This window comes from uncultured Bacteroides sp., from assembly GCF_905207245.1.
Classification (GTDB): domain Bacteria; phylum Bacteroidota; class Bacteroidia; order Bacteroidales; family Bacteroidaceae; genus Bacteroides.
This window is the reverse complement of sequence record NZ_CAJLKP010000006.1, coordinates 1-115,343: the sequence shown is the minus strand read 5'-3', so window position 1 is coordinate 115,343 and position 115,343 is coordinate 1. Positions and strand designations below refer to the sequence as shown.

General features: G+C 44.4%; 78 protein-coding genes. 67 read left to right on the top strand and 11 right to left on the bottom strand.

Annotation, left to right across the window (positions count from 1 at the left end):
* Nucleotides 1-83 precede the first annotated feature (83 nt).
* Genes QZ135_RS03590 through QZ135_RS03580 form a run of 3 tightly spaced genes read left to right on the top strand, consistent with a single transcriptional unit; the run spans nucleotide 84 to nucleotide 5,810 of the window.
* Nucleotides 84-2,462: a glycoside hydrolase family 95 protein gene (locus QZ135_RS03590; RefSeq protein ID WP_294606005.1), complete on the top strand. Its 2,379-nt coding sequence runs from the start codon at nucleotides 84-86 to the stop codon at nucleotides 2,460-2,462.
* 41 nt (nucleotides 2,463-2,503) lie between these two features.
* A complete protein-coding gene (locus QZ135_RS03585; RefSeq protein ID WP_294606003.1) occupies nucleotides 2,504-3,613 on the top strand; it encodes a glycoside hydrolase family 88 protein in 1,110 nt (369 codons plus the stop codon).
* Between the two features lie 46 nt (nucleotides 3,614-3,659).
* Nucleotides 3,660-5,810 (top strand): polysaccharide lyase 8 family protein, encoded by a 2,151-nt coding sequence (locus QZ135_RS03580; protein ID WP_294606001.1) that lies wholly within the window; start codon nucleotides 3,660-3,662, stop codon nucleotides 5,808-5,810.
* Nucleotides 5,811-5,998: 188 nt separating this feature from the next.
* Here the strand turns inward: QZ135_RS03580 and QZ135_RS03575 are convergent, their stop codons facing one another.
* Nucleotides 5,999-6,505 (bottom strand): SPOR domain-containing protein, encoded by a 507-nt coding sequence (locus tag QZ135_RS03575; protein ID WP_294605999.1) that lies wholly within the window; start codon nucleotides 6,503-6,505, stop codon nucleotides 5,999-6,001.
* A gap of 50 nt (nucleotides 6,506-6,555) precedes the next feature.
* A complete protein-coding gene (locus QZ135_RS03570) occupies nucleotides 6,556-6,966 on the bottom strand; it encodes a lipocalin-like domain-containing protein (protein WP_294605997.1) in 411 nt (136 codons plus the stop codon).
* Between the two features lie 618 nt (nucleotides 6,967-7,584).
* Between QZ135_RS03570 and QZ135_RS03565 the strand changes: the two genes are divergently transcribed.
* The 3 genes from QZ135_RS03565 to QZ135_RS03555 are packed head-to-tail and all read left to right on the top strand — an operon-like array spanning nucleotide 7,585 to nucleotide 8,450.
* A complete protein-coding gene (locus QZ135_RS03565) occupies nucleotides 7,585-7,791 on the top strand; it encodes a YtxH domain-containing protein (RefSeq protein WP_294605995.1) in 207 nt (68 codons plus the stop codon).
* Nucleotides 7,792-7,822: 31 nt separating this feature from the next.
* Entirely contained in the window at nucleotides 7,823-8,182 is a 360-nt protein-coding gene (locus tag QZ135_RS03560) for a phage holin family protein (RefSeq protein ID WP_025831700.1), read from the top strand.
* A gap of 7 nt (nucleotides 8,183-8,189) precedes the next feature.
* The gene (locus QZ135_RS03555; RefSeq protein ID WP_294605993.1) at nucleotides 8,190-8,450 is read left to right on the top strand and encodes a hypothetical protein; all 261 of its coding nucleotides are present in this window, start codon (nucleotides 8,190-8,192) and stop codon (nucleotides 8,448-8,450) included.
* Between the two features lie 63 nt (nucleotides 8,451-8,513).
* On the opposite strand, the gene QZ135_RS03550 is transcribed toward QZ135_RS03555, so the two are convergent.
* The gene (locus QZ135_RS03550; RefSeq protein ID WP_294605991.1) at nucleotides 8,514-9,491 is read right to left on the bottom strand and encodes a type I phosphomannose isomerase catalytic subunit; all 978 of its coding nucleotides are present in this window, start codon (nucleotides 9,489-9,491) and stop codon (nucleotides 8,514-8,516) included.
* A 199-nt stretch (nucleotides 9,492-9,690) separates the two neighbouring features.
* Here QZ135_RS03550 and QZ135_RS03545 point away from each other — a divergent pair, with 199 nt between their 5' ends.
* From QZ135_RS03545 to galK, 3 genes are read left to right on the top strand one after another with little or no spacing between them, the layout of a single operon-like run.
* On the top strand, nucleotides 9,691-10,788 hold the full coding sequence (locus QZ135_RS03545; protein WP_294605989.1) for an aldose epimerase family protein: 1,098 nt from the start codon (nucleotides 9,691-9,693) through the stop codon (nucleotides 10,786-10,788).
* Nucleotides 10,789-10,832: 44 nt separating this feature from the next.
* Nucleotides 10,833-12,176, top strand: a complete 1,344-nt coding sequence (locus QZ135_RS03540; protein ID WP_291548961.1) for an MFS transporter — start codon at nucleotides 10,833-10,835, stop codon at nucleotides 12,174-12,176.
* Nucleotides 12,177-12,231: 55 nt separating this feature from the next.
* Entirely contained in the window at nucleotides 12,232-13,386 is a 1,155-nt protein-coding gene (galK, locus tag QZ135_RS03535; protein WP_294605987.1) for a galactokinase, read from the top strand.
* Nucleotides 13,387-13,502: 116 nt separating this feature from the next.
* Here the strand turns inward: galK and QZ135_RS03530 are convergent, their stop codons facing one another.
* From QZ135_RS03530 to QZ135_RS03520, 3 genes are read right to left on the bottom strand one after another with little or no spacing between them, the layout of a single operon-like run.
* Entirely contained in the window at nucleotides 13,503-14,483 is a 981-nt protein-coding gene (locus QZ135_RS03530; RefSeq protein ID WP_294605985.1) for a glycoside hydrolase family 43 protein, read from the bottom strand.
* 5 nt (nucleotides 14,484-14,488) lie between these two features.
* Nucleotides 14,489-16,471, bottom strand: a complete 1,983-nt coding sequence (locus tag QZ135_RS03525; protein WP_294605983.1) for an alpha-L-arabinofuranosidase C-terminal domain-containing protein — start codon at nucleotides 16,469-16,471, stop codon at nucleotides 14,489-14,491.
* 26 nt (nucleotides 16,472-16,497) lie between these two features.
* Complete coding sequence (locus QZ135_RS03520; RefSeq protein ID WP_294605981.1) at nucleotides 16,498-17,985, bottom strand: arabinan endo-1,5-alpha-L-arabinosidase; 1,488 nt, start codon at nucleotides 17,983-17,985, stop codon at nucleotides 16,498-16,500.
* Between the two features lie 170 nt (nucleotides 17,986-18,155).
* Between QZ135_RS03520 and QZ135_RS03515 the strand changes: the two genes are divergently transcribed.
* The 31 genes from QZ135_RS03515 to QZ135_RS03365 all read left to right on the top strand — a co-directional run bounded on the left by QZ135_RS03515 (nucleotide 18,156) and on the right by QZ135_RS03365 (nucleotide 65,303).
* Nucleotides 18,156-22,418 carry a hybrid sensor histidine kinase/response regulator transcription factor gene (locus tag QZ135_RS03515; RefSeq protein ID WP_294605979.1) on the top strand — a complete coding sequence of 1,421 codons (4,263 nt, stop codon included), beginning with the start codon at nucleotides 18,156-18,158 and terminating at the stop codon, nucleotides 22,416-22,418.
* 366 nt (nucleotides 22,419-22,784) lie between these two features.
* Nucleotides 22,785-24,629 carry a LamG-like jellyroll fold domain-containing protein gene (locus QZ135_RS03510; RefSeq protein ID WP_294605977.1) on the top strand — a complete coding sequence of 615 codons (1,845 nt, stop codon included), beginning with the start codon at nucleotides 22,785-22,787 and terminating at the stop codon, nucleotides 24,627-24,629.
* A gap of 74 nt (nucleotides 24,630-24,703) precedes the next feature.
* Entirely contained in the window at nucleotides 24,704-27,769 is a 3,066-nt protein-coding gene (locus QZ135_RS03505; protein ID WP_308757941.1) for a TonB-dependent receptor, read from the top strand.
* Nucleotides 27,770-27,773: 4 nt separating this feature from the next.
* Entirely contained in the window at nucleotides 27,774-29,528 is a 1,755-nt protein-coding gene (locus QZ135_RS03500) for a RagB/SusD family nutrient uptake outer membrane protein (RefSeq protein WP_294605973.1), read from the top strand.
* A gap of 21 nt (nucleotides 29,529-29,549) precedes the next feature.
* Nucleotides 29,550-32,759 (top strand): TonB-dependent receptor, encoded by a 3,210-nt coding sequence (locus QZ135_RS03495; RefSeq protein ID WP_294605971.1) that lies wholly within the window; start codon nucleotides 29,550-29,552, stop codon nucleotides 32,757-32,759.
* Between the two features lie 18 nt (nucleotides 32,760-32,777).
* Entirely contained in the window at nucleotides 32,778-34,559 is a 1,782-nt protein-coding gene (locus QZ135_RS03490) for a RagB/SusD family nutrient uptake outer membrane protein (protein WP_294605969.1), read from the top strand.
* A 29-nt stretch (nucleotides 34,560-34,588) separates the two neighbouring features.
* Nucleotides 34,589-35,035, top strand: coding sequence for a hypothetical protein (locus QZ135_RS03485; RefSeq protein ID WP_294605967.1), 447 nt, complete (start codon nucleotides 34,589-34,591; stop codon nucleotides 35,033-35,035).
* 101 nt (nucleotides 35,036-35,136) lie between these two features.
* Nucleotides 35,137-37,050, top strand: a complete 1,914-nt coding sequence (locus QZ135_RS03480; RefSeq protein WP_294605965.1) for an arabinan endo-1,5-alpha-L-arabinosidase — start codon at nucleotides 35,137-35,139, stop codon at nucleotides 37,048-37,050.
* Between the two features lie 276 nt (nucleotides 37,051-37,326).
* Nucleotides 37,327-38,466, top strand: coding sequence for an aldose epimerase family protein (locus QZ135_RS03475; protein WP_294605963.1), 1,140 nt, complete (start codon nucleotides 37,327-37,329; stop codon nucleotides 38,464-38,466).
* 25 nt (nucleotides 38,467-38,491) lie between these two features.
* The gene (locus QZ135_RS03470; RefSeq protein ID WP_294605961.1) at nucleotides 38,492-40,186 is read left to right on the top strand and encodes a sodium:solute symporter; all 1,695 of its coding nucleotides are present in this window, start codon (nucleotides 38,492-38,494) and stop codon (nucleotides 40,184-40,186) included.
* Between the two features lie 102 nt (nucleotides 40,187-40,288).
* On the top strand, nucleotides 40,289-40,966 hold the full coding sequence (locus tag QZ135_RS03465; protein ID WP_294606024.1) for an NUDIX domain-containing protein: 678 nt from the start codon (nucleotides 40,289-40,291) through the stop codon (nucleotides 40,964-40,966).
* A gap of 115 nt (nucleotides 40,967-41,081) precedes the next feature.
* Complete coding sequence (locus QZ135_RS03460) at nucleotides 41,082-41,765, top strand: L-ribulose-5-phosphate 4-epimerase (RefSeq protein ID WP_007663863.1); 684 nt, start codon at nucleotides 41,082-41,084, stop codon at nucleotides 41,763-41,765.
* A 42-nt stretch (nucleotides 41,766-41,807) separates the two neighbouring features.
* Nucleotides 41,808-43,316 (top strand): L-arabinose isomerase, encoded by a 1,509-nt coding sequence (gene araA / locus QZ135_RS03455; RefSeq protein ID WP_294605959.1) that lies wholly within the window; start codon nucleotides 41,808-41,810, stop codon nucleotides 43,314-43,316.
* Between the two features lie 2 nt (nucleotides 43,317-43,318).
* Nucleotides 43,319-44,917 (top strand): FGGY-family carbohydrate kinase, encoded by a 1,599-nt coding sequence (locus QZ135_RS03450; protein WP_294605957.1) that lies wholly within the window; start codon nucleotides 43,319-43,321, stop codon nucleotides 44,915-44,917.
* A gap of 281 nt (nucleotides 44,918-45,198) precedes the next feature.
* On the top strand, nucleotides 45,199-47,568 hold the full coding sequence (locus tag QZ135_RS03445; RefSeq protein ID WP_294605955.1) for a glycoside hydrolase family 127 protein: 2,370 nt from the start codon (nucleotides 45,199-45,201) through the stop codon (nucleotides 47,566-47,568).
* A gap of 34 nt (nucleotides 47,569-47,602) precedes the next feature.
* Nucleotides 47,603-49,147, top strand: a complete 1,545-nt coding sequence (locus QZ135_RS03440) for an alpha-L-arabinofuranosidase C-terminal domain-containing protein (RefSeq protein WP_294605954.1) — start codon at nucleotides 47,603-47,605, stop codon at nucleotides 49,145-49,147.
* A 175-nt stretch (nucleotides 49,148-49,322) separates the two neighbouring features.
* Nucleotides 49,323-51,332 (top strand): transketolase, encoded by a 2,010-nt coding sequence (locus QZ135_RS03435; RefSeq protein ID WP_294605953.1) that lies wholly within the window; start codon nucleotides 49,323-49,325, stop codon nucleotides 51,330-51,332.
* A gap of 104 nt (nucleotides 51,333-51,436) precedes the next feature.
* On the top strand, nucleotides 51,437-51,871 hold the full coding sequence (rpiB, locus tag QZ135_RS03430) for a ribose 5-phosphate isomerase B (RefSeq protein WP_294605952.1): 435 nt from the start codon (nucleotides 51,437-51,439) through the stop codon (nucleotides 51,869-51,871).
* Nucleotides 51,872-52,013: 142 nt separating this feature from the next.
* Nucleotides 52,014-52,595, top strand: coding sequence for a zeta toxin family protein (locus tag QZ135_RS03425; protein WP_294605951.1), 582 nt, complete (start codon nucleotides 52,014-52,016; stop codon nucleotides 52,593-52,595).
* Nucleotides 52,585-52,782: a hypothetical protein gene (locus QZ135_RS03420; protein WP_294605950.1), complete on the top strand. Its 198-nt coding sequence runs from the start codon at nucleotides 52,585-52,587 to the stop codon at nucleotides 52,780-52,782. The genes QZ135_RS03425 and QZ135_RS03420 overlap by 11 nt, the downstream gene beginning before the upstream one ends.
* Nucleotides 52,783-53,149: 367 nt before the next feature.
* Nucleotides 53,150-54,553: a glycoside hydrolase family 28 protein gene (locus QZ135_RS03415; RefSeq protein ID WP_294605948.1), complete on the top strand. Its 1,404-nt coding sequence runs from the start codon at nucleotides 53,150-53,152 to the stop codon at nucleotides 54,551-54,553.
* Nucleotides 54,554-54,723: 170 nt separating this feature from the next.
* The gene (locus tag QZ135_RS03410) at nucleotides 54,724-54,999 is read left to right on the top strand and encodes a tetratricopeptide repeat protein (RefSeq protein ID WP_294605947.1); all 276 of its coding nucleotides are present in this window, start codon (nucleotides 54,724-54,726) and stop codon (nucleotides 54,997-54,999) included.
* 21 nt (nucleotides 55,000-55,020) lie between these two features.
* Nucleotides 55,021-55,248 (top strand): ferredoxin family protein, encoded by a 228-nt coding sequence (locus tag QZ135_RS03405; protein ID WP_007663880.1) that lies wholly within the window; start codon nucleotides 55,021-55,023, stop codon nucleotides 55,246-55,248.
* Nucleotides 55,249-55,267: 19 nt separating this feature from the next.
* Nucleotides 55,268-56,353, top strand: a complete 1,086-nt coding sequence (locus QZ135_RS03400) for a 3-methyl-2-oxobutanoate dehydrogenase subunit VorB (RefSeq protein ID WP_294605944.1) — start codon at nucleotides 55,268-55,270, stop codon at nucleotides 56,351-56,353.
* Nucleotides 56,350-56,523 carry a hypothetical protein gene (locus QZ135_RS03395; RefSeq protein ID WP_007215001.1) on the top strand — a complete coding sequence of 58 codons (174 nt, stop codon included), beginning with the start codon at nucleotides 56,350-56,352 and terminating at the stop codon, nucleotides 56,521-56,523. Before QZ135_RS03400 ends, QZ135_RS03395 begins: the two co-directional genes overlap by 4 nt.
* A 70-nt stretch (nucleotides 56,524-56,593) precedes the next feature.
* The gene (locus QZ135_RS03390) at nucleotides 56,594-57,355 is read left to right on the top strand and encodes a thiamine pyrophosphate-dependent enzyme (RefSeq protein WP_294605941.1); all 762 of its coding nucleotides are present in this window, start codon (nucleotides 56,594-56,596) and stop codon (nucleotides 57,353-57,355) included.
* Nucleotides 57,356-57,453: 98 nt separating this feature from the next.
* Complete coding sequence (locus QZ135_RS03385) at nucleotides 57,454-57,996, top strand: 2-oxoacid:acceptor oxidoreductase family protein (RefSeq protein WP_294605939.1); 543 nt, start codon at nucleotides 57,454-57,456, stop codon at nucleotides 57,994-57,996.
* A gap of 195 nt (nucleotides 57,997-58,191) precedes the next feature.
* Complete coding sequence (locus QZ135_RS03380) at nucleotides 58,192-60,390, top strand: putative porin (protein WP_294605938.1); 2,199 nt, start codon at nucleotides 58,192-58,194, stop codon at nucleotides 60,388-60,390.
* 18 nt (nucleotides 60,391-60,408) lie between these two features.
* Nucleotides 60,409-61,239: a transporter substrate-binding domain-containing protein gene (locus QZ135_RS03375; RefSeq protein WP_294606022.1), complete on the top strand. Its 831-nt coding sequence runs from the start codon at nucleotides 60,409-60,411 to the stop codon at nucleotides 61,237-61,239.
* Nucleotides 61,240-61,400: 161 nt separating this feature from the next.
* Entirely contained in the window at nucleotides 61,401-62,435 is a 1,035-nt protein-coding gene (locus tag QZ135_RS03370) for a DUF4925 domain-containing protein (RefSeq protein WP_294605937.1), read from the top strand.
* Between the two features lie 27 nt (nucleotides 62,436-62,462).
* Complete coding sequence (locus QZ135_RS03365; RefSeq protein ID WP_294605935.1) at nucleotides 62,463-65,303, top strand: TonB-dependent receptor; 2,841 nt, start codon at nucleotides 62,463-62,465, stop codon at nucleotides 65,301-65,303.
* Nucleotides 65,304-65,598: 295 nt separating this feature from the next.
* Here the strand turns inward: QZ135_RS03365 and QZ135_RS03360 are convergent, their stop codons facing one another.
* Nucleotides 65,599-67,524 (bottom strand): NAD(+) synthase, encoded by a 1,926-nt coding sequence (locus QZ135_RS03360; protein ID WP_294605933.1) that lies wholly within the window; start codon nucleotides 67,522-67,524, stop codon nucleotides 65,599-65,601.
* A 138-nt stretch (nucleotides 67,525-67,662) separates the two neighbouring features.
* On the opposite strand from QZ135_RS03360, the gene QZ135_RS03355 reads away from it, so the two are divergent.
* The 17 genes from QZ135_RS03355 (at nucleotide 67,663) to QZ135_RS03275 (ending at nucleotide 95,748) form a co-directional block, all read left to right on the top strand.
* Entirely contained in the window at nucleotides 67,663-69,552 is a 1,890-nt protein-coding gene (locus QZ135_RS03355; protein WP_294605931.1) for an ATP-binding protein, read from the top strand.
* Nucleotides 69,553-69,684: 132 nt separating this feature from the next.
* Nucleotides 69,685-70,095: a transcriptional repressor gene (locus tag QZ135_RS03350; protein ID WP_294605929.1), complete on the top strand. Its 411-nt coding sequence runs from the start codon at nucleotides 69,685-69,687 to the stop codon at nucleotides 70,093-70,095.
* Between the two features lie 50 nt (nucleotides 70,096-70,145).
* Nucleotides 70,146-70,703, top strand: a complete 558-nt coding sequence (locus tag QZ135_RS03345) for an NADH peroxidase (RefSeq protein WP_294605927.1) — start codon at nucleotides 70,146-70,148, stop codon at nucleotides 70,701-70,703.
* 221 nt (nucleotides 70,704-70,924) lie between these two features.
* Nucleotides 70,925-75,037: a two-component regulator propeller domain-containing protein gene (locus tag QZ135_RS03340; protein WP_294605925.1), complete on the top strand. Its 4,113-nt coding sequence runs from the start codon at nucleotides 70,925-70,927 to the stop codon at nucleotides 75,035-75,037.
* A gap of 397 nt (nucleotides 75,038-75,434) precedes the next feature.
* A complete protein-coding gene (locus QZ135_RS03335; RefSeq protein WP_294605923.1) occupies nucleotides 75,435-78,578 on the top strand; it encodes a TonB-dependent receptor in 3,144 nt (1,047 codons plus the stop codon).
* 16 nt (nucleotides 78,579-78,594) lie between these two features.
* A complete protein-coding gene (locus QZ135_RS03330; protein ID WP_294605922.1) occupies nucleotides 78,595-80,472 on the top strand; it encodes a RagB/SusD family nutrient uptake outer membrane protein in 1,878 nt (625 codons plus the stop codon).
* 32 nt (nucleotides 80,473-80,504) lie between these two features.
* Nucleotides 80,505-83,330, top strand: coding sequence for a SusC/RagA family TonB-linked outer membrane protein (locus tag QZ135_RS03325; RefSeq protein ID WP_294605921.1), 2,826 nt, complete (start codon nucleotides 80,505-80,507; stop codon nucleotides 83,328-83,330).
* Nucleotides 83,331-83,357: 27 nt separating this feature from the next.
* Nucleotides 83,358-85,118, top strand: coding sequence for a RagB/SusD family nutrient uptake outer membrane protein (locus tag QZ135_RS03320; RefSeq protein ID WP_294605920.1), 1,761 nt, complete (start codon nucleotides 83,358-83,360; stop codon nucleotides 85,116-85,118).
* Between the two features lie 32 nt (nucleotides 85,119-85,150).
* Nucleotides 85,151-86,185, top strand: a complete 1,035-nt coding sequence (locus QZ135_RS03315) for a DUF5627 domain-containing protein (RefSeq protein ID WP_294605919.1) — start codon at nucleotides 85,151-85,153, stop codon at nucleotides 86,183-86,185.
* A gap of 34 nt (nucleotides 86,186-86,219) precedes the next feature.
* On the top strand, nucleotides 86,220-88,433 hold the full coding sequence (locus tag QZ135_RS03310; protein ID WP_294605918.1) for an endo-1,4-beta-xylanase: 2,214 nt from the start codon (nucleotides 86,220-86,222) through the stop codon (nucleotides 88,431-88,433).
* A gap of 16 nt (nucleotides 88,434-88,449) precedes the next feature.
* The gene (locus QZ135_RS03305) at nucleotides 88,450-90,093 is read left to right on the top strand and encodes a glycosyl hydrolase (RefSeq protein WP_294605917.1); all 1,644 of its coding nucleotides are present in this window, start codon (nucleotides 88,450-88,452) and stop codon (nucleotides 90,091-90,093) included.
* Nucleotides 90,094-90,120: 27 nt separating this feature from the next.
* Nucleotides 90,121-92,655 carry a glycosyl hydrolase 115 family protein gene (locus QZ135_RS03300; protein ID WP_294605916.1) on the top strand — a complete coding sequence of 845 codons (2,535 nt, stop codon included), beginning with the start codon at nucleotides 90,121-90,123 and terminating at the stop codon, nucleotides 92,653-92,655.
* A gap of 212 nt (nucleotides 92,656-92,867) precedes the next feature.
* Nucleotides 92,868-93,389: an RNA polymerase sigma factor gene (locus tag QZ135_RS03295; protein ID WP_294605915.1), complete on the top strand. Its 522-nt coding sequence runs from the start codon at nucleotides 92,868-92,870 to the stop codon at nucleotides 93,387-93,389.
* On the top strand, nucleotides 93,386-93,805 hold the full coding sequence (locus QZ135_RS03290; protein WP_294605914.1) for a hypothetical protein: 420 nt from the start codon (nucleotides 93,386-93,388) through the stop codon (nucleotides 93,803-93,805). Before QZ135_RS03295 ends, QZ135_RS03290 begins: the two co-directional genes overlap by 4 nt.
* 24 nt (nucleotides 93,806-93,829) lie before the next feature.
* Nucleotides 93,830-94,273 carry a DUF6108 family protein gene (locus tag QZ135_RS03285; RefSeq protein ID WP_294605913.1) on the top strand — a complete coding sequence of 148 codons (444 nt, stop codon included), beginning with the start codon at nucleotides 93,830-93,832 and terminating at the stop codon, nucleotides 94,271-94,273.
* Between the two features lie 34 nt (nucleotides 94,274-94,307).
* On the top strand, nucleotides 94,308-95,186 hold the full coding sequence (locus tag QZ135_RS03280) for a hypothetical protein (protein ID WP_294605912.1): 879 nt from the start codon (nucleotides 94,308-94,310) through the stop codon (nucleotides 95,184-95,186).
* Nucleotides 95,187-95,280: 94 nt separating this feature from the next.
* The gene (locus tag QZ135_RS03275; RefSeq protein ID WP_294605911.1) at nucleotides 95,281-95,748 is read left to right on the top strand and encodes a nucleoside deaminase; all 468 of its coding nucleotides are present in this window, start codon (nucleotides 95,281-95,283) and stop codon (nucleotides 95,746-95,748) included.
* Between the two features lie 203 nt (nucleotides 95,749-95,951).
* Here the strand turns inward: QZ135_RS03275 and QZ135_RS03270 are convergent, their stop codons facing one another.
* Entirely contained in the window at nucleotides 95,952-97,541 is a 1,590-nt protein-coding gene (locus QZ135_RS03270) for a TonB-dependent receptor (protein WP_294605910.1), read from the bottom strand.
* Nucleotides 97,542-97,575: 34 nt separating this feature from the next.
* Complete coding sequence (locus tag QZ135_RS03265; protein ID WP_294605909.1) at nucleotides 97,576-98,976, bottom strand: hypothetical protein; 1,401 nt, start codon at nucleotides 98,974-98,976, stop codon at nucleotides 97,576-97,578.
* A gap of 284 nt (nucleotides 98,977-99,260) precedes the next feature.
* Between QZ135_RS03265 and prmA the strand changes: the two genes are divergently transcribed.
* From prmA to QZ135_RS03240, 5 genes are all read left to right on the top strand, one after another.
* Complete coding sequence (gene prmA / locus QZ135_RS03260; protein WP_294605908.1) at nucleotides 99,261-100,103, top strand: 50S ribosomal protein L11 methyltransferase; 843 nt, start codon at nucleotides 99,261-99,263, stop codon at nucleotides 100,101-100,103.
* Nucleotides 100,104-100,301: 198 nt separating this feature from the next.
* Nucleotides 100,302-101,792 carry an amino acid adenylation domain-containing protein gene (locus tag QZ135_RS03255; RefSeq protein WP_294605907.1) on the top strand — a complete coding sequence of 497 codons (1,491 nt, stop codon included), beginning with the start codon at nucleotides 100,302-100,304 and terminating at the stop codon, nucleotides 101,790-101,792.
* Nucleotides 101,793-101,803: 11 nt separating this feature from the next.
* Nucleotides 101,804-102,046 carry an acyl carrier protein gene (locus QZ135_RS03250; RefSeq protein WP_294605906.1) on the top strand — a complete coding sequence of 81 codons (243 nt, stop codon included), beginning with the start codon at nucleotides 101,804-101,806 and terminating at the stop codon, nucleotides 102,044-102,046.
* Between the two features lie 3 nt (nucleotides 102,047-102,049).
* Nucleotides 102,050-103,438: an MBOAT family O-acyltransferase gene (locus QZ135_RS03245; protein ID WP_294605905.1), complete on the top strand. Its 1,389-nt coding sequence runs from the start codon at nucleotides 102,050-102,052 to the stop codon at nucleotides 103,436-103,438.
* Between the two features lie 21 nt (nucleotides 103,439-103,459).
* Nucleotides 103,460-104,494, top strand: a complete 1,035-nt coding sequence (locus tag QZ135_RS03240; RefSeq protein ID WP_294605904.1) for a histidine kinase — start codon at nucleotides 103,460-103,462, stop codon at nucleotides 104,492-104,494.
* A 9-nt stretch (nucleotides 104,495-104,503) separates the two neighbouring features.
* Here the strand turns inward: QZ135_RS03240 and QZ135_RS03235 are convergent, their stop codons facing one another.
* On the bottom strand, nucleotides 104,504-105,265 hold the full coding sequence (locus tag QZ135_RS03235; protein ID WP_294606021.1) for a glycoside hydrolase family 25 protein: 762 nt from the start codon (nucleotides 105,263-105,265) through the stop codon (nucleotides 104,504-104,506).
* A gap of 170 nt (nucleotides 105,266-105,435) precedes the next feature.
* On the bottom strand, nucleotides 105,436-107,082 hold the full coding sequence (locus tag QZ135_RS03230; RefSeq protein ID WP_294605903.1) for a diphosphate--fructose-6-phosphate 1-phosphotransferase: 1,647 nt from the start codon (nucleotides 107,080-107,082) through the stop codon (nucleotides 105,436-105,438).
* 182 nt (nucleotides 107,083-107,264) lie between these two features.
* Between QZ135_RS03230 and QZ135_RS03225 the strand changes: the two genes are divergently transcribed.
* The 5 genes from QZ135_RS03225 to QZ135_RS03205 form a co-directional block, all read left to right on the top strand.
* The gene (locus QZ135_RS03225) at nucleotides 107,265-107,534 is read left to right on the top strand and encodes a hypothetical protein (protein WP_009131196.1); all 270 of its coding nucleotides are present in this window, start codon (nucleotides 107,265-107,267) and stop codon (nucleotides 107,532-107,534) included.
* 9 nt (nucleotides 107,535-107,543) lie between these two features.
* Nucleotides 107,544-108,098 carry a 1-acyl-sn-glycerol-3-phosphate acyltransferase gene (locus tag QZ135_RS03220; protein WP_294605900.1) on the top strand — a complete coding sequence of 185 codons (555 nt, stop codon included), beginning with the start codon at nucleotides 107,544-107,546 and terminating at the stop codon, nucleotides 108,096-108,098.
* Nucleotides 108,099-108,307: 209 nt separating this feature from the next.
* Nucleotides 108,308-109,102, top strand: coding sequence for an amidohydrolase (locus QZ135_RS03215; protein ID WP_294605898.1), 795 nt, complete (start codon nucleotides 108,308-108,310; stop codon nucleotides 109,100-109,102).
* 12 nt (nucleotides 109,103-109,114) lie between these two features.
* Nucleotides 109,115-114,733 (top strand): MG2 domain-containing protein, encoded by a 5,619-nt coding sequence (locus QZ135_RS03210; protein ID WP_294605896.1) that lies wholly within the window; start codon nucleotides 109,115-109,117, stop codon nucleotides 114,731-114,733.
* A gap of 9 nt (nucleotides 114,734-114,742) precedes the next feature.
* The coding region (locus tag QZ135_RS03205; protein WP_294605894.1) for a transglycosylase domain-containing protein at nucleotides 114,743-115,343 on the top strand (601 nt) is incomplete at its 3' end.

Genomic DNA, 115,343 nt, shown 5'->3' with positions numbered 1-115,343 from the left:
GCTTAAAAATGGAAGATACTAAGAAGACTATTTTTAAATGTTTCTATACCTTTGCACTATTCCTAAAATCAAAATACAAAAACATGAAAAGTCTTTTTTTATCAATACTATTACTCTTGTCGACTTTCAGCATACAAAGTACAGAGCTTAACAAAGAATATACTTTATGGTATAATCGTCCGGCATACAACCGTGGAGGAGATTTCAGCCGGATAGTCTCAAGAGGCTTCCCTTATGATGAGGATTGGGAAAAATGGTCACTTCCCATTGGGAATGGAGCTATGGGAGCTTGCATTTTCGGAAGAACCGATGTAGAGCGTATCCAATTAGCAGAGAAAACAATGGGAAATAAAGGAGCTTATGGTATGGGAGGTTTTACCAATTTCGCAGAAATATATCTGGATATTCATCACAACTATGCCCAGAATTACAAGCGCACACTGCGTTTGAATGATGCGATTTCTACGGTGAGCTATATACATGAAGGAACTGAATATAGCAGAGAATACTTTGCCAGTAATCCTGCTAATGTAATCGCAGTAAAACTGAAAGCCAGCCAACCCGGTATGATATCGTTCACAGTTCGTCCTGTTTTGCCCTATCTCCATTCTTTCAATAATGAACAAATCGGACGCAGTGGGCACGTACAAGCAGAAAAAGACCTTATTACACTGGAAGGAGAAATACAATATTTCCATTTACCTTATGAAGGACAGATAAAGATAATAAATTACGGAGGAGCACTTTATTCTGTAAATAAGGGTGATAATAACAGTTTTATAAACGTAAGCAAAGCTGACAGTGTAATATTATACATCACAGCCGCCACTTCATACGAATTAAAAGACAGTGTCTTCCTTTTACCGAATGCAGAAAAATTCAAAGGTAATGCACACCCACACGACCAAGTTAGCAAACGTATCAGGGAAGCAATAGAAAAAGGATACGAATATCTTCGTAATGAACATATTGCCGACTATCAGCATTTTTTCAACAGAGTTGATCTCCAACTGACAGAACATACTCCCTCTATCCCCACTGACAAATTACTGAATCAGTATCGCAACGGAAAGCACGATGTATATCTGGAAGAATTATTTTTCCAATACGGACGCTATTTACTGATATCTTCTTCACGCCAGGGTTCCCTGCCTGCCAATTTACAAGGAGTCTGGAATCAATATGAATTTGCTCCCTGGTCCGGAGGATATTGGCACAATGTAAATGTACAAATGAACTATTGGCCGGCATTCAACACCAACCTGGCCGAACTTTTTATCCCATATATGGATTATAATGAAGCTTTCCGCAAAGCTGCAACTGGAAAAGCTGTCGATTATATCACACAGAACAACCCGGAGGCACTTGATCCTACAGCCGAAGAAAATGGCTGGACAATCGGCACCGGAGCCACAGCTTTCGGCATATCAGGTCCCGGAGGTCATTCCGGTCCGGGAACAGGAGGTTTCACAACCAAACTATTCTGGGATTACTATGACTTCACGCGTGACAAACAACTACTGAAAGACCATGTTTATCCCGCCCTTATGGGCATGGCTAAATTTCTGTCCAAAACCTTGAAACCTCAGCCGGACGGTACGTTATTGGTAGATCCTTCTTTCTCACCGGAACAGATTCATCAACAGGGATATTATCGTTCCAAAGGATGTATATTCGATCAAAGCATGATCCTGGAAACCTATCGTGACTTACTGATTGCAGCTACGATTCTGAATGATAAAAATCCGTTCCTGAAAACAGTAAAAGAGCAAATAGGGAAATTAGATGCTATACAAATCGGTGAGTCCGGACAAATAAAAGAATTCCGTGAAGAAAAGAAATATGGAGAGATAGGACAATATCAGCACCGGCATATATCCCAGCTATGTGCTATGTATCCGGGGACAATCATCAATGCAAGCACTCCGGAATGGTTGGAAGCCGCAAAAGTAACTCTGAAAGAACGGGGTGACAAGTCAACAGGATGGGCTATGGCACACAGATTAAACCTATGGGCACGAGCCAAAAACGGTAATCGAGCATATAAATTATACCAAGACATACTGACCTACGGGACATTAGAAAACTTATGGGGTTCACACCCACCTTTTCAAATAGATGCCAATTTCGGAGCAACTGCCGGAATGGCGGAAATGCTTTTGCAAAGCCACGAGGGATATATCGAACCGTTACCAGCCATCCCAGACAATTGGAGCAAAGGAACTTTCAACGGATTAATGGCACGCGGTAACTTCAAAGTCTCTGTCACATGGGAGAACGGCACAATCCAAAGTATCCAAATTTTATCAAAAAAAGGAGAACCTTGCCGAATCAAATGCAAAGAAGCAGCCATTGCCCAAGTAACCGATGAGCGTAATAAACTTGTAAAATTTAAGCGTTCCGGTAATGATATTCTCGAATTCAAAACCCGAAAAGGGGAGAACTATAAAATCATTTTCTAATACTTCAACCATTTATCATCAACAGCATTATGAAAAAAGAAATGAAGCGTTTAATCATTTATTCCATTTTATCCATCGCTGCCATATATGCATATGGGCAGAACAATTTCAGCAAAACAGATATAAAATCTATTATGAAACGTGTTGCCGACTGGCAGATAGCCAATCCGGCAAAAGGACATGAACATGATGACCTCAACTGGACACATGCCGCACTCTATATGGGAATGATAGATTGGGCCGAATTAACGGAGAAAGAAGACGGGGACAGTTCCTACTATGAATGGCTGATGAAAATAGGTCGCCGCAATGCCTGGCAAGTAGGGAAATACATGTATCATGCAGATCATATAGCTGTGGGGCAGGTATTCTTAGATATGTACCAGAAGTATCACGACCGCAACATGCTGCTTCCCACTCTGGCACGTACGGAATTTGTCATCAATCACCCATCAGCCAGTACTCTGGAACTGGACTACAGGAACATGAGCAGTTTAGAACGCTGGTCATGGTGCGATGCCTTATTTATGGCTCCCCCTGTTTATGCCAAAATGTATATGCTGACAAACGAGTGGAAATACATCGAATTCATGAACCGGGAATATAAGGCAACTTACGACTATTTGTTTGATAAAGAAGAAAAACTGTTCTATAGAGATCACCGCTATTTCAAGCAAAAAGAAGCCAACGGCACAAAGGTATTCTGGGGACGTGGAAACGGTTGGGTATTAGGAGGTCTTTGCGAAATTCTGCAAACCCTGCCACGCAACAACATGCACCGCCAGTTCTATCAGGATTTATTCATCACCCTATCCGAGCGTATAATCCAGCTGCAAGGCAAAGACGGATATTGGCATGCAAGCCTTCTGGACCCGGATTCCTACCCTTCTCCCGAAACGAGTGCCACAGGATTCATCGTATACGCATTAGCCTATGGTGTAAATGAAGGGCTATTGGATAAAACAACTTTTATGCCCGCCATCGAAAAAGGATGGAAAGCACTGGTAAAAGCCGTGGAAAAAGATGGAAAACTGGGCTATGTACAACCCATCGGTGCCGATCCGAAGAAGGTAACCCGCGAAATGACGGAGGTATATGGTGTAGGAGCATTCTTATTGGCCGGAAATCAGATATATAAAATGGCTGAGTAGAAAAAAGATAATTATCCTAGTATAAAATAATAACGTTGAAAATAATATGAGAATCACAGTTCATCTTATTATATTGTTCATCATGAGCAGTATGATATCGACAAAGGCAAATGCAGTAACAAACCCCAATTCTTCGGGCAACAATGACGACTTTGAAGTATTGATGCAAAAAATCAGGATTGACTTTGCTCAAAACCCTTCTATTGACGAAGCTTTGAAGAAATACAATGAGGCTGACGGTTCATTTACAGATGTAGACTACGGTAGTATACAACGAACTAATTGGCCTCCTCTGGAACACATCGACCGTCTGTATAATTTCGTATTCGCATATACCAATCCGAGTAATAAATATTATAAGGATGAGAATCTCTTTGCAAAAATACAGCAAGGGCTGGAATACTGGCATGAGCGCAATCCCTGGTGTCACAACTGGTGGTATAATCAAATTGCCGAGCCCCAACGTCTGGGGATATTATTGATACAAATGCGGACAGGAGAAAAACAGTTGAACAAAGAATTAGAAAATAAAATACTGGAAAGAATGAAAACAGATGGTGGAAATCCCGCCAAATGGACAGGAGCCAACCGCACGGACATTGCCTTGCACTGGATATATCGTGCATGTCTTTCCGAAAATGAAGCAGACTTGAAATTTGCACTCGAAAATGTTTATAATCCAATTGTATATACTACCAAAGAAGGGTTTCAGCATGACAACAGTTACTTCCAGCATGGACAACAACTCTATATCGGTGGATACGGAGATGAAATACTGAAAGGGGTAACTCAAATAGCCATGTACACCAAAGGTACACAATATGCAATACCACAAGACAAGTTAGCCCTACTAAGTAAATTTATGCGTGAAACCTATTATTCTACCATACGCGGTCAATACATGTTGTTTGACGTGCTGGGAAGAGGCGTAAGCCGCCCCGGAGTCACCCAAAAGATACATACAATGCTATTTGCCAAACGTATGGTCGAACTGGACCCGGAGCATGCCAATGAATTCAAAGAAATCATAGCCCGCCTGGATGGTAAACAGCCTGCCAATTATGCATTGACAGCAAAGCATACTCACTATTTCCGGGGAGATTATACTTTGCACGTGCGGCCCACTTATACTTTTGACGTACGCATGGTATCTAACCGCACGGCACGTTGTGAATACGGAAATGGAGAAAACCTAAAGACCTACTTCATGTCTGACGGATGTACCAACATAGCTGTCGATGGAAACGAATATGATGAAATCTTTCCCGTCTGGAACTGGACACGTATTCCCGGAACAACGGCTCCGCAAGTGGACGAAATTCCTATGGCAGCCAGTGATTGGCAAACTCCCGGAACTTCAACCTTCGCCGGCGGCGTATCCGACAGTCTATACGGAGCATCAGTCTATTCGTACACAGACTCGTATGCCGGAATCAACACCGGTGCACACAAAGCATGGTTCTTTTTCGACGATGAGGTAGTATGTCTTGGAGCAGGCATACACTCCACATCATCGTACCCCATATTCACGACTATCAATCAATGCCTGTCATCTACCGAAAATGCCATAGTCTGCCAGAAAGGAAAAATATCTGAGATTAATGACGGAACTTTCAATTACAATTCTCCTGAGTGGATTCTACACAACAAAGTAGGATATTTACTGCCTGACGGACAACAAGTGGTTGCAACCAATCAAGTACAAACTGGAAGTTGGTACGATATCAATCATTCCACTTCCAAAGGTAGCATACAGAAAAAAGTATTCACCCTGGGGCTAAATCATGGCATTACACCGGAACTGGCAACTTATGCTTACATTGTCGTTCCCGGCATTCAATCCGCTGAGGAGATGAAGAATTACCGGCGAAAAAATAATATTGAGATTTTAGCCAATACAGAAAATGTACAAGTAGTAAGAAATAAAAAGGCCGGCATTTGGCAAATGGTATTTCATAATGCAGGAGAATTCACCAGCAAAGATATGACGGTAAAAGTAGATAAAGGTTGCGCTTTGATAATCAAGAACATTGATAAAGATAAAGTAGAAGTTCATATAGCCGACCCTGCACAGTCCCAGTCCGGCATAACCGTGAATATTTATACCAGGAAACGTTCAGGAACCGTAAATTGCGACTTCAGTAATAGCGATGTCTATGCCGGACGTACCCAGGCATTTGAAGTTCAACTTAAATAAATAAGACCTCAAAAAAAATCAACTTACACAATCCCCCAAGAAGAAGCTTCAATCGGTTGAGATGTTCAACTTTGATTGAGGCTTCTCTCTTCTTGCCTCATAAACAGAAAAAAGGCAGTAACTTCCCAGCTACTGCCTTATTTTGAAAGAGAAAATTCTCTTTCTATAATTACCAAAAAGAATTTAAATTATTTGAGGCGATATAATAACCAAGCACCCTGGAAATCCTTACGGTTAGAGTACTTAGACTTGAAAGCGTCGCGTGCATCAGCCGCAGAAGCTCTGTCGGCAAATGTGCTCACAATCACACGATACATAGCAGCATCCGGATTAAAAGCAATAAAAGCATTGTAACCTTCCTTATCCAGGAAATCCTTCAAGCTTTCAGCATTAGCTTTCACACTGAAACTACCGCAAACCACGCTGTAGTCTTTCAAACCACCAACACCCGATACTACTTCAACTTTTTCCTGACGTACACCGGCAGTTGCAACAGGCACACTTTCCACTACTTTTGCTTCAACCGGAGCACTAACTACCGGAGCTACTTCCACCGGTTCGGCAGTCTGAGGCTCAGCCAATTCTTGTTGCTTTGCCTTTTCATATGCTTTTTTATAAGCGCTTTCACTCGATTTGCAAGAAGAGAATGCCAAAACAACACACAGTCCCATTCCTAAAATTGCTAATTTTTTCATAATCATATTGTTTTTATTAATAATTTCTATCTCAATATTTCAAACTATATTCAATATTTACGGAACAAATAACGAGTACCCTCATATTCTAAACGCAGAGATGAAGATGTCAGTTCTTCCATTGTAAACGTCCGTTCTCCATTTTCCCACCCTATATAGAACGCATAGTTTTCGTCTTCCATACTTTCAGGCAGCAAAATAATAGAAATTTTATCTCCTTTCAAAGAATAATTCCCAAAAAACGTTTGATAAGCACCATTTTTCAACAAACAGATGGCAGAAAAGCTGCCTTTCTGAAAATTATAGAAGATACTATCTTGCCGTTCCACAGAACCATCAGCATATTGATATTGCCTCAACTGCCACTTATTATCCAAATCTCCATTCGTATTGCTACAAGCAACCAGCACAAGTGCTATCCACCCGATGATCAAAAATATATTTCTTTTTCGCATCTCCATGTAGCTCATATTCCGAATAATAGGACAAATGTACACGGAACAATCAATCTGAACGCTACTCTTGTAGTTAAATTTAATTAAACGAAGGAAATGATAAATCTGGTTTTGGTCAGAAACTCTTCCGATTCATATCTGCTCCGCGTCTTGTTCGCTTCTATACGGAGAAGGACAGAGCAAAGGAGGTACGAACCGGATACGAAGCAGATACAGACCAAGTACGATGAGAGTGGTTTTGGTCTGTTTATCGGTTATAAAATCAAAATGAGTCGAGCAGACTTATTACTTAGTATTTTTATCGGTTTTACGCTGTTTAATACGATTATACAACTTAACAATGAACAAAACAAAGTAATTAAGCTCATAAAGAGGAGACATGTAATAATAATCAAATTTAGTCTTCATAGTGCAACATTTTATGAGGTTTTCTCAAATATAGCTTATTTTCCAGAGAAAAACAAATAAAATTAAATGAAAGTGGTAGAGAAAGACATCATTTCCCCCATACAATCAGGTAAAAAAATAAATATATCAAAAAAAAAGAAGTTAAGCGAACAACTATTCAAAGAAAAATGTTAGTTTTGTAGTATTAACCTCTTTAAAAATAGAAAGGAGAACATTATGAAAGGATTAAATGTACTTGCAGCTTTTCTGGGCGGTGCAGCAGTAGGCGCAGCCGTCGGTATTTTATTTGCTCCCGAAAAAGGAGAAGACACTCGTCACAAAATCGCAGAAATCCTCCGTAAAAAAGGTATTCGCTTGAACCGTACCGAAATGGAGAACCTGGTAGACGAGATTGCAGCTGAAATTAAAGGCGAAGCCGAATAAATCAATTCTACAAAAAAACAGAGCCACTATGATGTTTGCAGACGATAAAAGCATTGACACTCTCCAACAATTATTCTTTGAAGTCAAGAAGTATCTGAAACTACAGAAAGAATACACCCAACTGGAGATAACCGAAAAATTATCAATCCTGCTTTCCGCCCTGATTTTACTCTTGGTGGTAATTACACTTGGCATGGTGGCACTGTTTTATTTGTCGTTTGCTTTGGCTTACATTTTAGATCCGCTCGTGGGCGGACTGACGGTAAGTTTCAGTATCATAGCCTGCTTCCACATTCTGCTGATTTTATTAACAATTATTTTCCGCAAGCAGCTCATCATTAATCCAATGGTAAGTTTCATTGCGGGACTATTCTTTGATAATAATAAATGATTTCATCATGAATAATACGCCGGATACAACCTACATCACTCTTGAAAGCATTGCGCAACGAAAAGAAGAAGTACGTAAGAAATTACATCTGCAGAAACAGATAATGACGGATACGGCTAGAGACCTTTTTGCCCCGCTTGCTCCTGCAGCCGACAAAGGTAATGCCATCATGCGCGCTTTCAATACAGGTATGGCCGTCTTTGACGGAGTAATGCTGGGATTGAAAATGATGAAAAGATTCAGGAGAATGTTTAGCTCCAAGAAATAACAGAATCAAAAATGGCTGCGCTTCAAATGAAACGCAGCCATTTTTGTATCAAATCGTAGCATTTTACACATACGTTTCGAGTAGTTTCACGCTACTGCCTTCTTCGGGTACAATCGTAACTTCCTGCGTGGATGCAGGCAGCAACACTGTCTCTCCGGCACGGAGCGTGATTTCATTCTGGCTGTCATCCGTAAGGCGGCATGCACCTTCCACACAAATGAAAATAACAAATGAGTCCAGTTCAGAATAGTCACATGTGATTTCTTCCGTCATGTCATAAAGAGAAGTCGTGAAGTAAGGGCTGGCAAGCAGTTCCACCGGTTCATTCTCCAGATGCTCGTATTCAGTACGGAAATCATCCTGCACATCGGCAAAGTTAATGGCTTCAGTAGCCTGAGTAGTGTGCAATTCGCGGGATTTGCCCTGTTCATCTTTCCGGTTGTAGTCGAAAATACGATAAGTAATATCCGAAGTCTGCTGAATTTCGGCAACAAAAGCACCGGCACCGATACCATGTACACGACCTGCAGGAACATAGAATACATCCCCCGGCTTTACATCACACGTTTGCAGCACTTCGGCAAATGTCCCGTTATAAACCCTTTCCTTATATTCCTTCGGAGTAATTTGCTCGGCAAAGCCGGAAATCAGCTTTGCTCCCTTATCCGCAGAAACCACATACCACATTTCATTCTTACCGAAAGAGTTGTGGCGTTTTCTCGCCAGTTCGTCTCCCGGATGCACCTGGATGGAAAGATCCAGCTTGGCATCAATGAACTTTATTAACAAGGGAAATTTAGTGCCGAAACGAGAATAGTTCACTTCACCGACCAGTTCCTGACGGTATTTTCCCACCATCTCCGGGAGTGTAAGCCCTTTGTCAGGACCATTGGCAACAACAGACTCGTTGTTTTCTACAGCCGAGATTTCCCAGCTTTCGCCTACTCCGGATAGCGTTTCATTCAATTGCTTAAAAGCAATAATTTTGTCGCCTCCCCAAAGCGTTTGCTTCAGAATAGGCTCGAATTTCAAAGGATACATTCGTAGTTTTTGTTAGAGCTTTAAATAAAAATGTTACATTTTTCTAGATTAACGCGACAAACTTACAAAAAATATCAATTCGCCTCGTAAATGTTAAACGCTAAACTTTCCTAAAATGTTCTTCACATTTCAAGATAAACACTTGGGAGTACGGAAGAATTTCTTTTTATTTGCAAGAAATTTAATTAATACCATGGTTATGATAAACACCGCTTCAACAGAAAGTAATTTGTCCGGCTTGGACAAGCAAGACTTTCAAAAAGATATTGATAACAAGAAAACAGATTTGTTCATTCTGAAAAACGCTCAGGGAATGGAGGTTGCAGTTACTAACTACGGATGCGCCATCCTTTCCATTATGATCCCCGACAAGAACGGGAAATATGCTAACGTGATTCTGGGTCACGACAGTATAGACCATGTAATCAATAGCCCCGAGCCTTTCCTCAACACTACCATCGGACGCTACGGCAACCGCATCGCAAAAGGAAAATTTACTCTTTACGGTGAAGAACACAATCTGACAATCAACAATGGCCCTAATTCTCTGCATGGTGGACCCACAGGTTTCCACGCCAGAGTATGGGATGCTGTTCAACCGGACCCGACAACCGTTGTTTTCAACTATACGTCTGCCGATGGCGAAGAGGGCTTCCCCGGAAATCTGGAAGTAGAAATGACCTATCGTTTGGAAGATGAAACCAATGCACTGGTTATCGAATACCGGGCAACCACCGACAAAGCAACTGTCGTAAACCTCACTAACCACGGCTTCTTCAATCTGGCAGGCATTGCCAATCCCACCCCAACGGTTCTGAACCACTCCATCACCATCAACGCCGACCATTATACTCCTATTGACGAAGTGTCTATCCCTACAGGAGAAGTCCTGAAAGTAGAAGGTACTCCTATGGATTTCCGCACACCGCACACAATAGGTGAGCGTATTGATGACAAATTCGAGCAATTGGTGAATGGTGCAGGTTATGACCATTGCTATGTATTGAATAAGACTGAGAGTGGTGAATTGAGTCTTGCCGCTACTTATACAGAGCCGGAAAGCGGACGTACCATGGAAGTATATACCACAGAGAACGGTGTGCAACTCTACACAGGAAACTGGTTGGGCGGCTTTGCCGGTGCACATGGAGCTACTTTCCCTGCACGAAGTGCCGTTTGCTTTGAAGCACAATGTTTCCCCGATACTCCTAACAAACCACATTTCCCGTCGGCAGTATTGCTTCCGGGCGACGAATACCAACAAGTAACTATTTACAAGTTCGGTGTACAAGAATGAATATAACTAACCTAATTTTATAAACTAATAATTTATTAAAAACCATGACACAACAAAAACAGAACGGTAATCTTGTCGCTATTATTACCATGTTCTTTATTTTTGCGATGATTTCTTTTGTTACGAACCTTGCTGCGCCATTCGGTACAATATGGAGAAATGAGTATGCAGGTTCTAACACTTTAGGTATGATGGGAAACATGATGAACTTCCTGGCATATCTGTTTATGGGAATTCCTGCCGGTAACATGCTCGTTAAGATCGGTTACAAAAAGACTGCATTGATTGCAATGGCAGTAGGTTTCCTCGGTTTATTCACACAATACCTATCCAGCTTATTCGGAGCAAATGCCGAAGTATTCGCCTTCGGTGAATATGTTATCAAGTTAAACTTCGTCATCTATCTGCTGGGTGCATTCATCTGCGGTTTCTGCGTTTGTATGCTTAACACAGTGGTGAACCCGATGCTGAACCTCCTTGGTGGTGGCGGTAACAAAGGTAACCAGTTGATTCAAACAGGTGGAGCCCTTAACTCTTTGTCCGGTACATTGACTCCGCTTTTTGTAGGTGCCCTGATCGGTACAGTAACTGTCAAGACAGCTATGTCGGATGTGGCTCCTCTTCTTTTTGTTGCTATGGGTGTTTTCGTAGCCGCATTTATCATTATCTCTTTTGTCGCTATCCCCGAACCGCACCTTCAAAAAGGTGGAGTGAAAAAAGAAAAATTCTCTCACAGCCCGTGGAGCTTCCGTCACACTGTATTGGGTGTAGTGGGTATCTTTATCTACGTAGGTATCGAAATCGGCATACCGGGTACTTTGAACTTCTATCTTGCCGACCCGGGTGATAAAGGTGCCGGAATTCTGACGAACGGTGCTGCTATCGGTGGTGCCATTGCTGCCATCTACTGGCTGTTGATGCTTGTGGGACGTACTGCAAGTAGTGCCATCAGTGGTAAGGTTTCCAGCCGCACACAGTTGATCGTTGTATCTGCCACTGCTATCGTTTTTGTATTGCTTGCTATCTTCACTCCGAAAACTGTAACGGTTTCAATGCCCGGTTACACTGTAGGTGAAGGATTCATGATGGCACAAGTACCCATCAGCGCGTTGTTCCTGGTGCTTTGCGGTCTTTGTACTTCTGTAATGTGGGGTGGCATCTTCAACCTGGCAGTAGAAGGATTAGGAAAATATACAGCACAAGCATCCGGCATCTTTATGATGATGGTTGTGGGTGGTGGTGTACTGCCACTGATTCAACAAAGCATCTCTGACTCTGTAGGCTATATGGCCAGCTACTGGCTGATTATCGTAGCCCTTGCATATCTGCTGTTCTATGGCTTAGTAGGTTGCAAGAACGTAAATAAAGATATTCCTGTAGAAGATTAATAAAACTAAAAGAGTATAGGTAATTAATTTATTCACTTATAAATTTGAAAATATCATGGATATAGAACACGTAAGAAGCCGTTTCATCAAGCATTTTGACGGAACAACAGGAGCAGTTTACGCTTCTCCGGGACGCATCAACCTCATTGGTGAGCATACAGACTATAACGGTGGTTTTGTATTCCCCGGAGCAATCGACAAAGGCATGATTGCTGAAATTAAACCGAATGGCACTGATATAGTGAAGGCTTATTCCATTGATCTGAAAGATTATGTGGAGTTCGGTTTAAAGGAAGAAGACGCTCCCCGTGCAAGCTGGGCAAGATATATCTTCGGTGTATGCCGTGAGATGATTAAGCGTGGCGTTGATGTAAAGGGCTTCAATACAGCTTTTTCCGGTGATGTGCCTTTGGGTGCGGGTATGTCTTCATCCGCCGCTTTGGAGAGCACATATGCGTATGCGTTGAATGACTTGTTCGGTGACAACAAAATAGACAAGTTTGAACTGGCTAAAGTGGGACAAGCTACTGAACATAACTATTGTGGTGTGAATTGCGGTATTATGGACCAGTTTGCTTCCGTATTCGGCAAGCAGGGCAGTCTCATCCGTCTGGACTGCCGTTCATTAGAATATCAGTATTTCCCATTCGATCCGCAAGGCTATCGTCTGGTATTGGTAGACTCCGTAGTTAAACATGAATTGGCTTCTTCTGCATACAATAAGCGTCGTCAAAGTTGCGAAGCTGCTGTTGCCGCTATCCAGAAAAAACATCCGCACGTAGAATTCCTGCGCGACTGTACAATGGAGATGTTGCAAGAGTCAAAAGCTGAAATCAGCGAAGAAGACTTCATGCGTGCAGAGTATGTAATCGAAGAAATCCAACGCGTGCTCGATGTTTGCGATGCTTTGGAAAAAAGTGATTACGAAACTGTAGGCCAGAAAATGTACGAAACACATCATGGTATGAGCAAACTTTACGAAGTAAGCTGCGAAGAACTCGACTTCCTGAACGATCTTGCATTTGACTGCGGCGTAACAGGTTCTCGCGTAATGGGCGGTGGCTTCGGCGGTTGCACAATCAACTTGGTAAGAGATGAATTGTATGATACATTCATCCAGAATGCTAAAGATAAATTCAAAGAAAAGTTCGGCAGAAGCCCGAAAGTTTACGATGTGGTTATCAGCGACGGTGCACGCAGATTAGTTTAAAAACAATCCAACTCAATTTAAAAGGGCGTCTTCCCATCACGGGGAGACGCCCTTCTCTTTTTGCCTTTTTCAATAAACTAATTAACTAACCTAATCTCTAATTCTAATCTCTGATCCTATTGTATTCCTTCTGTTGTCATCTGAATGCGCTTCATGGTTCCATCTTCATTATAATACAGGCGATCAATGCATACAGAACGCCTATAACTTCCTCCTGCGGGATTAATTCCGCCATTGTGATAGATGAAGTACCAGTCGCCTTTAAACTTGATGATGGCCTGATGATTGGTATTTGAATTACCGGCTATTTCATTCAGTATTCCTTTATATTCCCAAGGCCCGGTAATACTACGGCTCATTGCATAACAAATCTTCTCGGGAAACTCAGATGCGTAAGAAAGGTAATACCAGTCGCCGCGCTTATGTATCCAAGGAGCTTCCGTAAAACGAGGCAGATCTACATAAACAATCGGACCATCCAGTTCAATCATATTCTTTTTCAATTTAGCATAATAGCACTGGGTATTGCCCCAATACAGATAAGCTTGTCCGTCATCGTCTATAAAGACTGTCGGGTCTATATCATCCCAAAAGATTTTGGTTCGCTCTGTGGTCATATCATTGGTAATTAAAGCAGAGCCACGGGCATCGACAAAAGGCCCGAGTGGTGAATCGGCAACAGCCACACCGATAGACTTTCCGGGAACATCCTTATGCTCCACAGTGACATACCAATAGAACTTACCATCGCGCTCAATAACCTGACTTGCCCATGCTTCCCCCTTCGCCCAGGAGAAATCTTTTGCTTTCAAGGGCACAGGATGCTCTGTCCATGTCTTCATGTCAGATGAAGAAAAGACACACCAGTCATTCAAAAGATAATGCTCAGCCGGTGGCGGGCACTCATCATGTCCGGCATAGATGTACACCTTACCATCATGCACCATCGCACCGGGATCAGCCGTATATTTATATTTAATGATCGGATTACCGTCGGCTACAAAAGTGGTATCTTTTTGTGCTGATAGCCCTTGCGAGGCTACCAGTACAAAAGAAATCAACCAAAATCTAACCTTATTAACTCTAAATCTATCCATTAGTTTTATCCTTTTTTGAAAATATAAACAGCAAATGTCTTCGGTTCCAACTCTACACTCAACACTTGACCATCAATGGATACCGAAGTTTCCTGAGGCTGAATAGCAGACGGCTGCTCAATCGTATTGTCTTTGTCAGGATCAGCCGAACGAAGCTTGATGCAACGTCCACCGGACAGTACATCCTGTTTCTTCAATCCTTCAAACTTCAATGACAGAGGTTGGGATTTATCAGAAGTATTGGCAACCTTTACTATAATTTCATTCTTATCCTTATCATAGACCGCACTTGCAAACAGTCCGTTCTGGCCTTCGGCACCTGTTACAGGCTTCTTGTTCATCGTTAAAGAAAGCACATTAGTGCCCTTGTGATGCCCGTAGAGTTGCTGTACATAGTAACTTACAGTACGAACAGAGTTGAGATTATCAAACCAGATCATATCCGGACGCCATTGCCAGCCTTCCACATGAGCAAACAAAGGAGCATAAGTGGCCATGTGTACAATATCCGCATTGCGCTCCAATCCGGTCATAAATGCGGCTTCAAGCAGAGCGGCATTGAAATGGTTCCATTTCTTACCCTTACCATGGCAAGCATATTCTCCTGCAAACACTTTCGGACCTTTACGATCATAGTTATCATAACGTGCCCCCTCATTCAGGAACCAGTTTTCGGGACGATAGAAATGTTCATCCACCAAGTCAACTTTCAGGCGTTTCATTTCCGGCCATAGATATTCGAATTGTTTTCCTTCAGAATCCGGACCGGAGCTTCCAATAATCTTGATATCCGGATAGGCTTTACGAATAGCCTTGATAAACGGTTCGAGGTGCTCCGGATATTCCGGTCCCCACTGCTCATTGCCTATACCAATGAATTTCAGGTTGAACGATGCAGGATGTCCCATATCGGCACGCAGTTTTCCCCATTTCGTGGTCACATCCCCATTGGCAAATTCTATCAGATCAAGAGCATCCTGCACATAGCTATCCAAATCGCAAACAGCCACGTGTGCCTCTGCATTAGAGTTCTGGAACTGGCAAGACAGACCACAACTCAACACAGGAAGCGGCTCTGCTCCTATTTCCTCCGAAAGTTGGAAGAATTCAAAGAATCCCAATCCATAGCTTTGGAAATAATCGGGATAAAAACGATGCGGGAAAGTATATTCCCAACGGTTCTCATTCAACGGGCGGTTCTCTACCGGACCTACAGACTTCTTCCAGTCATAGCGTGTAGCTAAATCTGTTCCTTCTACAATACATCCGCCGGGAAAACGGAACACACCCGGCTTGATATCAGCCAAAGCTTGCGCAAGGTCTTTACGCAAACCATTCTCATGTCCTTTCCACGTATTGACCGGGAAGAGAGATACATGTTCCAGATCAACCGTCCCCTTTGATGCCAGGAAAATGCGAAGAGTCGCTTTCGGATCAGTTACACCTGGTTTTAGGATAACCTGATACTTTTTCCATTCTTTTGAATCAATCACCAACGTCTCAGTGGCAAAAGCATGGTGCTCACCCATAGATTTGGTATCTACAAGCTCGATACGGATTTTTTCGGATGTTCCGCCTTGAGGTAAACGTGCCCATACAGAGAAACGATACTCCTCTCCTGCTTTTACACCGATACCGAAGAAACCTTCATTATCCAGTCCCGTATGCTTATGCGGATGCCCCGGGTCAGCCAGACGAACATAGTGCGGATTCCTTTCAAAAGGACCGTCATCTTGAAGCGTTACATTACCAAAGGTTTTCCATCCCATCAGATGTTGCGGGAATTCAAACGAACGATTCTTCACTAACTCGGCATAAAGTCCGCCGTCAGCGGCATAATTGATATCCTCAAAGAACAACCCATACATAGTAGGCTGAATCTCTGCGCCTAATTTCTTGGTTTGTATCACAAACTCATTGGTTTGTGCCTGAAGCGCCATACCTGCAGTAAGGGTTAGCGCTGCCAATAATCCAGTGTATCTTTTCATGGTTTCAAAATAAAAATTATAATTGGTTATTTAGTTCTTTTTCCCCATACGGAACGCCCACGACTATCCAAGCCTGTAAAGAGAACCGTTTCTGTTTCATTCTCCCAGTCGTGCCCTGCAAACACAATCAGGTTCTTCACCACTTCTCCGTCCAGTGTCAATTGTAAGGATTGGTCTTCTTTGGCAAAATCCCAGGTTCCTTTATCCTCTCCTAAGTTTCCATCTTTTTCCAGATATAAGAAGTGGGACATATTCCATTCTTCATCTTGCAGTTCGCCTTCGCCCCACAATATCTGTCCGGCTTCCAGTTGGCGCTCATACAGGGGTTCCTGTACGCGGATAATTTCCCACTCGCCCGCTAAATCCTCCGCAGAGAACTCTCGAGGATTAGTACCTGCGTAGCGTTCAGGCGATACGACAGGCCATCCATCTTTAGTAAAAAAGACTTGTCGCACATGGAGATCCATCATCTGGTTTTGTGGTGACAAACGTCCCTGATGAGCCATGAAATATTGTCCGTCATCTGAAGTGAATACTGCACAATGCGCTGTACCGGCCCAACCCGGATGGTTCTTGAAACGATAAGGAGCTGTCAAGATAGGAAAGTTATTCGTCGTATCTTTCAACTCTTTGCCGAAGTAATCAATGAACGGACCTTCCGCTTTGTCTGAACGCCCCACACGTACATTGTAGGTTGTCATCAACGGATCATAGGATACAAACAGATAGTATTCTTTCAAATCTGGATTATAGATAATTTCCGGAGCTTCCAGATTATCCTTTTTATAATTGGCGCGACGGGCTACCAGATGTCCCCTGTCACCATCCAGCATAGGAAGACCGGTTTCCGGATTCAGTTCCACACAATACAGGCCACCGAAGAATGAACCGTAATGCATCCACCATTTACCGGTTGAAGGGTCTACAGTAATACTGGGATCAATAGCATTCATGGCTGTCGTATCATCTGTCTTAACAGCACACCCAGCCAACGTCCAAGGACCTTCAGGAGACTCCGACTCAGCCAGTCCGATATAGGATGTTTTACGTCCGAAAGCCGACACACAATAGTATAGCCTATACTTATTATTATAGGGAATGATATAAGGTGCCCAGATATTTGTCGCCCCATGCCCTCCTGCATGAGAGCGCACCCACTCCACCGCCTCCTGCGGAATCTCGGGCAATGCCCAGCCCAGAAATTCCCAATGCACCAGGTCTTTGGAACGGCGCATCTGAATAAAGCCCAAAGGCACACCCTTTTCTTTTGCCTCTTTACGATTTTCCCGGAAGATGGCATCCGTGGAATACATATAATAATAGTCGCCTATCTTACGGCAAGATGGGTCATGTACGTTGTAGGTTCCCCATGATTGATAATTCTCCATGGGAGATAGTGAAGAGTAATCATCTGCCCACGGATTAGGTGAAGCAGTAGGGGTAAAAACAGAAGAAGTGCAGCCGGCAAACAGGCTGCTCATCAGCAGTACAGCTACGTGTAGTAAGTTTCTCATAATATCAGCAAATAATAAATTCTGTTGCAAAAATACGCCCCGTCGGATGTCAGAAGGTGGACAAATGGACATTTAAGGTGGACAATCAAACAATTCCGGTAAAAAAGCGCATTATGTATTTTAGAAATAACGGATATTCTTCTAACTTTGCTATAGTAATACGAAACAATATGAAAAGTCACTCCTTTATATACCTTATTATATATAGCTGTTTTATAATGTCGATGTCGTTACAGGCTCAAGAACATTTTGCAGACCGATACAATGTTTCTTACATCACTATGGACGATGGGTTACCTCATAATTCCATTGACGACATTTATAAAGACACCTATGGTTTCCTATGGATATCCACTGCCGGAGGCGGACTGTCACGCTATGATGGCTATGAATTTATTCATTTCAACCCCAATACTCCTCACTGCAAACTCAAGAGTAACTTTATCCACAATGTATATGAAGACAGATTCCACCGTCTTTGGATTGTATCCGAAGGAGGCACAGATATTATCGACTTATCTACTCTACAATCTGTAGTGCCCAATGATCCTAAAGGACTTTTGCCCCGCTTTATAAATCAACCCACCTATATCGTCATTCTCGATTCGCAAGGTTGCATCTGGCTGCAATGCGACAATGCACTTCACCGGATATCCTTCAATGCCGAAGGTGACATCGATACATTATCCACATTAGATTTACCCGAACTATCTGAACCTGACCTTATATTAAAAGATATCGACGAAGATGGTAAGATATGGACCGGCATTAATGGCACTATCTATAAAATCTCCCCGACACCACAAGGGCAGTTAGAAAAAAGTTCCATATCAGAGCAACTAACTTTTTGGCCTGGCATATATTTTAAGGACATGATAGCCAAAGAAAATGAAGTCTGGATAGCTACACACATAGGACTGTTTCGCTATAACAAAAACAACAATACAAGAAAACTCTACGAAAATATCCAAAGTGACCCTCATTCTTTATCGCAAAATTATCTGACCAATCTTGCCATTACTGATAATAAACAGTTGATTGCAGGAACTTTGCGCGGAGCTAACATCTACAATCCTATTACCGATAACTTCGAACGCTTTACTCATAGTTCAACCGGTAACAGCCTGTTGAACAGTAACTTTATTAATTGTATAAGAGTAGACGGGCAGCACATTTGGTTCGGTACTGAAAGTGGTGGAATTAATAAACTGACTCCGAAGCGCTTGGTAATACACAATTACCAACATGATAAAGAAAATCCCGCAAGCCTGTCCGACAATCCGGTAAATGTCATTTATGAAGATAAGGAGGGCAGTTTGTGGGTAGGCACAGTAGAGGGAGGACTGAATCTGAAAAGACAAGGAAGTGAACAGTTTATTCATTACAGATGGGAACGTGGTGAGATAAGTCATAACTCAGTAAGCAGTCTTGTCAATGACAATCAGGGCCGATTATGGGTAGGCACCTGGGGCGGTGGAATCAACATAGTGAACCCTAAAGCACCGAATCGCCCCCTTCAAGTAATATACACACATCCTGAAACCGGATTTCCATTATTCTTCATAGCAGTACTCGTTTATGATCCTACCAATAATGGGATGTGGGTAGGCGCCAATCGAGGTCTCTTTTTTTATGATATGGCAACTCAAAAGTTCATTTCCCCTTTTGCTAACCGTATGGCAGAAAACGTTCGTGGTTGCCTCGGCGCCATTATCGACAAAGAAAATAAGCTGTGGGTAGGTTCTACGGAAGGGGTCTACATCATAGATCTTAATTCCCGGTCTCCCCAGTCAAAGGAAGGAGAATTCCAGTATCGTCACTTAAACTATAAGCTCGATAATCCCCAATCGGGACTGATAGAGAAAATCAGTTGCTTTTGCGAAGCTAAAGATGGTACATTATGGTTGGGCAGTAATGGATATGGCATATATAAACGGATAATTGATAAGCAAGACAAAGAAAAATTCATATCTTATAATACAGGTCAAGGCTTAATCAACAACAATGTACGAAGTCTGGAAGAAGATGTCAATGGAAGTATCTGGATAGGAACTAATAACGGACTTTCCTGCTTCCACCCAAACGAGAACCGCTTCACCAATTACACCAAACAAGATGGTTTTCCGGATGCACAATTCTATTGGAATGCCTCATACCGTTCTTCCGATGGTACACTCTATTTCGGCAGCGTAGCAGGACTGACAGCCATCGATAGCAATCTGCCTGTTGTTACTGTTCAACCTGCCAACATACGCTTCACGCGGTTGAGAATCGGAAATGAGAACATCTTGCCCGGCAATAAATATCTGCCCAAAGACATTGCCGTAACTCAGGAAATAAAACTCCATGAAAAAGAGAAGTCCTTCTCGTTGGAATTCTCCGCCTTGAATTTTGAACCGGATAATACAGCCACTTATAGCTACCGCCTACTTGGTTTTGAAGACAAATGGGTACAAGCCCCCGGAAACAGACGGTTTGCAAGTTATACCAACCTGCGTCCGGGTAACTATACCCTGCAAGTGAAATATACACCTGATGGAGGAGACGGGACAGAGAACATGGCAGAGCTAAAGGTCACCATCCTACCCTATTTTTATAAAACAACTTGGTTCATATTGCTTCTTGTGGTTTTGGCACTACTTGCCACTTGGCAAACTTACCAATGGCGCATACGAAACTTCAAACGCCAGCGGGAATTCTTACACCGCACCGTGGAAGAACGCACCTACCAACTGGAACAGCAAAAACTATTATTAGAAAACCAGACCGAAGAACTCTCCCGACAGAACAGGATGCTGACACTGCAAAATGAGAAAATCACCCGGCAAAAAGCACAATTGAGCCGTATGGCACGCAAAGTACAAGAACTGACATTAGACAAGATAGCTTTCTTCACTAACATAACGCATGAATTCCGGACACCGATAACTTTAATTATCGGTCCTATCGAGCGTGCACTAAAACTAAGTTATAACCCGCAGGTAATAGAACAGTTAAACTTCGTGGAACGTAACTCCAAATATCTGCTATCTCTTGTCAACCAACTGATGGATTTCCGGAAAGTAGAATCCGGTAAGCTTAATATCGTTACGACAAAAGGTGACTTTGTGAGTTTTATACATTCATTGCTTACTCCTTTTGAAGTATTTGCCGGAGAACGGAATATTTCAATAAAACACTATTTCCACATGAAAAGTTCCGAAATCTTCTTTGATGAAGAAGCAATGCACAAGGTTATTACCAATCTGCTAAGCAACGCCATCAAATTCACACCGGATGGCGGAAGCATATCCATATATATAGCCACTCTTCCAGCCAAAGACGATAAAGAAGAAACACTTTATCTCTGCGTCAGTGACACGGGAACAGGTATTCAGGAGCAAGACACCGCACAAATATTCAACCGTTTCTATCAATCCAAGAAGCAAGCGAAATATCCTGTATACGGTCAAACGGGTACAGGAATCGGGTTATATCTTTGCAAACGCATCGTGAAGATGCACGATGGAGAAATCTGCGTTCGTAATAACCATACTATCGGCTGCTCCTTCCGCATCCTACTCCCACTTCCAAAAGAAGAAAACATAAGCGACCAACTTATCGTTGAGAACAATATACCACCGGCAGCAACAACGGAAAAGAAAGAATTACCCAAAGAACGGCTGACCCTGACCATTCTTGTAGTGGAAGATAATGCAGACATGAGAGGATACATTCGTTCCATTCTCCGTGATTATTATAATGTGCTCGAGGCTACCAATGGTGCAGAAGCCCTTGATGTATTAAACAATCAGTCTGTAGATTTTATCATCAGCGACCTGATGATGCCCGTAATGGATGGTATAGAACTATCACGCCGGGTCAAAGAGACATTTAGTATTTCACATATTCCTTTCCTGATGCTGACTGCTAAAACATCGCCGGAAACCCGGCTGAAAAGTTACCGCACGGGCGTAGACGAATATCTGCTAAAACCTTTCGATGAAGCTCTGTTACTGACCCGTATCGAAAACATCCTGGATAATCGCAGACGCTACCAACGAAAGTTCAAGACGGACATGGACGTGGAAGCACTGAATATAGAGGAGGAATCCGGTGACAAGAAATTCATCAACCAAGTGATGGAAGCTATAAAAGAACACTATAAAAACCCTTACTTTGAAGTGAGTGATTTCAGTGAGGCCGTCGGAGTCAGCAAAAGCCTGCTGAATAAAAAGCTTCAAAGCCTCATCGGGCAATCAGCGGGACAATTCATACGTAACTACAGATTAAACACTGCCCGGGAACTACTCCTCAAAAACCGGGAAACCAAACAGATGAATATTGCTGAAATAGCATATGAAGTAGGCTTTAATGATCCCAAATACTTTGCCCGTTGTTTCAGCAAGCAATTCAATATGACACCCAGTGAACTGATGAATAACGAGGAATAGGGACTGCGTTACTGTAACCTTACTACTCTTCTTTTTTTAGGTCCTCACCAAGATTGTACGAGTTGTACAACTGGCGCAGCCTGAGTTGTACGACTGGAGCTGCACGAGTTGTACAACTCGTACAATCTTGGTAGGCATCATAAAAAACAAAGGTAGTAAGCTGACGAAGCTGTACAAGCATCTTAAAAGAACTCATATAAGTCAATCACTATAATAATTGTAATTTCTACACTTATATACTCATTTGTCCACCTCTAATATTCGTTTGTCCACCTCTAAAAGCATGTATGAGTGTACTTTTGCATCACTACTCTACATCACAAGTAAAGTAGAATAACTAATTGTTAAACCAATAATATCTGTATTATGAAGACAAGAAAGTGGCCGACACTCATGCTGACGGCATTTACAGTCCTTTCATTTTGGGCCTGCGAGGATTGGGGGCAAATGGATCCTCCGGCAGGAAATCAGAAAACTCCCAAATTAGAGCAAGTCGCGAAGATTACTTTTGAGGATAAAGATTTTGATCCTCAAAGTCTCAACTATTATGCCTACGAAGGCGGAGACATAGCTGAGATTGAAGCCGACGATGTACATGGCAAAGTACTTCACCTACCTAATGGTTATGCCCGCATGTTCAATCCGCTGAATAAAGTGGAAGTACAGAATGGCGTGTCACTGACATTCTGGGTGAAGCAGGAACTCCGCATCGATGAAGAAACGAAGGAAGAATTGGAACCGGACTTGGTTGGTGCCCTCTTTTCTTTCCAAAACAGCAACGGCACACAGCGCATGTTTCTCACCTCCAACGGCTGGCTGAAGTATGAAGGTGTGGATGGTGAATACGAGGTCAACAACCCCGAAACGAACAAAGTATCCAAAAATCCATTGCTGCTACCTGCCGGAGAATGGCACTACATGGCCATTACTATCCGCAATGACGGTTATAGCATCTATGTGGATGGCAAACAACGTATCGATAAAACTGTAGAGAAATCAAACTTTGACTTCGGAAAGATTGTACAGTTCATGGCCAGTACACCTTATATATATATAGGTTATGGTTCAGATACTCCCACTCAAGAAATGTGGATAGATGATATCGCAATTTACCGCAATCAAATTACCGACAGCCAATGCCAAATGCCGAACATAGGAGAGGGAGCATTCGAATATCTTGTGGGCGACCCCATCATCACTGTAGGTGCAGAAGATAATTCAGCAGCTTGGTGGACAGTATTCTCCAATTATTTCAGGATGCCCGCCGACGGCAACATGAAATTCAAATTCACCAACTACACCAGCGGTGCTGGCAACTGGAACAACTGGTGCTTCTGTCTCTGTACCGATGCCGAGCGGGATGGCAATGGTTATGCCGAATACTTTGTTATCCGCTCCGACCTTTACGGATGGGGTGACAGTTATGCCTCAGGTACATGGACTAATGAGGGCTACGGTGACTGGGATGCATTCCGTGCTGACATGCAAGGTGCAGAAGTGACTGTAACTGTCCAACGCAACGGAGCAACGGCAACTGTAGAGGCAGTAGCCAAAGCCATCAACGGCAACGTATACAAAGAAACTTTCACCACCACTTGCGGTGACGGTACACAAGTAGTCCGCGGCTTCTTTATAATGGACGGCTCACACATAGTATTCGACACTGAAGAAACCGCAGCGTTGACCACAGTGCCACTGACAAAGACTACTATTGGTGCCGAAGACTGTTCGTCTGCCTGGTGGACGGAATTCTCAGACTATTTCCAGATCCCCGTCGGACAGAATCTGCATCTCGAATTCGAGAACCATACCAATGGTACCGGCAACTGGAACAACTGGAATCTCTGCCTCTGTACCGATGCCGAGCGGAATGGCAATGGTTATGCCGAATCGAGGATGCGGTTCTCCGATCTTTACGGATGGGGTGACAGTTATGCCTCGGGTACATGGACCAGCGAGGGTTACGGTGACTGGGATGCTTTCCGTACGGACATGGAAGGAGCCACAGTAGCCATCGACATCCAGCGTAACGGTGCTACGGTAACCACCACTGCGGTAGCTACCAGCAAAAATGGCAATATATATAAAGAAGCTTTTGTGACAGACTGCGGTGATGGAAACCAGACAGTACGGGCATTCCTTATCGTGGATGGAGCTCATCTCAAGATGGATAATTCAAATTGCTATCTGTACACTCCGTTATTCAAGTAATAACCTCATATAAACAAGAATATATTATGGACAATAAAACAATCACAATATCAACAGCCCCACGCTTGGCGAGTATGCTGCTGGCATTCGTCTTCCTACTGGCAGGACAAATGCTGTTCGCCCAGTCAAAGCAAGTTACAGGTGTCATAAAAGACGTCACCGGAGAAACTGTCATAGGTGCCAGCGTAGTTGAAAAAGGTACTACCAATGGTACTATAACAGATTTTGACGGAAACTTCAAATTAACAGTAGGCGACAAAGCCGTATTGCAAATCTCTTTCGTCGGTTATCAGACGCAAGAAATCAACACGGCAGGCAAGACTTCTTTTGTCGTGACATTGAAAGAAGACTCAGAGATGCTGGAAGAAGTTGTGGTAGTAGGATATGGCGCACAGAAAAAGGAAAGTGTTGTGGGAGCTATCTCGCAAGTATCTTCCAAGGAGTTGCTCCAATCTCCTGCCGCCAACGTATCCCAAGCCATTGCCGGTAAAATATCAGGTGTCATCACATCACAGACTTCCGGCGCTCCCGGTTCGGATGATACACAAATCTATATCCGTGGTCGTGCTACATTTGCCGGTGATGCCCAACCGCTTGTATTGGTAGATGGCGTGGAACGTGAATTCTCACAGATAGCCCCGGACGATATTGAAACTATTTCAGTATTGAAAGATGCTTCGGCAACAGCCGTTTATGGTGTACGTGGCGCAAACGGCGTTATGTTGATTACGACCAAACGTGGTAGAGAACAGAAACCTGAAGTAAGCCTGACCGCCAACTGGCAGATACAAAGCCCAACGCGTACGGATACTTACCTGAACTCTTACCAGTCTGTCAGCCTGCTGGAAGAAGCCCTCGCCAACGACGGACTTCCTTCACAATTCTCTGCCAACGACCTGGAAATGTATCGCAGATCGGTTACCGGCGAATTGAGCGGCTTAGAGGCAATGCTATATCCCAATGTAGACTGGTATGATGAGGTATTGAAGAGTTCTTCTCCCGCACAACGTTATAACGTCAGTGTACGTGGCGGTACAAAGCGTATGCGCTATTATGCTTCCGGTGAACTATACGACCAAAAAGGGTTGATTAAGAATTTGAGTAATGACAAATATGGCAATTCTTCAAGCCCAAGCTTCCGTCGTTATGCATTCCGCGCTAATATGGACTTGTTCCTGACGAAAGATCTGACTTTCTCTGTCAACTTCGGTACTCGTTTTGAAGAACGTAAAGGTTCCAATACGACTGAAAGATCTGATTATAGCCAGATATTCTATGAAATGAACCACACCCCCGGATGGCTTTTCCCCGTATCTACAGTAGTACAAAACGGTGAAAGACAGGAAACCATCTATGGCGGTAGCTCACAGTATCAGAAAAACATCGTAGCATCCCTGGCCAAAGGCGGATATTATAAAGCTACGAATACCATCAATGAAACCAACTTCATCCTTGATTACAAGATGGACTGGCTGACTGAAGGATTAAGCGTAAAGGGTATGGCTTCATTCGACTATAACTCCTACGACAAAACCCTTTACCAGGCCACTTTCGCCACTTACGAGCTGAACAACCGCGATGATTTCGGAAATATCGATGCTTACAACCGCTTCGATGCTGATGGCGAATTAGCAGGTAGCAAAGATTCTTACACAATCTATAAGCTTTACATGGAAGCGCAAATCAACTATGCTCGCAAGTTCGGCAGACATGATGTAACAGCTATGGTGCTCTACAATCAAAATGACTATCGCTACAGAGCTGATCTTGCCAAGCGTTATCAAGGTCTTGTAGGTCGTGCCACTTATGGCTACGACGATCGTTATCTGGCAGAGGTTAACTTCGGTTACAACGGTTCGGAAAACTTCATGAAAGGCAAACGTTTCGGTTTCTTCCCCGCTTTCTCTTTAGGTTGGCGCATCAGTAATGAATCTTTCATGGAGAGTACTAAGGAGTGGCTAAACAATCTGAAGTTGCGTGCTTCTTACGGTCAGGTAGGTAACGATGTATATACCGTAGGCGGAGTGGCACAACGCTTCCTCTATGAAGAGAAATGGAGCCAGATCAGCAATGACTATATTTTCGGCACCAGTGGTAAGTCCGGCATCTACGAAACTCAATATCCTAACTATGCCGTTACTTGGGAGCGTGCCCACAAGTACAATATCGGTTTGGAGTTCGGATTGTGGAACGGATTGCTGAACGGTAACATCGACCTTTTCTATGAAAAGCGTAACGATATCCTGACCAACTATCTGACGCGCCCGGAATGGGTAGGCGTAACAATGGCTGCCGGTAACTTGGGTGAAACCGTAAACAGCGGTTTCGAGATTGAGTTAAAGCACAACAACCGTATCGGCGAAGACTTTTCATACAACGTCGGCCTGACATTCTCTCATGCCAAGAATGAAATTAAGAACATGGACGAGCCCGCACTGAAAACAGACTATCGCAAGCGCGAAGGTCATCCTATCGGTCAGTACTACGGACTGGTATGCGACGGCTTCGTAACTGCCGCCGACGTGGCTGATCCTAATTTCCCGACATCGACCTTTGGTAATGTACAGGTAGGCGATTTGAAATATCGCGATATGAATAATGATGGTTTTATTGACGAACGAGACGAAACATTCATCGGCTATAGCGATGTGCCCGAAAACACATATGCACTCACCTTGGGATGCAATTACAAAGGTATCGGTTTCAGCGTAATGTTCCAAGGCGTCGATCACGTAAGCCGTTATTATGATGCAGAAGCTATGTATGCCTTCGTCAGTGGCGGTAAAGTGAAAGAACACCATCTGGATCGTTGGAATCCTACTAAATCGGAATCCGAGAATTTGGCAAGTGCCAAATATCCATTGCTGCACTACGATAGTTACGGTGACCACAACCAGCGCCAGAACTCCTTCTTCCTGAAGAACGGTGCTTTCATGCGTCTGAAGAACATTGAGTTGAGCTATACATTGCCTGCCAAATGGGTAGAAAAAGTAGGCATGAGTGACTGCCGCCTCTACGTAAACGGTAACAACCTCATCACTTGGGATCATCTGGATGATCTGTGTGACCCGGAAAGTAACGGTTCCAACCGCTATCCGATTATGAAGACTGTGAACTTTGGTGTAAACATTAAATTCTGATAAAATGAAGAAGACATTATTATATGGCATATTTGCCCTGAGCATCGCCTCTGCCACACTTACTTCCTGCGAAGATATGTTTGGAGGCTTCCTTGACAAGCAGCCCAGTAATGAGTTGACGGGCGAAGAAGTATTCAGCGACTGGAACCTGATGTTACAGTTCCATTACGATACCTACAACTTTCTGCGCCACGGTGCCTGCCGCATCAATAATTCATGGCTGGATGCCGCTACAGACCTGGCAGAAACCAGTTACGCGACCGGTGGCGTGCGTACTACATTCAACATAGGTAATTATTACGGCAGCGGTGGCGCATCCGAACTAAGCGGTACTTGGGAACATTATTACCGTGGTATTCGCAAATGCAACATGATACTTACGCGCATAGAAAGCGTCCCCAAAAATATAGACCTGAAAGAAGATGAGTATATCAAACACAAAACTTATATCATCTCTGAAGCGCGTTTCTTGCGTGCTTGGTTCTATTGGGAACTCTTCCTGCGTTACGGTCCTATTCCTATAGTAACGGAGGTACTCGACCCTAATGGTGATTTATTGAGTAATTATACAACCCGTCCAAGTATAAAGGAATACGTTGTTGACTTTGTTCTAAAAGAACTGAGCGAATGTGAAGAAGGCCTGATGGTTTATAAAGACGCTTCAGACCAAGATGTTGCAGGACGTATCGGACAACCTATGGCTCGCGCGCTTTATAGCCGTATTATGCTGTATATGGCAAGCCCGCGCTACAGTAGCGAATCAAGCATCACGTGGCAACAGGCAGCCGATGCAGCAAAAGGTTTCATCGAAACCTACGGCGGTAACTACTCGTTGATGCAAGGTACGGACTCAAAGACAGCATTAACCAATGCCTGGTTATTGACTCCATATGAAGAAAGCAATAAAGAAATGATTTTCTATCGCAATGATGGAACCATCTCATGGAATAACATTCGCTATGATGTCCCGGTAGGTGAAGGAGGCAGTGGTGGTCTCTGCCCGTCCCAAAACCTAATAGACATGTATGACATGATTGACGGTAGTTCTCCTTTTCAGGAGTACGACGAAACCGGAGCCCCAGTTTATAACGGGGTTAATCCGAGCATCAACGCCGCAAGTGGTTACAGCGATGCCAACATGTGGGCTAATCGCGACGGACGTCTGGCAGCTTCCATTCTTTATAATGGCGTATCCTGGGGGAATGGTGTAATCAATGTTGTCAAGGGACAGCGTGATAATCCTGTAGGAAATGCTAACGCTACCCCGACCGGCTATTATGTACGCAAATACATGCCGGAAACCATCCTGAGTGCAAACCATAGCGGTAATTCACGTCGTCTCTGGACTATCATCCGCTATGCGGAAATTCTGCTGAATTATGCCGAAGCACTGAATGAAGTGCAAGGTCCTTGTAAGGAAGTATACGACCAACTCGACCTGATTCGGCATCGCGCAGGCATTACCGGCAATGTTGCCGACCGTACAGATCTGAACACCAAAGAGAAGATGCGCAACTTCATCCGCAAAGAACGCACGGTAGAATTGGCATTCGAAGAACATCGCGCATGGGACGTACGCCGCTGGAATGTAGCGGAAGAGGCATTGGGACGCAATATCATCGGTATCGATGTAGCTGCCAATGGAACCATCACCCGCAAAGTGGCCCAAAAACGCGTGTTCCAAAAGAAGATGTACCTCTATCCTATCCCTGAAGGTGAATACTGGAAAACAGGAATTGAAAACAATCCGGAATGGTAATCCTTAAATCAAATATAGAATATGTATAATTTGAATCATATCATAAAGAAAATGACCGGAGCAGGCAAAGCCTTGCTGCTGGTAACTTTACTCTTTGCCACCGGCGCTGTCTGGGCACAGAACACACAGACGTTGAAAGGCCGTATTGTGGACACGGAAGGCAATCCTATTGCCGGAGCCGTGGTGAATGTGGCCGAAGAAAGCCGCATCGTCCTCTCCGACGAGAACGGGTACTTCAGTTTGAAGAATGTAAGAGCGTCGGATGAAATATGCATCAGCAGCGTGGGATATAAAAATGCACAAGTAGCGGTAGACTTTAATGAAGGTTTCAAGATTGAACTGGAATCAGACCTTGACGAATACCTCCACACCACTCCTGTGGCATTCGGGCGCAAAGCCAAAAAGCTGGTTACCGAATCAACCTCTGTAGTAACCGGTGAAGAATTGCAAAAGCATCCTATCACAGTGCTTCAGAATGCATTCACCTCTACCGTTACCGGTATGGAAACTTACGAATGGTCCAGTGAACCGGGATGGACGGAAACAGCCATGTATATACGTGGTATCCGTACCATGAATACCGGTGCACGTGCCCCGCTGGTTATGGTGGATAATATGGAACGTGACCTTTCTTTCCTCGACGCGTTCCCTATTGAGAACATCACCATCCTGAAAGATGCTGCCGCCACTGCAATTTACGGCATGCGCGGTGCCAATGGTGCAATCCTGGTAACTACCAAACGCGGTAGCGCCGGAAAGACGAATATCGACTTCACGCAGGAGGTAGGTTTCCAGATGTTGAGTAACAAAATGGAAAACCAGAATTCTTATAACATGGCTCTGACACGCAACCGGGTGAAATATTTGGATGGTCAGGATCCCATGTACACCGACGAACAGATTGAAATGTACCGCCGCGTATGCAACGGAGAAACACTGGAAGGTATCGATCAATACAGATACTTCAATACCAGTTGGGCCAACGAACTTTATCGCGAAACAGCTCCTATGTACAAGACTAACCTGCAAATCAGTGGTGGTAACGAACGTGCCCGCTATTATGTTTCATTCTCTTACCTCCGTCAGGAAGGCATGTGGAATGACAAGTGGACTAATTACAACGAGAACTACAACACCGGTCATACATTGAACCGCTGGAACTTACGTTCGAACATCGATATTGATGTAACCAAGCACCTCAACGTATCTCTTGACTTAGGTGGACGTATCGACAACATTACCCAGCCCACAGAAGGTGTGTTCAATTTAACTACATTTGGAGTTGTCGAAGCCAACCCTATGGAACCGGTATTCACACCGAATGGTCAGATCTACGCCTCCAGTACCGCTAACAATGCAGGTCGCTACCTCGCCGCTTCGGGTCAGGAAAAGAACCGTCGTCGTAATTTGTATTCTACATTGAACGTCAACGGTGATTTAAGCCCCATATTGAAAGGTCTGAAAGTGAATGCAACCATTAGTTTTGACTCCTATGAAACGTTCGAATCCACTCAAAGGAACAGTGTAAATTCATATAACTATGATTATATGAATATGGATGTAACCGATCCGTCACAATTCAAATATACGCAGTACACCACGTATTCCGCATTGAGTGATCCGACTCCTAACCAGCGTGAGTTCTACTACAATCTGAACTTGATGGGAGGTTTAGGTTACAGCAACAAATTCGGTCAACACACCGTTGAAGCCCGCGCATTCGCTCGCGCTTACCGTAACCAATCGAACGGATATGCATCTTCCAACCGTTATCTTTCATACAACGGACAAGTAACTTACGACTACGCCAACCGTTATATCTTCTCCGGAAACATCTCACGCATGGGTTGTGATAATTTCAGGGAAGACCAACGTTGGGGAACTTTCTACGGTGCATCCGCAGGTTGGGTAGCTTCCGAAGAGCCCTGGCTGAAAAATAAGAATATCAACCTCTTGAAACTTCGCGCTTCTTACGGCCGTGCCGGACAATCCACCACAGGCGGGGGTCGTTATGCTTATCAAAATACGTATGGTTCCGCTACTGGTTACGGTTTTGGATATTCCGGTTCTTACATCAACGGATTTGCGGAAACAATGGCTGGTAACGCCAATAACAAATGGGAAATCTCGGACATGCTGAATATCGGGTTAGACTTCGACTTCTGGAATAAAAAGATCTATGGTTCGGTAGATGCTTTCCAAGAATGGCGTTCTAACATTCTGGTTACTCGCACCAGTGTACCTTCCCTCTTGGGAATCTCTGTTGCACAAGACTCATACGGAAAAGCTGAAACGAAAGGTTTTGAAGTTACACTCGGACATCGTCATCATATTGGTGATTTCAACTACTATATTGAAGGTATGTTAACCTACAATACGAATAAGATTACTGAAATGGACGAAACAGAACCTAACGTGGAATGGCAACGTAAAACAGGCAACCGTATCTATGACTACACTTCTGTAGCCGGCCTATACGAAAGCTCATTCAACAACGGTGTCGGCGGTTGGAACCGTTACAAATTCATTCAATGGGCCAGCGACGCCAACCTGATTGCAACCAGCCAGCAGGATGCTATTGACCATCCGGAAAAATATCCGTATAATACAGCCTCCAATGGTGCACAGAAACTCGGTACAGCCGTATTCAAAGACTTGAATGGCGACCGCCAGATTGACTCTAACGACATGATACCGGATACATACACCATTATCCCCGAGTTGATTCCGACCCTTAACTTCGGTTTCGAATGGAAAGGTTTCGATGCCCGTGCCGTATTCACCGCTTATCTGAACCGTGATGTATTCTTGTCTCCGGCTGTTGCCTGGTCAGGATGGGGTAATCAAGGTACCCACGAAGTGGTAAAAACATGGGGTTACTATACTGACGATCCGCTTGATTCGCGCAACGTGAATGCAACCTATCCTCGTCCTACTTACGGTAGTTATAATGCCATCGACAGTGACCGCGATACGGGAACTTATCAGAATGACATTTGGATTGTAAATGGCAACTTCTTGTCACTCCGCAACGTCGAAGTAGGTTATTCATTACCCAAACGGTTGATTGCAAAGGCCAACCTGACCAAGTGCCGTCTCTACTTCAGCGGATATAACCTCTGCACATGGAGCAGCGTACCCGATGGTTGTGACCCGGAAAAGCCGATGAGCTACGTATGGTGGTATCCAAAAACCCGGACATTTACATTCGGTATAAACATTGGTTTCTAATATGAAAAACAGAGAAATATGAAAAAGATATTCAAATATATGGCAGCCGCACTGCTGGCTGTAAATTTCACCTCTTGCAGCGACTTCTTAGACAAAGAGGTAGACTTGACCCTGGATGCGGAACAGGTGTTCCAGAAATTTGAGAATACCCGCGGCTATCTGGCAAATATATATACCTACCTACCGGATGCGTTCGTAGGTTATACAGATGGCCAGTTCCGTGGTGCATCACGCGATTGTATGACGGATAATGCACTCTCTTTCTGGAGTGTACATTACTATCACAGTGTATTGACAGACGCTTATTCCGCAACCAAACATTCGTTTGCAGAAGATTTCTGGCCAAAGAACTTCAAAGGCATCCGTGCCGCCAACAACTTTCTGAAGTATGCCCGCGAAAGCGTTGTGAAGAATACTGAAATGGAGGGTGACGACAACCGTTTGTACGACCGTTACATGGCTGAAGCCCGACTGCTCCGTGCCATCTTCCACTTCGACCAGGCCAGTTGGTTCGGCGATATCCCCATCGTAGGTGAAGATGAGAACGGCGAGCCCATCATTTTCGAATACACCAATCCGGAACAAATGAACATGGCACGCACCAATTGCGCCGATGCACTGAAATGGATTGCTGACGAATGTGATAAGATAAAAGACGTGTTGCCTTTCCGGTATGCACAGGAAGAGCTGAACTGGGGACGTGTGAACGGTGCTGCAGCGTATGCATTAAAAGCAAGAGCATTGTTGTACAGAGCATCGCCTTTGCACAATCCTAACAATGACGCTTCCCTATGGAGGGAAGCTGCAACGGCTGCAACAGACTTCATCACGAAAAACAGATCCCAGAGCAATCCGTACAGACTGTATACTACGGCAGATAATGATACGGACAAGAACTATTATGAATGTTTCGTTTCCACGCCTCACCTGAACAACGAGTATATCTTGAGCCGTTCAGAATGGCAAACCCGTGAAATAGAACTGTTCCTGGCTCCCTGCGGATTCAGTGGTAGTGTAAACTCAACCGGACGTACCAATCCGACACAGAACCTGGTGGATAGCTATGAAACTAAAAATGGTCTTCCTATAGATAAAGATCCGTCTTACGATCCGCAGAATCCGTACGCCAACCGTGACCCACGTTTGGAGCAAACCATTCTGCACCACGGTTCTATCTGGGGAGATGCAAAACAAGATGAAGAACGTGAAGTAGATGTTACTTATGGTTCCGGCAAAGATTATCATGAACTGCACGGTGGAACACTCACCGGATACTATACTAAGAAGTTCCTGAATAATATGTCGTTCAAGAGTCCGACTACTTATACACACGCCTGTCCTATCTTCCGCTATGCCGAAGTATTGCTGAATGCTGCCGAAGCCATCAACGAAGCTGAAGGCCCGGACAATGCTTATCAATATGTGAACGAAGTGCGTGCCCGTGTAGGCATGCCACCCTACAGTGGAATGAGCCAGTCGCAGCTTCGCGAACGTATCCGCAACGAACGCCGCATCGAACTTTGCTTCGAGGACCATCGTTTCTTCGACGAGCGCCGCTGGAAGTTATTCGAAGGCAAAAGTGCTGCCAGCGAAAAGAGTCTGCCCTACTACCAGCAGGTTTACAACCTTTACGGTGTAGCTGTAACTCCGGGGCAAAGCACGGTGTTCAATTACGGTCCGGCGGAAATGCACCAATCACGTGCTTTCAACAGCCCGAAGAACTACTACTTCCCGATACCGGATGCCGAAGTCAAGAGATTGCCTAACTTAGGACAAAATCCCGGCTGGGAAATGCAATAAAAAAATAAACTCATTAAAACTCCGAAAATATGAAACTTAATAAATGGTTAAGCATACTAATGGTGAGTTGCTCACTGCTCATCGGTTTTACCGCTTGTGACGATGATGACAATGATAGCCATGAACTATCTCTCGGTGCACCTGTACTGACCGAGATTGCCGCTCCTACCGCTATAGCGACTTCTGATGTAATAGTCAGTCAGCAAGATTTGGATGAAGGCATTATCAGAGTAATGGCCTATGGCTTCTGCTATGATACTTCCAAGAATCCTACCATCTACAGTGCCACAGTGAAAACTCTTCCTGAGAATGGAAAGATGGAAGCGACTCTGACTGAGTTGGCAGACAATACTGTATATTATGTACGGGCTTTTGCTACTCTTTACCCTAATGGAGTAGTTTATTCGCCTGAAGTGAAAATGACTGTAGGAGTAACAGAACCGGAAACGCCTTCTGAAGAAACTCCTACTGAATAAAACTATATTAATTACGAGTTACAATTTAACAGCATTGCTTTTATAATTGTAACTCGCAATTTGCTTCTCTATAGTACTAATTTACCTATAACGATTTACCTATGAAGTTCTTCAAGTGGACCCTATTACTCTTCAGTTATTCCGTTTTATCAGGAGCGTGCAGCAGCGAAAGCAATGAGCCTGACATAGACGAGACAACTATTTCCATTTCGACACCATCTGTGTCAAATGTTACGGAAGATAGAGCAACTATAATTGCGACTATCACAACAAATACCCCATCCGCTATCTTAAAGAAAGGTATTTGTTATGATACCCAGTCTAATCCGACCATTTCCAACCGGACTGTTGAAATGAGCAGCGCAGGTCTGTCACTCAACCTGACCATAACGGAACTTGAGCCTGAAACTAAATACTATGCCAAGGCTTTTGCCACTGTAGCCAATGGGAATCCTGCCTATTCAACAGAAATTTCATTCACAACGGCAGCCCGCAGCATTACTTCCGAATTGGACAAATACATAGCTCCTTCCTACCCTGATAATTATATCAGCATTGCAGACTGGAGCAACAGAAGCCAATGGAATTTAGCCAATGTACATGACCCCAGTATAGTATTAGCCGAAGACGGTTATTATTACATGTATCAGACGGATGCCTCGTATGGCAATGCGCATGAATACGGCGGACATTTTCACTGCCGTCGATCCAAAGACCTCGTGAATTGGGAATACATGGGAGGTACCATGAACTCACTACCCGACTGGGTGATTCCTAAATTGAACGAAATACGCAAAGCCATGGGGTTGAATGAAGTTCAGCCTGACATAAGTACCTTTGGCTATTGGGCACCCAGTGTCCGGAAAGTCAGAAACGGGCTTTATCGCATGTACTACTCCATCGTATGCCCGGGTCTGATCAACGGTGAGAACACCTGGGGCGAACGTGCCTTTATCGGTATGATGGAAAACACCGATCCCGCCAATAATGGAGGTTGGGAAGACAAAGGATACGTCATCACAAATGCCTCTGATAAAGAATTAAATTTCAACGTCAAGCCCGATGACTGGACAAATTGCTATTATAAATGGAATGCAATCGACCCCAGTTATATTATCGACAAAGATGGCAAGCACTATCTGGTTTACGGCTCATGGCATAGCGGCATAGCGGCTCTGGAAGTAGATGCAGCCACCGGAAAGCCACTGAATACATTACCCAAACCTTGGGGAACGGAAGAAGATATAGCTCCTTACGGGCAACTACTCGTCACCCGCCAGATTGGGAATCGCTGGCAGGCATCCGAAGGACCGGAAATCATTTATAATCCAAACACCGGATATTATTACCTGTTCATGGCTTATGATGCATTGGAGGTACCTTATAACACACGCGTGTGTCGTTCTCAAAGCATTCTGGGTCCTTACTTAGGCATTGACGGAACAGATCTCACCAGATTCGGCGGCGAAATGCTCCCCATCGTTACACACCCCTACAAGTTCAGCAACAGCAACGGATGGGTAGGTATCGCTCACTGTGCTATTTTTGACGATGGAAATGGGAATTGGTATTATGCCTCGCAAGGACGTCTGCCCAAAGATATACCGGGTATCAATGCGAGCAATGCCGTGATGATGGGGCATGTACGTTCCATCAAATGGACCAGTACGGGATGGCCGGTAGTAATGCCGGAACGTTATGGCGCCGTGCCCCAACTGCCCATAACAGAAGATGAACTGACAGGAAGTTGGGAACATATAGACCTCTCCTACTCTTACGGAAAGCAGAAAACATCCAATACAATGGCACTTTCTGCCGATCATAAAGTAACCGATGGTTCTTGGAAAGGCGCAACGTGGAACTATGATGCCGACAACCAGCGCATCACATTCAGCAATGGAGTAGAAGTATGTCTGCAACGGGAAGTGGATTGGGAAGCCAGCCCGAGAACTCATACAATTGTTTATGCAGGGTATACCAACAGCAAGACGTATTGGGGTAAAAAGAAGAAATAAAATAAGATTTCGTCCATATCCGGATAGGATATGAACCGTATCTGCTTCGTGTCTATACATTTGGACTTGATAGGGAGTTGGTAAGGAGTTGATACGAACTTGGTAGGGAATTAGTAAATCTGGGCTCTAAAAACAGCCTCAACAACCCGACATTTGAGGCTGTTTTTTTACTTTTATGTTACATAACATATACAAGTGTAGCTAACACACTCAAATAAAGTGTTACTTTTACACCCAAAATTAGATAATTATCTCATTTACATTAAAAATAGAACCATGAAAAACAGTTTTCTACTTGCAGGAATTGCCGCACTGATGTTATCTGCGTGCAATAACAAGCCAGCTCAGGAGTTGACTTTGTCCGGTCTGAATCCGGTGAATTTTCAAACAGAAGTGAACAATGCCAAAACAGATCTTTACACCTTGAAGAACAAGTCGGGCATGGAAGTATGCATCACTAACTTCGGAGGACGTATCGTTTCTATTATGGTTCCCGATAAAAACGGGAATATGCAGGACGTTGTTCTAGGCTTTGACAGCATTGCCGACTATGTCAACATTCCGAGTGACTTCGGTGCTTCTATCGGCCGCTATGCAAACCGCATCAACCAGGGAAGAATCGTACTGGACGGAGATACTATCCAATTACCGCAAAACAACTTCGGGCATTGCTTGCATGGTGGTCCCAAAGGCTGGCAATATCAGGTATATGAAGCCAATCCGATTGACGACACTACCTTGGAACTGACTCGTATTTCACCGGACGGAGATGAAAAATTCCCAGGCAACGTAACAGCTAAAGTTCTTTTCAAACTGACTGATGACAACGCTATAGATATAAAGTATAGTGCTACCACAGATAAGAAAACGGTTATCAACATGACCAACCACTCCTACTTCAACTTATCCGGTAATCCTGCAAATGCTGCAACAGATCATATCTTATATGTAAATGCAGACAATTACACTCCAGTAGACAGCACATTTATGACTACAGGAGAAATTGTAACAGTGAAAGATACTCCGATGGACTTCACTACTCCCAAGACTGTAGGACAAGACATCACAAACTTCGATTTCGCACAGTTGAAGAATGGAAACGGTTATGACCACAATTGGGTGCTGAACACAAAGGGCGACCTCTCTCAGGTAGCTGCAAAAATGACATCACCGGTAAGTGGTATTACACTGGAAGTTTACACCAACGAACCGGGTATACAGGTTTATACAGGCAATTTCCTGGATGGAACCGTAACCGGCAAAAAAGGTATCACTTATAATCAACGTGCTTCCGTTTGCCTGGAAACACAGCACTATCCCGACAGTCCCAATAAGCCCGAATGGCCGAGCGTTGTACTGGAGCCGGGACAAACTTACAACAGCGAATGTATTTTTAAATTCTCAGTAGAGAAATAATAGTTAACTTTTAAACATAAGTATTGTGGAAGCATTAGATTGGATTGTAATTGGAGTCTTCGCTTTGGCTCTGATAGGTATTATTGTTTGGGTTGTCAGACAAAAACAGAACGACTCAGCAGATTATTTCTTGGGTGGACGTGATGCTACATGGATTGCGATTGGTGCATCTATTTTTGCATCAAATATCGGTTCGGAACACCTGATTGGTTTGGCAGGCGCAGGAGCTTCCAGTGGTATGGCTATGGCACACTGGGAGATTCAGGGATGGATGATTCTTATTTTGGGATGGGTATTCGTGCCTTTCTATTCAAGAAGTATGGTATATACGATGCCTGAATTCCTGGAACGTCGTTATAATCCGCAATCACGTACCATATTGTCTGTTATCTCTTTAATCAGTTACGTATTGACTAAGGTAGCAGTTACGGTATATGCCGGTGGTTTGGTTTTCCAACAAGTATTCGGAATTAAAGAACTTTGGGGAATTGATTTCTTCTGGATTGCAGCAATCGGTCTGGTTTTGATAACTGCGTTATATACAATCTTTGGTGGTATGAAGTCTGTACTTTATACTTCTGTATTGCAAACACCTATTTTGTTATTGGGCTCACTGATTATTCTCGTTCTTGGTTTCAAAGAATTAGGTGGATGGGACGAAATGATGAGAATTTGTGGTGCAGTTACCGTAAACGATCAAGGAAATACTATGACGGAATTAATCCGCAGCAATAGTGACCCTAACTTCCCCTGGCTGGGAGCATTGATAGGATCAGCCATCATCGGTTTCTGGTACTGGTGTACCGACCAATTCATCGTGCAACGTGTTCTTTCAGGTAAGAACCAGAAAGAAGCACGTCGCGGTACGATCTTCGGTGCCTATCTGAAACTGTTACCCGTATTCTTATTCCTGATTCCGGGTATGATTGCTTTTGCATTGCATCAGAAGTATCTGGGTGCCGGTGGTGAAGGTTTCTTGCCGATGCTGGACAACGGTGTGGCAAATGCCGATGCAGCTTTCCCGACATTGGTAGCAAAACTATTGCCGGCAGGTGTTAAAGGTCTGGTAGTTTGCGGTATCCTGGCAGCTTTGATGAGCTCACTGGCGTCTCTTTTCAACTCCTCAGCTATGTTGTTTACAATTGACTTCTACAAACGCTTCAGGCCCAAAACATCTGAAAAGAAATTGGTGGGTATCGGGCAAGCAGCAACTGTTGTAATTGTGATTCTGGGTATTTTGTGGATACCTATCATGCGTAGCGTAGGTGATGTACTTTATACTTACCTGCAAGACGTACAGTCTGTATTGGCACCGGGTATCGCCGCAGCCTTCCTGTTGGGTATCTGCTGGAAGCGTACTTCTGCACAAGGTGGTATGTGGGGATTGATTGCCGGTATGGTTATTGGTCTGACTCGTTTGGGAGCCAAAGTATATTATAGCAACGCAGGCGACGTGGCAGGCGGTACATTCAAATATCTGTTCTATGATATGAACTGGTTGTTCTTCTGTGGATGGATGTTCTTATTCTGTATCATCGTAGTTATTTTGGTCAGCCTGGCTACGAAAGCGCCAAGTGCGGAGAAAATACAAGGCTTGGTATTTGGTACTTCAACTCCAGAACAATTAGCGGAAACGCGCGTCAGTTGGAACCATTGGGATATTATCCATACGGTTATTATCCTGGGTATCACTGCCGCTTTCTATATCTATTTCTGGTAAAACAGTTACAAGCTACGGGCTACAAGTTACGAGTGTCGTCCGGGTATGATAGCACAACCTACTTGTAGCTTGTAGCATGCAGCTCGTAACTAAAAATATATGATGAGTAATTACTATAGTTCAAATCCAACCTTTTACGTTGGTATCGACTGCATCATCTTCGGTTTCAACGAAGGAGAACTGAGCCTGTTATTGCTGAAACGAAACTTTCAGCCGGCAATGGGTGAATGGTCTCTGATGGGTGGATTCGTGCAACAAGGTGAAAGTGTGGATAATGCTGCCAAACGTGTACTGGCGGAACTCACCGGTTTGGAAAATGTATATATGGAGCAAGTAGGGTCGTTCGGCGAAGTGGAACGTGATCCGGGAGAACGGGTTATCTCTGTTGCTTACTATGCATTGATCAACATCAACGAGTACGACCGCGAACTGGTGCACCAGCATAATGCCTACTGGGTAAACATCAATGAATTACCGCCTTTGATCTTCGACCATCCGCAAATGGTGAAACAAGCACGGGAATTGATGCAACAGAAAGCATCCACAGAGCCTATCGGCTTCAACCTGTTACCGAAGTTATTCACGCTGTCTCAACTGCAAAGCCTCTACGAAGCTATTTACGGTGAACAGATAGACAAGCGTAACTTCCGTAAACGGATAGCCGAAATGGACTACATTGAAAAAACAGATAAGATTGATAAAACAGGTTCCAAACGCGGAGCTGCCTTATACAAATTCAATGAGAAGGCATACCGCAAGGCACCGATTTTTAAACTGTGATAGATAAAGTGATAGGGTGATAAAGTGATAAAGTGATAGGGTGATATTACCTTTATCACTCTAAAACCTTACCACATTATCACTCTAAAACCTTATCGCATTAACAAATGAAATTATGCTGGAAGAACTGAAAGAAAAGGTATTCCATGCCAACCTTGAACTGGTGAAGCATGGACTGGTTATCTTCACCTGGGGAAATGTATCGGCTATCGACCGTGAAACGGGGCTGGTAGTCATCAAACCCAGTGGTGTAAGTTATGACGATATGAAGGCGGAAGACATGGTGGTGGTTGACCTCGATGGCAAGGTAGTGGAAGGGCGATTGAAACCGTCTTCAGACACTCCGACCCACGTGGTACTCTACAAGGCTTTCCCTGAAATCGGCGGTGTGGTACACACCCACTCTACGTACGCTACTGCCTGGGCGCAAGCCGGATGTGACATTCCGAATATCGGAACGACACACGCAGATTACTTCCACGATGCCATACCTTGCACGGCAGATATGACAAAGGAAGAAGTGGAAGGAGCGTATGAAATGGAAACCGGAAATGTAATCGTGAAGCGCTTTGAAGGGCTGAACCCTGTACACACCCCGGGAGTACTGGTAAAGAATCACGGTCCCTTCTCTTGGGGAAAAGATGCGCACGATGCTGTACACAACGCAGTGGTAATGGAACAAGTGGCTAAGATGGCAAGCATTGCTTATGCCGTCAATCCGAAACTGACCATGAATCCGCTGTTGGTAGAAAAGCATTTCAACCGCAAGCATGGGCCTAACGCTTACTATGGACAGTAAACAATCGACAATTAAAAATTAACAACTAAAAATTAAAGAATTATGAACGCATTTGATCAATATGAAGTATGGTTCGTAACCGGAGCACAGCTCCTGTACGGAGGTGACGCAGTTATCGCAGTAGACGCACACAGTAATGAAATGGTAGCCGGATTGAACGCCAGCGGCAAATTGCCGGTAAAGGTGGTTTATAAAGGTACGGTAAACTCTTCTAAAGAAGTAACTGAAGCTTTCAAAGCTGCTAACAATGATGAGAAATGTATCGGTGTTATCACCTGGATGCACACTTTCTCTCCTGCCAAGATGTGGATTCACGGTTTGCAGGAACTGAAGAAGCCGTTGCTGCACTTCCATACTCAGTTCAACAAAGAAATTCCTTGGGATACCATGGATATGGACTTCATGAACTTGAACCAGTCAGCTCACGGTGACCGTGAATTCGGCCACATTGTAACCCGTATGCGTAAAAACCGTAAGGTAGTGGTAGGCCACTGGCAAGATGAAAAAGCACAGGGCCAGATCGCGACATGGATGCGCGTTTGCGCCGGATGGGCTGATGCACAAGATATGCTGATTATCCGTTTCGGTGACCAGATGAACAACGTTGCTGTTACTGATGGTGACAAGGTATCCGCTGAACAAGTTTTGGGTTACCACGTAGACTACTGTCCGGTAAACGACCTGATGAAGTACTACAATGCAGTGGAAGACAAAGACGTACAGGCAATGGTAGATACTTACTTCAAAGAATACGACCATGCTCCTGAACTGGAAAAAAACGGAACAGAAGCTTATACCAAAGTATGGAACTCTGCAAAAGCAGAAATCGCTCTCCGTCGTATCTTGAAAGACACAGGTGCCAAAGCATTTACTACCAACTTCAACGACCTCGGTGACTTTGACCAGATTCCGGGATTGGCTTCTCAACGTCTGATGGAAGAAGGTTATGGTTTCGGTGCGGAAGGTGACTGGAAAACTGCCGCTTTGTACCGTACCACATGGTTCATGAGCCAAGGTATGCCGAAAGGTTGTTCTTTCCTGGAAGACTATACTTTGCATTTCGACGGTGAAAAGAGCGCTATCCTCCAGGCACACATGCTGGAAGTTTGTCCGCTGATTGCTGAAGCAAAACCGAAACTGGAAGTACACCGTCTTGCCATTGGTATCGATAGCGAAACTGCACGTCTTGTATTCACCAGCAAACAAGGTGAAGGCGTAGCCGCTACTATCGTTGACCTGGGCAACCGTTTCCGCCTCATCGTGAACAAGGTAGAATGTATCAAGAGCAAACCGCTGCCCAAACTGCCCGTTGCCAGCGCATTGTGGATTCCGATGCCGAACCTCGAAGTAGGTGCCGCCGCATGGATTCTGGCAGGTGGTACTCACCACACCAGCTTCTCTTATGATCTGACTGTAGAATACTGGGAAGATTATGCAGAAATGGCAGGTATCGAAATGGTAGTCATCGATGAAAATACAACTATCAGCGAGTTCAAGAAAGAACTGCGCATGAATGAAGTATATTACATGTTGAACAAAGCGCTTTGTTGATTATGAAACCAGACGCAAAATCAACCATCGAAGCAGGCAAGGCCATTCTTGGCATAGAATTCGGTTCCACTCGAATCAAGGCTGTTTTGATTGACCAGGAAAACAAACCCATCGCTCAAGGAAGTCACACCTGGGAGAACCAGTTGGTTGACGGACTTTGGACATATAGCGTTGAGGCCATCTGGTATGGACTGCAAGATTGTTACGCCGACCTTCGCTCAAACGTGAAGAGCCTGTATGACATAGAGATAGAAGCTTTGGCGGCAATCGGTGTCAGCGCCATGATGCATGGTTATATGGCATTCAATGATAAAGAAGAGATTCTCGTGCCCTTCCGTACTTGGAGAAACACCAATACGGGTGAGGCTGCGGCGGCTTTATCAGAACTGTTCGTTTATAATATTCCTCTGCGCTGGAGCATTTCTCACTTGTATCAGGCCATTCTGGACAACGAAGAACACGTGAAAGATATCGATTATCTGACAACGCTCGCAGGTTTTATCCATTGGCAGATGACCGGTAAAAAGGTATTGGGCATAGGCGATGCATCTGGTATGCTCCCCATAGACCCGGTTACCAAAAACTACTCCGCTGAAATGGTGGCCAAGTTCGACGAGTTAATCGCTCCGAAGGGATACGACTGGAAATTGCTGGATATTCTTCCCAAGGCATTGCCGGCTGGTGAAAATGCAGGTTTCCTGACACCGGAAGGCGCTAAGATGCTCGACGTATCCGGCCATTTGAAAGCTGGAATACCGGTTTGCCCGCCCGAAGGAGATGCAGGTACCGGTATGGTGGCAACCAATGCCGTTAAGCAGCGTACAGGAAACGTATCGGCAGGTACCTCTTCATTCTCCATGATTGTATTGGAGAAAGATCTGTCAAAGCCCTACGAAATGATCGATATGGTAACAACTCCCGATGGAAGTCCCGTAGCCATGGTACATTGCAACAACTGTACATCTGACCTCAACGCATGGATCAACCTATTCAAGGAATACCAGGAATTGCTGGGTATACCTGTAGATATGAACGAAGTATATGGAAAACTCTACAATCATGCCCTGACAGGCAATGCGGATTGTGGCGGCCTCATTTCATTCAATTACATCTCAGGCGAGCCTGTAACAGGATTTGCGGATGGAAGACCGATGTTTGTACGTTCGGCCAATGACAAGTTCAGCCTTGCGAACTTCATGCGGACGCACTTGTACGCTTCTGTCGGTGTCCTCAAGATTGGCAATGACATCCTTTTCAAAGAAGAAAAGGTGAAAGTTGACAGAATCACAGGACACGGAGGCTTGTTCAAGACTAAGAATGTGGGCCAGAGAGTACTTGCGGCAGCACTGAACTCACCCATTTCCGTAATGGAAACGGCCGGTGAAGGTGGTGCCTGGGGTATTGCGTTGCTGGCTTCATTCCTTGTGAACAACCAGAAGAAGCAACCTCTCGACGCTTTCCTGGACGAGCAAGTGTTTGGCGGAGACGCGGGTGTTGAGATAGCGCCTACAGCTGAAGATGTGGCAGGCTTCAACGCATACATCGAAAACTACAAGGCGGCACTGCCCATCGAAGAAGCGGCGGTGAAATTCAAGAAGTAAGCGGGTCACTGTGATACATTGAAAAACATCTGTCATGCTGAGCGAAGCCGGAGCATCTCATCTCACCGGGTGCAAAGAGAAGAGAGCCCGCGGCAAGCTCAGGATGGCAGATACTTTATGTATCGCTCGGTACGCACACCCTGTACCGCTCAGTACGCACACCCCGTACCGCTCAGTACGCACACCCCGTACCGCTCAGTACGCACACCCCATACCGCTCAGTACGCACACCCCGTACAGTAAAGTACCAATAATTCCAACCCCAAATCTCTGATACAATTATGAAATCAACCCTCATAACCTCCCTGTTCCTTTTCAGCTTTCTCTTCACCGGGAAAGCTCAAACCCAACAAGAAGTTTCCTATTTCCCTTTGCAAGACGTCAAGCTGTTGGAAAGCCCCTTCCTGCAAGCCCAGCAGACCGACCTGCACTACATCATGGCCATGGAGCCCGACCGCCTGATCGCCCCTTTCCTGCGCGAAGCCGGACTGACGCCCAAAGCGCCAAGTTATACCAACTGGGAAAACACCGGACTGGACGGACACATCGGCGGACATTACATTTCCGCACTCTCCATGATGTATGCCGCTACCGGAGACACAGCCATATACAATAGGCTGAACTATATGCTCGCCGAACTACATCGTGCGCAGCAAGCCGTAGACACCGGATTCATCGGAGGAACTCCCGGAAGCCTGCAACTTTGGAAAGAAATTAAAGCCGGGAATATCCGTGCCGGAGGTTTCGACCTCAACGGCAAATGGGTGCCCCTATACAATATACACAAGACTTATGCCGGACTGCGCGACGCTTACCTCTACGCCGGAAGCGACCTTGCCCGCCAGATGCTAATTGCCCTCACCGACTGGATGATAGACATCACCGCCGGACTCACCGACCGGCAAATGCAAGACATGCTCCGCAGCGAACACGGCGGACTGAACGAAACTTTTGCCGATGTTGCCGAAATCACAGGTGACAAGAAATACCTGGAACTGGCACGCCGCTTCTCCCATAAAGTCATCCTCGACCCTCTCATCAAAGACGAGGACCGCCTGACAGGCATGCATGCCAACACACAGATACCGAAGGTTATCGGCTACAAACGTATCGCCGACCTCGCACAAGATGATAAAGACTGGAATCATGCTTCCGAATGGGATCACGCCGCCCGCTTCTTCTGGAACACCGTGGTAAACCATCGTTCCGTCTGCATCGGCGGCAACAGTGTACGCGAGCACTTTCATCCGGCAGACAACTTCACATCCATGCTCAATGATGTGCAAGGTCCGGAGACCTGCAATACCTACAACATGCTTCGCCTGACGAAGATGCTTTACCAGACTTCTCCCGACATTCGTTTTGCCGATTATTACGAACGTGCTTTATATAACCATATCCTTGCCTCACAACAGCCCGAAAAGGGTGGATTTGTTTACTTCACCCCTATGCGCCCGGGACACTACCGCGTTTATTCGCAGCCGGAAACATCCATGTGGTGTTGCGTCGGTTCCGGTTTGGAGAATCACACCAAATACGGAGAGTTTATTTACGCCCATGCAAAGGATACGCTGTATGTAAACCTCTTCATCCCCTCCCGCCTGACCTGGCAAGAGAAAAAGGTAACACTGGTACAGGAAACCCGTTTCCCCGACGAAGAGCAAATCCGCTTCCGCGTGGAAAAGAGCAAGAAGAAAGCATTCAGCCTCAAACTCCGTTACCCCTCCTGGGCTAAAGGAGCCAGCGTATCCGTCAATGGCAAAGTACAGGAAACGAACGCCCAACCGGGAGAGTACCTGACCATCCACCGCAAATGGAAAGCCGGAGATGAAATCACCCTGAATATGCCCATGCAGGTTGCCTTGGAGCAAATACCGGATCGGGAAAATTTCTATGCATTCATGTATGGCCCTATCGTACTTGCCAGCCCCACAGGGACGGAGAATATGGACGGGCTATATGCAGATGACAGCCGTGGCGGACACATTGCCCATGGCAAACAGATTTCCATGCAAGAAATACCGATGCTGATAGGTTCCGCCGCGTCTCTGCCTCAATCACTCCGCAGGATAAACGACGACCTGGTTGCATTTACCTATACCGGTAGCGTCTATCCGGCACAGAAAGAAGCGCTGAAATTGATTCCCTTCTTCCGTCTTCACGATTCCCGTTATGCCGTTTATTTCCATCAGGTAACCGAAGCTGAAGTAGAAAGTATCCGCAAAGAAGTGGCATTGAGCGAGCGTAAAGCAATGGAACTTGCCAACCAGACTGTAGATCTCATTTTCCCCGGTGAACAACAGCCTGAATCGGATCATGGTATTCTGTACGAACAGGCAGAAACAGGAATCAATAAAGACCGTCACTTCCGGCGTGCCAAAGGTTGGTTCAGCTATAACCTCAAAGTAAAAGAAGAAGCCACCCAGCTTATGATCACTGTACGGAAAGAGGATCATAACAAGGTAGCCATCCTTCTTAACAATGAAAAACTGACTGTTAGTCCAACGATCAGCAAACCTGATAAAGAGGGTTTTATAACGCTCTGTTATTCTTTACCCCAAAAGTTAAGTGCAGGCAGCTATCCGATACGCTTCAGCCCCGACGGAACAGAGTGGACACCTGCCATTTATGAGGTTCGCTTACTCAAATAATAACATTACAAACATCATATAACTAATAACCATTATGAGAAACAAATTATTATTCAGCAGCGTACTTTTAGCTGCATCCGTATCGCTGTCCGCACAAAAGAGTGCAACGATCACGCTTCATGCCGACCAAGGCACACAAGTTATTCCCAAAGAAATCTACGGCCAGTTTGCCGAACACCTCGGTACTTGCATCTATGGTGGACTTTGGGTAGGAGAAAATTCGGATATCCCCAATATCAAAGGTTATCGTACCGATGTATTCAATGCACTGAAAGAACTTCAGGTTCCCGTACTTCGTTGGCCGGGTGGCTGTTTTGCCGATGAATATCACTGGATGGATGGTATCGGCCCGAAAGAGAACCGCCCCAAAATGGTAAACAATAACTGGGGAGGTACAATTGAAGACAACAGTTTCGGTACACATGAGTTCCTCAACCTCTGCGAAATGCTGGGTACTGAACCTTATATCAGTGGAAACGTGGGTAGTGGTACTGTAGAAGAACTGGCAAAATGGGTAGAATACATGACTTCCGAAGGCGACTCTCCGATGGCAAGACTTCGTCGCCAGAACGGTCGTGACAAAGCATGGAAAGTGAAATACCTCGGTGTAGGTAACGAAAGCTGGGGCTGCGGCGGAAGCATGCGTCCTGAATATTATGCTGATTTATATCGCCGCTACTCCACTTACTGCCGCAACTACGACGGTAACCATCTGTTTAAGATTGCCAGTGGTGCCAGCGATTACGATTATAACTGGACTAAAGTCCTGATGGACCGTGTAGGCGGACGTATGAACGGACTCTCTCTCCATTATTACACCGTAACCGGCTGGAGCGGAAGTAAGGGAGCAGCCACTAAGTTCGACAAAGACGATTATTACTGGACAATGGGCAAGTGCCGTGAGATAGAAGACGTTATCAAAAAGCACTGCGCCATCATGGACGAATATGACCCTAAAAAGCACGTAGCCCTTATGCTCGACGAGTGGGGTACCTGGTGGGACGAAGAACCCGGCACCATCCCAGGACACCTTTACCAGCAAAATACATTGCGTGACGCTTTCGTCGCATCTCTTAGCTTCGACATCTTCCACAAATACACCGACCGTCTGAAAATGGCGAATATTGCCCAGATAGTAAATGTATTGCAGTCCATGATCCTGACAAAAGGCAAAGACATGGTGCTGACTCCCACTTATTATGTATTCAAGATGTACAATGTACACCAGGATGCCACTTACCTCCCACTCGAACTGAACTGCGAGATCATGGATGTGCGCGACAATCGTAAAGTACCTATGGTAAGTGCTACAGCCTCTAAAGACAAGGACGACAAAATTCACATCTCAATGTCTAATATCGATGCCGACAATGCACAGGAAGTTACTATCAACCTGCCGGATGTGAAGGCTAAGAAAGCCGTTGGTGAAATCTTAACTTCTGCCAACCTGACGGATTACAACTCTTTTGAGAACCCTAATAATATAAAATTAGCTCCGTTCAAAGAGGTAAAAATCAATAAAGGCGTATTGAAGATAAAACTACCAGCCAAGTCTATTGTTACTATAGAGTTACAATAAATCAGTCGAAAAGGCTTATTGTATTTTAAACAAGAAGCTAGCGGAAGTACAGCAAAAAAAGAGGCTCTTTCTATGTTGCGAATTACGCATAAAGAGTTATCTTTGTCGCTGTTAAAATTAACAAGTGACACTTCAACCAGCTTTATTATAGTATTCAAATCAAATAAATATCAATATGAACGACAACAAACTTATGAACCGTGCAGCGGATAATATCCGTATCCTCGCTGCTTCTATGGTTGAGAAAGCTAATTCCGGTCATCCGGGCGGTGCCATGGGCGGTGCCGATTTTGTGAACGTACTCTTCTCTGAGTTTCTGGTGTATGATCCCGAAAATCCTGCATGGGAAGGTCGTGACCGCTTCTTCCTGGACCCGGGTCACATGTCACCGATGCTCTACTCTCAGTTGGCATTGGCAGGCAAATTCACACTGGATGAATTGAAGGAGTTTCGCCAATGGGACAGTCCTACCCCGGGACACCCTGAACGCGACATCATGCGTGGTATTGAAAACACTTCCGGCCCGCTCGGCCAAGGTCATACTTTCGCAGTGGGTGCAGCTATCGCAGCTAAATTCATGAAAGCCCGTTTCGAAGAAGTGATGCAACAAACCATCTACGCTTATATTTCGGACGGTGGTGTACAGGAAGAAATTTCTCAGGGTGCAGGCCGTATCGCAGGTGCACTGGGACTGGATAACCTCATCATGTTCTATGATGCCAATGACATCCAGCTTTCTACTGAAACCAAAGACGTAACCATCGAAGATACTGCCAAGAAATACGAAGCTTGGGGCTGGAAGGTGATCAAGATCAACGGTAATGATCCCGACGCTATCCGTGGCGCTTTGAACGAAGCGAAAGCAGAAAACGAACGTCCGACCCTGATTATCGGTCATACCGTAATGGGTAAGGGTGCACGTAAGGCAGATGGTAGCAGCTACGAAGCTAACTGTGCGACTCACGGTGCTCCTTTGGGTGGTGATGCTTATGTAAATACCATCAAGAACCTGGGTGGTGATCCGACGAATCCATTCGTAATCTTCCCCGAAGTGAAGGAACTGTACGCAAAACGTGCCGCTGAACTGAAGGAAATTATGGCTAAGAAATATGCAGCTAAATCAGAATGGGCAAAGGCTAATCCTGAAAAGGCTGCCAAACTCGACCTGTTCTTCTCTGGTAAAGCTCCTGAAGTAAACTGGGCAGCTATCGAGCAAAAAGCAGGTGCTGCCACACGTGCTGCATCAGCTACCGTATTGGGCGCTCTTGCTACTCAGGTAGAAAACATGATCGTTGCTTCCGCCGACCTTTCAAACTCTGATAAGACAGACGGCTTCCTGAAAAAGACGCATGCTTTCAAGAAAGGTGATTTCAGCGGTGCATTCTTCCAGGCTGGTGTTGCCGAACTGACTATGGCTTGCTGCTGTATCGGTATGGCACTGCATGGTGGTGTAATCCCTGCTTGCGGAACATTCTTCGTATTCTCTGACTATATGAAACCTGCCGTACGTATGGCTGCACTGATGGAAGTTCCCGTGAAGTTCATTTGGACACACGATGCATTCCGTGTAGGCGAAGATGGTCCTACTCATGAACCGGTAGAACAGGAAGCTCAGATCCGTCTGATGGAAAAACTGAAAAACCACAAAGGACACAACTCTATGTTGGTTCTTCGTCCGGCAGATGCAGAAGAAACAACTATAGCATGGAAGTTGGCAATGGAAAATACAACTACTCCAACAGGTTTGATTTTCTCCCGTCAGAATATTGCTAACTTGCCCGCAGGAAATGACTACGAACAGGCAGCCAAGGGTGCTTATATCGTGGCAGGTTCCGATGAAAATCCGAATGTGGTGCTCGTTGCTTCCGGTTCGGAAGTATCCACACTGGTGGCAGGTACGGAATTGTTGCGCAAAGATGGTGTAAAGGTACGCATCGTATCTGCTCCGTCCGAAGGTTTGTTCCGCAGCCAGGCTCCGGGTTATCAAGAAAGCATTATCCCTGTGGGTGCAAAAGTATTCGGTTTAACGGCTGGTCTGCCTGTCAACCTGCAAGGCTTGGTAGGTGTCAACGGTAAGATTTGGGGATTGGAATCTTTCGGTTTCTCTGCTCCTTACACTGTGCTGGACGAAAAACTCGGCTTTACGGCTGACAATGTTTACAAGCAAGTAAAGGCAATGTTATAAGAATTATTCAATGTGCTGATGTGCTAATATGCTAATTGGCTGCGCTATATACGCTGCATAGCCATTGGCACATTGGCACATCGCCATATTATCACATTAAGGACATGAAAACAATTGGAATTTGCTCCGACCACGCCGGATTTGAATTGAAAGAATACGTTCGCGGTTGGCTGGAAGTTAAAGGTTGGGAGTACAAAGATTTCGGAACATACTCTACTGAAAGTTGCGATTATGCAGACTTCGCCCATCCTTTGGCACTCGCTGTTGAAGCCGGAGAATGTTATCCGGGAATCGCTATCTGCGGAAGCGGTGAAGGTATCAGTATGACGCTGAACAAGCACCAAGGCATCCGCGCTGCATTGTGTTGGACAGCAGAGATTGCCCATCTGGCACGTCAACATAATGATGCCAATGTGCTCGTGATGCCGGGACGCTTTATCAGCACGGAAGAAGCTGACATGATTATGAGGGAATTCTTCAGCACACAGTTTGAAGGAGGACGCCACCAGAGGCGGATTGAGAAGATGCCGGTAAAATAAAAAGAAATGTATCGGTCTGCATATGCCAAAGGAAATGCCTTTTGGAGATGCAGACCGATTTGCTTTTTTATTTTATAACTACCAATCGTTTATAATTCAACATTTTTGTAGTAAGTTTGCAGCAGAATGCAATAAGAAGAGTATGGACAGCAATAAGCAGCTATATATTATCAGTGGTTGTAATGGAGCCGGGAAGACGACTGCATCGTACACAGTATTGCCCGAAGTGCTGCAATGCAAGGAGTTTGTCAATGCTGATGAGATAGCACGAGGTCTTTCTCCTTTCAACCCCGGAAATGTAGCGATTGAAGCCGGACGGCTAATGCTGCAACGCATCAATGAATTGCTGAAGAATCAAGAAAACTTCTCTATTGAAACCACCCTCGCCACACGTTCCTATACCCGTCTTGTCAGTCAGGCCCAAAAGCAGGGCTACAAGGTCAGCCTGATTTACTTCTGGTTGAATTCACCGGAACTAGCCATCGAACGTGTCGCACAACGTGTCAGCAAGGGCGGACACGACATCCCCAAAGAAACTGTCCTGCGCCGCTACCAGGCAGGACTCAACAATCTGTTTGATATTTATATGCCCTATGTGGATTATTGGCTGCTGGCCGATAATAGCTATACCCCACGCGTTATTGTCGCAGAAGGTGGACGTAACATAGTAACTGAGGTACATGATGTGAAACTCTTTAACACCATACAGAATTATGTCAGATGACGAGAGAAAAGAATTGAGCCGCAAACTGCACTACGGATTGGCGCTTGCCGAACGAAGAATGCTCGAAGAAAAAGCTTTGCGCAACGAGGACGTGATTCAAGGCACGCCCGACGGAGAAATCAAAGCCGTACCGGCCCGGCGATTACTACGGAAAATTTATAAAGAAACGAAAACTTCGGACAAGTAATCAAAGCCACTTAAGACACTAAGACACAATCGGTCCGCATCTCAGAGAATAATTTGTCTGAGATGCGGACCGATTCGTTTATATTCAAAATGATAGTATATCTACCTTATTAACGTGAGTTCGATATCCATCTATTTTTCATTCCTTACTATATCTAATTTTACAGCGCATAAATTTATAGATTTACCGGCTATGAAGCAACTAATTATTCCTTTTTCCCGTCTTATGATACGTAAACTCACCTCTTGTTTGTACTTCCGTCAAATATTACACATTTTCTATCAAAAACTCACCTGTTGCAATGGGGTTCTCCGCTTATCTTTGCCATCAACATCTAATAACCATTTAACAGAAAAACAGGAAACACATGAAAAAAGTATTCGGAATTCTTTCCCTGCTTCTCTCGGCCTCATTGGCAATCGCCAACCCGATAGACTTCGATAAAGCCTTCAAGGAGAGTGCAAAGATTGAAAAGCAAATCAAGAAAACATCTTTCCCCAAGCAAACGTATCTCATCACGGACTTCGGCGCCAAACCGGATACTCCCGATGCACCTTGTCATGAGGCAATCAACCAAGCCATAGTAACCTGTTGCCTGAATGGAGGCGGCACGGTTATAGTTCCCAAGGGCACATTCTATACAGGTCCCATCACGCTGAAAAGTAACGTCAACTTTCATGTAGAAGAAGGAGCCATATTGAAATTTTCAACCGACCAGAGCCTCTACTTTCCCGGAGTTATCACCCGTTGGGAAGGGATAGACTGCTATAATGCCCACCCGCTGATTTATGCTTATGGTGAAACAAATATCGCCATCACCGGTAAAGGTACCATTGACGGGCAAGGTTCCAATGATACTTGGTGGCCTATGTGCGGTGCTCCCCGCTATGGCTGGAAAGAAGGCATGGTGGCACAGCGCAACGGCGGACGCGAACGCCTGTTGATGTACGGCGAAACTTCCACCCCCATTTATAAGCGCATAATGACGCCTGAAGACGGGTTGCGTCCGCAACTCATCAACCTGTACTCATGTAATACAGTGCTGATAGAAGATGTAACTTTATTGAATTCTCCTTTTTGGGTTATTCACCCACTATTCTGCGAAAGTCTCACCGTGCGTGGCGTATACGTTTATAACCGTGGTCCAAACGGTGACGGCTGCGACCCCGAATCTTGTAAAAACGTATTAATAGAGAATTGTACTTTCGATACCGGCGACGACTGTATTGCCATCAAATCCGGTCGTAACCAAGACGGACGCAAGTGGGACATTCCCAGTGAAAACATCATTGTACGCGGCTGCTATATGAAGAAAGGACACGGTGGCGTAGTCATCGGCAGCGAAATCTCCGGTGGATACCGTAACCTGTATGTAGAAAACTGTAAGATGGATAGTCCCGACCTTGACCGAGTCATCCGCATCAAGACTAGTACCTGTCGCGGCGGACTGATTGAAAACGTATTCGTGCGCAATGTCACCGTAGGCCAGTGCCGCGAAGCAGTGCTGCGTATCAACCTGCAATATGAGAACCGCGAGAACTGCAACCGTGGCTTCACTCCTACCGTCCGCAACGTGCACCTAAAAAATGTGACTTGCGAAAAAAGCAAGTTCGGTGTTCTCATTATCGGCCTCGACAACAATGACCATGTATACAATATCAGCATTGAAGATTCCCATTTTAATAATGTTGCCAAAGATGGAAATGACATAAAAGGTGCAAAAGACGTTACGTTCAAAAACCTCTATATAAACGGCAATCTTGTAAAGTAGACAATTCACATTTATCATAGTTAAAGCCCGAAGTTGTGACATTCTGATAGAATTTCATTCAACTTCGGGCTTTTTATTTCCTCATTTTTCTTATTTTTCACAGAATACTTGCTTATTGTCTCTAAATAAAAACTATCTTTGTATTCCAATAATCCGGAATTCAATACGATATGGAGCAACTGAATACAATCAAAGAGCTTATCAATCAGGGAAATGTAGTCGAAGCTATCCAACTGCTTGACGAATATCTGGCCACCGGTTCCACTAACCGGGACGAGGCTTTCTATCTCCGGGGAAATGCCTATCGCAAACAAGGAAATTGGCAGCAAGCTTTGAATAATTATCAATATGCCATCGACCTCAATCCGGACAGCCCCGCCCGTGAAGCCCACCGTATGGTAATGGATATCCTGAATTTCTTCAATAAGGATATGTACAATCAATAACATATAAAAGTAACGTGAATTATGGCAAAGATTAAAGGAGCAATCGTAGTGGACACCGAACGGTGCAAAGGCTGCAACCTATGCGTGGTAGCCTGTCCTCTGCATGTAATAGCCCTCACCAAAGAGGTGAACGTAAAAGGGTATAACTATGCCCACCAAATACTGGAAGATACCTGCAACGGCTGTGCGTCGTGCGCCCAGGTTTGCCCGGACGGATGTATCTCTGTTTATAAAGTAAAAGTTGAATAAATCTGTAAATCAGTAGAATATGGCAGAAGAAGTTGTATTAATGAAAGGAAACGAAGCCATCGCCCACGCAGCCATCCGTTGCGGAGCGGACGGATACTTCGGCTATCCTATTACTCCGCAATCGGAAGTATTGGAAACTCTTGCCGAACTGAAACCCTGGGAACCTACCGGTATGGTGGTGCTGCAGGCAGAAAGTGAAGTGGCAGCTATTAATATGGTGTACGGCGGTGCCGGAAGTGGAAAAATGGTGTTGACGTCATCTTCCAGTCCCGGTGTCAGCTTGAAGCAAGAAGGTATCTCTTATCTGGCAGGTGCCGAATTGCCCTGTCTGGTTGTAAACGTGATGCGTGGCGGCCCCGGATTGGGAACCATTCAACCGAGCCAAGCAGACTATTTCCAGACCGTAAAAGGTGGAGGACACGGTGACTACCGCCTGATTACATTCGCCCCCGCTTCCGTACAGGAAATGGCGGATTTCGTAGGACTGGCTTTTGACCTTGCCTTCAAATATCGCAACCCGGCTATCATCCTTGCCGACGGTGTTATCGGACAGATGATGGAAAAGGTGGTATTGCCCCCGCAAAAGCCGCGCCGCACCGATGCAGAAGTTATTGAACAATGCCCGTGGGCTACTACCGGGAAGGCTAACGGACGCAAACCCAATATCATCACTTCTCTGGAACTGAAACCGGAAGAAATGGAAAAGAACAACATTCGCTTCCAGGCCAAGTACAAACTGATAGAAGAAAACGAAGTACGCTTCGAAGAAATCAATTGTGAAGATGCCGATTATCTGATTATCGCATTCGGTTCTATGGCCCGCATCGGACAAAAAGCAATGGAAATTGCACGCGAAGAAGGCATTAAAGTCGGTATATTACGCCCCATTACTCTTTGGCCATTCCCCACAAAAGCCATCGCATCTTATGCCGAGAAGGTAAAAGGTATGTTGGTCACCGAGTTGAATGCCGGACAGATGGTTGAAGATGTACGCCTCGCTGTGAATGGTAAAGTACAAGTAGAGCATTTCGGACGCCTCGGCGGAATCGTACCCGATCCGGAAGAAATTGTAAGTGCGTTGAAAGAAAAAATAATAAAGAAATGAACCCTGATAAAATAAGAAGTGTATTGAATATACTCTTCATGATACTCGCTTTAGCAGCTATCATCGTATATTTCGTTGCAAAAGATGATTTCAAACTATTCATCTATGTTTGTGGCGCAGCAATATTCGTCAAGCTGATGGAGTTTTTTATACGGTTCACCAACAGGTGACAAGGGAACAAGTTAACAAGATACAAGGGCCTCGTAAACTGAAGCCTTGTCAACTTAAAAAACAAAAGTTATGACAAAAGAAGATATTATCAAGCCTGAGAATCTGGTTTATAAGAAACCGACTCTGATGAACGATAATCCCATGCACTACTGTCCGGGATGTAGCCACGGTGTGGTACACAAGCTGATAGCTGAAGTAATCGAAGAAATGGGCATGGAAGACAAAACAGTAGGTATCTCCCCGGTGGGATGTGCCGTGTTCATCTACAACTATCTGGACATTGACTGGCAGGAAGCTGCACACGGACGTGCGCCCGCACTTGCCACCGCTATCAAGCGCCTCTGGCCGGACCGCCTGGTATTTACCTATCAGGGCGACGGTGACCTGGCATGTATCGGTACTGCCGAGACTATCCATGCATTGAACCGCGGTGAGAACATCACCATTATCTTCATCAACAACGCCATTTATGGTATGACGGGTGGCCAGATGGCTCCTACCACACTGGTCGGCATGAAGACTTCTACCAGCCCTTACGGACGTGACGTACATCTGCACGGTTATCCGTTGAAGATGGCTGACATTGCTGCACAACTGGAAGGAACAGCTTACGTAACCCGTCAGAGTGTACAGACTGTCGGTGCTATCCGCAAGGCAAAGAAGGCTATCCGCAAGGCATTTGAGAACTCTATGGCAGGCAAAGGTTCTAATCTGGTAGAGATAGTCTCTACTTGTAACTCCGGCTGGAAGCAGACTCCTGCACAATCCAACAAATGGATGGAAGAACACATGTTCCCGTTCTATCCGCTGGGTGACTTGAAAGACAGATAAAATCAGTTAACAAGGAAACGAGGGAACAAGTTAACAAGAAGGAGATACTTCCTCGTCAACTTGTCAACTGTAACTTCGTTAACTAAAAGAAAAGAACAATGAAAGAAGAAATCATTATAGCAGGCTTCGGTGGACAAGGCGTATTGTCTATGGGAAAGATTTTGGCATATTCGGGACTGATGGAAGGCAAAGAGGTGAGTTGGATGCCCGCTTACGGACCGGAACAACGCGGTGGTACGGCCAACGTAACGGTTATTGTAAGCGATGAGAAAATTTCCTCTCCTATCCTGAGCAAGTACGATGCCGCCATCATCCTGAACCAACCTTCTTTGGAGAAATTCGAGAATAAGGTTAAGTCAGGCGGTATCCTGATTTACGACGGATACGGCATCATCAATCCTCCTACCCGCAAGGATATCAAAGTATATCGTATCGACGCAATGGATGCAGCCAATGAAATGAACAACGCAAAAGCATTCAACATGATTGTATTGGGTGGATTGCTGAAACTAAAACCAATGGTTACACTGGACAGTGTACTCAGAGGCTTGAAGAAAACATTGCCCGAACGCCATCATCACTTGATACCGATGAATGAAGAAGCAATTAAAAAAGGAATGGAACTGATTAAAGAGGTATAATTCCATAAGCTCTTACAATAAAAAAATTAGCCCTTGCAATAAATTCTTTTTGCAAGGGCTATTTTTTTATGGATGTCAAAAGTCATTTTATACATTCCGGGAAGAGAGAAATTGATATAGTACGTTTGTAAAAATAGGCAAAAAAGGCTGAATTCCGCAAGCGAATAATATTTTATTGTATCTTTGCGCCTAATTATGAGACGCATTCTACTAACATACATACTTCTATCCGTATTGGGATTGCTGACAGTGCAGGCGCAGCGTACCCTCAATACACTGGACAACCGTGACCGTTATGGAAATCAGATTGACCCATCAACACAACCGGACAGCCTGGACACCAGCACTGACGTGCAAAGCATTCCGCCCAAACTCTATATGTGGAAAATAAGTGAGACTCTGGGCAACCGGACAATCGTACCCGCCGATACCGCCAACCTGAATTTCCAGAATACAAATATGGTAGATGGAATGACAGGGCAGTATAATTTCCTGGGTAATCTTGGTTCTCCCCGCCTCTCGCGCATCTTCTTTGACCGTGAGGATGATGAACCGACCATCTTTTTGGCACCATTTTCCAGTTTTTATTTCCGTCCCGACCAGATGTTTTTCACCAATAGCAACGTTCCTTTTACAAATCTGACTTACTATAAAGCAGGTAACAAGATAAATGGTGAAGAACGGTTCAAGTCCTATTTCTCCGTCAATGTAAACAAACGTTTGGCTTTCGGTTTCAATGTCGATTACCTGTACGGACGTGGATATTACGCCAACCAGTCCACCTCATATTTCAATGCCGGTATATTCGGAAGCTATATAGGCGAACGTTATCAGTTACAAGCCGTATACAACAACTTCTTCATGAAGATGAACGAGAACGGCGGTATAACAAATGACGGATATATCACCCGCCCCGACACCATGGCAGAAGGTAAGAAAGAGTATGAATCCACTACCATTCCGGTAAACCTGGAGCAAACCTCAAACCGCAACAAAGACTTTTATGTTTACCTTACACAGCGCTACCGATTGGGGGTCACGCGAAGAGTGTTGAAAGAAGAAGCAGCCAAGAATGGCATTCAACAAAGTTTTGCCTCCTCAAATACTGCTGCACAAATAAAACCATCAGTAGAGACAGATAGCCTGAACACAATCGGGTTGTCAGCAGACAGTCTCTCGACAGATAGCCTTATGCAGGCAAATAATCTCCGCTTGGACAGCCTCAATAACAGCAGTTCTCTTCCGGAAGATACGAACTTTATTGAAGAATTCGTTCCCGTCACGAGCTTTATCCATACTATCAAAGTGGAACGGTCACGCCACCATTTCCGTTCGGTAGAAGCGGCCAACGAAAATGCTAACTATAATAAATTTGGTGTCAGTCGTGACTCCACTACAGCATTCAGCGTGAAGAACGTCTTCGGCATAGCCTTGCTGGAAGGATTCAATAAATATGCAAAGGCCGGACTGACCGCCTATATTTCGCATAAATACAGTCGTTATGACTTAATGAACAAAGATTCCATAACGGTGGACCGCTTCACTGAACAGGAAATCTTCGTCGGTGGTGAACTTGCCAAGCGACAAGGCAAAACCCTGCACTATTCCGTAGACGGCGAAGTAGGTATCATGGACAAAGCATTGGGACAATTCCGTGTCAATGGAAACATGGATTTGAATTTCCGCCTTTGGAAAGATACGGTCAATTTTATTGTGCGAGGTTTTGTGAAAAACACATTACCTTCTTTCTACATGCGCCATTACCATTCCAACCTGTATATTTGGGATAATGACAATATGGAAAAAGAATTCCGCACCCGTGTAGAAGGTGAACTTAACATCGGTCGGTGGGGTACCAATCTTCGCGCCGGTGTAGAAAATATAAAGAACTACACTTACTTCAACCAAAGCGCCATGCCTACACAGCATAGCGGCAACATACAAGTCCTTTCCGCCACACTGAAACAAAATTTCCGCGCCGGTATTTTCCACTTGGACAATGAAGTAGTCTGGCAGAAGTCGAGCAATGAAACAGTGCTTCCTCTGCCACAAATTTCACTATACTCCAATCTCTACATCCTGACCACGATGGCAAAGAAGGTACTTACCGTGCAATTGGGCGCCGATGTACGCTATTTTACCAAATACCATGCACCGGCTTATACACCTGCCATCCAGCAGTTCCATCTGCAACCGGACAATGACCAGGTGGAAATCGGTGGTTATCCGATAGTCAACATTTATGCTAACATACACCTGAAACGTACACGTCTCTTTGCCATGTACTCCCATGCAAACCAAGGAATGGGTACACGTAATTCTTTCCTCGTACCACATTACCCCATCAATCCGAGCTTGCTCAGACTGGGTGTTTCATGGAATTTCTACGACTAATCCCTTTTGCGTATGAAAATATCGAAAGCTAAGATTCTGAAATACGTTGCGATAGGCATTACGGCTGCCTGCATTGCTACCTTCTTCCAGAAAAACGAGAAGCCGCAGGGACATCCGCGCGACTATGCAGAAATAGCTACCGAGGGAATCATCCGTGCCGCTACGGAATATAATTCCATCAGTTTCTATGTAGACGGCGATACATTGTCGGGCTTTCACTACGAGTTAATAGAAGCCTTCGCCCGCGACCATGGCTGGAAAGCTGCCATTACTCCCGAAATGAGTTTTGACAAACGACTGAAAGGACTGGCAGAGGGCAAGTTTGATGTGATAGCTTATGGCATCCTGGCTACCAGCGAATTGAAAGACTCTTTGCTACTCACTACTCCTATTGTACTGAACAAGCAGGTACTTGTACAGCGTAAAGCCACTTCACCTACCGATTCCTTATTCGTCAAAAGCCAGTTGGACCTGGCCGGCAAAACCTTGCATGTAGTAAAAGGATCACCGTCCATCCTTCGTATCCATAACCTGGGAAATGAGATAGGCGACACCATCTATATAAAAGAAATAGATAAATACGGTTCGGAACAATTAATATCCCTCGTAGCCCACGGAGATATTGACTATGCTGTATGCGATGAAAGCATTGCACGTGCCGTGGTAGATAGCCTGCCTCAAATAGATATCAACACAGATATCAGTTTTACACAATTTTATTCATGGGCCGTCAGCAAACAATCCCCTGTTCTACTGGACAGCCTTAATACCTGGCTTCAGACTTTCCGCACCAGTAACGAGTTCAAACTCATCCACCGTAAATATTACCCTTCTTCTGGCAAAAAATAATCTCTTTTTCAGTCAGGGAAAGCCCATCACCGAAATTTAGAACATCTATTCTGAAAGGAGGAACGCAATTTCAGGCATCATAATTTGCCAGAGTCCCTTATTGTTTAGAACTTTGCAACGGATATTTATAAGAGACTATTCATTTAAAGTACTAAACGAAGATGAAAAAGAGACCTTTATTCTATTTATTCTGTATGGTTGCTTCCATTGGAGGAATATTTCTCACCTCCTGCAACGATGATGATTATGCGGGTGCAGCACCCGACGAAATCACTGCCCATTACAGCAACAAACTATCAGACGGCACACGTTCCAACTTCGCCTTAACTTACAGTGGACATGAACTGATAGGAAAGAGTGTAAACCTCGAAACCAATGATTCACGGACAGCCCAACTCTCTTTACAATGTATATTGCCCCACGAGGCGGAAACCCGACTGACAGATATCCCCCTGTCTCCTGACGGACAAGGCGGATATACATTTTCGGGAAATGCCACGGGCAGCCAGACCGGGACCACCTTCAGTTACAGCGGAACCGTACAAAAAGGCAAGCTGGCACTTGATATAGAAAACCCTCAAATACCAACTAACCCTTTGGTACAAGCCCAAAAACTGAACTTTGTGAAAGCCGGAGTTGTGTTGCGCATCTCCATAGGTGGCATGGATATAGGAGAACTAATCGAGGCTAAGATTGACGAATTCCTGAAAACTGTTCTCAGAAACGTCAGCTTCCATGCCGATGGCAATATTACCGCCTCCTATTCCGGAATGCAGGGAAGCGACTGGAAAAGCTCTCCCGCCAATCTGGCATCTTTCTATATGACGGACGGAAATACCCTGTACGTCACCCCAAACGTGGATATGATAATCCGCCAGATACGACTTAACCAGGCGGTGACACGTGCAAGTGACAACCTGATTACCGTACTCCCAAAAGTATATGCTTTACTGAATCAATGGTCTACCACAGGACTGAAATTCGCATACACGGAGAACTATGCGATCACGCTCAACAAGGCAGAACTGGACCCCATCTTTGCATTACTGAAAGTACTGCCGGATGCCATCAGAGACATCAGTATCGGAGAAATCCCCGTACTGGGAGAAACTACGATAGGCACATTGGCCGATCTGTCAGCCTTAATCAGCGACCTCAGCCTGACACTCTATTTTAGTGTAGAAAATGCAGGATAATTTAAAAACCATGTAATCAGTAGCCATATGAAAAAACAAATATACCTTATAGTAAGCCTCCTTTTGCTGACGGGCACATACGTCTCCGCACAGACTTTGAAAGGACACATCTACGACGCCAATACGAACGAACCATTGGCAGGCGCCACCGTCACCTATACACTGCACGGCAAGCAAGGTGTCGTTTCCGACATAAACGGTGCATACGAAATCAGCCTCCCCGAAGGTGGGGTTGACCTTATATTCAGCTACGTAGGTTATGACGACATGCTGGTACCTATCGTCATCAGCAAACGTGAGAATATGACCAAAGATATCTACATGAAAGAAAGTACCAACCTGTTGCAGGATGTTGTCATCAGTGCCGGTCGCTTCGAGCAAAAGCTCTCCGATGTGACCGTTTCAATGAACGTGCTGAAAGCAAGTGACATTGCACGCCAGGCACCTACGGACATCACATCGACGTTGCAGACCCTTCCGGGTGTGGACATCGTAGACAAACAGCCTTCCATACGTGGTGGTGGCGGATGGACGTACAGCGTAGGCGCCCGTAGCCTCGTGTTGGTAGACGGCATGAGTACACTGAGCCCAAAAACAGGAGAAATCAACTGGAACACCGTACCCCTGGAGAACATAGAGCAAGTGGAAGTTATCAAAGGAGCATCCAGCGTGCTCTATGGTTCGTCTGCCCTGAACGGGATTATCAATATCCGTACTGCACGTCCGGGACTTACTCCGCAAAGCCATTTCAGTACATACGTCGGTATCTACGACGACCCGACAAATAAAAGTTATGCGTACAGTGATAATACATTCTGGAAGAATGACAAGTATCCCGTCGAACCTATCCTTCGCAACAGCCTGTACAATGGCATCCGTAAACCCATCTACGAAGGTTTCGACTTCTCACACTCACGCCGCATCGGTAATTTCGACGTAAGTGGCGGACTGAACCTCTTCACTGACGAGGGGTATCGCGAGCAAAGTTACAACAAACGCTTCCGCGCTGGCGGTAACCTCACTTACCATCAGCCGGACATGGGAACGAAGTTTATGAATTATGGATTTAACATCGACTTCCTGAGCAATAAGTATGGTGACTTTTTCATCTGGCGTTCGCCTGCCGAACCCTACAAGCCCTCGCCTTTCACCAACATGGGACGTGAGGCGAACAACATACACATCGACCCTTTCTTTAATTATGTAAATCCCGATAACGGTACGTCGCATAAAGTAAAAGGACGCTTCTATTACAGCTCCGACAACCTTGCCGAGCCTACTCAGGGCGCATCTATTACGGATATCTTAGGCAACATGGGTACCGATGCCCAACAGATACAGAACATCGTGAACGGCGACCTGAGCATTTTAGACCCGCTGTACCAAGGTATTCTGCAAGGCAACGTCAATGATATAGTGAACGGTGCATTCACGGCACTGGAGAAAGTTTTCCCCAACGCCACCACAGCCGACTATTGCGACCTGATTTCCTGGGTCATGCAAAATGGCCTGCCCTCGGACATAGGCGCTGTACTGGAGGGCAAGATACCTTCGGATTTAGTGCCCTGGCTGTCCAATGCCATGAACCCCACCAAGAATAATGCGCGTACCAAACAGGACAAGTGCTACAACTACTATCTGGACTACCAGTTCAACAAAAAGTGGGACGGTGGCGCACAGCTCACTGCCGGAACCACTTTCGAACACATCCGCTACAACTCTGCCGTAATGGGCGAAACGCACAACAGCGATAACGTGGCCCTCTTCTTCCAGTACGACCAGCGTTTCTGGGACCGCCTAAGCGTGTCAGCCGGCGTACGTGCCGAATATTACCGCGTCAACGAGCATTACCGCGAAGCGGAGTCCAAAATATTCGGAGCGAAAGTACCGTTTCGTCCCGTATTCCGTGCAGGTCTTAACTACCAGCTTGCCGACTACAGTTTCCTGCGTGCCAGCTTCGGTCAGGGTTACCGCAACCCTTCTATTACCGAAAAGTTCCTGCGTAAAGATATCGGCGGTGTAGGCGTTTACCCCAATTACGACATCCAACCGGAGAAAGGTTTCAATGCCGAACTGGGCATCAAACAAGGCTATAAGATAGGCAACCTGCAAGGTTTTCTCGATGTGGCAGGTTTCTACACCCAGTATAAGAATATGGTGGAATTTCAGTTCGGCCTGTTCAACAATGCCAACAACCAGATGATTAACAGTATCCCGAGCGCGCTCCTCATGCTAGTAATGGGACAAGGTTTCGGCATTGGCGCACAATTCCATAACGTATCCAAAGCGGAAATCTACGGTGCGGAAATCAGCACTACCGGAGCCTACAACTTCAACAAGAATACCAAACTGGTTTACAACTTGGGATATGTGTACACCGAACCACGCGATGCGGATTACAAAAAGCGCAACGCCATTGAAGATGCCTATACCGACCCGTTGCAGATGAAAGAGAAGTCAAACAACTCCAAATATCTGAAATACCGTCCGAAGCATTCCTTCAAAGCCTCGATGGACTTTCAGTGGAAACGCTTCAACCTTGGTGGAAACGTAAACTGGAAGAGCAAAATACTGGCAGTGGACTATATCATGCTGGATGAACGTCCTAAAGAATTGGGTGAATTCGACCTCATGAATACCATCCGCACCATCCTCTTCGGATATGGCAACGGTGAAACGTTGGCAAGTTACTGGAAAAAACATAATACGGATTACTGCACCGTAGACCTGCGTATGGGGGTAAAAGCCACCAAAGAAGTAGCCTTTCAATTCATGGTAAACAATTTGTTTAATAAGGAATACAGCTACCGCCCCATGGCATTGGGTGCCCCGCGTACGTTTGTTGTAAAGATGGACGTTACGTTCTAAAGACGAATCCTACAAATGACTGTGCCCCCGTAAAGTGAAACCTGTTCACTCTACGGGGGCACAATCGTTACATGCCATGATAACATTGTTTACCCCAAATGGTAACTTCATTTACATGCCGAGGTAAAGGTCGTTACATACCGAGGTAAAAGCCGTTACAACACGGGGTAAAGGTCGTTACATACGGTGGTAAAGGCTTTTACATCACTAAATAAAAATCGGTAAATGCAACACATTAAAAATCAACGTACTAACAGAAGTGTCTTTTAAGTTCCTATCTTATACCTCTTTTATATCATAGGTTTTCCACTTCCCTTAACCATGCTTCCGACGATGCATCGCTTGGCATCCGCCAGTCACCCCGCGGACTGATGGAAATACTGCCCACTTTAGGTCCGTCTGGCAGACAAGAACGCTTAAACTGCTGGTTGAAGAACCGGCGGAAGAATATCCGCAACCATTTCTTGATAGTCTCTTCATCATACACACCCATGAAAGTGCGGGCTGCAAGGAAGAATATCTTGGAAGGGCGGAAACCACAACGCAGGAAATAATACAGGAAAAAGTCATGCAACTCATACGGACCAACCAAGTCTTCCGTTATCTGCTTGATGTTTCCGTTTTCATCCGCCGGAATCAGTTCCGGGCTGATAGGCGTATCCACAATATCAAGCAGCGTGGCACGCGAAGCCTCATCCATATCATTCTCAGCCACCCACTTCACCAGATGTTTTACCAAAGTTTTGGGTACACTTCCATTGACACCGTACATGGACATATGGTCGCCATTGTAAGTCGCCCAGCCAAGTGCCAGTTCAGACAAGTCGCCCGTGCCTATCACCATTCCATTGGTCTGATTGGCTATATCCATCAATATCTGCGTACGCTCCCGTGCCTGGGCATTCTCATAAACCACATCGTGCACGTTGATATCGTGATCGATATCCTTGAAGTGCTGGATACAGGCGTCTTTGATGCTGACCTCACGGACGGTTATTCCTAAAGAGTTCATCAAATCCACAGCATTCGTGTGCGTACGGTCGGTTGTTCCGAAACCCGGCATCGTCACACCGATAATGCCTTTACGCGGCCATTCCAGTTTATCGAACGTCTTGACGCATACCAGTAATGCCAACGTGGAATCCAATCCGCCGGAAATCCCGACAACCGCACTCTGGGCATGGGTATGCATTAAGCGCTGTGCCAGTCCGGACACTTGTATGGAAAAGATTTCTTCGCAACGCTCATTCAGTGCAGCTCCCTGCGGAACGAACGGGTGTGGTTCGAAGGTACGCGTCAGATTCAAATCCTTACTATTCACATATTCCGTAGAAATCCGCACTGCTTCCCCCGGTGCACAATGTGCCCGGCAAGCCGCAAATGTCGTATTCACACGGCGTTCCATACGAATATGTTCCACATCTATCTCACTGATAACAACCTGTCCCTCAAAAGAGAAACGATTGCTACGAGCCACCATCGTCCCGTTTTCAAAGATCAATCCGTTCCCTGCAAACACCACATCTGTAGTAGACTCTCCGAAGCCACATGAGCTGAACACATAACCGGCAATGCAACGTGCCGATTGCTGACTAATCAATGAACACAAATAATTGTGCTTACCTATGCCTTCGTTATCCGCCGACAAGTTGAACAGAATTTCCGCTCCCTGCAATGCCAGTGAGGAACTGGGGGGAATGGCTGCCCATAAATCCTCACAGATTTCAATGCCGAATGTCGTATCCGCCATCTCAAACAGCAGATTGGGTCCCATAGGAACCACTTGTCCGCAAAGGCGCACACTTGTTTCCGACACATCAACAGCAGACGTGAACCAACGTTTTTCATAAAATTCCTTGTAGTTGGGAAGATAGGTCTTAGGCACCACACCCAGCACTTTCCCTTTCTGAATTACAACAGCCGTATTCAGCAACATTCCGTTCAGCGCCACCGGCATACCCAATATCGCAATGATGTCCAGTTGTCTCGTGTTGTTTATAATCTGTATCAGCTCCATTTCCGCCTCTTCAAGCAGTAATTGCTGGGCAAACAAATCGCCACATGTATATCCTGTCACACACAATTCGGGAAATGCGATAATCTGCACGCCTTTCCCTTCGGCAATGATTATTTCCTTTTCAATCTCCCGGGCATTGAACTTACAGTCCGCCACCTTGACACGGGGCACAGCCGCCGCTACCTTTACATATCCGTAATTCATAAGGATGTCATTTATAATATTTGACGGCAAAAATACGCTTATTTATCCACAAACACAAAATTATCATTTCTTTCACTCGGTATATCCTAAATTATTAGTACTTTTAGCGGCATTTTTAAAACACGTTATGCAAAACTCATGAAAACCCGCAACACACTTCATAGATGGCTACTTTCCCTGATACTTCTGGCAGGGTGTCTCTCTCTTTCAGCCCAAGAAAAGGAAAAAGAATATGTACTGTTTCTCAGTTCCGTCAGTGAAGAAGAAGCATGGATACATGGTTTCCTGAATGAACTTCGTGGGTATTTCCCTTATAAGGAAAAACTCGGATTACAGACTTATTTCCTGACAGTGCCGGTGCTTCAGAATAAAGAGGAAGTGGAACAAGCCCAAAAAGATATTCTGCAAGCATGCCCCACTCCCCCAAAAGCTGTCATAATTGTAGGAGATCCGGGGTGGCTGGTCAGTGCTCCCATATTCGACGGTCCCTGGAAAAATATTCCCGTCATACTCTGTTATTCACGCGACCGCGTCCCGTCCACGTTGCAAACATTGCTGGACAAATCTCCCTTGACGCAAGCAAACAGCATACCCATCGAAGAGTTCAACAAGAACTACAATATCACCGTATTGAGGCAACCCTATTATATCAAGCAAACCCTGGAGCTAATCAAGCAACTTCAGCCGGAAGTCAAACGGATAGCCTTTATCTCCGACGACCGCTATATCAGCGTTGTCACCCGGCAATCCATAGAGGCAATCATGCAAACAGACTTTCCCGACCTGAAACTGGAACTTTTATCATCGGCACAGATAGCCACCGAAGAGTTACTGGACACACTTACCGTTTACGATAAGACGACCGGCGTCATTTACTATGCCTGGCTGCGGCAATACGGCAATAAGCAGAATTATTACTTATCCGACCACCTCAAGAAGATACTTCCCACCTTCCTGAAAGTCCCGGTATTCACTTTAGCCGACCTGAATTTGCAGGAAAACCTATATGTAGGCGGACACTATATTTCCGTTCAGGATTTCACAGCCACGGTAATGTCCATAATCAGCCGTATCATGAAAGGTGAATCCGCCTCATCCATTCCTTACCAAAGCGGCGGAACTCCCCGCACATACCTCAATTTCTCCGATCTGAAATGGTGCAACATACCGGAAAAGCTATATCCTGAGAATGCCGTTTACTATTTTCAGCCTCCCACATTCTATCAGCAATACAAAACCTACATCTGGATGACAGGTATCTTTTTTACCCTCCTCCTCACCTTTTATATCTTCTATCACATCCACTCACGGAAACACAAAAAAGAACTTATCCAAGCCAAAGAGCGTGCCGAAGAATCCGACCGGCTGAAATCGGCTTTTCTCGCCAATATGAGCCATGAGATACGCACCCCGCTCAATGCCATCGTCGGCTTTTCCAGTATCCTCGCCGAAACGGCGGATACTCCCGAATGTCACGAATATATCAAAATCATAGAAGACAATAATTACTTGTTGCTGCAGCTCATCAATGATATTCTCGACCTATCCAGGATAGAAGCCGGGCTACTGGATTTCAGTTATACCAATGTAGATGTCAACGAATGTATGCGCAAACTCGAAGATGCTTTCCACTTCCGGATGCCTGCAAACGTGATATGCGTCATAGAACTCGGCATGAAGAAATGCCACATACATACCGAGAAGAATCGCTTGTTTCAAGTACTTGGGAACTATTTTTCCAATGCCATAAAATATACCAGCCAAGGCAGCATCACTATCGGTTATAATCCGCCCCGGGAAGGCAGACTACGTTTCTACGTCCGGGACACAGGCTGCGGCATCTCTCCCGACAAGCAACAAACTATTTTTCAACGCTTCGTAAAGCTGGACACCTTCAAGCAAGGTACAGGACTCGGACTGTCCATCTGCCAGATGATTGCCGAAAAGATGAATGCCACTGTCGGAGTATCTTCCGAAGTAGGCCAAGGTTCGGAGTTCTGGATAGAAATCCCCTATGAACCCGTATAAAAGAGAAGAAATTTACATTTTATAGCGTAATCACCCAAAAAAAGATGGAAAATCTTTTGGAGAAATCAGAGAAGTCTTTATCTTTGCAAGCGAAATAAAAATGTAATTATTACAAGTTTGAACTAAAAGAATATGGAAGTAGTAGTAGAACGATTGCAAGGCCATAGCATTAAACCTTCAGTGCAGCGCATAGCTATCATGAAATACCTCATGGAGCATCGCACGCACCCGACGGTAGATGAGATTTACACAGCGTTGTCTCCTACTATCCCTACTCTCTCAAAAACCACAGTCTACAACACACTAAAGATTTTGAGTGAGCAAGGAGCTGCACAGACCCTGACAATCGACGAGCGTAACACATGCTATGACGCCGACACCACTCCACACGCACATTTCCTTTGCAAACGTTGTGGAAGAATTTATGACTTACCGTGCGACGATGCGGTTAAAAAAGTGGTTGACACGGATATGGACGGACACGAAGTGCAGGAAATCCACTATTATTACAAAGGTATTTGTAAACAATGTAAAGAAGACTAACGTTTTATTATAACGAACGAATAACTAATTCAATTAAATCAGAAAAAAAAATGAAAAAATTTAGATGTACTGTATGCGGTTACGTATATGAAGGTGATGCCGCTCCTGAGAAATGCCCGTTGTGTAAAGCTCCTGCAAGCAAATTCGTAGAAGTAGTAGAAGCTACGGAAGATGGTCCTCTTACTTTTGCTGACGAACACGTTATCGGTGTAGCTAAAGGTTGTGATGATGAAATGATTAAAGACCTGAACAACCACTTCATGGGCGAATGTACAGAAGTAGGTATGTACTTGGCAATGAGCCGTCAGGCTGATCGCGAAGGTTATCCCGAAGTAGCAGAAGCTTTCAAGCGTTATGCTTGGGAAGAAGCAGAACATGCTTCTAAGTTCGCTGAACTGTTGGGTGACTGCGTATGGGATACAAAGACTAACCTCGAAAAGAGAATGAATGCTGAATCAGGTGCTTGCGAAGACAAAAAACGCATCGCTACCCGTGCAAAAGCTCTGAATCTGGACGCTATCCATGATACTGTTCACGAAATGGCTAAAGACGAAGCTCGTCACGGTAAAGGCTTCGAAGGTCTGTATAACCGTTACTTCAAGAAATAATCCTTTTAATAATATATATAAAAAGGAGAAGGTTGTCGGAAAATTCCGACAACCTTTTTTATTTCCCTTTCACCACATATGAATGAAGTGTAACATATCAATTATCTAATGTTACACATGTACCTAGATACAGTAAAAGAGACGCTTTTCTTTAGATATTCTTAGGAACGTATTACTTTTTTCAGCTATTTTTGCATTGTAATCGTTAACCTAATAGAGTCATGAAAACACTACTATCTTTTTTATTTCTCTTCTTTGCAATATGTGGATATGCACAGTCTGAAAAACTATTCACAGTAGACCGTGAATTATCAAACAGCAATATCAATCAGATATATCAAGCTAAAAATGGAGTCATATGGATAGCTACCGAAGATGGACTGAACCGTTATGACGGTGCTAAATTCAGCGCCTATAAACATGAAGAAGGAAAAGAGTGCTCTCTGGTAGATAATAATGTACGAGCCATTTTTGAAGATAGTAAAGGAAATTTCCTAATAGGAACACAACGTGGATTACAATTATATGATCCGGCAACCGAACTTTTTAAGGAAATACCCATCTTATACCAGACAGGGACAAACATGAATGCACACATCTCCATGATACTGGAACGGAAAAATGGAGACCTGCTAATTGGTACGGCAGGACATGGCATTTATTCGTTACGTTTAGACGGACCGGAACCTGTCATCACGGAAACCCAACTTGTACCCAGTTTTTTTATCAAATACATATTTGAAGACCAAGCCGAAAACCTTTGGATTTCTACAGAAGGAAAAGGTGTATATTGCATTGATACTTCAGGAAAAACACACCACTACTTCACCGGAAAGGAAAATGCCTGGAATATCGTAACCAATATATGCGAAGACGAGAAAGGACATATTTATGCCAGCAGTATTAGTAAAGGAATGTTCATTTATAATCCCCAAAAAGATACTTTCGATTCCATTCCCTGTCCCATACTTCCCCGCCTCCCTATTAACACCCTACATGCTGCCGGAAAAGGAAAAATATATATAGGAACTATTGGTTATGGAATAAAAGTATATGACACACATACACAACAAATAAAAGAAAGCGAATTTAGCTTCACTACTTTCGACTTCAATAAAGCCGATGTATATGCAATCATGAAGGATAAGGCAGATAATTTGTGGTTAGGTATCAACACAAAGGGAGTTATGTTACTTCCTGCCACCACCAACCAATTCAAATACATGGGTCATAAATCAGTAGCAACAAACCGGATAGGTTCAAACAGCATAAAATCAATCTGTAAAGATAATGAAGGGACTTTATGGCTTGGAACTGCCAATGATGGTATTTACGGAATAAAAGGCAAGAACAGACCAACAGTGCATTTCGAGCACAAAGATAACGGGCAATCCGTCCCTTCCACTATTGTTAGTATCCATCAGACACCAGACGGACGCATATGGCTGGCCTCTCCATTAGAAGGATTAGCTGAAATGAACCCGAAAACCGGTACATGCCGCTATTACAAACTACAAGACCGGAATCAAAACGACGTCAGGAATATCTCATGCCTGACTTCTGACAAAGACGGAGAACGCCTATGGATAGCAGCTATGGGAGGAGGTCTCTTCTATATGGACCTAAAGACAGGAAACATTAACAGATGCGGGTCTTTTGAAAATGGTAAAGAATATCAGGAAAACTACAATGTGCTTCATAATGGATGGATAGCCTCACTACTCTATACCCGAGACCATAAATTATATATTGGAACATACGATGGTCTGGGTTGCCTGGATACAAAAACAATGAGTTTCATATCAACCTATGGCAAAAACAGGTTATTCCCAGGGAGCATTATTCAAACGCTTTTTGAAGACGAAAAAGGAGATATCTGGGCAGGAACCACCAAAGGACTCCTCCATATTGACAGCCAAAATGGTGCTTCTAAAACTTATACTACCCATGACGGATTACCCAATAATACGATTTGCGCCATACAAGGTAACAATGAAAACGGATTATGGATTAGTACCAACTATGGTATTACCAATCTGAATCTACGAACAAACAATTTCATCAATTACTATGCTGGAAACGGATTACAAGGAAACGAATTTAGTAAAAATGCTGCCTGCACTGATGAAGATGGATACCTTATTTTTGGTGGTATTAACGGCATCACTTTTTTCCAGCCATCGAAAATCACCATGGAAGTTAAAAAGCCGGAAGTGAGAATCGCAGACTTCTATATTCATAACAAAGCCATTAAAAAAGGTACAAAATCCGGCAGACACCCGATTATTAATACAAGTTTGCAAGATGCAAAACAGTTCCGTTTATGCTATAAAGACAATTCATTCAGCATAGAGTTTTCAGCTATGGAGTTCTATAATCCCGAACGCATCACATATCTATATTCCATAAATGGAGCCACTTGGACTGCACTATCGCCAGGGATCAACAGAGTTTCATTTAGTGATCTGGCTCCGGGAACCTACCATTTCAGAATGAAAGCTAAAAACTACACAGTCTACTCAGAAGAAAAAGAAATCACCATCCAGATAGATCCGGCATGGTGGGTATCTGGTTGGGCTAAATTAATATATACAATATTATTACTAGGAATAATCGGCTTTATCATCATGCAGATACGTCATCGATACCAGATACGTCAGCAGATGTTACAGCACATTCATGCTGAACAGATAAACGAAGCCAAGCTACAATTCTTCATCAATATTTCACATGAAATACGAACACCGATGTCTCTTATCATCAGTCCTCTGCAACAGTTGATGGCTAAAGATAAAGACACAGAATGCAGAAAACTCTATGCCACTATCCAACGGAATGCAGAACGTATCCTGCAACTGGTAAACCAGCTAATGGATATCCGAAAAATAGACAAAGGGCAAATGTCACTCATATTCAGGAAAACAGAAATTGTGAGCTTTATCCAAGATATCCTGGTTACTTTTGACCAGCAGATAAAAGCTAAGAAACTTAAACTGAACTTCCAAACATCCAATCCTGAAATAGATTTGTGGATAGATATCAAGAACTTTGATAAAATCATCTTAAATCTACTTTCCAATGCTTGCAAATTCACTCCTGAAAACGGACAAGTGGAAGTCAGCATCAACACAGGGGAAGATGACACCCTACAGGCAAATGCACCTTTACGACACTATATTGAACTGACAGTAGCAGATAACGGCATCGGCATTGATCCTGCAGAACGCGAACATATATTCGAACGCTTCTATCAAATACGAAACAGTTCCAATAATTCAAATATCGGAACAGGCATCGGACTGCATCTGACACGATCCTTGGTTGAACTGCATTATGGAAACATCCGCGTAGAAGATAATGGAGAGGGACAAACTGGTTCCCGGTTTATAATACGGTTACCGTTGGGACACGCCCATTTGAAAAAAGAAGAAATAGAAGAAGATACAATAACTAACATTACAGCAGAACATGCTGAAAGTAACTATATGCCGACTGCTCCTTCTTCGACATACGTTGATGAGGAGGAGACCGATGGTAAAGTGCGCGCCCGTAGTCGCCGACATGTACTTGTAGTAGAAGACGATGAAGAAATCCGCCGCTATATCTGCCGTGAATTGAGCAATGACTTTTATATGACCGAATGCAACAATGGCAAAGAAGCACTAGCAGCAATATTAAAACAGACACCTGATCTCATAATCAGTGATGTGATGATGCCGGAAATGGACGGTTTGACATTATGCCGTAAGATACGTCAGAATGTTAATATCAACTATCTACCCATTATTCTGCTCACTGCCCGTACCCGTGAAGAAGATAATCTGGAAGGATTGGAAACAGGTGCCGATGCTTACCTGATGAAACCGTTCAGTATTGAATTATTGAGAAAAACCGTTCTAAGCCTTATCCGTAGACGGGAACAACTGCGCAACACCTTCAGTGGTCGTCAGAATCAGGAAGAGCAAATATCCACCCCTGAAGTGAAGTCTCCCGATGACCGGCTAATGGAACGCGTTATGCGTGTTATTAATGAAAATCTTGGTAACCCGACATTAACAGTAGAAATGATTAGTTCGGAAGTCGGTATCAGCCGTGTTCATTTACACCGTAAACTTAAAGAATTGACGAACCAAACCACTCAACACCTCATCCGTAACGTACGCTTGAAACAAGCAGCCTCTTTGCTGGCAGAAAAACGACATAGCATAACAGAAGTGGCGACATTAACCGGATTTACACATCCTACTTATTTTGCTACGGCATTCCGCGAAATGTATGGTGTATCCCCATCTGAATATATGGAACAACATACAGGACAAGATAAAGCAAATTGATCCTTTTCTATCATCCGGGCAAATGGTCCGTTTTAAAGCCTAAGGCCGATCTCAAAAATATAGCCTTAGGCACAGTTTTCAAATTCCATATCGTTGCCAAATAACAACATTACAGGCACTTCCATCCACATTATATCTCTTCAAAAACAACTGTGTTACATCAATTAAAATCCATGTTACACTTTTAATACAGGATGCAACATCAGTTAATCTTTCTGCAATAGCAACATATTAGCTGTCATTACTATACTTTCTACATTTGTCTCCGAGAACAAAAGTTCTCTATCATTTATTTATTAATCTTAAAAACTAACAAAGTTATGGAAAGCATGTATGACGATGGTTAACCTCACTTTATGACATCAGAGAAAATATAGTTATTAACTATCTTAAACTAATGGTAATGAAAAATGTAACAAAGAAAATTCAAAGGATTCCTTACTTGTTTCTTTTGATGCTTTTCAGCTGCCTGACAGCTTCGGCACAACAAGGAATAACAGTGAAAGGAACAGTTGTAGACGACAATGGAGAGACTATTATTGGAGCCTCGGTAGTTGTAAAAGGTAATAATTCAATAGGTACGATCTCAGATATAGACGGTAATTTTGTGTTGACCGTGCCCAATGAGAAATCTGTTCTTGTCGTTTCGTTTGTAGGTATGGAGCCACAGGAAGTGAAGGCTTCGAGAGGAATAATCAAAGTGATTCTGAAAGATGACACACAGCTATTGGATGAAGTAGTCGTAGTAGGTTATGGACAACAGAAAAAGGCATCAGTGGTGGGAGCCATCACACAAACTTCCGGAAAGACGCTTGAACGCTCCGGAGTAAGTAATTTGGGAGCTGCCTTAACTGGTAATCTTCCAGGTGTCATCACTTCCAGCTCTACCGGTATGCCCGGTGCGGAAGACCCGAAAATTATTATCCGCACGCAAAGTTCATGGAACAATAGCGAACCTTTGGTGCTGGTAGACGGTATTGAACGTGAAATGAATTCGGTAGACATCTCCTCCGTGGAAAACATTTCGGTATTGAAAGATGCATCAGCCACTGCTGTTTATGGTGTGAAGGGTGCCAATGGTGTAATCCTGATTACTACCAAACGCGGTAAGGAAGGAAAAGCCAACGTACAGATCAAGGCTAATATGACGGCTAAAGTAGTATCGAAGCTCCCTGAAAAATATGACGCTTACGATACGTTTTATCTAATGAATAATTCTATTGAGCGCGAAGCTGCTCTCAATCCTGCCGGATGGGCCAACTATACACCGGCAGCCATCATTGACAAGTATCGTCATCCGGCCAACGCTGAAGAGTGGGATCGCTATCCCAACGTAGATTGGGAGAAGGAGCTCTTCAAGAAAGCAGCCATGTCCTACAATACCAGTGTCAACGTATCGGGCGGTACAAAAGTAGTGAATTACTTTGCAGCTGTGGATTTCGTGAACGAAGGAGACTTGTTCAAAAGCTTCGAAAACGGACGTGGTTACAACTCCGGCTTTGGCTATAATCGCATCAATGTACGCAGTAACCTGGATTTCCATTTGACTAAGACTACCAAATTCTCTACTAACTTATTCGGTTCGAATGCACAACGTCAGTTGCCTTGGGATATGAATGATAACGACACCGGTTTCTGGAACTCGGCCTACAAGTCAGCTCCAGACGCCATGCGTCCCGTCTATTCCAATGGCATGTGGGGTTGGTATGCCCCACGCGATGCCGATGTGCCCAACTCGGCCTACTTCCTGGCTGTAGGTGGTAAAGAAAAACGTACCACCACCAAAATGACAACGGACTTCATTTTGGAGCAGGATTTAGCCATGCTGACAAAGGGACTGAAATTCAAGGCGAACTTCTCCATGGACTACACTTTTGCAGAGAACAAACGCGGTCTCAGTGACCAATTCAATGATGCACAACGCATCTGGGTAGATCCCGACACAGGAAATATCTCCTACAAATTTGATCCTGATACAGGAACCGGACTTGATAAGGTTACCAACCCTATATACTGGTTACAGCAGTCCGGTAGTGCAAACATCGGTGCCACTTATCGTAAGCTCTACTACTCTATGCAATTTGACTACGCCCGTACCTTTGGCAAACATGAAGTGACCGCTCTTGGTCTTTTCAGCCGATTGAAAGAAGCACAGGGAAGTGTATTCCCTATTTATCGGGAAGACTGGGTATTCCGTTTGACCTATAACTACGCCATGCGCTATTTCTTCGAGGCTAATGGCGCTTATAACGGTTCTGAGAAATTCGGTCCTGATTATCGTTTCGCCTTCTTCCCTTCCCTTTCACTGGGTTGGATGCTCAGTGAAGAGAAGTTCATGAAAAAACTGAAATTTGTCGATATGCTGAAACTTCGCGCTTCTTGGGGACGAGTAGGTGATGATGCTGTGGTTGCCCCGTGGCAGAGATTTACAGCAGGTCGTTTCTTATACAAAGACCAGTTGAGTAATGGTGGTAATACTGTTATGGGTAGCATCAATCCTGACAACTCTCCTTATACCCATTGGAAAATCTCTTCACTGGGTAACCCCAATGTTTCTTGGGAAACTGTAGAGAAACGTAATATCGGTTTAGATTATGCCTTCTTTAATGGACTGATAGCAGGTTCAGTAGATGTGTTCAATGATACTCGTACAGACATTATAGTTAGCGGTGACAGCCGTGCCATCCCTTCTTATTTCGGCACAACTGCTCCCCGGGCCAATTTAGGTAAAGTCAATAGTCACGGTTATGAATTGGAATTACGATTGAACCATATCTTCAACAACGGTTTGCGTGCCTGGTTAAACACCAGTATGACTCATGCCATCAATGAAATCAAGTTCAGAGATGATGCCCCTTTGCTGCCTGCCTATCAGAAAGGTGCCGGACATACCATCAACCAAGTCTATTCATACATAGACCATGGCAATTTGGCCACTTGGGATGATGTGATAGGTAGTAGTACTTGGACAACCGGAAACGATATGAAATTACCGGGTGACTACAATATCATTGACTTCAATGGTGATGGTATAGTCGACAATGATGACCGTGCTCCCTATCAGTATGCCAGCACACCGCAGAATACCTACAATGCTTCTCTCGGTTTTGAATGGAAAGGATTCAGTTGCTTCGCCCAGTTCTACGGCGTAACCAATGTGACCCGTGAAGTTAATTTCCCGACATTCCGTTCCACAGCCCACGTAGCATATGCAGAAGGTTCATATTGGACACCGGGAGGTAATGCCACCCTACCTACTCCACGCTGGGGAACTACTGTAGATGCAGCTGCTACCGGAACACGTTACTGGTATGATGGTGCTTATCTTCGTCTGAAGAATGTTGAAGTATCCTATACATTTAAAAACAATTGGCTGAAGAAAATGGGCATCAATTCCTGCCGTCTTTACCTGAACGGCGATAATCTCTACATGTGGACCGACATGCCGGATGACCGTGAAGCCAACTATGGTACAGGATCTTCGGACGGTGCCTACCCAACGGTACGTCGTTTCAATCTTGGTATCGACATAACCTTATAATAACGAAGAGATGATTATGAACAAATATATCAATAAACTATTTGTGATGTCGGCTATTGCAATGGCTGGCATAATGGGTATGACCTCATGTACCGACTATTTGGACAAAGCTCCGGAAAGCGACTACCAGGAAAATGACCCCTACAAAAATTTCAAGAATTTCCAGGGTTTCACTGAAGAACTCTATAATTGCATCCCAGTAGTTTCCAATAACAAAGATGCCGGACATACTTGCTTCAACTATGGTGAAGAAGAATATTGGGAACCGCAAGAAATGCGTATGCAAGCTCGCAGTATAGACAATGGCGACTTTTGGGGTTGGACAACCGCTTACTATGGTTATCCAAACAATCAAGGGTCGGCAGGTTCGGCAAACCGAACTGACAAAGGTCACTTATGGGCCAACTCTTGGTATGCTATTCGTAAAGCAAACATTGGTATCGCCAATCTCAGCAATCTGGTAAGTGCAACCGAGGAAGAACGCAACCTCATAGAAGGACAACTTTATTTCTTCCGCGCATGGTTTCACTTTCTGCTAATGGAATGGTGGGGCGGTATGCCCTATATCGATGAAGTGTTACCTTCGGACGTGACTCCCACATTGGCCCGTCTCAGTTGGCAAGAGTGTGCGGAAAAATGTGTTGCCGACTTTGAACATGCAGCAGGTTTGCTTCCTGTCGACTGGGATGCAACGACCGCTGGAAAAACAACATTAGGTAAAAACAATATGCGCATCAACCGGATTATGGCTTTAGCTTACAAAGGTAAGACCCTGCTCTGGGCAGGAAGCCCGTTGATGAATTGGGCTTCCGGAGGTGCAAAGGAATACAATGCAGAGTTGTGTAAACGGGCTGCCGATGCTTTCGGACAGGCACTTGCCCTTACCGAATCAACCAATCGTTATGAACTGGCTAACTTTTCCGAATACAACGATATTTTCCTTTTACACAACTCCAGTGGCAAACTGAATGGAGTAAAGGAGTCCATCTTTATGGAGAATATCAAAGATTATGCTGCACGCTGGCGTTGGAATATGGTCAACGATTTCCGCCCACAATCCATTGAGTATTCCGGTATCAAGTGCTATCCCACAGCCAACTACGTGAACTACTACGGAATGCAGAACGGTTACCCGATTAATGATATGACAAAAGCAGATGCAGAATCGGGTTATGACCCTACACATCCTTGGAAGAATCGTGATCCACGCTTCTATAAAACCATCATGTTCGACGGTGTAAAGTGGAAAAATACCGGTGGTGCAGGTGGAACGGCAGAATTGTTCACCGGAGGCAGGGAAAGCGAAGAGGTAAACGAAAAGAAAGGTTGCTTCACAGCCTATATGAATAGCAAACTTTGCCCGCAATTAATGAACACAGTTGATGGTTACAAAGAAAACAACATTATGATTCTCAGCCTTATGCGCTTGGCAGATGTTTATTTGATGTATGCTGAAGCTACAGCTGTTGGCTACAACGGTCCGAAGGGCAAAGCCGCGACTTACTCGCTCACAGCCGAAGAAGCATTGAACAAGATACGCGAGCGTGCCGGTGTAGCTCCCGTACTCGAGAAGTTCCTGGGCAGTACTGCTGACTTTCTGAGTGAATTGCGCCGCGAACGCGCTGTGGAACTATCCTTTGAAGGTTTCCGCTTTACCGACCTTCGCCGCTGGATGCTTCTTACCCAATATCCTTACACGCTGAAGACAAAGATTGAGTTCGACCGCGCCAATCCTGATGACTATAATTATGATGCACCGGAAGAAAACGCTATCAAGAATTTACGCGAAATAGTATTGCTTGAACGTAAATATACCGATAGACATTATTGGTATCCGCTTCCCAAAAAGGATGTCAGCATGTATGAAGGATTTTATCAGAATCCCGGATGGTAATCTTGACGTATTAACTAATAATGACGCAAAAAATGAATAGAAAGTATATATATATTGGCTGTACTGTTTTCGCCATGTCCCTGTTTCATACAGGAAGCATTCAGGCACAAGAAGAAAGCAAGGATAGCCTGGTGAATGTAGCTTTCGGTACGGTTGCCCAGGAAGACTTGACACATGCCATTTCTACTGTCAACACGTCCGAACTGACAAAAAAGGTGAATAGCTCCAGCAGCTTAGTAGGTCTGGAAAGCCTGATAGGTGGATACACCGGCAACATATGGGGGCAAGAAGCGCTTGTCTTGGTAGACGGAGTACCTCGTAGTGCAAGCAATGTACGCGCTTCCGAAGTAGAAAGTATTTCGGTAATGAAAGATGCCGCCGCTGTAGTGCTTTATGGTAGCCGAGCAGCAAAAGGTGTTATTCTGATCACTACCAAACGAGGTAAAAATGAACCGATGCGCATCGACATACGGGGAAATGCAGGTATCAATGTCCCTAAATCTTATCCTAAATACTTGGATTCGGACTGCTACATGACCCTTTATAATGAGGCTTGTCGCAATGACGGCTTGTCGGAGAGATACAATGCATCAGATATTTATAACACCGCCATGGGAACCAATCCTTATCGGTATCCGAACATTGATTTCTATAGTTCGGACTACCTGAGAAAGGCATATTATAATGCCGACATGACCGGTGAAGTATATGGAGGTAATGATCGCACACACTATTATCTGAACTTCGGTATGGATTATAGCAACGACCTGCTGAAATACGGCGAATCAAAAAATGCCTATAACATGCGTTTCAATGTGCGGGGTAATGTAGATATGACACTTGCCTCATGGCTGAAGGCTACTACCAATGCAGCAGTTGTCTTTACCAATCAATATGCAGGTCGTGGAAACTTTTGGGGAACCGCATCCACTTTGCGTCCTAACTGGTTTTCACCGCTGCTTCCCATTGACATGATGGATACCAATGTCGCCCAAATACAGGAATATATTACAAATAGTAATCACCTGATTGATGGTAAATACCTGCTTGGAGGAACATCATCCGACATGACCAATCCTTTCGCAGATCTTCTGGCTGCCGGCTATGTCAAGGAAAAAGCACGTATGTTTATGTTTGATGTCAGTCTTGCAGCTGATTTGGGTTCTTTCCTAAAAGGCCTGTCGTTTAAGACTTCTTATAGTGTAGACTATACTTCTTACTATTCGGAAGCTTTCAGCGAAACCTACGCTGTTTATGAGCCAACATGGTCTCAAGTGAATGGCAAGGATATGATTATCGCCCTGAAGAAACACAATGAAGACAAAAAAGATCCGAATGAATATGTTGGCAAATCCACTTACGACCAGACTATGACATTCAGTGCGCAGTTTGACTATGCCCGTACTTTCGAAAAATACCACAACATAGCAGCCACGTTTATAGGTTGGGGCTATCAGACGCAGAATTCTGCTGATGAAAACCATGAAAGCAGTGATTATCACCGCACCAGCAATGTAAACTTAGGCTTACGCGCATCTTATAACTATAATCACAAGTATTACGTTGACTTTAGTGGTGCTATGATCCATTCAGCCAAGTTACCCGAAGGCAAACGCAACGCTTTCTCCCCGGCAGTTACTTTAGGGTGGAGAATTAGTAATGAAAAGTTCATGGAAAATGTGGACTTCATAAATGACTTGAAAGTTACGGCTTCCTATGCCAATCTGCATCAGGATCTCGACATCTCCGATTATTACCTGTATAAAGGAACTTTCTCCAAAAGACAAAATGAAGGTTTCTACGTACAATGGCATGATGGCACAGCCGGCGGATGGACACCAGCTTCCAAGCGTGGCGATAATCCTAACCTAGGCTTCATCACACGTGAAGAGTTTCGCGCAGGCATTGACGCTACACTATTCAACCGTTTACTGAAGTTGAATACCAACTATTTCAGACAGGATACAAGAGGCTTACTTACCCAAGGCTCCTCTTCCATTTACCCTACATACTTTGCTTTAAGCAGTAACTCCACCTTCATGCCTTGGATCAATTATAATGATGACAGACGCAGCGGTTTTGATTTCTCGCTGAGCGCCAACAAGAAATTTGGAGACTTTGACGTAACACTTGGGTTCAACGGTATGGTATACTCTTCTAAAGCTCTGAAACGTGATGAACTTTATGACGAAGATTACCAGTATCGCAAAGGCCGTGCACTTGATGCTTCTTACGGCTACGTATGTGAAGGCTTCTTCCAAGATCAAGCAGATATCGATAACCATGCCCGACAAACTTTTGGTACAGTAAAACCCGGTGACTTGAAGTATAAGGATATCAATAAAGATGGCGTAATCGATAGCAAAGACCAGATTGAATTAGGAAAGAACGGTTGGGCTGCCCCTCCTTTCTCCTTCGGATTGAATCTAACCGTAAAATGGAAGAACTTCTCATTGTTTGCCATGGGATCAGGACAGACCGGAGCAGTAGACTACAAAAGCAGTTCTTACTACTGGAACCGCGGTACAAGCAAGTTCTCAGAAGTAGTATGGGGACGCTGGACTGAAGAGACCAAAGATGTGGCTACTTATCCACGCCTCACTACAACCAACGGTGATAACAACTACCGCAACTCCACTTTCTGGATGTACAAGCGTAACTATTTCCGCCTGAACCAGACACAGTTAACGTATGACTTCCCTGAAAATACTTTCAAAGGAACATTTGTTCGCGGTTTAAGCGTCTATTGTGGTGGCAACAATCTACTTACTATTTCCAAAGAACGTAAGCATATGGAACTGAGTACCGGTTCACCACAATGCCGCAACTTCTATGCAGGTTTTAAGGCTGCATTCTGATTTTATTGATTAATAAAGAAGAAAATTATGAAAAATAAAGTTATACCTTTTATAATAGGTGCCCTGATGCTTACCAGTTGTGATGACTTGTTTTCACCGGCCATCGAGAACTTCCAAGGCGTGGAAAACATGTACAACGACGCGGAATACGCACGGGGAATCTTGCACAATGTATACAGTTTAATTCCGGGTTATTACGACAACAGTGAATATGGCACAGATGATGCCGTGACCAATCAGCCAAGTAACGTGTATCTGCAAATGGCTACCGGTGCCTGGACCTCAAGTTCGTATAATCCACAGAACCAATGGACCAACTCTTATGGTGCCATTCAATACATCAACCTCTTTCTGGCGAATGTGGAAGGTGTAAAATGGTCGGATGATGAAGAGTTAAACAAACTATTCGCACAACGCCTCATCGGCGAAGCTTACGGACTACGTGGTATGTTCTATTTTTACCTGCTCCGCGCCCACGCCGGTTTTGGCACAAACGGTGAGCTACTCGGTGTGCCCATACTGACAGAGTTCCAAACAGTAGAATCGGACTTCAACCAACCGCGCGCTTCATTTCAGGCTTGTGTAGAGCAAATCTACAATGACCTCTCCGAAGCAGAAAGAAGGCTTCCTTATGAATATGAAGACGTTTCGGGAAGCGTTCCTGCAGACTTCCAAAGTCTCACAACAGATGTCGGGAAGTACAACACTGTTATGGGTGCCAAAGCACGTCAGTTGTATAATGGAATCATAGCCCGCGCTTTCCGTGCACGTACAGCCATACTGGCCGCCAGTCCTCTTTTCGAGGATGCTGCCAATACTGCCACATGGGCAGATGCCGCCAATGCCGCTGCTGCTGTGATAGACTATAAAGGAGGGGTATCAGGATTAGCCTCCGACGGAGTGGAATATTATTCCCCCGCCATTGTAAATACCATTCAGGATGGTGCTAATCCGAATGAAATCTTATGGAGAGGAAACAAAGGCAGTGGTGATAATGATCAGGAATCACAGAATTTTCCACCAAGTTTATATGGAAATGGTTATATGAATCCGTCGCAGAATCTGGTGGATGCATTCCCTATGAGCAATGGATACCCCATCAGTGACGTAACAGCCAGCGGATACGATGCCAACAATCCTTATGCAGGACGCGACCCCCGCTTAGGAAAATACATCCTCTACAACGGAAGTACAATCAGCGAGAAGAGTATAACCATCAACATCAATGAGGGAAACCAAGACGGTGTGAATGTAACCGAAAATCGCTCTACCCGAACAGGTTACTACATGAAAAAACGTCTGCGTATGGACGTGAACTGCAATCCGGCATCCACTTCCAAACAGCCACACTATACTCCCCGTATCCGTTATACAGAAATGTACCTTGATTATGCTGAGGCTGCTAACGAAGCTTGGGGGCCGAAAAACTCCAACGGCAAAGGTTACTCAGCTTACGACATAATCAAAGCCATCCGGAAACGTGCCGGCGTAGGTGGTACCGATGATGTCTATTTAGAAGCATGCGCTGCCAGTAAAGACAAAATGCGTGAACTGATCCGCAATGAACGTCGATTGGAACTTTGCTTCGAAGGGTTCCGTTTCTGGGATCTCCGTCGCTGGAAAACAAACCTGAACGAACCGGTATATGGTATCAACTGGAGCGGTAACAGCTATCAGAAGATAACCGTGGAAGAACGTTCGTATGAAGACTATATGTACTGTTGCCCTATCCCCAACTCTGAGATACTGAAGTACAGCAACCTCATCCAGAATAGAGGATGGAAATAAACAATAATCGTGAATACTATTAATAAAATGATATGAAAAAGAAATTAGCATACATCGGACTGGCTTCATTACTCTTGTCTTTCACAGCATGTGAAAGTTCGGACAATGAATTTCCCGACTTCGATTATCAAACTGTATATTTTGCCAACCAATATGGTTTACGTACCATTGAATTAGGTGAGGACGAGTTCCTTGACAACTCTTTGGACAATCAGCACAAAGTAGCCATCAAGGCAGCCTGGGGTGGCGGCTACACCAACCGTAAAAATGTGATTATTGATACCAAAGTAGATGAATCACTCTGTGACAACCTCTATTTCAAGGGTACCAACATTCCTGTTACCCCTATGCCATCTTCCTACTATACATTGGCTGCCAACCAGATCAATATTCCTAAAGGTGAAATTATAGGTGGTGTGGAAGTGCAATTCACCGACGCATTTTTTGCTGACAAGAAGTCTCTTGACAATTATTATGTGATTCCGTTAAAGATGACGGGCGTACAAGGTGCAGACTCCATTCTTCAAGGCAAAGCGGCCGTAGAAAATCCCATGTTGACAAATAGTGGAGACTGGAGCGTACAGCCCAAAAACTTCATATTGTATGCAGTGAAGTATGTCAATCCCTGGCATGGCGAATACCTACGTCGTGGAGTGGATCAAGCTGTCATAAATGGAGTCTCTTCACAGTTAGTACGCCATCAGCAATATGTAGAAAAGGATGAGAAAGTAAAGATTACAACCGAAAGCTTGAAAGATAACATCTTATCATTATCAACTAAAGATGCCCAGGGTAATCTTTTCAATTACAACCTCAGCCTGGCTTTTGCGGAAGACGGCAGTTGCACAATAGGTAGTCCCTCCGATGACTTCACTATTTCAGGTACCGGCAAATTCGTAAAAAAGGGTGAAAAGAATAGCCTTGGTGGCAAAGACCGTGACGCTATCTACCTGGACTATACAGTTGACTTCAAGACCAAGAACATGCAGTATGCCACCAAAGATACATTGGTGCTAAGCAGCCGTGCCGTACAAGGTGGTAAGTCATTCGAAATAGAGATAAAATAGTATTATCTGGTATAAACGTTAAAACTAAGAGAATATGAAATATTTTAATCATACACTAATCGGTCTTGCCATGATGGGCATAGCAGTCATGGCATGTACCGATGAGTACGACTGCAACCTTCAGATAGAAAAACCTGAGGAAGTGGCCAACAATGAATACTTAGCCAGCTTCGACTTGTTGAAATCGTACATCAACCGCGATGCCAGTTCACCGTTTAAATTTACGGCAAACATGTCTTCAACAGACTTTATAAAAAAAGATATCGGCTATAGCACCATCCTGAATAATTTTGATGGTATAGACATTGGCGGCTCTTTCACCCCTGTCAATTCATTGAAAGAAGATGGTTCCTATGACTTTGGCGGAATGCAATTAGTGACTGATGCAGCCAAAGAAGCAGGTGTAACGCTTTATGGTGGTACACTCTGCTCCAACCAAGGACAACGCGCCGCTTATTATAATGAGTTGATTCAGCCTATCATCATTCCTTTCGTACCCGAAAAAGGCAAAACCATAATCTGTGACTTCGAAAATGATGAACTTGGCACAGCCTATGGTATGACCGGCGGAAGTCAGGCAGTGGTGGAAAATGATCCGGATGGTAAGAGTGGCAAAGCATTGCATGTAGGTACCGATGATAACAAAGCGGTTTATTCGCATCCTAAGTTCAATGTAAAACTACCGGAAGGCCGAAAACTGGGCGATTATGTTAATCTGACCATTGACATGCGTATTGTGAACAGTGACGGTATATATGGAGCAGGTATGAGAGTTTTTATCAATGGGCAAGAATTCAACGTAGGTACAAATGCCGATGGACTTGGTTGTAAGCCCAATACCTGGAATCGCGGAGCGATCATTAGCCTAAATAGCGCCAAAGCTCCAGGCTTTATACTACCGGATGAAATGAAAGGACTTACTGAATTTGAACTTGCCGTTGGTTCTGCCTCTGGAGGAGCACAATACTTCCTCGACAATATCGTGATGAATTATGAGCTTCCTGGAACAGGTGTCACTAAAATTGATTTCGCACAAGATGAACTTGGCAAGTCTTATCCCATGACCAACGGCAACCAAGCTATAATCGAGAACGATCCTGAGGGCAGTAACAAAGTGCTACACGTAGGTACCGCTGCTACTCCTTGCAATAGGTCTTATCCTAAATTCACTGTAAAATTGCAAAACGGAAGAACGTTAGGCGATTACGTAGGTCTTTCTCTTGACATGTACCTGATAGATGGTAAAGGTGGCTGGGGTGACGGCATGCGAGTAGTGATTAACGGGCAAGAATTCAACAGTGGTCAAGGGCCGTTTGGTTTCGGCTGTGAGGCTAACAAATGGGGAAGAGATAAAATTTATATCACATTCCTGAAGGAAGGCGAAACAGCAGGAGGTGGAAAGATTGCCATTCCCAATTCCATGAAGGATCTAACCGAAATAGAACTGGCTGTAGGTTCAGGTTCGGGTGAATGGCATGCTTATATCGACAATATCCGCCTCCACTGGAAAGCTGATGACACTATTATCGAAAAAACTCCCGAAGAGAAAAAAGGCATCTTCACAGAAGAACTGAATAAATGGATCGGCGGTATGATAAACGCCGGCGGTGAAACGGTGAAAGTATGGAATATTGTAGGCGAACCACTTGACAAGACCATGGATGCCAACACCTTCAACTGGGGTGAGTATCTGGGCGACATAGAGTATGCACGTACAGCTGTGAAGCTGGCACGTGATACAGCAAAGGTTGACCTCAATCTCTTTATCAGCAACACATTCAATCAACAGGATGAAATGGGTCAAAAAGCTGATGAAATGATTGCATTGGTGAAATCCTGGGAAGCAGATAATGTAACCAAGATTGACGGATACAACATCATTCTTCATGCGGTTTACTCTAAAGACGCCACTATCCAGAAAAGAAATGAAGAAATGATTACCGTATTGTTCGATAAGTTAGCACAAACCGGTAAGCCAATACGTGTATCGGACCTCAGCATGATGGTGGGAAATGTGGATGGCAATTTCATTCAAACCAGCAAACTAACCGCGGATGAACGGACCGCTGCAGCCAACTATATGGCTTTCATCATGAAAGAATACCGAAAAACGATTGCTCCAGATAAGCAATACGGTATTTCAATTTCAAGTATGACTGAGACAAGCACAGGCAATAAAGTTTGTCCGTGGACATCGGGATACAACCGCAATGGAATGTATGAAGGAATAGTTGAAGGATTGAAATAAACCTAAATATTTACAGATGAAAAACATTGCATCATTATTCTGTTTCTTCCTGATGGGTATCCTCTTATGGGCTTGTTCGGATGGGGGAAATAAAGAAGCAAATGTAGATGAAGGGAAGAGCGCATACGCGCTCTTCCTTAAAAAATCTATTACCGTGAGTGCCGGAGAGAATCAAACAGATGTCGTTATAGAGTGGGCAAAAACATCCTGGGATATAACCCTTGGAAAAGGAGATGTTGTGAAAAGCATAACCCCAATGTCAGGTGGAAGTAGTGATGGGGAAAAACAGTACGCAAAGATTCAGATAATCTGTAACGCTAACACTACAATGAAACAGCGTATGCAGACCATTCACATTACTGACAAAGCCAATAAACAAACTGCCGATTTGTTAATAGAGCAGGATCCGGCATTCAAGTCAGTAATGCTCAATGTTGACCCTGCGGCAAAATATCAACCAATCGTAGGATTCGGTGGGATGTACAATCCTAAAATCTGGTGTGGTGGAAATCTTATCTCCGCCCGGCAGCTGGATAAAATGTATAGTAACGGTGGATTAGGTTACTCAATCCTCCGCCTGATGGTTTATCCCAACGAATCAGATTGGAGTGCCGACGTGGAAGCAGCCAAAACAGCGCAGGAAAACGGAGCAATCGTTTTTGCATGTCCTTGGGACTGTACAGATGCCCTCTCTGAGAAAATAAAAGTTAACGGTAAGGAAGTAAAACATCTCAAAAAAGAAAACTATGGGGCATACGCCGATCATCTTATCCGTTATATCAATTTCATGAAGCAGAATGGAGTAAATCTCTATGCCATATCTGTCCAGAATGAGCCTGATATGGATTTTACTTACTGGACACCTCAGGAAGTAGTGGACTTTGTGAAACAACACGGTGCCAGTATCCGTGAAACCGGTGTCAGGCTAATGTCACCCGAAGCATGTGGCACACAACCTGAATATACTGATCCGATAATCAATGATGCCGGAGCATTTGCACAAACTGATATTGTAGCAGGACACCTTTACCAAGGTTTTTCAGACTTAGATAACGGATATGTCAAAAATCGCCACGATTATATCTGCGATCTCTATCCCCGCATTCAGGGAAAGACATGGTGGATGACAGAACATCTCTTCAACGATGGAGAAAAATCGGATGATCCATCAGCATGGGAATTCCAAAAGTGGCAATACTGCCTCAATAATCTCGGCAAAGAAATTCACATGTGTATGGAAGGCTATTGCAGCGCATACGTATATTGGTATCTGAAACGTTTCTATGGATTGATGGGTGATAGCGACGAACGTTGTCCGGTGGGTGAAGGTGAAATTACAAAGAATGGCTACATCATGGCACACTATGCACAGTATGCTACAAGTACCACACGTATCAAGGCCGCTACAGATAATACAGGAATATGCGCCACAGCCTACATCAATGAAACAAACGACGAAATAACAGTAGTATTACTGAATTTGACAGGGGCTACCCAGTGTATTGAAATACCGTTGACAGGAGTAAAAAATGCAACTGCTGTTGAAACCAACGAAAACAAAAACATGGAAACTGTCAAAGTCGAATCTTTAGAAAATGGTAATGGGGTATATGTCTTGTTGTCCGGCAACAGCATAACTTCTATCCGATTGACTTTATAACTACATGAATAGATATTAGACAAACATATGAAGCGTATCTTTTATATTCTCCTTTTATTAACAGTCACGGTACTTTCACCAAGTGCTGCCGAACAGTTTGTGTCTTTTACCAAAACAAGTAACGGTTTCCCGCTCCTCTCTCCGGAGGAGCATTCATTCACCATTCTTTGCAGTGGTGAGGATGAACATAAAGGGGTACTCACGGCTATAGATAACCTGCAAACAGACTTTGAAAAGGTCTGTGGCGTAAAACCCGAAAAGGCAAACAGCACTGCAGACAATGTTAAGATTATCATAGGCTCGATAGATAGCAGTCCGATCATAAAACAATTGATAAAAGCCAAAAAGCTTGATGCGAATCTGCTCAAAGGCAAAAACGAAAAGTATATCATTACTACGCTCCATTCACCATTGAAAGGCATCGAGGGTGACGTATTGCTGATTGCCGGAAGTGACAAGCGCGGAACAATCTATGGTATCTACGAACTATCGAAGCAAATGGGCATCTCACCTTGGTATTGGTGGGCAGATGTTCCTGTGCAACATCAAGATGCTATCTATATCAAGGAAGGTATTTACACCGATGGTGAACCCAAAGTGAAATATCGTGGCATCTTCATCAATGACGAATGGCCTTGCATGGGTAGATGGTCTACCGAAAAATTCGGTGGATTCAACAGCAAAATGTATGTGCACTTGTATGAACTGCTACTACGGTTGAAAGCCAACTTCCTGTGGCCCGCCATGTGGAGTGCAGCATTTTATGCCGATGATCCGATGAACAGTCCTCTGGCTGATGAGATGGGAATCATTATCGGCACCTCCCACCACGAACCGATGGCACGCAACCATCAAGAATATGCCCGCAATCGAAAGGCTTATGGAGACTGGAATTATCAAACCAATAAACAAGGGGTAGACCGTTTCTTTCGCGAAGGCATCGAACGGATGAAAGGAAAAGAAGAAGTAGTAACTATTGCTATGCGTGGTGACGGCGATGCTCCGATGGGATCTGATACAGACACTCGATTATTAGAAAGCATTGTGAAAGAACAGCGCAAGATTATAGCCAATGTGACAGGTAAGCCTGCTTCTGAAACTCCCCAGTTATGGGCACTCTATAGCGAAGTATTGGAGTATTATGACAAAGGAATGAAAATACCTGATGATGTGATGATTCTGCTATGCGATGACAACTGGGGCGACGTTCGCCGCCTGCCGGACTTGAATGCCAAACGGCATCCCGGAGGATATGGTATGTATTATCATGTCGACCTGCACGGAGCACCACGCGCTTATCAATGGTTGAACATGACACAAATCCAGCACATGTGGGAGCAACTTATTCTAACCTATCAGTATGGTGTAGATAAAATGTGGATATTGAATGTCGGTGATTTAAAACCGAATGAGTTCCCCACAGATTTCTTTTTGCGTATGGCTTGGAATCCTACATCCTATACTGCCGACAATTTGATGGATTATACCCGTGATTTTTGTGAGCAACAATTTGGTGAAGCACAAGCTGATGAGGCCGCCCGTATATTAAATCTCTATTGCAAATATACATCGAGAATTACGGCTGAGATGTTGGATAGTAAGACCTATAACCTCGAGAATGGAGAATTTAAAGCCGTTACCGATGAATTTCTGGCATTGGAAGCCCATGCTTACCGACAGTTCTCGTCATTGCTTCAAGAGCAGAAAGATGCTTATAGAGAATTGATTCTGTTTCCGATTCAAGCAATGGCTAATCTTTACGAATTATATTATGCCGTAGCCATGAACCGTAAGTTGGCTCAATGTGGAGATGTACGTGCCAATCATTGGGCCGATCGCGCTGAATATTGCTTCAAACGTGATGCAGAACTTTGCCATGATTATAATCATCATATTGCCAATGGTAAATGGAACCATATGATGGATCAGACGCATATAGGCTATACCAGTTGGGATGAACCGAAGGGTGGAAACATTATGCCTGAAGTGAAACGTGTTGACATCTCCAAAAGTAGAACAGGAGGATATGAATACGAAGAGAATAACGGTGTAGTAGTAATGGAAGCCGAACGCCTTGCCTATTGTAAGCAAGGCAAAGAAACGAAGTGGACAGTTATTCCCGATCTCGGACGCACACTCTCCGGCCTGTCCCTCATGCCCTATAATAAATCTATTGAGGGTGCCTCTGTTTCATACAAATTCAAATTGAAGAGTGATTTAAAAGATGTTCGCCTCCGTCTGATCCTGGACAGTACATTACCTTTTGTGCAGGGCGGTCATAGCTATGCCATCAGCATTAATGGAGGCAAAGAACAGATTATTAATTACAATAAAGATTTGAACTGGACCCACAATTATAGTAAAATGTATCCGGCTGCCGCCGCCCGCATCATTGAATCAAAAGTATCATTCATTGATGCCGACCTTAAAGCCGGTGACCATATCCTGACTATTCGTCCGCTAGTTCCGGCTGTAGTTCTCCACAAGATTATTATAGATTGTGGCAGTGACGGACCGAGCCACCTGAATCTTCAGGAAAGTAAGTTCAATATGAAAGATTAATGAATCGGAGAAGAGGTTGTTAAAAAAACAACCTCTTCTTATATAAATACAATTTCACCCTAATTCATTCTGAACACAAACACATCTTCCCTCCATAAAAGAAATCACAAAAAGAGATTTTACGCAAACAAAAAAATAACCAATCTCACAAATTATTCTTTTTTTTATATTTGATGTCACGTTTGCCAAGTTCATTCGTCTTATCAATGTAAATGGAACTTAAACAATTTAAAATATCCGTTCTTCCTCTCCGCGATAAGTTATTGAATTATGCGCGGAAGTTGACCGAGAGTCCGGACGATGCAGAAGATGCAGTGCAGGAAGTCTTGCTCAAGCTATGGAATAAAAGGCTTGAACTGGAACAGTACCGCAGTATTGAAGCATTCGCCATGACCATGACGCATAATCTCTGCATGGACATGTGGCGCACCAGGCATACTACCAACGTACCACTGGAACATGTGCAGGATGCCACTCCCGGAGGGACACCGGAACGGCTGCTTGAAATAAAGGATGAAATCCGCCTGATGCGTGAAATTATCGATTCACTGCCTGCCTTGCAGCGCACCATCATGAGGATGAAGGACATCGAAGAATACGAAACGGAAGAGATTGCCAACATCACAGGCTGCAACCCGGAAGCTATCCGAAGCAATTTGTCGAGGGCACGGAAGAAAGTGAGGGAAATTTACCTGCAAACCATACAAGAAAGAATAAGGAGGAACCAAGCATGAAGATAGAAGAATTAATAGAACGCTATTTTGAGGGACAGACCTCGTGCGAGGAAGAACGTGAACTGCGCCGTTTCTTCAACCGGGAAAATGTGCCCGAACACCTTCAAGTATATCGTCCCTTGTTCATCTGTCTGGAACAAGAGGTAAAAGCATTCCAAGAAAAGAGTGTCCCTACAGCTAAGCTTCCCTCCCATCGCCGCCGCTTCATCTATATGATGAGCGGAGTGGCAGCCGGAATATTATTGCTTATCGGTATTGCCGGCACCAAGCAATACCTTCACGTTACTCCAGAGAATTATGTCATCATTGATGGCAAGCAATATACCGACGACAATCTGGTACGTGAACAAGCTCTTGCTGCTTTCCGTGATATGCGGACCACAGAAGATGAAGTACTTGACCTGATGTTTGAATAATAAAAAAAATTAATAGATATGATTATGAAAAAGTTCATTCGTACCCTGCTATGTTGCCTGCTGTTAGTGTTCAGCACCGGCATGTACGCCCAAAAAGAGCTACAAATAGCTTCCGTATTTCAAAAATACGGCAACCAGAAAGGGGCTACCTACGTGGAACTGTCCAAAATGCTATCCAAGAACTGGGACATCACCCACTATCAGAGCCTAAAACTGGCGAAAGCAGAAAAAGCATTACCCGAAATTTACCGTTGCCTGGAGGCTGACCGCGAACATGCCAAGAAGATAAAGGAGGTAGTGACTGACGGACAAATACAATCAGGTTACTACCAGTTGCCTCCATTACAGAATAAGACTAATCGTTTCATACTGTTCCGGCTCGGGAAGAAAGGTGAAGCTACTCTTATCTATATCGAAGGCGAAATAGATAGTGACGACCTTGTCACACTGATATTCAGCAAAGACTAACTCCAAAAATTATAAATCACAAATTATAAAACTTATGAAACGAATATTCTTTTTATTTCTGCTTATGACTTCCATGACAGTCATGGCACAAGAAAGCATCCCGCAAGACACCACTCTTTACCTCAATGGCCGTAAAGTTGTCATCAAGGAGCGTGACGGCAAAATCAAAGTAAAGATGTACGAAGCCAAAGCTGAAAACGATACCATAGAGAATACCCAAGTGTTTGAAGGTGTATATCTGGACGGCCGCAGTATCGAACGGACTACTACTGTATCCGTACCTTTCATGAAAAAGAAAAAGGGCAACTATCGCTTCGATCCGCATTATCCTGCCTTTTACTTTGGCTTTGATAAATTGGCAGGAAGCAAGTTCCAATATTCTGCTGAAGTCCCACAACTGGGTTCCAAGTCCTGGGAATGGGGTATCAACCTGTTCAATACCGGTGTTGCCATCACTCCTAACAATCACTGGGGACTGACTACCACCCTTGGTTTCGCCCGCATCGTCCATAAACTGGATGATAATTATGGCTTCGAAAAGCTGGATGGCATCACCGTTTGTCGCCCGGCTGAAGGAGATACTGAATATCAGAAAAGCTGGTTGCGCTACTGGGCTTTCCGTCTACCCGTCAGCCTTGAATGGCAAACCAGATTTGGTAGCCGCCGTGTCTTTCTTGCAGCCGGTCCGGAAGTGGAATGGCGTGTGGGAGTTAAGTCCAGAGCCAAATATGATAATAAAAAACATACATTAAGTGATAAGTTAAATACCCATCCGCTTGGATTGAATCTGTTGTTACAGGCAGGTTACGGTTGCCTGGGATTCAATGCTCGCTTCGCACTCACTTCTCTGTTTGAAAAAAATAAAGGTCCTGAACTCTATCCGGCTTCTATAGGTATAGGTTTATACTGGTAAGAGTTACACAGCACTGGCAATATCAATTGGTTTTAGCTGATAAAGCAAAAAGATTTCTTATCTTTGCCTTATTACTAAAACCAATCATTTTATTATGACCAAAGAAGAATTAATGAGAAAAGCGATTGAACTCTCCACGGAGAATGTCGCTAACGGTGGCGGTCCGTTTGGTGCCGTCATTGCCAGAAATGGTAAAATCATAGCCACCGGAACAAACCGTGTTACAGCTTCGTGCGACCCAACAGCACATGCCGAAGTTAGCACCATTCGTGCGGCGGCTGCCAAGCTGGGAACTTTCGACCTCAGTGGATGCGAAATCTATACTTCCTGTGAACCGTGTCCCATGTGCCTCGGCGCTATCTATTGGGCTCGACTGGACAAGATGTATTATGGAAACAACAAGACTGATGCTAAAAATATAGGTTTCGACGACTCCTTCATTTATGATGAGATTGCCTTAAATCCTGCTGACCGCAAACTACCATCGGAAATATTGCTGCACAACGAAGCCATCAAGGCTTTTGAAGCATGGACTAAGAAAGAAGATAAGATAGCCTATTAAGAGCCTGCCAACAAGAAGTTAAGAGTTTGTCAACAAAGAGTTAAGAGTTTGTTGACAAGGTATTAACTCCTTGTAAAAGTGTTATTTTCAAGACTTTATAAAACAGTAAAATCCCCGAAGTTCTGCAAAGCAGTCTTCGGGGATTTTGGTTTAATACACAAGGTATTTGCAATGAAAGGTTATTTGCTTATATTGTTGTTCTTTTAGAAACGCATACCTAAAGTAAATAGCACTTGGCTACGGGAGTTTGTGACTTTCGTTACTGCCGGCACATCATAATTACCATTATTACCCGGCAAAGCAAATGGATAGAAATCAGCTTTCTGAGCAGAGAATTTATAAGCCAGATCAACATAGAATGAAGAACCTCTATAGCCGATACCCAATGTATAATTACTCAGAGACTTCGTATTTGCAAAGTCAGTATCTACATTCAATGAATTATAAGGAAGTGTCTTAACCGCATCATTCTTAAATGCAGCAGAGCTATAGTTATAGCCCAAACGAAGAGCAAATTCCGGGATTACCTTATATTCAGCACCAATACGGAAAGTGTTCACTCCTTTATTATTAATTTTTGCTTCTTCACTCTCATACTCCATTTTATCACCTTCCGGATAATAGAAAGCCATTTTCGAATAATCCTGGTACTCATATTCGGCACCTAAAGCCAAATTACTTCCCACTGTATAACCTATACTTAAATTATATGTCCATGGAGTACGTAATTCAAACTCGCTCTTCATATCCTTATCATTCAGTTCATAATAAGTACTATAGGAGAGATGTTCCTGAAACTCTTCACCTGTTTCATTATTCACATACCAAATATTCGATTGTATGGCTGCTCTGGTAGTATAAGTCAGCTTATAAAAGGTTGGCGTATGGATAGCTAATCCAAGACGCAAAGGAGAGTCTTCCATAGGACGAAGAATAAAACCGAATTTAGCATCCCAACCCGCACCATTGATACGATTCTCACTGCTAAGACTATAATCATCGCCCTTTCCCATATCTTCTCCATAGAAATAAGACTTACGATAATTTACATCGTATGCTCCAATGGTAACACCAAAATAAAAGCGATCATTAAAATTAAAAGCAATATTAAAATCATATTGATCCACTCCACCTCTTTCTACAGATTTATAAGTAGCATAAGGGCTAATCCCCAAACTGAGATAAGGATTATTAGGATCGTCATCTCTATCAAACAAACGAGCATCCCATCCTAAAGCACCTAACCAACCAACTCTATCTTGATCATACGGAAGAATATTTTTTTCTGTCAACTGTTGAAGATCCATTCCCGCACCGTACATTTGATTTGCCTGGCTTGCCATCAAGTCTGTCTGCGACAGACCATATTGCCCTCCCATCGTCATTGTCCGATTGAATGATTTCGCTTTATGATAGTTAAATCCAAAGTTGACATAACGCAAGGTTGTTACATTCCCAAGTTTCGTAGAGAACACAAAACCAGCATTATCAAAATTCCAACGGTTCTTATCACTATTGAATGTATTGCTTCCGAGCTTACTTTCGACTCCCATACTGGAAAAGCCGAATGAAACCATTGCATCATTACTGCGATAGATACCAATTCCGGCAGGATTTGTTCCAATAGTAGAAATATCACCACCCAAAGCTCCCATTGCACCACCCATGCCCACAAAGCGGGCGGTTCCGTTCAAATCTTTACTTATTATATTTGCTGCATCATATACAGTCTGTGCACTCACACTTGTTGCCACGAGCACAGCTAAAGCTATCATCGTTGATTTCTTTTTCATACTAATTTCTTTTTATGGTAAACACTCCATATAGTTATCTTCTTCTACTGGAACCTCCACCACCGCCACCACTTGAGCGACTGGAAGAACCTCCACCACTACTACCGGATGAATAGCTGCTTGAACGTGAGCTACTACCGGAAGAGTAACTACTACTTGAAGAAGAACGACTATTGTTATAAGAACGAGTAGTACTACTATTGTTGTTAGAACGTCTGCTATTATCATTAGAGTAGCTTCTGGTAGGATTAGTCGAACTACCTCTATTATAAGTCGATGTAGAAGTGCTACTACGACGTGTAGTTCCTACAGAAGAAGAACGGGTAGAAGTTCCTCCACTATTACGAACACTTTCCACATTACTACTATTATATGAATTATTACGCGTACTGCTGGGACGAGTATAAGTCGATCTCCGTGAAGAAGCAGCATCTCGTCGGGTATTCATTCCCGGACGTTCACTTCCGGTTCGGGTGCCTACCACCCTGCGAGTTGTACTACCAGAAGTACCGGTACTACGTCTTACGGTAGTCCCATCCGAAGAACGACGTACGGTTTGTCCACCATTCGTTACAGAACCTCGACGTGTAGTTCCTTGCGCAGTAGAGACACGATTTCCACTGGTATAACGAGTCCCATCATGGCGCCTATTCGTATATACGCTGCCACTATTCCAATGACCACCTCCCCAGTGCCCACCGCCACCGGGATACCAGCCACCGCCGGGATAGTGATGATGGTGATGGTGTCCCCATCCCCAATTCCAGCCGCCATAGAAGCCGCCCCAGCCAATTCCCCAGCCACCGTAGCTATAATAAGGAGAGTAACCACCCCAACCATAATAAGGATAGCCGCCCCATCCGTAGGAATTATAGCGCCAATCCCACCACAAACGGTTAGAGAAAGTAGGGAATGCATAAGCATACAATCCGTCGGAGTATACATTCCAATCCCAAGAATTCAGGCCATACATAACATCCCAATAGTACGGGCTACTGATGCTCACAGCATAACGCGGGTTACGGAAACGTACAATACGCATTGCATATTCATAATCATCTTCCGAGCCTTCGAAGCCATTCACCCATTCACCATCCGGATCGGGCACTGCCTTTTCTTTAATATATAAGGTATCGTCTTCCATGGCAAAGTCATTCTCACGCGAATCATAACGACGGTTATATTCGTCCACATCGCGTGTATTTCCTTTACGATCCTGTACTACAACAGTAGTGTTCCCCGACGACGTATAAACCGTAGTCGGTGCATTCGACTTTACTACAATTTCTTCAGCACGAGTCGTTGTTTTCTTCTCTTGCTTCTTTTCCTTCTTATCCTTAGAAGGGATGTAGTAAAGGTCGTCATCTATGCTCTGCGCCGAAACCATCCAGGGGAGGCACAAGGCAAAAAGCGATAAAAAAACAATCTTTTTCATATGGGTGTGGTTTATAGGTTTTACAATAATCCATTCTATCACGTCACAAAGATAGCGATGGGATTTACCGTATGGAGGAGAATTTCCCCAAATGATTATAGGGATTTCCCTAAATACTTTATCTCTAAATTAAGATTAAGCTGCACCTCAGCATAACTTTTTCATGCAAGCATGAAAGTTCTGCATTCGATTTGCATTATCTTTGCACATGATAAACAAATATACAAAGAAACAGGTTCGCCATATAGAAAAGCTCTTTGTATTTAACAATAAATTGTATTCCAATGAAATATTTAGAATTTACCTTCCGCACCTCTCCCTGCACTGAGACTGTGAATGATGTGCTTGCCGCAGTTCTGTGTGATGCAGGTTTTGAGAGTTTTGTAGAACAGGAAGATGGCATCGCCGCTTACATACAGAAAGATTTGTATGACGAAACAGTCGTCAAAACAACAATCGAAGAATTTCCTCTGCCGGACACAAAGATTGAGTATACTTTTGTGGAAGCTGAAGATAAAGACTGGAATGAGGAGTGGGAAAAGAACTTCTTCCAACCAATCATTATTGGCGACCGTTGCGTTATTCACAGTACCTTCCACCATGATGTTCCCAAGTCGGAATATGATATCGTAATCAATCCGCAAATGGCTTTTGGCACAGGACATCACGAAACTACCAGCCTCATTATAGCCGAATTGCTAGACAGCGAATTGAAAGGCAAGTCCCTGCTTGATATGGGTTGCGGTACTTCCATCCTTGCCATCCTTGCCCGTATACGTGGTGCAGCTCCCTGTACCGCCATCGACATTGACGAGTGGTGCGTACGCAACTCTCTGGAAAATATCGAGTTGAATCATGTGGATAATATTTCCGTATTCCAGGGAGACGCTTCTTCTCTGGAAAGTAAAGGTCCGTTCGATGTGATTATTGCCAATATCAACCGAAATATTCTGCTGAATGATATGAAACAATATGTACGCTGCATGCATCCGGGTTCGGAACTCTACATGAGTGGATTCTATGTAGATGACATTCCTCTGATTCAGGCAGAAGCCGAACGCAACGGACTACACTTTGTCCATCACCAAGAAAAAAACCGTTGGGCAGCAGTAAAATTCAAACTATAAAACTATTCATCCTGCGCAGCATCAGCCGGACTTCTCCGGTAGATGCTGCGCGCCGAAAAAAACACATCGTCATTCATATCAGATAGCAACTAACACTCTTTAACGTTTTACCCATAGGGAGAAAACAGATCCCCCCTGTCTTTACTACACAGAGAACGAAATTAGACATTTACTATAAACTATCAACTTACAGGCAGAATGGGAAAACATCAAAAAAACATGATCGATGATATCATGGACGCTTTCAGGAAGTATGCAGAGAATCCTGCATTTGTGATTAATGATATCGCCTATACCTATCGGGAACTATCTGAAACCGCATATAGAATATCTACTTTAATCAACGAAAGAGAAGAAAAAACTATCGGTATTGTAGCAGAAAATAAGTTAGAAACATATGCCTCCATACTGGCAGTATTAATCAGTGGAAAGACTTATGTAATCTTACACCCAGCCTATCCTAAACATAGAAATAAAAAGATAGCAGAGTTAGCCAACATCCATTTAGTCCTATATACCAAAGATATTCGCGTATTGAATTTAGATACCCAGAACGTAGACTTCATATGCACTTCAGACCTACAAGAGACCATCCCGTCAGCGTCTGCCACTCATACGGATAAAAGTGAAAATGCCTACATCATCTTCACTTCCGGCAGCACGGGAGAGCCTAAAGGAGTCCCCATCTCCCACCAAAACCTGAATGCCTTTTATGCTGCATACAATCAACTGGGCTGGCAATTGGATGAGAATGACCGGATGCTGCAAATGTTCGAACTCACCTTCGATGTTTCTATCGTATCTTTCTTATACCCACTGACCATAGGCGCATGTGTATATACTGTTTCACCGGAAGGTGTGAAGTATATCAATGTCATTGAAACCTTGGAAAAATACAATCTCACATTTGCCGCAGTAGCCCCTTCCCTCCTCCAATTGCTACTCCCCTATTTCCCGGAAATTCAACTTCCCGATTTAAAATACCTGGTAGTGACCGCCGAAGCATCCGATGTGGAATTATTGTCAGCTTTCAGGGCCTGTGCCCCCAATGCCTCCTTTGTAAACCTTTATGGTCCTACAGAAGGTACCATCTATTGCACAGCTTACCCAATACCAACCACTCTATGCAAACACCACAACGGTATGATTGCCATCGGAAAACCCTTCGCCGGAATGGACGTGCTGATTATGGACAGTAATGCCACTTCCGTTTCTACAGGAGAAACCGGAGAACTCTGGATCAGCGGCATGCAAGTAATGAACGGCTATTGGAATTCCCAGGAAAAGACACAGGAATGTTTCACCGAAGGACCGGATGGGAAAACCTACTACAAAACCGGAGACCTCTGCCAGATAGATGCGGACGGTGATATTACTTATTGCGGACGAAAAGACTCCCAGATAAAGCTGCAAGGATTCCGTATCGAACTCAGTGAGATAGAACATGTGGTGAAGAATTACTTCAACAATGAATGTAAAGCTGTCGTCCTCCCCAAATATGGAGAAAACAATCAATGCGAACTGCATCTGGTCATTGAAAAAGTTCATCTCGACAAACAGCAGATAGAAGAGCACATGAACAGCCGGTTGCCTTTCTATATGATTCCCAAGTACATTCACTGTATGGAACACTTCCCACTGAATACCAGCAGCAAAACTGATCGTAAAAGAATACTAGAATTAATATAAACTAAACTAACATGGATACGCAGACTATTTTAGACCACCTGAGCCTGATTTTTCAGGAGATTTTAAAGAGAAACAACATCGCTCTCATGAGTGAAACCACAGCCCAGGATGTAGAAGGATGGAATTCATTGACTAATATGCTCCTAATAAGCAGAATAGAAAAAGAGTTCAATGTGCATTTCACTTTCAGAGACATCGTACGTTTCAAGAATGTAGGAGACATTTGTAGCGCTATTTTAACCAAAACAAAATAGAAAATGTCATTCATATCCTTGAATTTTGTCACACTGTTTGTGTGTACGTTCCTCTTATACTACACAATCCCACCCCAATACAAGAAAATTATATTACTGTTGTCGAGCTGCATTTTCATAGGCTTCTACCACATAGCCTTTCTGATGATAGCACTTCTTATTTCACTGACAACCTTCTTTCTTGGCAAATGGGTGAGGCGGGCGCAACGCGAGCAGGATGCAAAGAAAGTCTATGTCTCAGGCCTATGCTTTCTTGTAGTGAGTTGGCTGACATTCCGATATGCCAACCACTTGCCCGGCTTGCATTTATTATTTCCTTTGGGCATCTCTTTTTATACCTTCCAGGCCATTTCATATCTGACAGAAGTTTACTGGAAAGAAGAAGCACCGGAGGAGAACATTATCGACTTCATGATATACATGCTTTTCTTCATGAAGTTCCTCTCAGGTCCCATAGAGCGGGCAAGCGACCTGCTTCCCCAATTGAAAGCAGGTAAACCGACAGACTACTCATCCATCGTCTACGGCATGAAACTGATTGTAGTGGGTTTAGTAAAGAAGCTTATACTTGCCGACTATATCTCCCCATACGTGGATGGTGTTTTCAATTCCATACACGCAGCATCCGGTATCCAATTACTGATGGCATGCCTTTTATATCCTATAGAACTATACGGCGACTTCTCCGGTTACACCGACATTGCACTCGGAGGGGCTTGTATGTTAGGATTTAAGCTCAGCCCTAACTTCAACCGCCCGTTCATAGCACAAACCACCGCCGAATTCTGGAGAAGATGGCATATGTCCCTTTCTTTCTGGGTGAGGGATTATCTGTATCTTCCCTTATCCTCCGGGATGCGCAGTTGGGGGCAATGGGGCGTATTTCTAAGCTTATGCCTGACATTTGCAGGATTAGGAGCCTGGCATGGCGCAGGATGGAATTTCATCATTTACGGACTAATACAGGGACTTATCATTTTCTATGAGATGAAAACAACCACTTTCCGTAACAAGATTAAAAATTGGCTGGGTTCTCCTTTGTTCAGCACTTTATCCATTATCCGCACCTACCTTCTTTTTGCTCTTGCCCTGATTTTCTTCCGGTTGGAATCTGTTTCCGATGCACTTTATTACATCAAAAATATTTCGTTCAGCACCCATATCAGTTGGAGAGAAATGAACATCGGAATGCCGGACCACAACTGCATCGTAGCAGGTAGCGCCCTCGTTCTGATTTTAGTCTACGAGTACTTCATGTCCAAATGGGATGTATTAAAGGCTTTGGAAAAGCAGTCAATGCTCGTCAGATGGGGCATCTACTATCTGTTGGCCATCCTGTTCTTCACCTTGGGGCAGTTCAATTCTGACAGCTTTATCTATTTACAATTCTAACCATCAACAAAAGACAGAACAATGAAAAAAAACAGCGAGCAGAGTGCAGCCCTGCACTTCGCTATGAAATTATTCATACTCCTGATACCATTCATCGCCTTATTGGCGGTGTACTTCCTGAACGACCCTTTCATGGTCCTGAAACGTTATGAACGTTACGATAAGTCTCCTGTGTTACTGAATGAAGGATACGCCGGTTGGCAAATGTACATGAATAATCGGGATTCCATTACTTTTGATTCTTTTATAATGGGAAACTCCTGTACGATGGCTTATCAGTGTCATGAGTGGGAAAAATATCTGGATGGCGGCAGAGCAGTCCGCCTGTTCGGAAACGATGAAAGTCTGGCAGCCATCTGCCGGAAGTTACAAGCTTTAGATGAAAATGGTGCGGAAATAAAGAATCTGCTTCTGATTCTGGATAAGGAATCACTGAGTAAAGACCAGATTCAAAACAGTTATAACTACGTGCTTCCACCTGCCGTATCGGGAATGAGTAATTTCAGCTTCCAGGAGAAATTCTGCCAGGCTTTTTTCTTTCCCGGTTTTCTGTTTCCTTATCTCGATTATAAGATGTTTCATCAATATCGCCCTTATATGAAAGGAGTGATAAATCCTTATGATGCCATCAAGGACCCGGTAACGAATGATGCCATAAATCCCAGAGAGAAAATGATTCAGGATGAAGGAGAACAGTATTGGAAAACTCATAAGAAGGAATTCCAGAAAACAAGCGACAGCAATTACAGAAACGGAAAATATCGGGAAGATGCGCAAGTACTTTGGGAAGCGCAAACCGCATTATTACAAAAAATAGAATGTATTTGTCGGCTACATAAGACTTCGGTAAAAGTGATAATCAGTCCTAACTATAATCAAATCAACATCAATCCGGCAGATATAGAAATACTGAAAAACATCTTCGGAGAAAAGCATGTATTTGATTTCAGTGGTGTCAATGAATATACGAATGATATCCATAACTATTATGAGAAGGGGCATTACAGGCCTATACTTGGGGCACAATTATTGCAAAAAATATATGGCGGACAATAGGGAAAAGTCTCACTTTTGCAGAGTGAGCGCCCGCAAATCTTCTAATGTGCCATTGAACACATTTAAGTCCACCTCCTCCTTGATGCCGGGAACATTCCCTACATCCGTATGCTGCCAGAAATGCCACGAACCTTCGTATTTCACAGAGTCCACATAATAATGTGCAATCCAATATGGATACGTATTGAATACAGAATCGTTGAGAAAGCGGCTCTTAAATTTATAAGAAGTATAAAGGATGGGCTTTACGCCATAATGCGCCTCTACACGGTCGAGCCAAGTCTTGACGGCAATTTTTAAATCATGGGGGGTACTTTTGCCAATGGTTTCCACATCAAGCACGGGTGGTAAATCTCCGGTAGTAAGCTGAACGGTACGGATAAAGAAATCAGCCTGTTTGTTGGGATCAGTTTTGGGAGAAAAGAAATGGTAAGCACCACGAATAAAGCCGTAACGGCGTGCTTGGTCAAAGTTGAACGGAAAAGTATCGTCACCATGGTCGCCACCTTCGGTAGCTTTCATAAAGACAAAATGAATGGGGAATTTGGATGCTTTGTTGGAAGTTAGTTGCACCCAGTCTATGCTTCCCTGATAATGAGAAATGTCAATGCCATGCACTTCATAGTCGCAGGGCATGCAGACACCGTATCCTTTCTGACCCGCACAGGGTTTCCAGCGATAAGCATACGGACGAATGAAGAACCAATAGAAACCTGCGGAAAAAACAGCAATAATGCAAACAGCAAGTATAGTGCGTAGCCATGCAGGCATGATGCGCTCTTTACTTTTCTTCTTACCCCGACGTGCAACGGGTGCAGTTGGGCGAGAAGCAGATTTCCTGCGGGTTGTAGTTGTACGAGGTTTCTTGTCTGCCATAAATGACAATAATAGGAAAAGAAAGGGCGGAACCAAGCCCGCCCTTCTCTTTTCATTTAGAAGATTTATTTTGCTTGTTCTAACTGCAAAGTCTTCGTCGGCTGGTCACAAACTTCTGTAGGTCCGAAGTACTGGATAGGTCCCGGATATACATAGTCCGTAGTGATGGCCCACTGATCGCGCTGAGCGGCAAATGCCTTGAACGGAGCACCATCCAGTTTCACCAGAGCTTTCTGGATAACCGGTTTCATTTCGCCATGGCGGCGTTCCATGTTCATCATCATTGTGATGGGCACACCACCTGCAATCCATTGGTCAGCCGGAGCAGTAGTATTGCGTACAGAAGACATGTAACCGGTCTTACCGTTAGCAATCAAAGAAGCTGCCGTATAACCCAGTGAGTAGCAATAGTCAGCATCGTAATTAGACGGAGCAGCACAACGTCCTTCATAACCGAAGAAGTGGTGCTGGGAAGCGAATTTACCTACGAACTTACCTTCTTCTTTCCATGCAGCAAGCTTGGTAGCTACCATTTCGGACAACAGTTTCTCTGTTTCAATCAAAGAGACCTGTACGTTTCCGTGCGGGTCGCGGTCTAGTGTCAACTGACGTGCAACTCCTTCGGGCAAGCTGGCATAGATAGCTGCATTTTCCGGAGAAAGTTTACGGATGATATAATCACGCTGGTGTGACTTCTTGATTTGAGAGAATTCTTCTGCATTTGCAGCAAGGAAGTCGTTCAACTCAGCAATCAGACGCTTCATAGCAGGGATAAATTCGATCAAGCCTTCGGGGATAAGCACCGTACCGAAGTTGTTACCTTGTGCAGCGCGGTTAGCTACTACCTGAGCGATATAAGTTACTACATCGTCCAGAGACATATCGTTTGCTTCAACTTCTTCTGATACGATACATACATTAGGTTGTACCTGCAAAGCACATTCCAATGCGATGTGAGAAGCAGAACGTCCCATCAGTTTGATAAAGTGCCAGTATTTACGGGCCGAGTTACAATCACGTTGGATGTTACCGATAACTTCAGAGTAAACCTTGCAAGCTGTGTCGAAACCGAAAGAAGTTTCAATCATCTCGTTTTTCAAGTCACCGTCGATAGTCTTCGGACAACCGATTACCTGTACGCCGCATTTCTTAGCAGCATAGTATTCAGCCAATACACAAGCATTTGTATTAGAGTCATCACCACCGATAATAACCAATGCTTTGATATCAAGTTGTTTCAGGATTTCCAGACCTTTCTCAAACTGGTCTTCTTTTTCCAACTTCGTACGGCCTGAACCGATGATATCGAAACCACCCGTGTTGCGGTATTCGTCAATAATATCAGCAGTCAGTTCCATATAGTTATGGTCTACCAAACCACCGGGGCCAAGGATGAAACCATAGAGTTTGCTGTCCTTATTCAGATTCTTGATACCGTCGAAAATACCGGAAATCACATTGTGACCGCCAGGAGCCTGACCACCTGAAAGAATAACGCCCACATTCATAGCAGGGAAGTTAACCACTTCGTCAGTAGCCTCAAACTTAATCAAAGGCATTCCGTAGGTGTTAGGGAACAATTTCTGGATAGCCTCCTGATCGGCCACAGATTGAGTAGCTGCGCCAGCCACCGCCTTAACGGCACCCTTCAACGCTTTCGGAAGTTTGGGCTGATAAGCAGCCCTTGCAATTTGCAATGCACTTTTTGTCATTTTATCTAATTATTTAAAGGTGTTAGTAAAGTTTCGTTCAAAAGCGTCGCAAATTTCGTGTTTTTTTCTGAATTATGAAAGGATGCGCACATCAAAAAAAATATGAAATGTTGGTTTATACCGTGGAAAGTACTTATCTTTACCGGAGAAATATCAATTTATTCATTAAAAAAGTAAAGATTATGGCAAGTAGAAGAGAACTTAAGAAAAACGTCAACTATATCGCAGGTGAACTGTTCATGGAGTGTTTGGTAAACAGCTTATACGTACCCGGAACCGATAGGGCAAAAGCTGATAAACTGATGGGGGAAATTCTGGAAATGCAAGATGAATTCATTAGCCGCATCAGCCATACTGAACCGGGAAATGTAAAAGGTTTCTACAAGAAATTCCGCGAAGACTTTAACAAGCAAGTGGACGCAATTATTGACGGTATCGGTAAACTGAAGTAAGTATCCGGAATGAAAAAAGCAATATACGGCTTTATCTACTATCGCATTTTGGGATGGAAGACAAACGTGACGGTGCCGGATTACGATAAATGCGTGATAACCGCAGCACCTCATACATCAAATTGGGATTTATTCATCGGCAAACTATTTTATGGTGCCATCGGACGGAAAACCAGTTTCATGATGAAGAAAGAATGGTTCTTCTTTCCACTGGGACTGATATTCAAAGCGGTGGGCGGTATACCGGTGGACCGGGGACGCAAAACATCATTGGTAGACCAAATGGCAGAAAGGTTTGCAAGAAGTAAGAAGTTTCAACTTGCGATTACGCCGGAGGGAACCCGCAAGGCTAATCCCAATTGGAAGAAAGGATTTTATTTCATTGCTTCAAAAGCGCAGGTTCCTATTGTGATGATAGGAATTGATTATAGAACCAAGACGATTTCTGCTACAAAGGCAATAATGCCGTCAGGAGATATCGAAAAGGATATGCGTGAGGTAAAGCTCTATTATAAAGATTTCCAAGGAAAGAATCCGGAAAACTTTGCTTTGGGGAATATATAAAGGTATCGACTCCATATCTTCCCCGTAGTTTATCCATACCAGCTCCGTACCAACTCCGTATCTGCTCCGTAGTATCTCCGTACCAGCTCCGTACTCTATAGATACGGAGATACTACGGAGTTGGTACGGAGCAGACACGGACCGGATACGGTTCGGACTAAGAGCTGAACATACAAAGCGAATAATCATTTACTTCTTAGCTAAATATTATGCGTGTAACTCTATTACAAACAGATATTGTTTGGGAAGATAAACAAGAAAATCTCCGCCTACTCCGCAAGAAGCTGGAAATGCTTCGCGGAGAAGCGGAGATTGTTGTCTTACCCGAAACCTTCTCTACCGGATTCAGCATGAACAGCCGGCAATTGGCTGAGCCTGTGACCGGAGACACTATCACTACCCTGCACCAATGGGCGACAGAGTTCCAATTTGCTATCGCAGGCAGTTACATTGCCTGCAACGAAGATGCAACTTCTACAGAAAACCATCCCTACTACAATCGTGCCTTTTTCCTTACTCCCGAAGGAGAAGCTTATTACTACGATAAACGCCACCTTTTCCGTATGGGAAAGGAAACGGAACACTTCACTGCAGGAAACCGACGGCCCATCATTTCTTACCGGGGCTGGAATATTCTTTTGCTTGTCTGCTACGACCTGCGCTTTCCGGTCTGGAGCCGTAATGTGAACAATGAATATGACCTTCTGATATACGTTGCCAACTGGCCTGTGCCCCGCCGCCGGGTATGGGACGTGCTACTACAAGCCCGCGCACTCGAAAACATTTGCTACGTATGTGGCGTGAACCGTGTCGGCACGGATAACCATCAAATGTCTCATAGTGGTGGTAGTGTGATTTACTCCCCCAAAGGCGAACTCCTCGCCAGTGTACCCGACAACGAAGAAGGTACCGCCACCGCTCCTCTTGATCTCTCTGCGCTGAGAGAATTCAGGCAGAAGTTTCCCGCATGGAAAGATGCGGAATGTTTCCAAATTAATAATTAATAATTAAAGTTCATGGGACGAATGAAAGCTGAATGCTGTATAGCCAATCCGTTATTCTTTCTGTTACTGAGTATTGTTGTCCTTTCTTCCTGCACAAGCAGCAAGAAAGATATTGTTCCTTCCGCCGAATACGCTCCTTACGTGAACGCATATACCGGAGGAGTTATCTCGCAAACTTCGAACATCCGCATAGAGCTGACGCAAGACCAGCCTATGGTAGATTTGAATAATGAACTGAAAGAAAGTCCGTTCAGTTTCTCTCCTTCCCTGAAAGGTAAAGCATATTGGATCAGCAACAATACGATTGAATTTGTTCCCGAAGCGGGTATCCTGAAACCGGGGCAATTTTATGAAGGTACCTTCCAACTGGGCAGATTTATAGAAGTAGACAGCCGTCTGAAAGAATTTAAGTTCTCTTTCCGCGTGCAGGAACCCAATTTCTCGCTCAACATCGAACCACTGACAACAGCCGACATAAACAATCACTCCGAGCAGGTGGGTGTCAAGGGGGAAATACGTTTCAGTGACGCCGCAAAGAAAGAAGCGGTAGAAAAGATGCTGACTGCCGGGAGCGAAAAAGGACAGACCTACCCGGTAAACATCATCCCGACGGATAATCCGACACGCTATCAGTTCGAGGTTATCGGCATTCTCCGTGAAGAAGAAGATTATGAACTGGAAATAAGAGCAGATGGCAGTCCTGCAGGCATCGACCGAAAATTGACTGAAAGCGTACTGATTCCTTCAAAGAACAGTTTTCGTTTTCTTTCTGCCAACCGTATCGAAGAACCGGAAAACGGAATAGAAATCGTATTCTCCGACCCGGTGTCCACTACACAGGATTTAAAAGGATTGATTGAAATCCCCGAAGTATCTACTTCCATCTTCCAGGTAGAAGACAACAAAGTATATATTTACTTTGAAGCTAATCAACTGGCTAAACTGACATTAAAGATAAACGAAGGAGTAAAAAACAGTAAAGATAAACCACTCGGTACCTCCCACTCTATTTCGTTCAGCGAACTGAATCTGAAACCGCAAGTAGAAATGTCTACTTCAGCCGCCATCCTGCCCGACTCCAAAAGCCTGATTATCCCGTTCCGGGCAGTCAATCTTTATGCAGTGGATTTGAGTGTCATCCGCATTTTTGAGAACAATGTGCTGATGTTTATGCAGACAAATACCCTTTCGTCCGCCAGCGAACTGCGCCGTTCCGGACGGTTGGTTTATCAGAACACGCTCTGGCTGAGCAAAGACAGCACGAAAGATGTGCACCGATGGGAAGATTATTCAATAGACCTTGCCGGACTTATCCGGCAGGAACCGGGAGCTATCTACCGCGTCATTCTCTCTTTCCGACAGGAATATTCGGCATATCCTTGTAGTGGAACAGAGAATCAGGAAATGAGTTTTGCCAACAATACAGCTCCCGAAGGGCTGACAAAGGTCAGCGGAAGCACTCTTTCTGAAGAGAATGAGGCTGAATGGGATACTCCTGAAGCTTACTTCTATTATAATGGCGGAGTTAAAATGGACTGGCGCCAGTATGACTGGAGGCAACGCAACAACCCTTGTCACCCCTCCTACTATATGGATTCCGACCGAGCAGCATCCTGCAATGTTTTTGCTTCAAATATAGGAATGATTGTAAAACGGAACTCTCTGAATAAACTCTGGATTGCCGTAAGCAACATTCTGGACACCCGCCCGATGGAAAAAGCGAAAGTGACCGCTTATAACTTCCAACTGCAAGCCATCGGAACAGGCGAAACCAACAATGAAGGTTTTGTGGAAATCACTCCCCAAGGCATACCTTTCATCCTGGTAGCCGAAGTGGATAAACAGAAAGCATACGTCCGCGTGGCAGATGGAGAAGAACAATCCGTCAGCCGGTTTGACGTAGGCGGAAAAGATATCCAGAAAGGCTTGAAGGGCTTTGTATATGGAGAAAGAGGAGTATGGAGACCGGGAGATACGCTTCATGTAGCCTTTATCCTGGAAGACCGGGAAAAGAGAATTCCGGATAAACATCCCGTAGCACTGGAACTTTATAATCCGAGAGGCCAGTTCTATACAAAAATAATTTCTACGCAAAGTATGAACGGCTTCTATACTTTCGATATCCCGACACGGGCAGAAGACCCGACCGGGCTATGGAATGCCTATGTCAAAGTAGGTGGAACAGCTTTCCATAAGAGCCTCCGCATAGAAACCGTTAAACCGAACCGACTGAAGATTAATCTGAAACTACCCGATAAAGTCATTCAGGCATCAGTGAAAGAAATGCCGGTAGTACTTTCTTCCACATGGTTGACGGGAGCCACGGCATCCAGACTGAAGGCCAAAGTAGAGATGTCCCTGTCGAAGGTAAACACACAATTCAAGAATTACAGCCAATACATCTTCAATAACCCGGCAACAGAATTTACCACCGTGAAAAATGATGTATTCGATGGTACACTGGATGCAGAAGGAAAAACTGCTTTCACTCTGAAACTACCGGCTGCCACCCATGCTCCGGGTATGTTGAATGCAACTTTAACAAGCCGTGTATTCGAACCGGGAGGAGATGCCAGCATATACAGCCAGACTATTCCGTTCTCCCCCTTCTCTTCTTATGTAGGTATTAACCTGAACCAACCGAAAGGAAAATACATAGAAACGGATCAAGACCACGTATTTGACATTGTCACAGTGAATGCGGAAGGTCAATTGGTGAACCGTTCCAATCTGGAATACAGAATCTACCGCGTCTCCTGGAGTTGGTGGTGGGAGAACCGGGAAGAATCATTCGGCACATACATAAACAGCAGTTCCATCACTCCCGTGGCCAGTGGAAACATACAGACCATAGGCGGAAAAGCGACTTTCAAATTCCGGGTTAACTATCCGGATTGGGGACGCTATCTGGTGTATGTAAAAGATAAAGAGAGTGGGCACGCCACCGGCGGAACCGTTTATATAGACTGGCCCGACTGGCGCGGTCGTTCAAGCAAGACCGACCCCAGCGGCATCAAAATGCTGGCATTCTCACTGGATAAGGAATCTTACGAGATCGGCGAAACGGCAACCGCCATCATCCCTGCCGCCGCAGGAGGACGCGCGCTCGTTTCCCTGGAAAACGGTTCAACTGTATTGCAACGCGAATGGATCGAAGTTTCCAGCAACGAAGATACCAAATATACTTTCAAAGTAACCCCGGAAATGGCTCCGAATGTTTACCTGCACATCAGCCTGTTGCAGCCTCATGCACAAACGGTGAACGATTTGCCGATACGTATGTACGGTGTTGTTCCGGTATTGGTGACCAATAAGCAAACCATACTGCAACCTCAGATTAAGATGCCGGAAGTGTTGCGTCCGGAAACAGACTTCAACGTAACAGTCAGTGAAAAAAGCGGCAAGCCGATGACCTATACACTGGCTATCGTAGATGACGGATTGCTAGACCTGACAAACTTCAAGACACCCGACCCGTGGAATGATTTCTATGCCCGTGAAGCACTGGGTGTCCGCACCTGGGATATGTATGACGATGTGCTCGGGGCCTCGGCAGGACGTTACAGTTCACTGTTCAGCACAGGTGGCGACGAAACATTGAAACCCGCCGATGCAAAAGCAAACCGTTTCAAACCGGTAGTCAAATTCATCGGTCCGTTCTATCTGGATAAAGGGAAACAGAAAACGCATACGCTAAAACTGCCCATGTATGTGGGTTCTATCCGCACAATGGTAGTTGCCGGACAGGATGGGGCTTACGGAAAGGTTGAAAAGACATCGTTTGTACGGACACCGCTAATGCTGTTGTCTACACTTCCCCGTGTACTGAGCACACAGGAGGAAATCACGGTTCCGGTGAATGTCTTTGCAATGGAAAAAGAAGTGAAGAATGTAATGGTATCTATTCAGGCAACCGGCGGCGGTGTGCAAGTTGTTAGCAATAAGCAACAGTCCATCACTTTTGCGCAACCGGGCGACCAGCTTACCTTCTTTAAAATAAAGACAGGTAGCCAAACCGGAAAAGCAATTATCCACCTGACTGCCACTGGTGACGGAAAACAGACTAAAGAAACGATTGAAATAGAAATACGGAATCCGAATCCGGCAGTCACTCTGCGCACCAGCAAATGGGTGCAAGGCGGAGAAAGCGTAACAATTCCGTATAGTTTGAATAACGCATCTCCGGCAAGCAGCCGCCTGTTGTTGGAAGTTTCGCGCATACCTTCGGTGGACATCAGCCGACGGTTTGACTTCCTATACAACTATCAGCACCATTGCACGGAGCAACTGACGTCGAAAGTATTGCCGTTGCTGTTTGTCAACCAGTTTAAGGCCATAGACAGTGAAGAAGCCGAAAAAATAAAGACCAATATACAGGAAGGCATCCGGCAGATTTACTCCCGGCAACTCCCCAACGGCGGTTTTGTCTACTGGCCGGGAAATGCAGTGGCCGACGAGTGGATAACCTCTTATACAGGTATGTTCCTCGTACTGGCACAAGAGAAAGGTTATGCCGTTCATCCGAATGTACTGAATAAGTGGAAGCGTTTCCAGCGTGCCGCCGCCCAAAACTGGCGGATGCCGGAACAGAATGACAGTTGGACGTACTGGCAATCAGGATTGCAACAGGCATACAGACTATATACATTAGCATTGGCAGGTGCTCCGGAACAAGGAGCCATGAATAGAATGAAGGAACAGGCCAACCTGTCGTTACAAGCCAAATGGAGACTGGCGGCAGCATATGCCCTGACAGGCAAAACAAAGCCGGCAGAGGAATTGATATTCAATGCGGAAACAACCGTGAAACCCTACTCTTCACAAAACTTCATCTATGGTTCGTATGACCGTGACGAGGCGATGATATTGGAAACCCTGCTCTTGCTGCACAAAGACCAGGCCGCCCTGCAACAAGCCAAGAAGGTTTCACAGAATCTGGCAGATGAGAATTGGTTCAGTACACAGTCCACAGCTTTCTCACTGATGGCAATGGGACGTCTGGCGGAAAAACTCTCAGGCACTCTTGATTTCACCTGGAACTGGAACGGAAAGCAACAACCTGCCGTGAAGTCGGCTAAGGCTGTATTTGGAAAGGAACTGGCTACCACTCCGGCGTCAGGAAATATAATAGTGAAGAATCAAGGCAAGGGAGCGTTGAATGTGGATTTCATTACGCATACCCAGTTAGTCAACGATACGCTGCCTGCAATTTCCAATAATCTCCGTCTGGACGTGAAATATACGGATATGAACGGAGCTACTATATCTATAGATGACATTAAACAAGGTACGGACTTTATGGCTGTCATCACCGTAGGTAATATCAGCGGGACTACCGGTTACAGTAACCTGGCATTAACGCATATCATTCCGTCAGGTTGGGAGATTTACAATGAACGATTCATAACCCCGGAAAGTACTCCGACCCGCAATTATACCTATCAGGATATTCGCGACGACCGGGTACTGACATACTTTGACCTGCAACGCAGCGAACTGAAAAAATTTACCGTAAGGCTGCAAGCCACGTATGCCGGTAATTTTATTCTGCCTGCTATCCAATGCGAAGCGATGTATGACGCTTCGGCACAGGCACGGACAAAGGCGGGAAGGACAACGGTAAGCCGTTAAAGTAGTTTCATGGAAGCTCGGATTATCAATTTCTTCAAACACTTGTCTATCACCAGAAAAGTAATACTCAGCATTATTACAGTTCTGGTGATAGCCTACATATTATGTCTTCCCAGAGAATTATTCCATGTCCCCTACTCTACTGTCGTTGCCGACCGTAACGGAGAATTATTGGGTGCACGCATTGCCTCCGACGGTCAATGGCGTTTCCCGCCCCGAAGCACTACACCGGAAAAGATAAAGCAATGCCTGATTATGTTTGAAGACAGGCATTTCTATCACCATTGGGGTATCAATCCATTCGCTACCGGAAGAGCCGCCTGGCAAAATCTGAAAAACAAACGCGTCGTCAGCGGAGGAAGCACCCTCACGATGCAGACCATCCGGCTGGCAAGAAATGAATCACGCACCTTCGGGGAGAAATTCATTGAAATGATTTTGGCTACCCGCCTCGAATTCCGCGCTTCGAAAGAGGAAATACTGTCTATGTACGTCTCACATGCTCCGTTCGGCGGAAATGTTGTAGGGCTGGATGCCGCTGCATGGAGATACTTCGGACATTCCGCGGAAGATTTGTCGTGGGCAGAAGCTGCCATGCTGGCTGTGGGTT

Coding starts and splice junctions, on each gene's coding strand:
- QZ135_RS03590 (WP_294606005.1), top strand. CDS start 84: ATGAAAAGTCTTTTTTTATCAATACTATTACTCTTGTCGACTTTCAGC.
- QZ135_RS03585 (WP_294606003.1), top strand. CDS start 2,504: ATGAAGCGTTTAATCATTTATTCCATTTTATCCATCGCTGCCATATAT.
- QZ135_RS03580 (WP_294606001.1), top strand. CDS start 3,660: ATGAGAATCACAGTTCATCTTATTATATTGTTCATCATGAGCAGTATG.
- QZ135_RS03575 (WP_294605999.1), bottom strand. CDS start 6,505: ATGAAAAAATTAGCAATTTTAGGAATGGGACTGTGTGTTGTTTTGGCA.
- QZ135_RS03570 (WP_294605997.1), bottom strand. CDS start 6,966: ATGGAGATGCGAAAAAGAAATATATTTTTGATCATCGGGTGGATAGCA.
- QZ135_RS03565 (WP_294605995.1), top strand. CDS start 7,585: ATGAAAGGATTAAATGTACTTGCAGCTTTTCTGGGCGGTGCAGCAGTA.
- QZ135_RS03560 (WP_025831700.1), top strand. CDS start 7,823: ATGTTTGCAGACGATAAAAGCATTGACACTCTCCAACAATTATTCTTT.
- QZ135_RS03555 (WP_294605993.1), top strand. CDS start 8,190: ATGAATAATACGCCGGATACAACCTACATCACTCTTGAAAGCATTGCG.
- QZ135_RS03550 (WP_294605991.1), bottom strand. CDS start 9,491: ATGTATCCTTTGAAATTCGAGCCTATTCTGAAGCAAACGCTTTGGGGA.
- QZ135_RS03545 (WP_294605989.1), top strand. CDS start 9,691: ATGATAAACACCGCTTCAACAGAAAGTAATTTGTCCGGCTTGGACAAG.
- QZ135_RS03540 (WP_291548961.1), top strand. CDS start 10,833: ATGACACAACAAAAACAGAACGGTAATCTTGTCGCTATTATTACCATG.
- galK (WP_294605987.1), top strand. CDS start 12,232: ATGGATATAGAACACGTAAGAAGCCGTTTCATCAAGCATTTTGACGGA.
- QZ135_RS03530 (WP_294605985.1), bottom strand. CDS start 14,483: ATGGATAGATTTAGAGTTAATAAGGTTAGATTTTGGTTGATTTCTTTT.
- QZ135_RS03525 (WP_294605983.1), bottom strand. CDS start 16,471: ATGAAAAGATACACTGGATTATTGGCAGCGCTAACCCTTACTGCAGGT.
- QZ135_RS03520 (WP_294605981.1), bottom strand. CDS start 17,985: ATGAGAAACTTACTACACGTAGCTGTACTGCTGATGAGCAGCCTGTTT.
- QZ135_RS03515 (WP_294605979.1), top strand. CDS start 18,156: ATGAAAAGTCACTCCTTTATATACCTTATTATATATAGCTGTTTTATA.
- QZ135_RS03510 (WP_294605977.1), top strand. CDS start 22,785: ATGAAGACAAGAAAGTGGCCGACACTCATGCTGACGGCATTTACAGTC.
- QZ135_RS03505 (WP_308757941.1), top strand. CDS start 24,704: ATGCTGCTGGCATTCGTCTTCCTACTGGCAGGACAAATGCTGTTCGCC.
- QZ135_RS03500 (WP_294605973.1), top strand. CDS start 27,774: ATGAAGAAGACATTATTATATGGCATATTTGCCCTGAGCATCGCCTCT.
- QZ135_RS03495 (WP_294605971.1), top strand. CDS start 29,550: ATGTATAATTTGAATCATATCATAAAGAAAATGACCGGAGCAGGCAAA.
- QZ135_RS03490 (WP_294605969.1), top strand. CDS start 32,778: ATGAAAAAGATATTCAAATATATGGCAGCCGCACTGCTGGCTGTAAAT.
- QZ135_RS03485 (WP_294605967.1), top strand. CDS start 34,589: ATGAAACTTAATAAATGGTTAAGCATACTAATGGTGAGTTGCTCACTG.
- QZ135_RS03480 (WP_294605965.1), top strand. CDS start 35,137: ATGAAGTTCTTCAAGTGGACCCTATTACTCTTCAGTTATTCCGTTTTA.
- QZ135_RS03475 (WP_294605963.1), top strand. CDS start 37,327: ATGAAAAACAGTTTTCTACTTGCAGGAATTGCCGCACTGATGTTATCT.
- QZ135_RS03465 (WP_294606024.1), top strand. CDS start 40,289: ATGAGTAATTACTATAGTTCAAATCCAACCTTTTACGTTGGTATCGAC.
- QZ135_RS03460 (WP_007663863.1), top strand. CDS start 41,082: ATGCTGGAAGAACTGAAAGAAAAGGTATTCCATGCCAACCTTGAACTG.
- araA (WP_294605959.1), top strand. CDS start 41,808: ATGAACGCATTTGATCAATATGAAGTATGGTTCGTAACCGGAGCACAG.
- QZ135_RS03450 (WP_294605957.1), top strand. CDS start 43,319: ATGAAACCAGACGCAAAATCAACCATCGAAGCAGGCAAGGCCATTCTT.
- QZ135_RS03445 (WP_294605955.1), top strand. CDS start 45,199: ATGAAATCAACCCTCATAACCTCCCTGTTCCTTTTCAGCTTTCTCTTC.
- QZ135_RS03440 (WP_294605954.1), top strand. CDS start 47,603: ATGAGAAACAAATTATTATTCAGCAGCGTACTTTTAGCTGCATCCGTA.
- QZ135_RS03435 (WP_294605953.1), top strand. CDS start 49,323: ATGAACGACAACAAACTTATGAACCGTGCAGCGGATAATATCCGTATC.
- rpiB (WP_294605952.1), top strand. CDS start 51,437: ATGAAAACAATTGGAATTTGCTCCGACCACGCCGGATTTGAATTGAAA.
- QZ135_RS03425 (WP_294605951.1), top strand. CDS start 52,014: ATGGACAGCAATAAGCAGCTATATATTATCAGTGGTTGTAATGGAGCC.
- QZ135_RS03420 (WP_294605950.1), top strand. CDS start 52,585: ATGTCAGATGACGAGAGAAAAGAATTGAGCCGCAAACTGCACTACGGA.
- QZ135_RS03415 (WP_294605948.1), top strand. CDS start 53,150: ATGAAAAAAGTATTCGGAATTCTTTCCCTGCTTCTCTCGGCCTCATTG.
- QZ135_RS03410 (WP_294605947.1), top strand. CDS start 54,724: ATGGAGCAACTGAATACAATCAAAGAGCTTATCAATCAGGGAAATGTA.
- QZ135_RS03405 (WP_007663880.1), top strand. CDS start 55,021: ATGGCAAAGATTAAAGGAGCAATCGTAGTGGACACCGAACGGTGCAAA.
- QZ135_RS03400 (WP_294605944.1), top strand. CDS start 55,268: ATGGCAGAAGAAGTTGTATTAATGAAAGGAAACGAAGCCATCGCCCAC.
- QZ135_RS03395 (WP_007215001.1), top strand. CDS start 56,350: ATGAACCCTGATAAAATAAGAAGTGTATTGAATATACTCTTCATGATA.
- QZ135_RS03390 (WP_294605941.1), top strand. CDS start 56,594: ATGACAAAAGAAGATATTATCAAGCCTGAGAATCTGGTTTATAAGAAA.
- QZ135_RS03385 (WP_294605939.1), top strand. CDS start 57,454: ATGAAAGAAGAAATCATTATAGCAGGCTTCGGTGGACAAGGCGTATTG.
- QZ135_RS03380 (WP_294605938.1), top strand. CDS start 58,192: ATGAGACGCATTCTACTAACATACATACTTCTATCCGTATTGGGATTG.
- QZ135_RS03370 (WP_294605937.1), top strand. CDS start 61,401: ATGAAAAAGAGACCTTTATTCTATTTATTCTGTATGGTTGCTTCCATT.
- QZ135_RS03365 (WP_294605935.1), top strand. CDS start 62,463: ATGAAAAAACAAATATACCTTATAGTAAGCCTCCTTTTGCTGACGGGC.
- QZ135_RS03360 (WP_294605933.1), bottom strand. CDS start 67,524: ATGAATTACGGATATGTAAAGGTAGCGGCGGCTGTGCCCCGTGTCAAG.
- QZ135_RS03355 (WP_294605931.1), top strand. CDS start 67,663: ATGAAAACCCGCAACACACTTCATAGATGGCTACTTTCCCTGATACTT.
- QZ135_RS03350 (WP_294605929.1), top strand. CDS start 69,685: ATGGAAGTAGTAGTAGAACGATTGCAAGGCCATAGCATTAAACCTTCA.
- QZ135_RS03345 (WP_294605927.1), top strand. CDS start 70,146: ATGAAAAAATTTAGATGTACTGTATGCGGTTACGTATATGAAGGTGAT.
- QZ135_RS03340 (WP_294605925.1), top strand. CDS start 70,925: ATGAAAACACTACTATCTTTTTTATTTCTCTTCTTTGCAATATGTGGA.
- QZ135_RS03335 (WP_294605923.1), top strand. CDS start 75,435: ATGGTAATGAAAAATGTAACAAAGAAAATTCAAAGGATTCCTTACTTG.
- QZ135_RS03330 (WP_294605922.1), top strand. CDS start 78,595: ATGAACAAATATATCAATAAACTATTTGTGATGTCGGCTATTGCAATG.
- QZ135_RS03325 (WP_294605921.1), top strand. CDS start 80,505: ATGAATAGAAAGTATATATATATTGGCTGTACTGTTTTCGCCATGTCC.
- QZ135_RS03320 (WP_294605920.1), top strand. CDS start 83,358: ATGAAAAATAAAGTTATACCTTTTATAATAGGTGCCCTGATGCTTACC.
- QZ135_RS03315 (WP_294605919.1), top strand. CDS start 85,151: ATGAAAAAGAAATTAGCATACATCGGACTGGCTTCATTACTCTTGTCT.
- QZ135_RS03310 (WP_294605918.1), top strand. CDS start 86,220: ATGAAATATTTTAATCATACACTAATCGGTCTTGCCATGATGGGCATA.
- QZ135_RS03305 (WP_294605917.1), top strand. CDS start 88,450: ATGAAAAACATTGCATCATTATTCTGTTTCTTCCTGATGGGTATCCTC.
- QZ135_RS03300 (WP_294605916.1), top strand. CDS start 90,121: ATGAAGCGTATCTTTTATATTCTCCTTTTATTAACAGTCACGGTACTT.
- QZ135_RS03295 (WP_294605915.1), top strand. CDS start 92,868: ATGGAACTTAAACAATTTAAAATATCCGTTCTTCCTCTCCGCGATAAG.
- QZ135_RS03290 (WP_294605914.1), top strand. CDS start 93,386: ATGAAGATAGAAGAATTAATAGAACGCTATTTTGAGGGACAGACCTCG.
- QZ135_RS03285 (WP_294605913.1), top strand. CDS start 93,830: ATGAAAAAGTTCATTCGTACCCTGCTATGTTGCCTGCTGTTAGTGTTC.
- QZ135_RS03280 (WP_294605912.1), top strand. CDS start 94,308: ATGAAACGAATATTCTTTTTATTTCTGCTTATGACTTCCATGACAGTC.
- QZ135_RS03275 (WP_294605911.1), top strand. CDS start 95,281: ATGACCAAAGAAGAATTAATGAGAAAAGCGATTGAACTCTCCACGGAG.
- QZ135_RS03270 (WP_294605910.1), bottom strand. CDS start 97,541: ATGAAAAAGAAATCAACGATGATAGCTTTAGCTGTGCTCGTGGCAACA.
- QZ135_RS03265 (WP_294605909.1), bottom strand. CDS start 98,976: ATGAAAAAGATTGTTTTTTTATCGCTTTTTGCCTTGTGCCTCCCCTGG.
- prmA (WP_294605908.1), top strand. CDS start 99,261: ATGAAATATTTAGAATTTACCTTCCGCACCTCTCCCTGCACTGAGACT.
- QZ135_RS03255 (WP_294605907.1), top strand. CDS start 100,302: ATGGGAAAACATCAAAAAAACATGATCGATGATATCATGGACGCTTTC.
- QZ135_RS03250 (WP_294605906.1), top strand. CDS start 101,804: ATGGATACGCAGACTATTTTAGACCACCTGAGCCTGATTTTTCAGGAG.
- QZ135_RS03245 (WP_294605905.1), top strand. CDS start 102,050: ATGTCATTCATATCCTTGAATTTTGTCACACTGTTTGTGTGTACGTTC.
- QZ135_RS03240 (WP_294605904.1), top strand. CDS start 103,460: ATGAAAAAAAACAGCGAGCAGAGTGCAGCCCTGCACTTCGCTATGAAA.
- QZ135_RS03235 (WP_294606021.1), bottom strand. CDS start 105,265: ATGCCTGCATGGCTACGCACTATACTTGCTGTTTGCATTATTGCTGTT.
- QZ135_RS03230 (WP_294605903.1), bottom strand. CDS start 107,082: ATGACAAAAAGTGCATTGCAAATTGCAAGGGCTGCTTATCAGCCCAAA.
- QZ135_RS03225 (WP_009131196.1), top strand. CDS start 107,265: ATGGCAAGTAGAAGAGAACTTAAGAAAAACGTCAACTATATCGCAGGT.
- QZ135_RS03220 (WP_294605900.1), top strand. CDS start 107,544: ATGAAAAAAGCAATATACGGCTTTATCTACTATCGCATTTTGGGATGG.
- QZ135_RS03215 (WP_294605898.1), top strand. CDS start 108,308: ATGCGTGTAACTCTATTACAAACAGATATTGTTTGGGAAGATAAACAA.
- QZ135_RS03210 (WP_294605896.1), top strand. CDS start 109,115: ATGGGACGAATGAAAGCTGAATGCTGTATAGCCAATCCGTTATTCTTT.